The organism is Microbulbifer sp. YPW1, assembly GCF_013367775.1.
Lineage (GTDB): Bacteria > Pseudomonadota > Gammaproteobacteria > Pseudomonadales > Cellvibrionaceae > Microbulbifer.
On sequence record NZ_CP055157.1, the window covers coordinates 805,755 to 921,097 of the forward strand.

102 protein-coding genes (2 of these 102 cut by a window edge) are annotated in these 115,343 nt (G+C 58.7%); 40 read left to right on the top strand and 62 right to left on the bottom strand.

From position 1 onward, the window contains the following. From HUW35_RS03390 to HUW35_RS03400, 3 genes are all read right to left on the bottom strand, one after another. Window positions 1-133 carry the start of a glycoside hydrolase family 97 protein gene (locus HUW35_RS03390; RefSeq protein ID WP_219932640.1) on the bottom strand. Its footprint begins 1,820 nt before the window's first position, so the window shows 133 of its 1,953 coding nt (coding positions 1-133); its start codon is at window positions 131-133; its stop codon lies off the left edge, out of view. Window positions 134-225: 92 nt separating this feature from the next. Continuing rightward, window positions 226-1,176 carry a glycoside hydrolase family 43 protein gene (locus HUW35_RS03395; protein ID WP_181254249.1) on the bottom strand — a complete coding sequence of 317 codons (951 nt, stop codon included), beginning with the start codon at window positions 1,174-1,176 and terminating at the stop codon, window positions 226-228. A 54-nt stretch (window positions 1,177-1,230) separates the two neighbouring features. Beyond that, window positions 1,231-2,271 carry a family 43 glycosylhydrolase gene (locus HUW35_RS03400; protein WP_181254250.1) on the bottom strand — a complete coding sequence of 347 codons (1,041 nt, stop codon included), beginning with the start codon at window positions 2,269-2,271 and terminating at the stop codon, window positions 1,231-1,233. Between the two features lie 189 nt (window positions 2,272-2,460). On the opposite strand from HUW35_RS03400, the gene HUW35_RS03405 reads away from it, so the two are divergent. Then, complete coding sequence (locus HUW35_RS03405) at window positions 2,461-3,525, top strand: arabinan endo-1,5-alpha-L-arabinosidase (protein WP_255463452.1); 1,065 nt, start codon at window positions 2,461-2,463, stop codon at window positions 3,523-3,525. Between the two features lie 329 nt (window positions 3,526-3,854). Continuing rightward, window positions 3,855-6,233, top strand: a complete 2,379-nt coding sequence (locus HUW35_RS03410; protein WP_255463453.1) for a glycoside hydrolase family 127 protein — start codon at window positions 3,855-3,857, stop codon at window positions 6,231-6,233. 211 nt (window positions 6,234-6,444) lie between these two features. On the opposite strand, the gene HUW35_RS03415 is transcribed toward HUW35_RS03410, so the two are convergent. The 9 genes from HUW35_RS03415 to HUW35_RS03455 all read right to left on the bottom strand — a co-directional run bounded on the left by HUW35_RS03415 (window position 6,445) and on the right by HUW35_RS03455 (window position 17,609). Next, complete coding sequence (locus tag HUW35_RS03415) at window positions 6,445-7,359, bottom strand: SMP-30/gluconolactonase/LRE family protein (protein WP_181254252.1); 915 nt, start codon at window positions 7,357-7,359, stop codon at window positions 6,445-6,447. Between the two features lie 95 nt (window positions 7,360-7,454). Further along, the gene (yjfF, locus tag HUW35_RS03420; protein WP_255463454.1) at window positions 7,455-8,432 is read right to left on the bottom strand and encodes a galactofuranose ABC transporter, permease protein YjfF; all 978 of its coding nucleotides are present in this window, start codon (window positions 8,430-8,432) and stop codon (window positions 7,455-7,457) included. Further along, complete coding sequence (locus HUW35_RS03425) at window positions 8,432-9,505, bottom strand: ABC transporter permease (protein WP_255463455.1); 1,074 nt, start codon at window positions 9,503-9,505, stop codon at window positions 8,432-8,434. The genes yjfF and HUW35_RS03425 overlap by 1 nt, the downstream gene beginning before the upstream one ends. Before the next feature lies 1 nt (window position 9,506). Beyond that, window positions 9,507-11,003, bottom strand: coding sequence for a sugar ABC transporter ATP-binding protein (locus tag HUW35_RS03430; protein WP_181254253.1), 1,497 nt, complete (start codon window positions 11,001-11,003; stop codon window positions 9,507-9,509). Between the two features lie 32 nt (window positions 11,004-11,035). Next, window positions 11,036-11,983 carry an ABC transporter substrate-binding protein gene (locus HUW35_RS03435; RefSeq protein ID WP_181254254.1) on the bottom strand — a complete coding sequence of 316 codons (948 nt, stop codon included), beginning with the start codon at window positions 11,981-11,983 and terminating at the stop codon, window positions 11,036-11,038. A gap of 229 nt (window positions 11,984-12,212) precedes the next feature. Continuing rightward, a complete protein-coding gene (locus HUW35_RS03440; RefSeq protein WP_181254255.1) occupies window positions 12,213-13,289 on the bottom strand; it encodes an aldose epimerase family protein in 1,077 nt (358 codons plus the stop codon). Beyond that, a complete protein-coding gene (locus HUW35_RS03445) occupies window positions 13,279-14,871 on the bottom strand; it encodes an aldehyde dehydrogenase (NADP(+)) (RefSeq protein ID WP_181254256.1) in 1,593 nt (530 codons plus the stop codon). Before HUW35_RS03445 ends, HUW35_RS03440 begins: the two co-directional genes overlap by 11 nt. A 49-nt stretch (window positions 14,872-14,920) precedes the next feature. Continuing rightward, window positions 14,921-15,682: an SDR family NAD(P)-dependent oxidoreductase gene (locus tag HUW35_RS03450; protein ID WP_255463456.1), complete on the bottom strand. Its 762-nt coding sequence runs from the start codon at window positions 15,680-15,682 to the stop codon at window positions 14,921-14,923. A gap of 190 nt (window positions 15,683-15,872) precedes the next feature. Next, on the bottom strand, window positions 15,873-17,609 hold the full coding sequence (locus HUW35_RS03455; RefSeq protein ID WP_181254257.1) for an IlvD/Edd family dehydratase: 1,737 nt from the start codon (window positions 17,607-17,609) through the stop codon (window positions 15,873-15,875). A gap of 291 nt (window positions 17,610-17,900) precedes the next feature. On the opposite strand from HUW35_RS03455, the gene araD1 reads away from it, so the two are divergent. After that, the gene (araD1, locus tag HUW35_RS03460) at window positions 17,901-18,896 is read left to right on the top strand and encodes an AraD1 family protein (RefSeq protein ID WP_181254258.1); all 996 of its coding nucleotides are present in this window, start codon (window positions 17,901-17,903) and stop codon (window positions 18,894-18,896) included. 136 nt (window positions 18,897-19,032) lie between these two features. Here the strand turns inward: araD1 and HUW35_RS03465 are convergent, their stop codons facing one another. Then, window positions 19,033-19,779 carry a FadR/GntR family transcriptional regulator gene (locus HUW35_RS03465; protein WP_181254259.1) on the bottom strand — a complete coding sequence of 249 codons (747 nt, stop codon included), beginning with the start codon at window positions 19,777-19,779 and terminating at the stop codon, window positions 19,033-19,035. Between the two features lie 477 nt (window positions 19,780-20,256). Between HUW35_RS03465 and HUW35_RS03470 the strand changes: the two genes are divergently transcribed. The 4 genes from HUW35_RS03470 (at window position 20,257) to HUW35_RS03485 (ending at window position 24,714) form a co-directional block, all read left to right on the top strand. Continuing rightward, entirely contained in the window at window positions 20,257-21,642 is a 1,386-nt protein-coding gene (locus HUW35_RS03470) for an MFS transporter (RefSeq protein ID WP_181254260.1), read from the top strand. 38 nt (window positions 21,643-21,680) lie between these two features. Beyond that, entirely contained in the window at window positions 21,681-22,658 is a 978-nt protein-coding gene (locus HUW35_RS03475; RefSeq protein ID WP_255463457.1) for a family 43 glycosylhydrolase, read from the top strand. A 245-nt stretch (window positions 22,659-22,903) separates the two neighbouring features. After that, a complete protein-coding gene (locus tag HUW35_RS03480; RefSeq protein ID WP_181254261.1) occupies window positions 22,904-23,725 on the top strand; it encodes an MOSC domain-containing protein in 822 nt (273 codons plus the stop codon). Between the two features lie 20 nt (window positions 23,726-23,745). Beyond that, complete coding sequence (locus HUW35_RS03485) at window positions 23,746-24,714, top strand: questin oxidase family protein (RefSeq protein ID WP_181254262.1); 969 nt, start codon at window positions 23,746-23,748, stop codon at window positions 24,712-24,714. Here the strand turns inward: HUW35_RS03485 and urtE are convergent. From urtE to HUW35_RS03515, 6 genes are all read right to left on the bottom strand, one after another. Beyond that, window positions 24,711-25,406 carry an urea ABC transporter ATP-binding subunit UrtE gene (gene urtE, locus HUW35_RS03490; RefSeq protein ID WP_181254263.1) on the bottom strand — a complete coding sequence of 232 codons (696 nt, stop codon included), beginning with the start codon at window positions 25,404-25,406 and terminating at the stop codon, window positions 24,711-24,713. The genes HUW35_RS03485 and urtE overlap by 4 nt on opposite strands. Then, window positions 25,403-26,239, bottom strand: a complete 837-nt coding sequence (gene urtD, locus HUW35_RS03495; protein ID WP_370464614.1) for an urea ABC transporter ATP-binding protein UrtD — start codon at window positions 26,237-26,239, stop codon at window positions 25,403-25,405. Before urtD ends, urtE begins: the two co-directional genes overlap by 4 nt. Window positions 26,240-26,244: 5 nt before the next feature. Then, window positions 26,245-27,435, bottom strand: a complete 1,191-nt coding sequence (gene urtC, locus HUW35_RS03500; protein WP_181255495.1) for an urea ABC transporter permease subunit UrtC — start codon at window positions 27,433-27,435, stop codon at window positions 26,245-26,247. A gap of 5 nt (window positions 27,436-27,440) precedes the next feature. Continuing rightward, window positions 27,441-29,075 carry an urea ABC transporter permease subunit UrtB gene (gene urtB / locus HUW35_RS03505; protein WP_255463460.1) on the bottom strand — a complete coding sequence of 545 codons (1,635 nt, stop codon included), beginning with the start codon at window positions 29,073-29,075 and terminating at the stop codon, window positions 27,441-27,443. A 141-nt stretch (window positions 29,076-29,216) separates the two neighbouring features. Continuing rightward, complete coding sequence (urtA, locus tag HUW35_RS03510) at window positions 29,217-30,503, bottom strand: urea ABC transporter substrate-binding protein (RefSeq protein ID WP_181254265.1); 1,287 nt, start codon at window positions 30,501-30,503, stop codon at window positions 29,217-29,219. A 67-nt stretch (window positions 30,504-30,570) separates the two neighbouring features. After that, window positions 30,571-31,737 (bottom strand): hypothetical protein, encoded by a 1,167-nt coding sequence (locus HUW35_RS03515; RefSeq protein ID WP_181254266.1) that lies wholly within the window; start codon window positions 31,735-31,737, stop codon window positions 30,571-30,573. 302 nt (window positions 31,738-32,039) lie between these two features. Here HUW35_RS03515 and HUW35_RS03520 point away from each other — a divergent pair, with 302 nt between their 5' ends. Then, a complete protein-coding gene (locus HUW35_RS03520; RefSeq protein ID WP_219932641.1) occupies window positions 32,040-35,519 on the top strand; it encodes an ATP-binding protein in 3,480 nt (1,159 codons plus the stop codon). Continuing rightward, window positions 35,516-36,466, top strand: coding sequence for a response regulator transcription factor (locus HUW35_RS03525; protein ID WP_181254267.1), 951 nt, complete (start codon window positions 35,516-35,518; stop codon window positions 36,464-36,466). The genes HUW35_RS03520 and HUW35_RS03525 overlap by 4 nt, the downstream gene beginning before the upstream one ends. A 119-nt stretch (window positions 36,467-36,585) precedes the next feature. Here the strand turns inward: HUW35_RS03525 and HUW35_RS03530 are convergent, their stop codons facing one another. From HUW35_RS03530 to HUW35_RS03565, 8 genes are all read right to left on the bottom strand, one after another. Next, window positions 36,586-36,795 (bottom strand): hypothetical protein, encoded by a 210-nt coding sequence (locus HUW35_RS03530; protein WP_181254268.1) that lies wholly within the window; start codon window positions 36,793-36,795, stop codon window positions 36,586-36,588. 38 nt (window positions 36,796-36,833) lie between these two features. Continuing rightward, a complete protein-coding gene (gene ureG, locus HUW35_RS03535; protein WP_181254269.1) occupies window positions 36,834-37,475 on the bottom strand; it encodes an urease accessory protein UreG in 642 nt (213 codons plus the stop codon). Window positions 37,476-37,547: 72 nt separating this feature from the next. Beyond that, window positions 37,548-38,249 carry an urease accessory protein UreF gene (locus tag HUW35_RS03540; RefSeq protein WP_255463461.1) on the bottom strand — a complete coding sequence of 234 codons (702 nt, stop codon included), beginning with the start codon at window positions 38,247-38,249 and terminating at the stop codon, window positions 37,548-37,550. Beyond that, the gene (ureE, locus tag HUW35_RS03545; protein ID WP_219932642.1) at window positions 38,203-38,694 is read right to left on the bottom strand and encodes an urease accessory protein UreE; all 492 of its coding nucleotides are present in this window, start codon (window positions 38,692-38,694) and stop codon (window positions 38,203-38,205) included. Before ureE ends, HUW35_RS03540 begins: the two co-directional genes overlap by 47 nt. 20 nt (window positions 38,695-38,714) lie before the next feature. Beyond that, on the bottom strand, window positions 38,715-40,430 hold the full coding sequence (gene ureC, locus HUW35_RS03550) for an urease subunit alpha (RefSeq protein ID WP_181254270.1): 1,716 nt from the start codon (window positions 40,428-40,430) through the stop codon (window positions 38,715-38,717). Continuing rightward, on the bottom strand, window positions 40,427-40,762 hold the full coding sequence (locus HUW35_RS03555; protein ID WP_181254271.1) for an urease subunit beta: 336 nt from the start codon (window positions 40,760-40,762) through the stop codon (window positions 40,427-40,429). Before HUW35_RS03555 ends, ureC begins: the two co-directional genes overlap by 4 nt. 26 nt (window positions 40,763-40,788) lie before the next feature. Then, the gene (locus HUW35_RS03560) at window positions 40,789-41,091 is read right to left on the bottom strand and encodes an urease subunit gamma (protein ID WP_078083126.1); all 303 of its coding nucleotides are present in this window, start codon (window positions 41,089-41,091) and stop codon (window positions 40,789-40,791) included. A 40-nt stretch (window positions 41,092-41,131) separates the two neighbouring features. Further along, the gene (locus HUW35_RS03565) at window positions 41,132-42,052 is read right to left on the bottom strand and encodes an urease accessory protein UreD (RefSeq protein ID WP_181254272.1); all 921 of its coding nucleotides are present in this window, start codon (window positions 42,050-42,052) and stop codon (window positions 41,132-41,134) included. Between the two features lie 253 nt (window positions 42,053-42,305). Between HUW35_RS03565 and HUW35_RS03570 the strand changes: the two genes are divergently transcribed. After that, window positions 42,306-42,854 (top strand): thioredoxin family protein, encoded by a 549-nt coding sequence (locus HUW35_RS03570; RefSeq protein WP_181254273.1) that lies wholly within the window; start codon window positions 42,306-42,308, stop codon window positions 42,852-42,854. A 112-nt stretch (window positions 42,855-42,966) separates the two neighbouring features. Here HUW35_RS03570 and HUW35_RS03575 read toward each other — a convergent pair whose 3' ends face one another. Beyond that, complete coding sequence (locus HUW35_RS03575) at window positions 42,967-43,674, bottom strand: gamma-glutamyl-gamma-aminobutyrate hydrolase family protein (RefSeq protein ID WP_181254274.1); 708 nt, start codon at window positions 43,672-43,674, stop codon at window positions 42,967-42,969. Window positions 43,675-43,880: 206 nt separating this feature from the next. On the opposite strand from HUW35_RS03575, the gene HUW35_RS03580 reads away from it, so the two are divergent. From HUW35_RS03580 to HUW35_RS03590, 3 genes are all read left to right on the top strand, one after another. After that, complete coding sequence (locus HUW35_RS03580) at window positions 43,881-44,630, top strand: OmpW family protein (RefSeq protein WP_181254275.1); 750 nt, start codon at window positions 43,881-43,883, stop codon at window positions 44,628-44,630. A 294-nt stretch (window positions 44,631-44,924) separates the two neighbouring features. Further along, window positions 44,925-46,526 carry an AbgT family transporter gene (locus tag HUW35_RS03585; protein ID WP_255463462.1) on the top strand — a complete coding sequence of 534 codons (1,602 nt, stop codon included), beginning with the start codon at window positions 44,925-44,927 and terminating at the stop codon, window positions 46,524-46,526. Between the two features lie 141 nt (window positions 46,527-46,667). Further along, entirely contained in the window at window positions 46,668-47,660 is a 993-nt protein-coding gene (locus HUW35_RS03590; RefSeq protein WP_181254276.1) for a family 43 glycosylhydrolase, read from the top strand. 51 nt (window positions 47,661-47,711) lie between these two features. On the opposite strand, the gene HUW35_RS03595 is transcribed toward HUW35_RS03590, so the two are convergent. Continuing rightward, window positions 47,712-47,975: a tetratricopeptide repeat protein gene (locus tag HUW35_RS03595; RefSeq protein ID WP_219932643.1), complete on the bottom strand. Its 264-nt coding sequence runs from the start codon at window positions 47,973-47,975 to the stop codon at window positions 47,712-47,714. 195 nt (window positions 47,976-48,170) lie between these two features. On the opposite strand from HUW35_RS03595, the gene HUW35_RS03600 reads away from it, so the two are divergent. Together HUW35_RS03600 and HUW35_RS03605 are read left to right on the top strand one after the other, a co-directional pair. Beyond that, entirely contained in the window at window positions 48,171-49,472 is a 1,302-nt protein-coding gene (locus tag HUW35_RS03600; protein ID WP_181254277.1) for a M20 family metallopeptidase, read from the top strand. A 121-nt stretch (window positions 49,473-49,593) separates the two neighbouring features. Continuing rightward, window positions 49,594-50,640 (top strand): NADP-dependent oxidoreductase, encoded by a 1,047-nt coding sequence (locus HUW35_RS03605; RefSeq protein ID WP_305075972.1) that lies wholly within the window; start codon window positions 49,594-49,596, stop codon window positions 50,638-50,640. 97 nt (window positions 50,641-50,737) lie between these two features. On the opposite strand, the gene HUW35_RS03610 is transcribed toward HUW35_RS03605, so the two are convergent. After that, window positions 50,738-52,177 (bottom strand): DEAD/DEAH box helicase, encoded by a 1,440-nt coding sequence (locus HUW35_RS03610; RefSeq protein ID WP_181254278.1) that lies wholly within the window; start codon window positions 52,175-52,177, stop codon window positions 50,738-50,740. Window positions 52,178-52,668: 491 nt separating this feature from the next. Between HUW35_RS03610 and HUW35_RS03615 the strand changes: the two genes are divergently transcribed. The 3 genes from HUW35_RS03615 to HUW35_RS03625 all read left to right on the top strand — a co-directional run bounded on the left by HUW35_RS03615 (window position 52,669) and on the right by HUW35_RS03625 (window position 55,624). Further along, window positions 52,669-53,214: a GNAT family N-acetyltransferase gene (locus HUW35_RS03615; protein ID WP_181254279.1), complete on the top strand. Its 546-nt coding sequence runs from the start codon at window positions 52,669-52,671 to the stop codon at window positions 53,212-53,214. A gap of 335 nt (window positions 53,215-53,549) precedes the next feature. After that, on the top strand, window positions 53,550-54,464 hold the full coding sequence (locus tag HUW35_RS03620) for a bile acid:sodium symporter family protein (RefSeq protein WP_181254280.1): 915 nt from the start codon (window positions 53,550-53,552) through the stop codon (window positions 54,462-54,464). Between the two features lie 74 nt (window positions 54,465-54,538). Further along, window positions 54,539-55,624 (top strand): alpha/beta hydrolase, encoded by a 1,086-nt coding sequence (locus HUW35_RS03625; protein WP_181254281.1) that lies wholly within the window; start codon window positions 54,539-54,541, stop codon window positions 55,622-55,624. Between the two features lie 40 nt (window positions 55,625-55,664). Here the strand turns inward: HUW35_RS03625 and HUW35_RS03630 are convergent, their stop codons facing one another. Beyond that, complete coding sequence (locus HUW35_RS03630) at window positions 55,665-56,360, bottom strand: Crp/Fnr family transcriptional regulator (protein WP_181254282.1); 696 nt, start codon at window positions 56,358-56,360, stop codon at window positions 55,665-55,667. A 105-nt stretch (window positions 56,361-56,465) separates the two neighbouring features. On the opposite strand from HUW35_RS03630, the gene HUW35_RS03635 reads away from it, so the two are divergent. Both HUW35_RS03635 and HUW35_RS03640 read left to right on the top strand, forming a co-directional pair. Further along, on the top strand, window positions 56,466-57,263 hold the full coding sequence (locus HUW35_RS03635) for a class II aldolase/adducin family protein (protein ID WP_181254283.1): 798 nt from the start codon (window positions 56,466-56,468) through the stop codon (window positions 57,261-57,263). 19 nt (window positions 57,264-57,282) lie between these two features. Then, window positions 57,283-57,918, top strand: a complete 636-nt coding sequence (locus HUW35_RS03640; protein ID WP_181254284.1) for an HD domain-containing protein — start codon at window positions 57,283-57,285, stop codon at window positions 57,916-57,918. 51 nt (window positions 57,919-57,969) lie between these two features. Here HUW35_RS03640 and HUW35_RS03645 read toward each other — a convergent pair whose 3' ends face one another. From HUW35_RS03645 to HUW35_RS03730, 18 genes are all read right to left on the bottom strand, one after another. Next, window positions 57,970-58,761, bottom strand: a complete 792-nt coding sequence (locus HUW35_RS03645) for an MBL fold metallo-hydrolase (RefSeq protein ID WP_219932644.1) — start codon at window positions 58,759-58,761, stop codon at window positions 57,970-57,972. Between the two features lie 226 nt (window positions 58,762-58,987). Next, window positions 58,988-59,356, bottom strand: coding sequence for a DUF4870 domain-containing protein (locus HUW35_RS03650; protein ID WP_181254285.1), 369 nt, complete (start codon window positions 59,354-59,356; stop codon window positions 58,988-58,990). A gap of 63 nt (window positions 59,357-59,419) precedes the next feature. Continuing rightward, window positions 59,420-59,947 (bottom strand): hypothetical protein, encoded by a 528-nt coding sequence (locus HUW35_RS03655; RefSeq protein WP_181254286.1) that lies wholly within the window; start codon window positions 59,945-59,947, stop codon window positions 59,420-59,422. A 154-nt stretch (window positions 59,948-60,101) separates the two neighbouring features. Continuing rightward, window positions 60,102-60,575, bottom strand: coding sequence for a hypothetical protein (locus tag HUW35_RS03660; protein WP_181254287.1), 474 nt, complete (start codon window positions 60,573-60,575; stop codon window positions 60,102-60,104). Window positions 60,576-60,687: 112 nt separating this feature from the next. Then, complete coding sequence (locus tag HUW35_RS03665; protein ID WP_181254288.1) at window positions 60,688-61,122, bottom strand: hypothetical protein; 435 nt, start codon at window positions 61,120-61,122, stop codon at window positions 60,688-60,690. Between the two features lie 128 nt (window positions 61,123-61,250). Continuing rightward, window positions 61,251-61,625 (bottom strand): hypothetical protein, encoded by a 375-nt coding sequence (locus HUW35_RS03670; RefSeq protein ID WP_181254289.1) that lies wholly within the window; start codon window positions 61,623-61,625, stop codon window positions 61,251-61,253. 142 nt (window positions 61,626-61,767) lie between these two features. Then, entirely contained in the window at window positions 61,768-62,262 is a 495-nt protein-coding gene (locus tag HUW35_RS03675) for a hypothetical protein (RefSeq protein ID WP_181254290.1), read from the bottom strand. A 290-nt stretch (window positions 62,263-62,552) separates the two neighbouring features. Then, window positions 62,553-64,439: a DNA topoisomerase IV subunit B gene (gene parE / locus HUW35_RS03680; RefSeq protein ID WP_181254291.1), complete on the bottom strand. Its 1,887-nt coding sequence runs from the start codon at window positions 64,437-64,439 to the stop codon at window positions 62,553-62,555. A gap of 66 nt (window positions 64,440-64,505) precedes the next feature. Next, the gene (locus HUW35_RS03685; protein ID WP_181254292.1) at window positions 64,506-65,153 is read right to left on the bottom strand and encodes a YqiA/YcfP family alpha/beta fold hydrolase; all 648 of its coding nucleotides are present in this window, start codon (window positions 65,151-65,153) and stop codon (window positions 64,506-64,508) included. Between the two features lie 76 nt (window positions 65,154-65,229). Beyond that, window positions 65,230-65,892 carry a hypothetical protein gene (locus HUW35_RS03690; RefSeq protein ID WP_181254293.1) on the bottom strand — a complete coding sequence of 221 codons (663 nt, stop codon included), beginning with the start codon at window positions 65,890-65,892 and terminating at the stop codon, window positions 65,230-65,232. Between the two features lie 212 nt (window positions 65,893-66,104). After that, the gene (locus tag HUW35_RS03695) at window positions 66,105-66,908 is read right to left on the bottom strand and encodes a phosphodiesterase (RefSeq protein WP_255463464.1); all 804 of its coding nucleotides are present in this window, start codon (window positions 66,906-66,908) and stop codon (window positions 66,105-66,107) included. A 53-nt stretch (window positions 66,909-66,961) separates the two neighbouring features. Then, the gene (locus HUW35_RS03700; RefSeq protein WP_181254295.1) at window positions 66,962-67,498 is read right to left on the bottom strand and encodes a DUF1249 domain-containing protein; all 537 of its coding nucleotides are present in this window, start codon (window positions 67,496-67,498) and stop codon (window positions 66,962-66,964) included. 213 nt (window positions 67,499-67,711) lie between these two features. Next, window positions 67,712-68,338, bottom strand: a complete 627-nt coding sequence (locus HUW35_RS03705; protein ID WP_181254296.1) for an NUDIX domain-containing protein — start codon at window positions 68,336-68,338, stop codon at window positions 67,712-67,714. A gap of 34 nt (window positions 68,339-68,372) precedes the next feature. Further along, on the bottom strand, window positions 68,373-68,939 hold the full coding sequence (locus tag HUW35_RS03710) for a DUF4136 domain-containing protein (RefSeq protein ID WP_181254297.1): 567 nt from the start codon (window positions 68,937-68,939) through the stop codon (window positions 68,373-68,375). Window positions 68,940-69,042: 103 nt separating this feature from the next. Then, window positions 69,043-69,606 (bottom strand): DUF4136 domain-containing protein, encoded by a 564-nt coding sequence (locus HUW35_RS03715; protein ID WP_181254298.1) that lies wholly within the window; start codon window positions 69,604-69,606, stop codon window positions 69,043-69,045. A 53-nt stretch (window positions 69,607-69,659) separates the two neighbouring features. Further along, the gene (locus HUW35_RS03720) at window positions 69,660-72,020 is read right to left on the bottom strand and encodes a PqiB family protein (protein WP_181254299.1); all 2,361 of its coding nucleotides are present in this window, start codon (window positions 72,018-72,020) and stop codon (window positions 69,660-69,662) included. Further along, on the bottom strand, window positions 72,017-72,688 hold the full coding sequence (locus tag HUW35_RS03725; RefSeq protein ID WP_255463465.1) for a paraquat-inducible protein A: 672 nt from the start codon (window positions 72,686-72,688) through the stop codon (window positions 72,017-72,019). The genes HUW35_RS03720 and HUW35_RS03725 overlap by 4 nt, the downstream gene beginning before the upstream one ends. Then, window positions 72,685-73,398 carry a paraquat-inducible protein A gene (locus tag HUW35_RS03730; RefSeq protein ID WP_255463466.1) on the bottom strand — a complete coding sequence of 238 codons (714 nt, stop codon included), beginning with the start codon at window positions 73,396-73,398 and terminating at the stop codon, window positions 72,685-72,687. The genes HUW35_RS03725 and HUW35_RS03730 overlap by 4 nt, the downstream gene beginning before the upstream one ends. A gap of 470 nt (window positions 73,399-73,868) precedes the next feature. Between HUW35_RS03730 and HUW35_RS03735 the strand changes: the two genes are divergently transcribed. Further along, the gene (locus HUW35_RS03735) at window positions 73,869-75,377 is read left to right on the top strand and encodes a TolC family outer membrane protein (protein ID WP_181254300.1); all 1,509 of its coding nucleotides are present in this window, start codon (window positions 73,869-73,871) and stop codon (window positions 75,375-75,377) included. Between the two features lie 166 nt (window positions 75,378-75,543). Continuing rightward, a complete protein-coding gene (locus tag HUW35_RS03740; RefSeq protein WP_181254301.1) occupies window positions 75,544-76,572 on the top strand; it encodes an NAD-dependent epimerase in 1,029 nt (342 codons plus the stop codon). Here HUW35_RS03740 and HUW35_RS03745 read toward each other — a convergent pair. Together HUW35_RS03745 and HUW35_RS03750 are read right to left on the bottom strand one after the other, a co-directional pair. Next, window positions 76,557-77,303, bottom strand: a complete 747-nt coding sequence (locus HUW35_RS03745) for a 3-deoxy-D-manno-octulosonic acid kinase (protein ID WP_181254302.1) — start codon at window positions 77,301-77,303, stop codon at window positions 76,557-76,559. The two genes, HUW35_RS03740 and HUW35_RS03745, sit on opposite strands and share 16 nt — an antisense overlap. A 124-nt stretch (window positions 77,304-77,427) precedes the next feature. Next, window positions 77,428-78,327, bottom strand: a complete 900-nt coding sequence (locus HUW35_RS03750) for a glycosyltransferase family A protein (RefSeq protein WP_181254303.1) — start codon at window positions 78,325-78,327, stop codon at window positions 77,428-77,430. A gap of 322 nt (window positions 78,328-78,649) precedes the next feature. On the opposite strand from HUW35_RS03750, the gene HUW35_RS03755 reads away from it, so the two are divergent. Beyond that, window positions 78,650-79,498 (top strand): glycosyltransferase family 2 protein, encoded by an 849-nt coding sequence (locus HUW35_RS03755; protein ID WP_181254304.1) that lies wholly within the window; start codon window positions 78,650-78,652, stop codon window positions 79,496-79,498. 52 nt (window positions 79,499-79,550) lie between these two features. Further along, a complete protein-coding gene (locus tag HUW35_RS03760; protein ID WP_181254305.1) occupies window positions 79,551-80,450 on the top strand; it encodes a glycosyltransferase family A protein in 900 nt (299 codons plus the stop codon). Between the two features lie 109 nt (window positions 80,451-80,559). On the opposite strand, the gene waaA is transcribed toward HUW35_RS03760, so the two are convergent. After that, on the bottom strand, window positions 80,560-81,900 hold the full coding sequence (waaA, locus tag HUW35_RS03765; protein WP_181254306.1) for a lipid IV(A) 3-deoxy-D-manno-octulosonic acid transferase: 1,341 nt from the start codon (window positions 81,898-81,900) through the stop codon (window positions 80,560-80,562). 203 nt (window positions 81,901-82,103) lie between these two features. Between waaA and HUW35_RS03770 the strand changes: the two genes are divergently transcribed. The 4 genes from HUW35_RS03770 (at window position 82,104) to HUW35_RS03785 (ending at window position 86,559) form a co-directional block, all read left to right on the top strand. Next, window positions 82,104-83,219, top strand: a complete 1,116-nt coding sequence (locus HUW35_RS03770; protein WP_181254307.1) for a glycosyltransferase family 4 protein — start codon at window positions 82,104-82,106, stop codon at window positions 83,217-83,219. A gap of 105 nt (window positions 83,220-83,324) precedes the next feature. After that, window positions 83,325-84,593: an O-antigen ligase gene (locus HUW35_RS03775; RefSeq protein ID WP_181254308.1), complete on the top strand. Its 1,269-nt coding sequence runs from the start codon at window positions 83,325-83,327 to the stop codon at window positions 84,591-84,593. 49 nt (window positions 84,594-84,642) lie between these two features. Next, on the top strand, window positions 84,643-85,491 hold the full coding sequence (locus tag HUW35_RS03780) for a hypothetical protein (RefSeq protein ID WP_181254309.1): 849 nt from the start codon (window positions 84,643-84,645) through the stop codon (window positions 85,489-85,491). 54 nt (window positions 85,492-85,545) lie between these two features. Then, complete coding sequence (locus tag HUW35_RS03785; protein WP_181254310.1) at window positions 85,546-86,559, top strand: ELM1/GtrOC1 family putative glycosyltransferase; 1,014 nt, start codon at window positions 85,546-85,548, stop codon at window positions 86,557-86,559. Here the strand turns inward: HUW35_RS03785 and HUW35_RS03790 are convergent. Together HUW35_RS03790 and HUW35_RS03795 are read right to left on the bottom strand one after the other, a co-directional pair. After that, window positions 86,501-87,568, bottom strand: a complete 1,068-nt coding sequence (locus tag HUW35_RS03790; RefSeq protein ID WP_181254311.1) for a glycosyltransferase family 4 protein — start codon at window positions 87,566-87,568, stop codon at window positions 86,501-86,503. The genes HUW35_RS03785 and HUW35_RS03790 overlap by 59 nt on opposite strands. Further along, window positions 87,565-88,479, bottom strand: a complete 915-nt coding sequence (locus HUW35_RS03795; protein ID WP_181254312.1) for an ELM1/GtrOC1 family putative glycosyltransferase — start codon at window positions 88,477-88,479, stop codon at window positions 87,565-87,567. The genes HUW35_RS03790 and HUW35_RS03795 overlap by 4 nt, the downstream gene beginning before the upstream one ends. Before the next feature lie 228 nt (window positions 88,480-88,707). Between HUW35_RS03795 and HUW35_RS03800 the strand changes: the two genes are divergently transcribed. Together HUW35_RS03800 and HUW35_RS18965 are read left to right on the top strand one after the other, a co-directional pair. After that, a complete protein-coding gene (locus HUW35_RS03800; protein ID WP_181254313.1) occupies window positions 88,708-90,054 on the top strand; it encodes a UDP-glucose/GDP-mannose dehydrogenase family protein in 1,347 nt (448 codons plus the stop codon). A gap of 491 nt (window positions 90,055-90,545) precedes the next feature. Then, window positions 90,546-90,590, top strand: coding sequence for a hypothetical protein (locus tag HUW35_RS18965; protein ID WP_181255517.1), 45 nt, complete (start codon window positions 90,546-90,548; stop codon window positions 90,588-90,590). Window positions 90,591-91,256: 666 nt separating this feature from the next. Here the strand turns inward: HUW35_RS18965 and HUW35_RS03810 are convergent. Beyond that, window positions 91,257-92,213: a branched-chain amino acid transaminase gene (locus tag HUW35_RS03810; protein WP_181254314.1), complete on the bottom strand. Its 957-nt coding sequence runs from the start codon at window positions 92,211-92,213 to the stop codon at window positions 91,257-91,259. A 187-nt stretch (window positions 92,214-92,400) separates the two neighbouring features. Further along, window positions 92,401-95,274 (bottom strand): bifunctional [glutamate--ammonia ligase]-adenylyl-L-tyrosine phosphorylase/[glutamate--ammonia-ligase] adenylyltransferase, encoded by a 2,874-nt coding sequence (gene glnE, locus HUW35_RS03815; RefSeq protein ID WP_255463468.1) that lies wholly within the window; start codon window positions 95,272-95,274, stop codon window positions 92,401-92,403. A gap of 537 nt (window positions 95,275-95,811) precedes the next feature. On the opposite strand from glnE, the gene HUW35_RS03820 reads away from it, so the two are divergent. The 3 genes from HUW35_RS03820 to HUW35_RS03830 are packed head-to-tail and all read left to right on the top strand — an operon-like array spanning window position 95,812 to window position 100,647. Beyond that, window positions 95,812-96,780 (top strand): ABC transporter ATP-binding protein, encoded by a 969-nt coding sequence (locus HUW35_RS03820; RefSeq protein ID WP_181254315.1) that lies wholly within the window; start codon window positions 95,812-95,814, stop codon window positions 96,778-96,780. Then, window positions 96,770-99,670, top strand: a complete 2,901-nt coding sequence (locus HUW35_RS03825; protein ID WP_181254316.1) for a Gldg family protein — start codon at window positions 96,770-96,772, stop codon at window positions 99,668-99,670. The genes HUW35_RS03820 and HUW35_RS03825 overlap by 11 nt, the downstream gene beginning before the upstream one ends. 14 nt (window positions 99,671-99,684) lie before the next feature. Next, on the top strand, window positions 99,685-100,647 hold the full coding sequence (locus HUW35_RS03830; protein ID WP_181254317.1) for a DUF4340 domain-containing protein: 963 nt from the start codon (window positions 99,685-99,687) through the stop codon (window positions 100,645-100,647). 64 nt (window positions 100,648-100,711) lie between these two features. Here HUW35_RS03830 and HUW35_RS03835 read toward each other — a convergent pair whose 3' ends face one another. Together HUW35_RS03835 and HUW35_RS03840 are read right to left on the bottom strand one after the other, a co-directional pair. Next, window positions 100,712-101,620 (bottom strand): PhzF family phenazine biosynthesis protein, encoded by a 909-nt coding sequence (locus HUW35_RS03835; RefSeq protein WP_181254318.1) that lies wholly within the window; start codon window positions 101,618-101,620, stop codon window positions 100,712-100,714. Window positions 101,621-101,746: 126 nt separating this feature from the next. Then, window positions 101,747-103,522: a GspE/PulE family protein gene (locus HUW35_RS03840; protein ID WP_181254319.1), complete on the bottom strand. Its 1,776-nt coding sequence runs from the start codon at window positions 103,520-103,522 to the stop codon at window positions 101,747-101,749. 200 nt (window positions 103,523-103,722) lie between these two features. Here HUW35_RS03840 and HUW35_RS03845 point away from each other — a divergent pair, with 200 nt between their 5' ends. The 3 genes from HUW35_RS03845 to HUW35_RS03855 all read left to right on the top strand — a co-directional run bounded on the left by HUW35_RS03845 (window position 103,723) and on the right by HUW35_RS03855 (window position 106,581). Then, window positions 103,723-104,400: a TIGR00153 family protein gene (locus HUW35_RS03845; protein ID WP_181254320.1), complete on the top strand. Its 678-nt coding sequence runs from the start codon at window positions 103,723-103,725 to the stop codon at window positions 104,398-104,400. A gap of 16 nt (window positions 104,401-104,416) precedes the next feature. Further along, entirely contained in the window at window positions 104,417-105,694 is a 1,278-nt protein-coding gene (locus HUW35_RS03850) for an inorganic phosphate transporter (protein ID WP_181254321.1), read from the top strand. Window positions 105,695-105,783: 89 nt separating this feature from the next. Further along, window positions 105,784-106,581, top strand: a complete 798-nt coding sequence (locus tag HUW35_RS03855) for a PhzF family phenazine biosynthesis protein (RefSeq protein ID WP_181254322.1) — start codon at window positions 105,784-105,786, stop codon at window positions 106,579-106,581. A gap of 51 nt (window positions 106,582-106,632) precedes the next feature. Here the strand turns inward: HUW35_RS03855 and HUW35_RS03860 are convergent, their stop codons facing one another. After that, window positions 106,633-107,895 (bottom strand): Xaa-Pro peptidase family protein, encoded by a 1,263-nt coding sequence (locus tag HUW35_RS03860; RefSeq protein WP_181254323.1) that lies wholly within the window; start codon window positions 107,893-107,895, stop codon window positions 106,633-106,635. A 132-nt stretch (window positions 107,896-108,027) separates the two neighbouring features. Continuing rightward, window positions 108,028-108,486 (bottom strand): DUF6314 family protein, encoded by a 459-nt coding sequence (locus HUW35_RS03865; protein ID WP_181254324.1) that lies wholly within the window; start codon window positions 108,484-108,486, stop codon window positions 108,028-108,030. Window positions 108,487-108,515: 29 nt separating this feature from the next. Here HUW35_RS03865 and HUW35_RS03870 point away from each other — a divergent pair, with 29 nt between their 5' ends. From HUW35_RS03870 to ilvD, 4 genes are all read left to right on the top strand, one after another. Next, a complete protein-coding gene (locus HUW35_RS03870; protein WP_181254325.1) occupies window positions 108,516-109,397 on the top strand; it encodes a DMT family transporter in 882 nt (293 codons plus the stop codon). A gap of 19 nt (window positions 109,398-109,416) precedes the next feature. Further along, entirely contained in the window at window positions 109,417-110,571 is a 1,155-nt protein-coding gene (argE, locus tag HUW35_RS03875) for an acetylornithine deacetylase (RefSeq protein ID WP_181254326.1), read from the top strand. Between the two features lie 259 nt (window positions 110,572-110,830). Continuing rightward, window positions 110,831-112,144 (top strand): amino-acid N-acetyltransferase, encoded by a 1,314-nt coding sequence (argA, locus tag HUW35_RS03880; RefSeq protein WP_181254327.1) that lies wholly within the window; start codon window positions 110,831-110,833, stop codon window positions 112,142-112,144. 216 nt (window positions 112,145-112,360) lie between these two features. Beyond that, window positions 112,361-114,196 (top strand): dihydroxy-acid dehydratase, encoded by a 1,836-nt coding sequence (gene ilvD / locus HUW35_RS03885; protein ID WP_181254328.1) that lies wholly within the window; start codon window positions 112,361-112,363, stop codon window positions 114,194-114,196. A gap of 65 nt (window positions 114,197-114,261) precedes the next feature. Here ilvD and HUW35_RS03890 read toward each other — a convergent pair whose 3' ends face one another. Together HUW35_RS03890 and HUW35_RS03895 are read right to left on the bottom strand one after the other, a co-directional pair. After that, entirely contained in the window at window positions 114,262-114,912 is a 651-nt protein-coding gene (locus HUW35_RS03890) for an energy transducer TonB (protein ID WP_181254329.1), read from the bottom strand. Window positions 114,913-115,139: 227 nt separating this feature from the next. After that, window positions 115,140-115,343 carry the 3' portion of a tetratricopeptide repeat protein gene (locus HUW35_RS03895; protein WP_181254330.1) on the bottom strand. 1,131 nt of this gene lie beyond the right edge of the window, so 204 of the gene's 1,335 nt are visible here — the last part of the coding sequence; the start codon falls outside the window, past its right edge; the stop codon is at window positions 115,140-115,142.

The following is a 115,343-nucleotide window of genomic DNA, read 5'->3' on the forward strand; positions in this document are numbered from 1 at the left end:
CGGTTTCGGTCAGGGAAAACACAACCGACAGAGTGCCATCGGGGCTCTGCAGCCTGTAACGCGTGTTGTGCTCACAGGCGGTGATGACCAGCAAGTAGGTCAGCATCAGCGCCGGGATCAGGATCTTTTTCATCGCGGTAATATCGATTTATCGTTTATTTTCTAGTACCACAGTTTTTTCGTTCAGGAGCCCGCGGTAAGCAGGCTCCTGAAAAGTAGCGCCAGTTATTTAACGGGCGCCACGCCCTCGGAAGTCATCACCACCCGCTTGATGGTGCCGTCTTCGTTGTAGTGCAGGTCGTCGATACACACAGAGCGGCGGAAGCTGCCGCCCTTCTCGGTGCCGCCATTGTGATAAATAAAGAATGAACGGTCTTTGTAATCGATGATGGACTGGTGGTTGGTGTTCGAGTTACCCGCCAGCTCGTTGAGAATCCCCTTGTATTCCCAGGGGCCCTCGATGGACTTGCTCATGGCGTAGCCGATTTTCTCCGGGAAACCCATGGCATAGGTCAGGTAGTAGTAATTCCCGTGCTTGTGCGCGTACAGGGCTTCCGTGAAATTCGGCAGGTCCAGACTGTGAATCGGGCCATCCAGCTCGATCATGTTGTCTTTCAGTTTGGCCCAGCGCGGTTTGGTGTTGCCCCAGAAGAGATACGCCTGACCGTCGTCATCGATAAAGGCGGCCGGATCCAGGTCATCCCAGTCGATTTCGGTATCCGTGGTCATGTCGTTGCTGATCAGTGCCTTGCCCAGGGCATCCTTGAACGGGCCAGTGGGGCTGTCGGATACGGCAACGCCAATGGCAAAACCGGGCTTGGTCTCATCGTGGCGCACTGTGGTGTAGAAATAGAACTTGCCGTCCTTCTCCACCACATGGGTGGCCCAGGCGTCGCCCCTGGCCCATTTGAAATCTTTTACCGCCAGCGGCGAGCCTTCGTTTTTCCAATTGACCATATCTGTGGAGGAAAACACCAGCCACTTGTGCATTTCGTAGAAGCCCTTGTTGTCCTTGGCTTCATCATGGCCGGTGTACAGGTAGACGGTATCGTCGTACACCATGGCCGCAGGATCCGCAGTGAGCACTTCGGTAATGGCCGGGTTGGCAGCGTGACTGGTGGCAGCAGTGGCTGCCATTCCCACAGCGGCAATCGCAGTCAAAATTTTATTCTTCATACTCTCACTCACTTCTTTGTAATCGGTTTTTATTCGTTATTCACGGGCCAGCCGTCAGTCACCGGCGTGCTGGCGAAAGTCCGGCATCCCGTTTTCATCCCAGTACAGCGGGCGCACGCGCGTGGCGCGGTTGCCATCAGACAAAGGATTGCCCTTGATTTCGCGATAGTCCCGGGCGTGGTAAATCAGCAGATCGGTCTCGCCATCTTCCGCCACGGTGAAGCTGTTGTGCCCCGGGCCGAAGCGCTTTGTTTCGGCATTGGTATGGAACACAGGCTGCTGAGCCTTGTGCCAGCTCTGCGGATCCATCAGATCTGCGTCCGCGTCGGCCCACAACAATCCCATCGCATAGTTAGCATCGGTGGCGCTCGCTGAATAACTGATGAAGATGCGTCCGTTCCTTTTCAGCACCGCCGGCCCTTCATTGACCTTGTGGCCGCGCTTCTCCCACGCAAGGTCCGGCTGAGAAAGGGTGATTACCGGTAAACGGATCTCGGTGGGTGATTTCATTTCTGCCATCAGCAGCAGTGAGCCCAGATCGTCCTCGACATCGTACTGCGCCCAGGCCAGGTAGCGTTTGCCCTTGTGTGTAAAAGTGGTAGCGTCGAGGGAGAAACTGTCCACCGGGGTGACGATCCGGCCCAGCTCCTGCCATTCGCCCTGCAACGGGTTGTCCGCGCCATTGCGCAGCACATACATGCGGATATTCCAGGGGTTTTCCGCCTCACCGGCGGCAAAGTAGATATACCAGGCACCGTCGATACGGTGGAGTTCCGGGGCCCAGATGTGGGCGCTCATGGGACCGGAGGCATGCTTGCGCCACACTACTTCCGCGTCGGCCTGAGGGAGCCCGGCGATGGTGGCTGAACGGCGCAGCTCGATACGGTCATATTCCGGGACGGTAGCAATGAAGTAATAGAAACCGTCGTGGCGCAGCACCCAGGGATCCGCCCGTTGCGCCACCAATGGCGAGGAGTAAGCCCCGACTTCGTGGGTATCTGGAGTGGGTTGTGCTGTCGGCGCGGCTACTGCGCAGGCGGAGAGCCAGATGCAGGCACAGCCGAGCGCCCGGGAAAGCAGGCTTCGGAGTTTCATCGCTAATATCGTTATCGTTGTAATCTTGTTTTCATGCGCAGCTCCCGGGGTAATTTCCCGTGGCAGTTGCTGCGCTACGAACAATATTATTATACTACTAATGACTGAACAACCCCGCATCAACCCATTGGGTCCCGTCGGGGTTGGTCTGATGAGAGCAATACAACACTTATAAATAGAGAAGCCGATATGTTCCGACTTCCCACTGCACCGAGGCCGGGCTTCCGCCCTATGGCCGCCGTTCTCGCCGCCTGCCTCGCCCTGCCCCTTGTCGCTTGTGCGGACAGCGATGCCAAGCCACAGCGCCAGATCGATGTACACGATCCGGTAATGGCCAAGGAGGGGGATACCTACTACCTGTTCAGTACTGGCCCCGGTATCACCATTTACAGTTCCCCGGACATGAAGCACTGGACCTATTCCGGTCGCGGCTTTGACGGCCAGCCGGACTGGGCCAAATCGGTGTCTCCCACCTTCAACGGTCACCTGTGGGCGCCGGACATCGTTGAGCACGATGGCCGTTTCTACCTTTACTACTCGGTTTCCGCGTTCGGCAAGAACACTTCGGCGATTGGCGTAACCGTATCCCCTACCCTGGACCCAAACGCTCCGGACTACGGCTGGGAGGATCAGGGCATTGTGGTGCGCTCCATTCCGCATCGGGATCACTGGAATGCAATTGATCCGGCGGTGATTTTCGATAAGGACGGGACGCCGTGGATGAGTTTCGGTTCTTTCTGGGAAGGGCTGAAGCTGGTGAAGCTGGATCCGTCTCTGACCAGGCTGGCGGAGCCGCAGGAGTGGCACACCATCGCGCGCGGTGATCGCCAGAAATATCAGCCTGTGGATAAGGCGGGTTCGGAAGAACTGGAAGCGCCGTTTATTTTCGAAAAGAACGGTTACTACTACCTGTTCATCTCCCGCGGGCTCTGCTGCAAGGGCGATGAAAGTACTTATCGACTGGCGGTAGGTCGCTCCAAGTCTGTCACCGGCCCGTATCTCGATAAAGACGGTGTGGATATGGCCAATGGCGGGGGCACGCCGCTGATTTCAGGCAACAAGGCCTGGCCGGGGCTTGGTCATAACAGTGCTTATACCTTTGACGGTAAAGACTATCTGGTGCTGCACGCCTATGAGTCTGCAGACAATGGGCTTCAGAAGTTGAAGATCATGAATATCGAGTGGGACAAGGATCTGTGGCCGGTGATTGATCCGGCTGAGCTGGATTCTTACCAAGGGTTCAAGGTTAAGTAATTTACGCTGCGTCGGCGACGTCCCTGTCGCCAACGCTTTCAATAACTTCCACCCAGCACTCAGCCTTCACTTCGAATTCTTTTACTTCGTTAGCAGCATTATCTACGGAGAGCTGAAGCCCGAATCGAAGGTGCTGCTGACGGTCTCGCAAACAGTCCCCGGCAGTAGTACCGCCGCAGCAGGAGCTACAAAGCGCCCAATACCACGAACCCAGAATGTGGTACCGAATAATAAAAGCACCTGAGGTTGCGATGAAAAAAATACTCCTAAGCCTAGCAATTGGCTCAGTCGCCATTGCTGGTTGCACAAAGCACCAGAAGCCCGCGGAAATGGCGAGCTTCCCGCTCGATCAAATCCGCTTGCTGGAAAGCCCGTTCAAACATGCTCAGGACACCAATATCCAGTACGTACTGGCCATGGATCCGGATCGCCTGCTCGCGCCCTATTTAAAAGAAGCTGGCCTCGAACCCAAGGCGGATAACTACGGCAACTGGGAAAACACCGGGCTCGACGGACATATCGGTGGACACTACCTCACTGCCCTCAGCCTCGCCTGGGCTGCCACCGGCAACAAGGAAGTCAAACAACGCCTCGACTACATGCTCAACGAGCTAAAGCGCGCGCAGGACAAAAGCGGCGATGGCTATCTGAGCGGCGTGCCCGGCGGCAAGGCCATGTGGAATGAACTGGCCGAGGGCAATATCCGCTCGGACCTGTTCACCCTCAACGACAAATGGGTCCCGCTCTACAATATCCACAAAGTCTATGCCGGCCTGCGCGATGCCTATGTCTATGCAGACAGTCAGCAGGCGCTGGATATGCTGGTCGCCCTGTCAGACTGGGGCGCACAAGTGATTGGCAACATGTCAGATACACAGGTGCAGCTGATCCTGAAAAGTGAGCACGGCGGCGTGAATGAAGTCTACGCAGATGTTGCCGAGATCACCGGCGATCAGAAATACCTCGACATCGCCAAGCGGCTCTCCCATCGGGAAATTCTCGAGCCGCTGGAACAGCATCAGGACAAACTGACCGGCCTGCACGCCAACACCCAGATCCCCAAGGTGATCGGCTACAAGCGCGTGGGCGATCTGGCGGGGGATGAACAGTGGCAGGACGCGGCGGAATATTTCTGGAATGAGGTAGTAGAGCATCGTACCGTCGCCATCGGCGGCAACAGCGTGCGCGAACACTTCCACCCCACCGATGACTTTGCACCCATGGTCGAGGATGTAGAAGGGCCGGAGACCTGCAATACCTACAACATGCTGAAACTCACCCGGATGTTGTACTTGAGCGAGCCGGAAACCCGCTATATCCGCTATTACGAGCGGGCGCTCTACAACCATATTCTTTCGTCTCAGAACCCGGACAACGGCGGCCTGGTGTACTTCACCCCGATGCGTCCCAACCACTACCGCATGTACTCGCAGCCAGAAGAAGCCATGTGGTGCTGTGTGGGCTCGGGGATCGAAAACCACAGTAAGTACGGCGAGATGATTTACGCCCACCGCGGCGACGAGCTGTTTGTGAACCTGTTTATCCCCTCCACCCTGGACTGGGAAGCGAAAGGCATCCAGATCAAGCAGGAAAATCATATTCCGGATACCGAGAGCACCGCGCTGACGATCAGCGGCAGCGGTCAGTTCCAACTGAAACTGCGCTACCCCGCATGGGTCAGCGATGGCGCCCTCAGTCTTGCTATCAACGGCAAAAATATCGCCGTCGCGGAAAAGCCCGGCAGTTACATCACCATCGAGCGCAATTGGAAAAACGGCGACCGCATAGAGGTCAACCTGCCCATGCATCCGGAGGCGGAACAGCTGCCGGACAAATCGGATTTTTACGCCCTCACCTACGGGCCGGTGGTACTGGCGGCCAAGACGCATCCGTTTGCGGAGGAAAAGCTGAACTTCCTCGCTGACGACAGTCGTATGGGGCATATCGCCCAGGGCCCCATGTGTCCCCAGGAGTTGACGCCGATGTTTGTCAGCGAGGATCGGGACTTTGTCAGCGGCCTGAAACGCCTGCCCGGAGAGGAACTGCGCTTCGCGGCGCCGGATAGTCTGCAGAGCGCCGATATCAAGACCCTGAAAGTGGATACCGCGGCCACGGGGTTGCCCGCACTGAACCCCAAGGCCGGCAGCGAGCTGGTGTTGATTCCATTCTTCCGCGTCCACGAATCGCGCTACAGCATTTACTGGCCCTACAGTACACCGCAAGGCCTGGCGGCCAAGCAACAGCAGCGGGAAGCCGAGGATCGTGCACGGCTGGCACTGGCCCGTCAGACCATCGACAAGGTGGCTCCCGGGGAGCAGCAGCCGGAAGCGGACCACTTCTTTGCCGGCGCAGGCACCGAGGCGGGGGTTCACCGCGGTCGTCACTGGCGCCACGCCAGCGACTGGTTCAGCTATCAGCTGAAGGACCCGGAGCAGGAAGCGAAAACCCTGCGCATCACCTACTTCGGCCTGGATAACGGGCGCAGTTTCCGCATCCTCGCCAACGAAGTCGAACTGGCCCAGGTCATGCTGGACGGCAGCCGCGGTGATCAATTCTTCAGTGTGGATTATCCGATTCCCGCCAGCGTGCAGCAAAAAGCGGCACACGGCGTGATCGAACTGCGTTTTGAAGCGGCGGAAAACTCCGTGGCCGGAGGCATCTACGGCGTGCGCCTGCTGCGCGACGACAGCGGTACAGGCGAAGGCTGACTACCCCAAACCGGCATACATCAACAAGAACACCCTTATTGCCCGGCGCGAACCTCGTTCGCCGCCGGGCTTTTTTTTGGCACTTGTTTCGCATACTGTCGGGGCGGCCAAAAGACATAAAAAATCCCCGCGCGACCAGGCCGGGCGGGGATTTTTTTAATATGGAGCCTTTCAACTACAGGCAACTACAGCCAGCTATTGCCAATTACTTTCAGGCCGTCTCTGCGATCTTGTCCAGCAGCTGGGTGGTACTGAAGCGGAAGCCCATTATGCCCTTGAACGGGGTCTGGAATACGAACAGGTTACCCGCCTGCCACTCCCGATCCAGGGTCCACTCATTTAGGGATTCCTTGGCGGTGGTAACAAACATCATATCCATATTCGGGCCGCCGAAAGTCACGCAAGTGGGCTGGCTGACAGGCACCGGCACCGCACCGGCGAGTTTGCCATCCGGTGCGTAACGCTGAACCCGGGCGCCGCGCCACTGCGCGGACCACAAGTAGCCGTCGGCATCGACGGTGGCACCGTCCGGGTAGATACCGAACATGGTACGGGCGAAGAGTTCACGTTCACCGATATCTCCGCGGCGCGCGTCGAATTTATAGCGGTAGATACTGCGGCGGGGGGAGTCGGCAAAGTAGAAGTGACTGGAGTTCACATCCCAGCAGCAACCATTGGAGATGAACACATCCTTCTGCTGCTCACTGACCACGCCGTTGGGTTCCAGGCAGTAGAGAATACCGGCGGCGTCCTCGCGGCCGTCTTCCGCCATAGTGCCCGCCCAGAAGCGGCCCTGGCGATCGATCTTGCCATCGTTAAAACGCAGGCCTGAGCCTTTCTCCAGCAGGGTTTTCTGCCACAGGACCTTACCGCGTCGGTAATCAAACAGCGCAAAGCCGGTTTCAAACGCGGCCACAATACAATCGTCGCGATCGGTAAAGCCAAATGCGCACAGTCGCTCAGGCGTGTCGAACACTTCCAGCTCGCGCCCCGGCCAGGTAAGCCGGTAGAGTTTGCACTCGTGGATATCGGTCCACCAGACACTCTGGTCTTTGTGGTTCCACAACACCCCCTCGCCAAGGGTATTGCCCACTTCGATCGCATCTATGCGCTGTACTTCAAGCATCAGTGTCCTCTCTTACTCTGTGCGCGCTCGGTTTTATTCTAGTCTCAACGTCAGTTGGAGGCTCTTGATTCAAATCAGGCGGTCAAACTCTGCCGCTAGTGGCCCGCGACACGGGCCTGGCGCCGGGTCAGCAATCGCTGCATACCGATAAACACAAACAGCAGTAGGCCGATCACGATTTTGGTCCACCAGCTGTTGAGGGTGCCATCAAATGAGATGTAGGTCTGGATAACGCCCATGATCAGCACACCAATGAGGGTGCCCACCACATAGCCAGAACCGCCAGTCAACAGGGTACCACCGATCACCACGGCTGCAATGGCATCCAGTTCCATCCCCACCGCTGCCAGAGAATATCCTGAGAATGTATAGAAGGAGTAGACGATTCCACCAAGCGCAGACAGGAAACCACTGATCGCGTAAATACTGATGGTGGTGCGGGCTACGGGAACCCCCATCAGCTGCGCGGACTGGGCACTGCCACCGAGGGCATAGATAAAACCACCGAGACGACTGAAATGTGCCAGCAGGATTGCACCGATCAGTACCGCGAACAGAATCAGTGTGGAAGCCCCTACCCAGGCACCACCGGGCAGCAGCATGCCGAAATCAGCCACCGCATCGTAGAAAGGGTGATCGATGGGGATCGACTCCTCACTCAGCGTGGTGGCCAGACCGCGGGCGAGGAACATGCCCGCAAGGGTGACGATAAACGGCTGCAGCTTGTAAAAATGAATCAGTGCGCCCATGGAGGCACCAAACAGGCCGCCGCCGATCAGCACCAGCGGGAACACGATCAGCGGGTGCATCTGCATCTCACCGATCAGCAAACCACAGACCACGCCGGTCAGCGCAATCACAGCGCCTACGGAAAGATCGATACCACCGGAAATGATCACAAAGGTCATGCCAATTGCAGTAATCACCAGGAAGGCATTATCGGAGAACAGATTGGCCACCACACGGGTGCTGCCAAAGCCGTCAAACTGCAATGCGCCTACCAGGAATAGCAGCACAAACAGCGCGCTCGTCACATACAGGGAGGTGAACCGGGAATTTGCCAAGGAATGCATCACGCCTGCGCTCCTTCATTGTCTTTCTTGTTGAACGCTGCAAACAGGGCAGACATCTGCTTCTGGAACAGTGGGGATTGCAACAACAGCACAAAGATCACCACCACCGCTTTGATCAGCAGGTTAAATTTCGCCGGCAGACCACTCATGATGATGGTGGTGCTCAGGCACTGGATTACCAGCACACCGATGATCGACAACAGAATGGAGAAACGCCCACCCATCAACGAGGCACCGCCGATGACCACCGCCAGAATGGCATCCAGCTCCAGCCACAGACCGGCGTTGTTGGCATCGGCACCCTGGATATCCGCCGCGGCGATCATGCCCGCCAGTGCCGCGCAAACGCCAGCAATGCAGTACACCATCATTTTCACCGCACGCTGGTTGATCCCCAGGTAATAGCTGGCACCCGCGTTACAGCCGACACTTTCCACAAACAGGCCCAGCGCGGTTTTGCGCATCAGCAGCTGCACAACCGCAAACATGATCAGCACAAGCACGATGGGGAACGGCAGGCCGAGGAAAGAACCGGTACCGAGAAACGCGAACGCATCGTTCTGGAAGGTAACGATCTGTCCGGAGTTGATCAGCTGCGCGATTCCGCGGCCCGCCACCATCAGGATCAGCGTCGCCACAATCGGCTGAATGCCCATGTAGCTTACCAGCCCGCCGTTGACCGCCCCGGCCACCAGACCGGCAGCGAGGCCCGCGGCGATCAGCAGGAAAATGTTATCCACACCGCCCACGATCAGGTTGGCGCAGACCGCACCGGCGATGGCCATGGTGGCCCCCACGGACAGGTCGATACCGCCGGTGGCAATCACCAGGGTCATGCCGATGGCCAGCAATGCCACCGGGGCGCTGCGGTTCAGCACGTCAATCAGGCTGCCGTAAAGACGGCCGTCCTGGATTTCGATATGGAAAAACTCCGGGGCCATGACCAGATTGATCGCCAGCAGGCTGAACAAGCCCAGCAGCGGCCAAAGGTAACGCCCGGAAATCTGGGGGAATTTTTTCGCTTTTTCTGCCGGGACAGGCTGCCCTACCGCAGCGGATTGAAGATTACTCACGTTACGCCTCCGCAATCGCCTGCATGATGTTGCCTTCGGTAATATCGTCGCCTTCGATCTCCGCCACCTTGCGGCGGTCGCGCATCACGGCGACACGATCGGAAAAGGCCACCAGCTCATCCAGTTCAGAGGAGGTCACCAGCAGGGACATACCTTCACTGCAGAATTTTTTGATCAGCTTCAGGATTTCGGCGTGCGCGCCAATATCCACACCGCGGGTGGGTTCATCCAGCACCAGCAGTTGCGGGTTGGTAGCCAGCCAGCGGGCGAGAATCACTTTCTGCTGGTTGCCACCGCTTAACTGCTCAATCGGCTTTTCCGCATCAGGCGTGGCAATCTGCAGCTCGGCTATAAACTTGTCGGCCAGTTGTTGCTGCTCCGCGCGGCTCATGGGACGCCACCAGCCGCGACGGGCCTGCAGCGCCAGCGCGATGTTTTCGCGAATGGACAAAGGCCCGATGATACCGCTGGTCTTGCGATCTTCCGGACACAGCGCCAGCCCTTCGGCAATGGCCTCGGCCGGCTGCCGGAAGTTCCGTTCACTGCTTTTAAACGTGAGCGTGCCGTCGGTCTTCTTATCCACACCGAAGACCGCTCGGCAGACCTCACTGCGGCCGGAGCCCAGCAGCCCCGCCAGACCCACGGCTTCGCCGCGACGCACGGTGAGCGAAGTGGGATGCAGGGAGCCGCGTACCGCCACACCATCCATTTCCAGAAGGGTTTCGCTCAGCGCTTTTTCATTCCGCGCTTCGCCTTCCTGCACCTTGGTTTCCGCCTGCAGTTCCTTGCCGAGCATATGCCCTACCAGCTCACTGCGCGGCAACTTCGCCGCTTCGAATTCTCCAACCAGCTGACCGTTGCGAAGAATCGTAATGCGATCGCAAACCGCGTATACCTGGTCGAGGAAGTGGGTGATAAACACGATGCCGATGCCCTTGGCTTTCAGCTCACGCATCACGCCGAACAGCTGCTCGCACTCGTCGGCATCAAGACTCGCAGTGGGCTCGTCCAGCACCAGTACCTTCGCGGACATATCCACACCGCGGGCGATGGCGATCAACTGCTGCACGGCAACAGAAAAGGAGGACAAGGGGCGAGTCACATCGATATCGAGGTCAAAGCGTTTCAGCACGTCCCTGGATTGGCGATTGATCCTCTTCCAGTCGATCAGCCGGAATTTTTTCGGCTCGCGGCCCAGGTAAAGGTTCTGCGCCACGGTAAGATTCGGCAGCAGATTCACTTCCTGATAGACGGTACTGATACCCACGGTTTGTGCGTGAGCGGTACTTTTCAGTTTCAGCGGCTCACCCAGGTAGGTCATGCTGCCGCCGTCGCCTTCCAGCGCACCGGTCATGACTTTCACCAGCGTGGACTTACCCGCACCGTTTTCACCCAGCAGTGCGTGGACTTCGCCCTCGCGCAGCTGGAAGTCGACGCCGTCCAGGGCCTTCACACCCGGATAGCGCTTTTCGACTTTGCTCAGACTTAACAACGTCATGGCTCAAACCCGCTTATTCTCTTGACCGCGACTTAGCTGCCGGCGCGCTTGGCGTATTCTTCGGCAGCCGTTTCCTGAGTGAACAGGTCGCCGGTGGTGGTGATCAGTTTCTCCACCTTGCGGTCGCCCTTCAGGTACGCTTCGATAACGTCAAACGCCGGTGCGCCCAAGTGCGGATTGAGTTCAACGGTGGCATTGGCTTCGCCGTCGGCCATGGCCTTAAAGTAGTCCGGTACACCGTCTACGGACACCACCAGCATATCTTCACCGGGCTTCAGGCCGGCTTCCTTGATGGCCTGGATAGCACCAATGGCCATTTCGTCGTTGTGAGACCAGAGTGCGCAGATTTCCCTGCCGCTGTTCTCGGCCTTGAGCATGGCTTCCATGACTTCTTTACCCTTGGTGCGGGTAAATTCGCCGGTCTGGCTGCGCACGATTTCGGCATTGGGGTAGTTGGCGATGACTTCATTGAAGCCTTTCATACGGTCGATGGCTGCGGTCGCGCCGACAGTGCCCTGCAGTTCGAGAATTTTGCAGTTGCCCTCGGTCTCGTCCATCAGCCACTGCGCCGCGCGACGACCTTCTTCTACAAAGTCGGAGGCGATACGGGTAAGGAAGAGGGATTTGTTTTTCACGTCAATGTTGCGGTCGAGAATGACCACAGGAATACGTGCGCGCTTGGCTTCACGCAGTACAGGCTTCCATCCGGTTTCCACGACCGGTGCGATCATGATGGCGTCGACGCCCTGGGCGATAAAGCTGCGCACGGCCTTGATCTGGTTTTCCTGCTTTTGCTGCGCATCGGAAAACTTGAGGTTGATACCGCGTTTTTCGGCTTCGGCTTTGACGGACTCACTAAAGCTGGTACGCCAGCCGCTTTCCGAGCCGACCTGGGAAAAACCAATGGTTGTTGCGAGAACACTCTGGCTGGCACACAGGGCCAGGGCAAAAGCGCCGGACAGGATTCGAGAGATCTTCATTATCGGACTCCTCATCACTTTGGATTGTTTATATTTATTGTTGGGAGTTTTGCTCCCTTTTAAGGTCCGTCGCTATTGCCGCGAACGAACTCGAAAATCTTCACCGCGCAGCCTTCGGTGCCGGGTAACTATTCGCGAGACCTTCGAAAACAGGGATGTTTTCGACAGTCCTGGAACCCTCTACCACCTCAAAACCTTCATAGCAATTCTCACGCTACGAAATAGATTTTTATTCCGCAGAAAACTGGTAAACCGTTGTCTGCCTGTACTCTTCACCCTTCTTTAAAATTACAGAAGGAAAATTGCTGTGATTGGGTGCATCGGGGAAACCGTGGGTTTCTAAACACAGTCCCGCATACTGATTCATGGGGGAGCCGCCATCGCGATTGCGGCTGCCATCCAGGAAGTTCCCGCTGTAAAATTGCACTCCAGCTTCACTGGAAACAATTTTGACCGAGCGCCCGGATGCCGGATGCACCAGAGATGCGACCGGCTTCAGCGCCTTGTCCGCAGTCTCGTCCACCACCCAGAAATTATCGTATCCGCCCGGCCACCACTCGATATCGCGCCCAATCTGCTTGCGCTTGCGGAAATCTACCGGCGTATCCGCAACTTTGAGCAACTCACCGGTCGGGATCAGCTGTTCGTTCAGGCGCAGCAGCTGGTCCGCATAGATCTCCAGCTCGTGCTCGAGAATGCCATCGCGACCCGCCAGGTTCCAGTAACAGTGATTGGTCAATGCCACCGGTGTATCCGCATCCGTTACCGCGCGGTATTCCAGGGTCAACGCATCGTCTTCGTCCAGACAGTACGTCAGTTCGATATCCAGGTTACCGGGATAGCCCGCGTCGCCGTCTTCACTGACACAGCGGAAAGTGACCGACTGGAAGCGCGCACTGGATTCGCTCTGCACAATCTGCCAGCGCTTCGTGTGCAATCCCTGCGGACCGCCATGCAGATGGTTTGCACCATCGTTTGCCGGCAGCTGATAGGCCTTATCACCCAGCTGGAAGCTGGCGCCGCCAATACGGTTGGCGACGCGCCCGGCAGTTACGCCCAGGTAGTACTCGTTATCCAGCCAGTGCTCGGGATCCGCGTAGGTCAGCAGAATATTGTCACTGTGCCCGTAGCGATCCTTGGTGTGGATTGCATACAGGCTGGCACCCAGATCACACAGGGTAACGCGGGTGCCGCGACTGTTCGCCAGGGTGACCAGCTGCAGCGGCTGGTTGCCGCTGCCCTCTGGTCCACCGACCGCCAGCTCGGATGTTTCAATCCCGCTGGGCATGATCAATTCAGATTGCATCACTGGTCTTTTCACCGTTAACGAGACGCGCAATGTTCAGCGGGTTGCTGTTTTTCAGAGCGTCAGGCAGCAGTGCTTCCGGGTAATTCTGGAAGCAGATCGGACGTACGAAACGCGCGATGGACATGGTGCCTACAGAGGTAAAGCGTGCGTCGGTAGCCGCCGGGAAAGGACCGCCGTGCATCATGGAGTGGCAAACTTCCACACCGGTGGGGAAGTTGTTGCACACAACACGGCCCACTTTCTGGCGCAGGACTTCTACCAGGTCGCCGTAATTTGCCAGCTCAGATTCGGTGCACTGCAAGGTACCGGTCAGCTGGCCCTGCAGGGCAGATACCGCCCGTAGCAGCTCGGCCTTGTCGCGGCACTTCACTACCAGGGACATGGGGCCGAAGACCTCTTCCTGCAGCTCCTTGTTGGCGAGGAAGCTTTTCGCATCTACTGTCAGAAGGCCCGCCTGACAGGTGAAACCTGCGCCTTCACCAGCGGCTTCGCCCGCAGCAACCTGTTCAACACCAGCCTGGTCACGCAGACGGGCAACACCGCTCTGGTATCCAGCCAGGGTTGCTTCGTTCAGCATTACGCCGGCGCCAACTTTGGACAGCGCTTCACCAGTGGCACTGATAAAACGATCCAGCTCTTCGCCCTCAACCGCCAGTACCAGGCCCGGGTTTACACAGAACTGACCGGTGCCCAGGGTCAGGGAACCAACAAAACCTTCAGCGATGGTTTCGGCTTTTTCTTTCAGCGCTTCCGGCAACAGAACCACCGGGTTGATGCTGCCCATTTCGGCGAATACCGGAATTGGCTCCGGACGAGCATTGGCCAGGTTGAACAGCGCCATGCCGCCCTGCAGTGAGCCGGTAAAGCCCACGGCTTTAACGCCGGGCGCTTTCACCAGCTCGGCGCCGACACGGCGGCCGGAACCCAGGATCAGGGAGAATACGCCGGCGGGCATGCCGGTACTTTTGACTGCCTTGTCGATGGCCTGGGCCACCAGCTCGCTGGTACCGGGGTGGGAGTTGTGCCCCTTTACAATCACCGGACAACCGGCGGCAAACGCCGCCGCGGTGTCCCCACCAGCGACGGAGAACGCCAGCGGGAAATTGCTCGCGCCGAAGACCGCGACCGGTCCCAGCGCCTGATTGAATGAACGCAGGTCCGGACGCGGCAGCGGCTCACGGTCCGGCATGGCGGTATCGATACGCGCATCCAGATATTCGCCCTGTACGATCCAGTCTGCGAACAGGCGCAGCTGGCCGCAGGTGCGGCCGCGCTCGCCCTGGGCGCGCGCCAGCGGGTAGCCGGTCTCAGCGGAAACGCGCTCCAGCAGCTCGTCACCGAGGTTCATGATTTCGTCGGCGCAGGCGTTGAGGAATTCTGCACGCTTGGCCGGGGCCAGGTTGGAAAATTCGGTGGCACAGGCGCTCGCCGCATTCACCGCTTCGGTTACCTGGAACTCATCCGCGGCACTAAAAGCCGGCTCGAGGTTCTCACCGGTGGCGGGGTTTACGCCGTGAAAAGACCCAGCACGGCCGTCGGTCCAGTTACCTGCGATCAATTGCTTTCCGGTTATAGTCATGGCTTTCTCCTGAATTTTTTGAATTTTCGACGTGCTTTCACAGGCTGGATTAAATCCAGCCGCCGTCGACGATAAAGTTCTGCGAGGTACACATGGCCGCATCGTCGGATGCCAAAAACAGCGCCATTGCACTGATGCTCTCGGGCATCAGCGGATCTTTCACACTCTGGCCCTTATCGATGGCCTCGCGCGCCGCTTCATCCACGCGCTCGCTCAACTGCTTCTCGGTCATCACCCAGCCGGGCACCAGACAGTTAACACGGATGCGATCCGGCCCCATATCGCGGGCCAGACCGCGGGTCAGGCCTTCGATGGAGGCTTTGGAGCTGGTGTAGCCAGGCATACCGCCCTGGCCCGCGTGCCAGCTCATGGAACCGAGGTTAATAATGGAGCCGGCACCCAGTTGTTTCATGTACGGGTACACCGCCTGGGCGGCGAAGAAGTGGTGACGCATATTGACCGCCAGGCACTTGTCCCATTGCTCGGGCGTTACTTCACGGAAATCGTGGCGGGTATCGTTGGCGGCGTTGTTGACCAGCACGGAAATAGGGCCGAGATCTTCCGCCCCCTGTGCGATCACAGCCTGCAGACGCGCCACATCGGTGAGGTCACAGGGATAGAAGCGCACATCGTCACTCCCCAGGCGATCGACCAGGGCGCTGGATACGTCTTCCTGGATATCGACAAAGGCGACCTTTGCCCCCTGCTGGAAAAAGGATTCCACCAGGCTGGCGCCGATACCGGAGCCACCGCCGGAAATAAATACTGTTTTGCCCTTGAGGCTCGGATATTGATTGGTCAGCGTCATCATTCGCTCACTTTATTCGTTATTACATTCACCCTCTGCGGGGAATTGCATGGATCCGCCAGGAATCCAGTCTACAGGTCAGCCGGAAAATTTTGCGGAAAAAAGGCGCCCCGAGGGGCGCTTGGGAGTCAAACGTGCAAAACCGGATAGTCGCCTGTAAAAAACTTGCTGCCCGATATTAAATCGATGCGAATCAGTGCGAATGCGGCGGCACTTCCGCGCCACGGCAGCCCACCAGAAAATCAAAGTCACAACCCTCGTCCGCCTGCATCACATGATTGCGGTACATGGCTTCGTAACCGCTGGTGCTGGCGATAATCTGGTTGGCCTTCAGTTTCTCAAGCCGCGCTGTGATTTCCTCATCGGACACTTCCAGGTGCAGTACGCCGTTGTGCGCATCCAGGTGAATCATGTCGCCATCCTGAACCGCAGCCAGAGGACCGAACTCCATCGCTTCCGGCGCGGTGTGCAGCACCACGGTACCGAAGGCGGTACCACTCATGCGCGCATCGGAAATACGCACCATGTCCTTGATACCCTTTTTGAGCACTTTCGGTGGCAGCCCCATGTTGCCCACTTCCGCCATCCCCGGGTAACCCTTTGGACCACAATTCTTGAGAACCATCACACAGGTTTCGTCGATATCCAGATCGGGATCAACAACACGGGACTTGTAATGCTCGAAATTTTCAAACACCACGGCGCGGCCGCGATGGTTCATCAGTTCGGGGCTGGCGGCAGACGGTTTCAGCACTGCACCGCGCGGAGCCAGGTTGCCACGCAGCACGCAGATTCCACCGTTTTCTACCAGCGGGTTGTCCAGCGGACGGATCACATCATCGTCGTAGCATGGCGCGTCTTCGACGTTCTCGCCGATGCTCTTACCGTTAACGGTGAGGCAGTCTTTATTCAGCGCACCGGATTCACCCAGGCGGCGCAATACCGCGGGCAGGCCACCGGCATAGTAGAACTCTTCCATCAGGTATTTGCCGGACGGCTGCAGGTTGACCAGGGTGGGAACTTCACGCCCTTCTTTCCAGTCGTCCAGGTCCAGGTCCACTCCCATACGGCCGGCGATGGCCTTGAGGTGAATAACTGCATTGGTGGAGCCACCGATCGCCGCATTGGTGCGGATCGCATTGATAAAGGCTTCTTTGGTCAGCACCTTGGACAGGGTCAGGTCTTCGTGCACCATATCGACGATGCGCATACCGGACAGGTGCGCCAGCACGTAGCGGCGGGAATCCACTGCCGGGATCGCAGCATTGTGCGGCAGGCTGGTACCCAGGGACTCCGCCATACACGCCATGGTGGAAGCGGTACCCATGGTGTTACAGGTACCGGCAGAGCGGGACATGCTTGCCTCCGCACTGAGGAATTCGTGCAGGGAGATATTGCCGGCCTTGTACTCCTCGTGGGCTTGCCACACGAGGGTGCCGGAACCAACATCTTTACCTTTGTGTTTGCCGTTCAGCATCGGGCCACCGGTAACCACGATGGTGGGCAGGTTACAGCTGGCGGCGCCCATCAGCAGGGCCGGAGTAGTTTTGTCGCAGCCTACCAGCAGCACAACGGCGTCGAGTGGGTTGCCGCGGATGGCCTCTTCGGTATCCATCGCTGCGAGGTTGCGGGTGAACATCGCGGTGGGACGCAGATTGGACTCACCGTTGGAAAATACGGGAAATTCTACAGGTACGCCGCCCGCCTCAATCACGCCTTTCTTGACGTGCTCGGCAATCTTGCGGAAGTGGGCGTTACACGGGGTCAATTCGGACCAGGTATTACAGATACCAATAACCGGCTTGCCTTCGAAATGATGCTCGGGGATCCCCTGGTTCTTCATCCAGCTGCGGTACATGAAGCCGTTTTTATCGCGAGTGCCGAACCAATTGGCGGACCGAAGAGCAGTTTTCTTTTTATCACTGGCCATTTTGATACAACCTACCTATTTATTCTCTCATAACTATTATTGTATGACTTTTTATTTTTCGGGACAACCTCAGCGAGGGTTTTCGCCCCATAATCTGGCAGCGGTTCCCGAGAGGGCACCGTCCGTGTGCACTCATTGAGATACATCATATTGTATGATATTAATAATGGCCAGCGCCTGAGAGAACATTTTTCGCTCGACGCTGCTCAGAAAATATACACGTGCCACCGAGCCCTATAAACAGGCGAATCGGTGATTTCGAACAGCAGGCTATATAGAGAAGAAAAAGCGATGAGACTGATCCAGTTCACCACCGAATCCGGCCAACGCGCAGTGGGCGCAGTGGCTGACAGCAACACCATCGAACAACTGAAAGACGTGGAGACCGTTTACCAGCTGGCACAGCGCGCCCTGGAATCCGGCACGGCGCTCGAAGCCCTGGCCAGCTCACTGCTTTCCGACCAGCAGCTGGATTACCAGAAAATCGTCGACGAAGGCCGCCTGTTGGCGCCGATCGACCATCCCGAAGCCTCCCAGCTGATGGTGGCAGGCACAGGCCTGACCCACCTGGGCAGTGCTGACACCCGCGCCGCGATGCACGCACAGAACTCTGCGGGCAAAGAAGAACAGATGACCGACACCATGAAGATGTTCAAAATGGGCGTCGAGGGCGGCAAGCCCAGCGGAGACAAGATCGGCGTACAGCCCGAGTGGTTCTACAAGGGTGACGGCAACTGCGTTGTCGCCCCGGAACAGGCCATTCCCAGCCCCTCGTTCGCCCTGGACGCCGGCGAGGAACCGGAAATTGCCGGCATCTATATCAATGACGCCGAGGGCAATCCCTGCCGTATCGGTTTCTCCATCGGTAACGAGCTGTCCGACCACGTAACCGAGCGCCAGAACTACCTGTACCTGGCCCACTCCAAGCTGCGCCACTGCTCCTTTGGCCCCGAACTGCTGCTGGGCGAACTGCCGGCACACATTGAGGGCACCTCCCGCATCGTGCGCAATGGCGAAGTGATCTGGGAAAAAAGCTTCCTGAGCGGCGAAGACAACATGTCCCACACCATCAAGAACCTGGAAGACCACCACTTCAAGTACAGCAATTTCTGCCGTCCAGGCACCCTGCAGGTACACTTCTTCGGCACCGCCACCCTGAGTTTTGGCGACGGCATCAAGCCGGAAGCCGGAGACCGCTTTGAAATCGAATCCGCCACCTTCGGCCGGGCCCTGCGCAATCCACTGAAAATCGTTGAGCGCAAGATTCCCGCGGTAAAAGTGCTGTAATTGTGCACAGCGCACGGCGCCCCATCGATACGGAGCGCCAGCCAATAAAAAAGGCAGTCAAATGACTGCCTTTTTTATTGGCTCCCCGATTCAACGAGACACAACAGGGAGACGCACACCGGGATCGGGAGAGTACTCAGATCGCCATATCCACATTAATGCCCTCACCTTCCGCCAGGTGATCAATCGCCTTGCGGGAGGACTTGGAAAGCAGGGACTTCATCTCGAAGCGCGCGCGCTCCGGATCGCGATCGCGAATGCCCAGATATACCGCGTAGTGTCCAGGCAGGGATGCCTGATACGCAGACTCCTTGGAACTACTGATACGGAACAGGCCCATCAGCGCGGTCTTGATGGATTCACCCAGGGACACCATGAACTCATTGTTGGTGCCGCGCAGGATCGCCATATGGAACTCGATATCGGTGAGAATCACCTGCTCGGTACCGGGCTCAGCGCCCTCCATGCCGCGGTAGGCCTCTTCGATCGCCGCAATCTGCTCATCGCTGGCACGTTTGGCCGCCAATGCCGCAGAGGTAGGCTCAATCATCTCGCGCACTTCAAACAGCGCGCGCAGAAACTCCGCAGACGGCGTGGAATCAAAGCACCAGCGCAGCACATCGGAGTCAAACATGTTCCAGAATTCACGGGGACGCACACGGGTGCCGAGCTTCGGGCGCGACTCGATCAGGCCCTTGGCACTCAGGATCTTGAACGCCTCACGCAGGGCGGTCCGGGACACATTCAGCTCTTCGCCGATAGTGGCCTCATTGGGAATATACTCACCCGGCTCGTAGTAACCGCTGACAATGCGGGTACCCAGCTCATAGGCGACCCAGGCGTGCACGCTGCGCGGCCTGTTCTCCCTGACTTGTTTAACCATAATTGACTACCTAGCTTCAGCTGCCTTCAGCACCTGTTATATGACCTGCACGCCCGCTTTCCGCCAAATAAACGGAAAACACCCGAAAATAGGGGCGGGGCGGCGGTACCCGCGTCTATCACACAATTTGACTTACATTATGACAAATAGCGGCTGCGGCTTCACTACCGCCGGGAAACACCCGCTATACGGCAGTGGTGATGTTTTTTTATACACTTCCCTGTACAAAAGTGCTAAAAATGCCACAAATACTGTGAAGGGACGTCGGCACCGGTCTTGAGCCCCCGCGATCGGGTGCTGAACACACTGTACAGAAATCGACGCTCAACCCGTGCAATTTACGCCTAATTCGCCACAGATAAAAGCGATCCGTGCACATAGGCCGCTTTGACATTGATACTACAATAATATATATATCGCTTCTGCACCAAACAATAATAAGCGGTGCGGTGATAAAAGCGATAAGAGAGAAATAAAATGCAGAACTCGAACAAGCTGTCGGTATTCGAGAAAGTCGGCTTTGGTGCCGGCGATATGGCTGTCAACGTGATGATCGCAGCCATGTTTTACTTCATGCAGTACTTCTACACGGATATTTTCGGCCTTAAGCCGGTACACGTAGGTACGCTGTTCCTCGCCGCCCGTTTTGTGGACGCCTTCAGTGACCCGCTGATGGGCCTGCTCACCGACAAATTCAAAGGCCGCTACGGCCGCTTCCGCCCCTATTTCCTGTACCTGTCGATCCCCTACGGTTTCGCGGTCTTCCTGCTGTTTACCACCCCCGATTTCAGTTACAACGCCAAACTGGTGTGGGCATACGTCACCTACCTGTTTGCCACCCTGATGTTCACCGGCGTCGCCATTCCGTATATCTCCTACATCGGCGTGCTCACCAATGACCCGCAGGAGCGCCTGTCGGCGAACGGCTATCGCATGTTCTTCGCCAAGATTGCCAATGTGGTGATCGTCGCTTCGGTACCGGTGCTGGCACAGTGGTGGGGCGATGGCAGCTCGGCCAAGGGCTACCAGCTGGCCATGGGCTTTATGTCCCTGGTGGGTGTCGGCCTGCTGATGCTGTGCTTCTTCACCACCCGCGAGCGCGTCGAGCACGTAGTGGACCGCAAGCCCCTGGGTGATCAGTTCAAACTGCTGATGAAGAACGACCAGTGGCTGGTACTGGCCGGTGCCTGCATGCTCGGTACCATCGGCTACGCACTGCGCGGCGGTGTGGCCTTCTACTACGCGATCTACTACCTCGGCGGCAACGAAGCGCTGGCGGCCCAGTTCACCAGTGCCGGCATCGCCGCTTCCATCGTCTCCATGGTGGCGTCCACCTGGATCACCAAGCGCTTCTGTAAAATCAAGCTGTTCAGCTGGTCACAGATGCTGGTGGGTGTCATCAGCGTGCTCATGTTCTTTGCGGTCTCCCCCGGGGATATCGCCGTCGCCTTTGTGCTCTATATCATTCTCTCGTTCGTCGTCGACCTGCACGCGCCGGTATTCTGGTCCGCCATCGCCGAGGCGGTGGACTACGGCCACACCAAGACCGGCAAGCGCGTTTCCGGCCTGGCATTCGGCGGCATCTCCTTTTGCCAGAAGGCGGGTTCCGGTATCGCCGGCTTCCTCACTGGCCTGCTGCTGACCTACTTCAACTACCAGGCGGGTGAAACCCAGAGCGAATTCACCCTCACCGGTATCGCACTGATGCTGACCGTGATCCCGGGCCTGTTCCACTTCCTGCTGGGCCTGCTGATGAAAAAGTACATCATCACCGATGACTATTATCACCAGCTGAAGCGCGGCGACGTTTCTCAGGATCCCGACGAGACCGAGGGCACCGCCCTGAATCCGTCCGCCACCTGATTGCCACTTTTAAACTCGAGCTGTAACCGGAGTTAACCGTGATTCCAGAAAAAACCGCAGAACCCCTAGTAAAGCCGCTGATCGAACAGCGTGCCGACCCGTTTATCTACAAGCACAGCGATGGCTTTTACTACTTTATCGCTTCGGTCCCCGAGTACGACCGTCTCGAACTGCGTCGCGCAGAGACCATCGCCGGCCTCAAAGATGCGGAAAAAATCACCGTGTGGACCAAGCCGGATACCGGCGCTTACTCGGACCTGATCTGGGCCCCCGAGATTCACCACGTACATATCGAAGGTCAGGAACCGACCTGGGCAATTTATTTTGCCGCAGCGCCGTCCCGTGAAATCAAACACGACCTGTTCCAGCACCGCATGTACGCCCTGGCCACCACCGACAGCGACCCAATGCAGGCAGAGTGGTCACTGTCACAGGTGGATTCCGGCATCGACACCTTCTGCCTCGACGCCACCGTATTCGAGCACAAGGGCAAGCACTACTACCTGTGGGCACAGAAGGGCCCGGGCATTGCCGGCAACTCCAACCTGTACATTGCAGAAATGGACACCCCGACGTCCATCGTCGGCGAGCCGGTGCTGCTGACCAAGCCGGAATACGACTGGGAAGTGATCGGCTTCCTGGTGAACGAAGGCCCGGCGGTAATCAAGAAAAACGGCCGGATCTTTATCGGCTACTCCGCCAGCGCCACCAACCACAACTACTGTATGGGTCTGTTGTGGGCAGACGAAAACGCCGATGTACTGGATCCGGCGAGCTGGGAAAAATCTCCCAAGCCGGTACTGGAAAGCTGCTACGAGCGCGGTATCTACGGTCCGGGACACAACAGCTTCACCGTTTCCGAGGACGGCAGTGAAGATATCCTGGTTTTCCACGCGCGCACCTACACCGAGATCGTTGGCGATCCCCTGTGGGACCCCAACCGTCACACCTTCGTGAAAGTCATTCGCTGGAATGAAGAAGGCTTCCCGGAATTCGGTAAATCGTCCGAGCCGTGAAAACAGTTTCCCCGCATTATCGTCTCACAGCATGATGACTGGCGGCCTTCGGGCCGCCTTTTTTATGGGTGAAACCTTTGGCAGGTTTGCCGACAGAGTCATTCCCCGCGGCCCCGGCAGCAAAAACCACATCCCTGCTCTCACTTCCCCGGCAACCGCTATTTCGCAAGCCTTGTTTTACGATTGCCGATAGCAGTAGGCTTTGACTTTGAATTTGCCTTCACATCCCAGCCCAGGAGCTGTCAGTGGAAATCTCCGCGCTCTACCATTTTCCGGTCAAATCCCTGCAGGGACACAAGTGTAAATCCCTCCCCCTGGACCGTTTCGGCGCGTCCAATGATCGTCGCTGGATGCTGGTGGATGATGACAACCAGTTCGTGACCCAGCGCCGCCTGCGCGCAATGGCGCAACTCAAAGCCACCGCAATCCCGCAAGGGGTGCGCCTGGAAAATGCCGAGGGAGAGCGCATCGAAATCCACCAGCCCGGCCCGGAAGCTGCACTCAGGACAGTGCGCGTGTGGCGCGATGATGTCAGCGCCCGCGACGCCGGCGACAGCGCCGCACACTGGCTGAGTGAGCAATTGCAGACCCCGTTACGCCTAGTGGCCATGGGCGAGGAATTCAGCCGACCATTGGAAGCACCGCGCGCCGATCGCCAGGTGGGCTTTGCCGATGCGGCGCCGCTGCTGGTCATCAGCCAGGCCTCCCTCGATGACCTTAACAGTCGCCTTGCCGAGCCCGTATCCATGCTGCGCTTTCGCCCCAACCTGGTGGTGAGCGGCTGCGAGCCCTTTGCGGAGGATCACTGGAAAACCCTGACCATCCACACCCACGATGGCTCCGTGGTCTTCGACTGCACTCACCCCTGTGCACGCTGCGGAATTCCCGGGCTGCACCCGTTTACCGGGCGCGCGCAAAAAGAGCCGCTGCGCACCCTCGCCAGCTACCGTCGCTGGGAAGACGGCCAGATCTACTTTGGCATGAACCTGGCCCCGGCCACTGCTGGCACCATTGGAGACAACAATCCGGTCACCATACACTTGGGAGATCGGGTAGAAATCAGCTGAATCGACGGAAGGAAACTACCATGAGCATTACCCGCGACTGCGCACAGTTGCTGGAAGCAGGCAGCATTTATCACGTGCACTACGGTGACCGGCTTGCCAACCATCTGCCCATGGTACTGATTGCCCTCGACAGCATGCGCGCTACACCAGCGCAACTGGCGCACGCCTTCGACCGCAGTACACCACACCTGCAACCGCGCCCCGGCAGCCCGGTGCAAGAAGTGGAAGACATCACGCACTGCCGCAATCGCGAGGACCTGTTTGCCAGCGCCCTGCACTACTATGAGCAACAGCTAAGGCAACTGGGCATCGCCCGGTGTCTGCAACAGGAATTACCCAGGCTTCTCCCCTCCATCGCCACCGCCGCTTTCCACGGCCTGATTCGCACGGCTTACGGTATCGACGCCCGCCACCTGGAAGAAATAGCCATGGGCCTCGCCTACTGGAACCTCGATTACCACGAGCTGGCCAGTAGCAACAAACAGATTCCCCGGTCCGCCGCAGAGGTTATTTCCCTGGTCACGGAGAAATACCCGGATATCCCCCTCGCGCCCGGCAATATCGCCGACCACATGCACTCGGTTACCGGCCAACCGGGCTGGATGGATACCCCGATCCAGCCGGAGCTACTGGGACTGGAAAATGTTGCGGAAGTGGCGATCCACGCCTATCTGGGAACCCGCGATTTCACCCTGCTACACGGTGTCACCGGCTGTCATGCCCTGCGACTGATCCTGCCGTATTGCACGGACAGGGAAGCCGCCCTGCGCTATTTCTGGCAGGGGCTGGTGATTGCCTACCTGAGTACCGGGCCCAAAGTTATCCGGCCATTCGAAGCGAAAGAGCAGGAAGATATTCCGCAGCAGCAGGCGAAAATCATGCAAAAGGCGCTGCACAGCGACGATGATCATGTGATCAAGCTTGCCTACAGCGCGCTGGAAGAATTTCACTATTACGGCAACAAGGATTACCTGGAAGTTTTCAGTTAAACCGCCAGATACTGTCGGATCAGCCCGTCATCCAGGTTCGCCATTTTATCCGCGGCCACCACGGATCCTTTCTGCATCAGCCGGAACTCCTTGCCCACCCTGCGCGCAAATCCGAGTTTCTGCTCCACCAGAATGACCGTCAGCCCGTCTTCTTCATTCAGTTGCGTCACCACATCGCCGATCTGGCGCACGATATTCGGCTGAATGCCTTCATTGGGCTCGTCCAGAATCAGCACCTTCGGATCGATCACCAGTGCGCGACCGATGGCCAGCTGCTGTTGCTGCCCCCCGGACAGGTCCCCGCCGCGACGATGCAACATGTCCTTCAACACCGGAAACAACTCGAAAATCCGCTCGGGGATTTTCTTCAGCCCATCGCCCCGTGCCGGCAGCCCGATCTGCAGGTTTTCCTCCACCGTCAGCAACGGAAAAATATCCCGCCCTTGGGGGACGTAACCAATCCCCATTTTCGCCCGCGCCTGGGCCGGGCTTCCCTCAATGGGTTTGTCCTGATAAAGGATGCGCCCATCACTGGCCGGCAGTAATCCCATCAGGCATTTGAGCAACGTGGTCTTGCCCGCACCGTTGCGTCCCATGATGCAGGTACAGGACCCTTGTGCCACCTCCAGATCCAGGTCCCACAGAATCTGGGTGCCGCCGTATTTCTGGTTCAACTTCTCGATCCGGATCATGCTTCCTCCCCCAGATATACCTCGATCACATCCGGATTACTCTGCACCTGATCCATGGTCCCCTCCGCCAGTACCGATCCCTGGTGCAGCACCGTCACAGTGCGCGCAATGCTGCGAACAAACTCCATATCGTGCTCCACCACAATCACCGTGTGCTTGCCGGCGAGAGAGGTCAGCAGCTCCGCGGTGCGCTCTGCTTCCTCCGCGGTCATCCCGGCTACCGGCTCATCGATCAGCAACAGGCGCGGCTCGGCGGCCAGCAACATGCCGATCTCCAGCCACTGTTTCTGTCCGTGGGAAAGCGCTCCGGCCAGCTGGAAGCGGGCGTTTTGCAGGCCGATGATCTTCAGCACCTCATCAATCCGGTCGCTCTCACTACTCGTCAGATTTGCGGTCAGGGCACTCCACACGCCCTTACTGCCCTGCAGCGACAGCTCCAGGTTGTGAAACACCGTATGCGCTTCGAATACCGTGGGTTTCTGGAACTTGCGCCCGATACCCAGCTGCGCGATCTCCGCCTCATCGTGGGCCAGCAGATCGATATTCTGGCCGAACCAGGCGCTGCCACTGTCGCACTGGGTCTTGCCGGTAATCACATCCATCAGCGTGGTTTTACCGGCGCCATTGGCGCCAATCAGGCAACGCAGCTCGCCGTCATTCACGTATAAATTGAGATCGTTCAGCGCCTTGAACCCATCGAAGCTGACATTCAAACCCTCCAGGTACAGGATCACCTGCTTGGACACATCCGGTGAACGCTTGCGCGGCACCAGAAATGGCCAGGTGGTATCCCGGCGCAACAGTTCCCGTGCCTGTCCGGCAAATTGATTCAGATTACTCATGCATTGACCTCCCGGGTACCCACACTGCGGTCTGTGCCGGCATCCTCTTTGCGGCGCGTTGCTTGCGCGGACTCATCACTACGACCAAAACGCTGCAAGAGGCCTGCCAGCCCCTGGGGCAGGTACACGGTGACGATCACAAACAATGCCCCAAGGGCAAACAACCAGCCGTCCGGCATGATCGCGGTAAAGCGGGTCTTGGCGTAATTCACCAGCAGCGCACCGACAATTGCCCCGTAGAGGGTGCCGCGACCACCCACCGCAACCCACACCACCACTTCGATGGAATTGAGGGGAGAAAACTCACCGGGATTGATGATGCCCACCTGCGGAACGTACAGCATGCCCGCCACCGCGGCGATCAGCGCGGAGTAGACAAACAGCCAGACTTTATAGCGCTCGGTGCGATAACCGAGAAAACGCGCTCGCGCCTCGGCATCCCTTACCGCGACAATCACCCGACCGAAACGCGATTGCACAATGGCGCGACTGGTAATAAACGCAATCACCAGCAGTAATGTTGTCACCAGCAACAGGGCTACGCGGGTCGCGTCTGCCTGCAGGTCAAAACCGAGAATATCCTTGAAATCGGTGAGCCCGTTGTTGCCGCCGAAACCCATCTCATTGCGGAAAAAGGCCAGCATCAGGGCGTAGGTGAGCGCCTGGGTCATGATCGACAGGTAAACACCGGTCACCCGGGAGCGAAACGCGAGCCAGCCAAACACAAACGCGAGCAAGCCGGGAATCGCCAGCGCCATCAGTACCGCAAACCAGAACTGATCCATGCCGAACCAGTACCAGGGCAGCTCCTGCCAGTTGAGAAACACCATGAAATCCGGCAGGTCGGGATTGCCGTAAACGCCGCGATCACCGATCTGACGCATCAGGTACATGCCCATGCCGTAACCGCCTAGGGCAAAAAAAGCCCCGTGCCCGAGGCTGAGTATGCCGCAATACCCCCAGATGATATCCACCGCCATGGCGAGTATGGCAAAGCACAGGTATTTGCCCATCAGGGTAATGGTGTAGGTACTGACATAAAGCGGCGAGTCTGCCGGTAGTAACAGGTTGGCCGCCGACATGGCCAGGGTTGTTACCAGCAATACCCCCACCAGCAGTGAGGAGCCCTTGCCCGGCTGGCGCAACTCGGTAAGCACCCGCGTTATTTTTTCTACCAGATTGTTCATTGCACTCATTCGGCGGCCCTTCCACGCTGCGGGAACAGGCCTTTGGGCCGTTTCTGGATAAACAGGATCAGGCACACCAGCACAATGATGTTGGCCAGTACCGCGCCGGTGGTAGGCTCGAGGAATTTATTCGCCACGCCCAGTGAAAAACCGCCCACCAGTGTGCCGAGCAGATTACCCACACCGCCGAATACCACCACCATGAACGAATCGATAATGTAGGACTGCCCCAGGTTCGGTCCCACGTTGGTGAGCTGGGACAACGCCACCCCGGCAACACCGGCAATGCCGGAACCGAGGCCAAACGTCATTGCATCGACCATTTCTGTGCGCACGCCCATAGCCTTGGCCATATCCCGGTTCTGGGATACCGCGCGCACATTCAGACCGAGGGACGATTTCTTGAGGATTGCCAGCAGCGTGATGAACACCGCCAGGGCAAACAGCAGGATATACAGACGGTTGTAAGTGACAGAGAAAACCGGGTTGATGGCCAGGGAGCCGCTCATCCATTCCGGCGTCACTACCTGCATGTTCAGGGGGGAGAAAATACTGCGCACTGCCTGCTGCAGGATCAGGCTGATACCGAAGGTGGCCAACAATGTTTCCAGCGGCCGTCCCTGTAGATGACGGATTACCCCGCGCTCGATCAGTACCCCCACGCTACCGGAAACCAGAAAAGCCGCCGGCACCGCCAGCAGCAGGGAGTACTCGATGAACGCCGGCATTAATTGCTGGATCACATAGGTAGTGTAGGCGCCGAGCATGATCATTTCGCCGTGGGCCATATTGATCACCCCCATCACACCGAAGGTGATGGCGAGACCGATAGCGGCAAGCAGCAATACCGACCCCAGGCTGAGGCCGAAGAACAGCTGTTCCATCTGCCCGTAAAATTCGATGCGCCCGGTAATATTTTCCAGCGCTTTCTGCGCCGCAGCTTTTACCGCGGCATCCTGTTCGTTCTCATCCTCCAGCAGCCGCCGCAGCTGATTGCGCACCGGTGCTTCGAGGCGATCATTCATCTGTTCGATGGCTGCGAGGCGATCGCCGGTGGCGCTGCCGTCACGCAAACGTACCATGGCATTGGCGAGTTCGATCAGGTCACGCACCCCTTCGCTCACACCGGCATCCGCCGCACTTTGCAGCAGACTCAGGTTGTTTGTGCTGAGGTCGTCCAGTATCGCGAGTACCGCGGTGCGCTTTTCCGCTTCACTGCCGTGCAGCAGATCGATGCGCCCGATAGCCTCGCGCAACTGTCCGCGCAGGCGGTTGTTGACTCGGATCTTTTTAATATCGCGCGTCCCCTGCACGCCCAGTTCCGCACCGGTAAAAACGTCCAGACCGATACGCTCGCCGGCGGGATTTTTTTGCACCGCCATCACTTTGCCACTGGCCTTGTGAAAGTGGAGGTCTCCCGCGAGCATGGTTTCAAACAGCGGGCGCATCTCCGCACCACCAACCTGCTCCAGTTGCTTCACTAGCTCGCCGGTTTCCCGCAGGCTGGCATCCGGTAATTGTTGCAGTACTTGTTCCACCGCCGGTGGAAGGGGCTGTGACTGCGCCAGTGCGCTGCCGGCCGAAAGTACGACAAGCAAACTGGTCAGCATCAGGCCGACGCATCGTAAAAATTGCTTCACCGGTAACTCCGCGCTCATAGTTATATGCTTTATCGGAAAGCGAAAAACGCCCCAAACAAGCAATACGCCCGCGGTTAGCGGAGCGTATTGTGAGGGTGTTTGTCTGGTCCGGGGTGTGTTCAGTCGGTCACTGACTGTGAATTAGTCCGCCTGTCCGCTACACGCCTTGGATTTGGTGTTGTAGTTGCCGCACTTGATCGGCGCAGTCCAGTCCGCGATCAAGTCTTTGGAACCGGGCAGAAAATCGGACCAGGCATCACCGGCGACGACATCGTCGGTTGCCCAGACCACTTCGAACTGGCCATCGTCCTGGATTTCACCAATAAATACCGGCTTCGACAGATGGTGGTTTTTGTTCATCTTGGCGATGCCGCCGGTGAGGTTCGGGAACTCGATACCGATCATTGCCTGCTCCACGGCGTCTACTTCCGTAGTGCCAGCTTTCTCTACCGCCTTGGCCCACATGTTGAAGCCGATATAGGTCGCCTCCATCGGGTCATTGGTCACGCGCTTTTCATCGCCAATGAATTTTTTCCACTGCTGGACAAAGTAATCGTTGGATTCGCTATCAATACCCTGGAAGTAGTTCCACGCGGCCAGGTGTCCGACCAGTGGACCGGTATCGATACCGGAGAGTTCTTCCTCACCCACGGAGAAAGCCACCACCGGAATATCCTCGGAGCTGATGCCCTGGTTGGCGAGTTCCTTGTAGAACGGCACGTTGGCATCGCCATTGATGGTGGAAACTACCGCAGTTTTTTTGCCCGCGCTGCCAAACTTCTTGATGTCGGACACAATGCTCTGCCAGTCGGAATGGCCGAACGGCGTGTAGTTGATCATGATGTCTTCTTTCGCCACACCCTTGGATTCGAGATAGGCTTCCAGAATCTTGTTGGTGGTGCGCGGGTAAACGTAGTCGGTACCAGCGAGAACCCAGCGATCCACTTCCAGATCGGACATCAGGTAATCCACTGCGGGAATGGCCTGCTGGTTGGGCGAAGCGCCGGTGTAGAACACATTTTTCGAGGACTCTTCACCCTCGTACTGCACCGGATAGAACATCAGGCCATTGAGTTCTTCCACGACCGGTAGCACGGACTTGCGGGATACAGAAGTCCAGCAACCAAAAATCACATCCACTTTTTCCTTGGTGAGCAGTTCGCGGGCCTTTTCCGCAAACAGCGGCCAGTCAGAAGCCGGGTCCACCACCACGGCCTCGAGCTTCTTGCCCAGCAGGCCGCCCTTGCGGTTCTGCTCATCCACCATCATCAGCACGGTGTCTTTGAGGGTGGTTTCACTGATGGCCATGGTGCCGGAGAGGGAGTGCAACACTCCCACCTTGATGGTTTCCGCGGCCAGGGCCACGGTGCTGATTACGCTGGTACCGGCGGCGAAAGCCAGGCCGGCGACAAATTTCTTCAGTTGCATGGAATTGCTCCTTTTCACTATTTGGGAAGTCGCGTCAGGCGAGTGCCGCGGGGCACTCACACTGGATTTACAGCTGTACTTGCATACCGAGACTCAGCACGTCCACGTCGGCGCCGGCATAACCGGATGCATTGGCATCACCAGAGACGAAGCTGAGATTCAGGCGGGTGTTGTGGCCGTTGACCACATAATTGAGACCAAGCTCGGTGGAACTGCTGCTGCCCGCATCGGAAGGGCTGTTCTCCACGAGACGCAAATAAGGCTGGAACTTGCCCGGGCCCACATTGGCCGGGAACAGGTAGGCTGCGGTGGCGAATACCGACTCGCCGTCAAACAGGCAGAAGCAGTCGCCGGCTACCGGCTGGGAAGCGAGGGTGTAATCCGCGTTGAAACTCTTGTACTCCCCCTCGATGGTGACCACACCACCGGCATCGAGCACGGTTTCCGACAGCATGTCGATGGTCCAGCCGGAGAAGTCACCGGCAGACATTTCACTACCGACGCCGTCCTCCTGGCTCTGCAGGGACAGCGCCAGGGTGAAGATATTGCCGAGGCCACCGTAGTAGGTAGAGCTGGTGTAGTACCCCGGGTTGGCTTCCATGTTCAGGAAGTTGTAGGCAAAACGCGCGGCGTACAGGGGGTTATCATCCTGGTTACTGTAGCCATCGAGGCCAAAAAAGCTGCCTGCGGCGTACTGGAATTTACCGGCGGTACCCCAGAAGGTGATCCCTTCGTCACGGCCAATCAGACCCGCCTGGCCGCCCTGATCCGATGCGTACAGGGGCTGGCGGTACTGATTCCAGCTGAGGGCATAGTAGGGGCCGCTCATTTCGATCCGGTCCGCCGGGGTCAACATGCGCCCGGCCCAGATGTTGAACTGCGGGCTGAATTCGAACTGTGCAATCGCATCCAGCACGTCGGCGGTGTCGTTGTCGCGCTGTTGCAGATTGAAGGTGAACTTCACCGTGTCGTTCAGCTGGCCGGAGGTGTAGACGCGAATATCCGGCAGGGTGAAGTCACTGTCGCCTTCCACGGATTGGAACTGGGAGCGGAAGCCTGCACCGATACTGAATGTCTGCCCGTCTTCGGATTCGAACTTTTTGGCCAGCGCCGGCAGCGGAGCGGTACTTCCGATGACCAGCGCCGCGGCGCAGGCACTGCGCCAGATGATTTGTTTAGACTGCTGACGCCCTTCCGGTCGCAGCAACCCCATACCTCCAGACAACGTTTCCATGTGCATCCCCTTTTTTTGAATGTTCTCGATTGGCTAATTCTTGGTGCTATCGATTATTCGGCCGGGTGGACAGGGGAGCTATACGCGTATTGGGGCAGGTAACTACGTCATTTGACGGTTTTCAGAATCGGGGGCGTACGTACACTAAAGATCAGAGAATTCAGGATTAGAAGAGCTCTTTTCTAGGTCGGCTGAAGGAACCGCTACAGGCTCTCCAACAGGGACCAGGAGGTAGCACTTCGAATCCGGTATTCTTGTTGCAGGAAAATAAGAAATAGACAACAGCAGTAAGGCAGTTCCCGGTGGTTGATATATTTACGGGCGACAATAACAACAGCGAACAACAGGCCATGCGACCCGCGCAACAGGTATTCCGTGTACGACGGACCTACAACAAGTGGGTAGGAGACGAGACCCTCGAAGACTTCGCACTGCGATTCACCGCCGTGCGCGGGCGCCGTTTTACCATCGAACAGGTGGCCAAGACCGCCCTCGGGGCCACCGCCTTCCTCGCCCTCGAAGCCATCGCCGCCGCCGTCACCCTCAACTACGGCTTTATCAACACCGTCGCCGCCATGCTCTCCGTCGCCGCAGTGATCTTCATTACCGGCTTCCCCATCACCTACTACGCCGCCAAGCACGGACTCGATATCGACCTGCTCACCCGCGGTGCCGGTTTCGGCTATCTCGGCTCCACCATCACCTCGCTGATCTACGCCTCCTTCACATTCATCTTCTTCGCCATCGAAGCTGCGATCCTCACCTCCGCCCTGCACGCCCTGCTCGGAATCCCTCCCGCCATCGGCTACATCCTGTGTGCCGTGGCCGTAATCCCGATCGTGACCCACGGCATCCGCGCGGTAAGCAAGTTCCAGATAGGTACCCAGCCCATGTGGCTGCTGTTGCAGTGCCTTGCCCTCGGCATCGCCGCCTGGTTCGAACTGGCGCGGGTCGAGGACTGGACCCGCTACGCACCTCAGCACAACCCGGACAGTGGCCAGTTCAACTGGATGCTATTCGGTGCCGCCAGCGCGGTGTTTTTTGCCATGGTGGCGCAGATCGGCGAGCAGGTGGACTACCTGCGCTTTATGCCGGAGAAAACCCGGGAAAACCGCGCACGCTGGTGGTTCTGGCTCACCCTCGCCGGGCCGGGCTGGATTCTGATCGGGGTGATCAAGATGCTGTTCGGCTCGTTTCTCGCCTATCTGGCGATTACCAGCGGCGCTTCCGCAGAGCAGGCTGCAGACCCGGTACGCATGTATCAGATGGTGTTCAATTACCTGACACAGTCCCCCACCATGGCGCTGATTCTGGCCGGGGTGATGGTGGTGATCTCGCAGATGAAGATCAACGTCACCAACGCCTACGCCGGCTCCATCGCCTGGTCGAACTTCTTCTCGCGGCTTACCCGCAGTCACCCGGGGCGGGTGGTGTGGCTGGTGTTCAATGTGAGCATCGCGCTGATTTTGATGGAGCTGGGAATCTATCGCGCACTCGAAGGGGTACTGGGTATTTTCTCGCTGGTGGCGATCAGCTGGCTCGGCTGCCTGGCGGCGGACCTGATGATCAACAAGCCCCTTGGTATCAGTCCGTCGTATGTGGAGTTCAAGCGCTCACACCTGTACGACGTCAATCCGGTGGGTGTGGGTTCGATGCTGCTCGCCTCGCTGATTGGAATCGTGTGCTACCTCGGCCATTTCGGCGATGGGGCGAAAAACTTTGCCAGCTTTATCAGCCTCGGCATCTGCTTCGTCATGGTGCCGCTACTGGGTATTGCCACCCGTGGACGCTTCTATCTCGCCCGCCACCGGGACTTTTTCGAGGGGGAAAATACAGACGCCGGGCAGCGCTCGGTCAGTACTGCCATTGTGTCCGCCCAGACCTGCTGTATCTGCGAAAACGATTTCGAGCCCGCCGATATGAGCCACTGCCCTGCCTACCAGGGCCCCATCTGTTCCCTGTGCTGCTCGCTGGATTCCCGCTGCCTGGATGCCTGCAAGCCAGATGCACGCTTTTCCCAACAGCTCAGCGCGCTGATCAAGATGCTGGTACCGGCGCAGGTAGTCAGCGGGGTGGACTCTCGGCTGGGACGCTTCGCGATTCTGTTGCTGGGCGCCAGTGTGTGTATTGCCGGTGTGCTGTCGCTGATCTACGGCCAGCTGCGTCCGACCACCACCGCGGAGGCAGAGCTGCTTCAACAGGCATTCTGGGCACTTTTTGTGGTGCTCCTGCTGATTGCCGGGGTACTCGCGTGGCTGTTCCTGCTCACCCACGACAGTCGAATCGTGGCGCAGATGGAATCCAACCGACAGACCCGCCTGTTGCTGAATGAGATCGAGGCGCACAAGGAAACCGATCGCGCACTGCAGGAAGCCAAGGAGCAGGCGGATCGTGCCAACAGTGCCAAGAGCCGTTACCTCTCGGGAATCAGCCACGAGCTGCGCACACCGCTGCAGTCCATTCTCGGTTATGCGCAACTGCTCAACCAGCAGCAGGATATTCCAGAAAAACACCGCAACGGCCTGCGCATCATCAAACGCAGTGGGGAATACCTGACGGACCTGATCGAGGGACTGCTGGATATTTCCAAGATCGAAGCCGGCCGCCTGGATATCTACCGCAATCAGGTGCGCCTGCCCGAATTACTGGAACAGATGGTTGAGATGTTCCGCCCACAGGCGGAAGCGAAAGGTGTGCGCTTTTACTGCCATATCCACAATCCGCTGCCGTCGACGGTCATAGCCGACGAAAAACGCCTGCGCCAGATCCTGATCAACCTGCTGTCCAACGCGATCAAATATACCCGCGAGGGACAGGTGGATTTCCATATCCGCTACCGCAACCAGGTTGCCGAATTTGCCATCGTCGATACCGGGGTTGGCATCGACCCGGAGGATCAGGCGCGTATTCTCAAACCCTTCGAACGGGTACGCAATGGAGCCAGCCCGGTGGCCACCGGTACCGGACTGGGGTTGACCATCGCCTACCTGCTCACAGAAATCATGGGTGGCGAGTTGCGTCTCGAGAGCGAGCCCGGCAAGGGCAGCCGCTTTACCGTTTCCCTGCTGTTGTCGTGGGTTGAATCGGATCATAGCCGCGAAGCACCGGTGCGCCGCATCAGTGGATATCGTGGACCGCGCCGCAGTGTGATGGTGGTCGATGACGAACCCATTCACCGCGGCCTGATCGGCGACCTGCTGACACCGCTTGGGTTTTCCATGATGGAAGCGCAGAGTGCAGAGGACTGCCTCGCGTTGGTCCAGCAACAGATACCGGACCTGTTTTTACTGGATGTGACAATGCCCGGTATGAACGGCCTGGATCTCGCAGAGCAGCTGCGCGCACGGGGTATCAGCGCACCCATCGTGATGCTCTCCGCGGACGCCCAGGAGCGACACCTGAAACCGGGAGATAGCGAGCCGGCCCATCACGATGCCTATCTGGTAAAACCCCTGGTGAACCAGAAACTGTTCGACACCATGGCGCGCATGCTCAAGCTGGACTGGGTTTACGCAAGCGAAAATCCCCGCATGGGTAAACCCCAGGCAATACACCCCGTATCGCCCGAGGCATTACCCAAAACATTGCCAGATCATCCGCTACTGGCGGAGTTACTGGCCTATGCCCGCATCGGTTACCGCAGCGGTGTACACCGCACGCTGGACCGGATTGCCTCGGAATCCGTGGTCCCCAACAATCGCATTGAAGAATTCCGCTTGCTGGCGGATACCATGCGCTTCGAGCAGTTGAGCGAAGCCCTGGAAATCAAGGAGAGTGAATGAATACCTGCGACGATACCGCAAGCCCAGCGCGGGCCACTGCGGATACGCCGACCGGCGATATCGTACTGGTGGTGGACGATTCGCCGGATACCCTGAGCCTGATCAACGACACACTGGAACAGGCCGGTATCGATGTCCTGGTGGCACTGGATGGCAGCCAGGCACTGAATATCGCACGGCGACTGCGACCGGACATGATTCTGCTGGATGCGGTAATGCCGGGGCTCGACGGGTTTGAGACCTGCCGCCTGCTCAAGGCAGATCCCGAACTGGTATCGATCCCGGTCATCTTCATGACCGGGCTGACGGACTCGGAAGATATCGTGCGCGGACTGGAAAGTGGTGGCGTCGACTACCTGACCAAGCCGATCCAGCCCAACGAACTGCTGGCGCGGATGAAGGTGCACCTGAACAACGCGCGCCTGACTTCGAGTGCGCACCAGGCCCTCGACTCTACTGGCCAGTTCCTGTGTACCGTGGATGCCGCCGGACGAATGCACTGGGCAACACCGCAGACCTATGCCCTGCTCAGCAGCGCCGGCGCCATGGAAGGTGCCCTGCAACAGAAGATGATTGCCGACCTGAAGTTGTGGCTCTCGCGCGGTCCGGGTAGCGGCCACAAACTGAAACTGGATGGGTTACACAAACCCCTGGCAGTGGTGTTTATCGAACAGCGCGACGGCGGCACCTGTCTGTTGAAACTGGTAGATGACGGCGGCCCTGCCGGCGAAGATATCCTGCGGGAAAAACTGTCACTGACCAAGCGGGAATCCGAGGTACTGTTCTGGATTGGCAATGGAAAAACCAACCGAGAGATCGGCGAAATTCTCGATGTGAGCCCGCGTACGGTGAACAAACATCTGGAGGGGATATTCTCCAAGCTCGGCGTAGAAAACCGTACCGCGGCGGCAGGCATTGCGATTCGGGCATTGAACCCTGACTCTTGATAGGTCAGGCCTGGTGACTTTTCCGACCGTTTGTGGCGGCAAAGCACCGGGTGCGGATTTTCAGGACCGCCACAAGTACATCCATGTAGGCTGCGTCGGAGTTTGTACTTCGCCGATTTTTAGTCGTTCTGATCGCTCTTTGAGTTTCTTCGCTTGTGTAATAAAAATACGGCGACCGCGCTGACCGAAAGTGCCATAAGAATCCAAAGCATATGGTGCATTTCGTGCACCACACCTTCGGGCGCATGACCTTCGTGGGCGTAAGCGAATACGCCGATGGTCATGGAGATTGCTGTGAACAGCGTCAGATACAGTGTTTTTATTTTCATATTTTCCTCTACTTCTTGTGCTCAATACTTGAATTGGCTTATGCGATAGCAGGAATGCTTTTTTCTTCCAGCATTCCTTCGCGCACGATAAATTCAATAATATCCTTCAACCCTTTCTGCGCTTTCAGGTTGGAGAAAACAAACGGACGCTCGCCGCGCATTTTTTTGGCGTCGCGGTCCATCACTTCCAGGGACGCGCCCACCAGTGGCGCCAGGTCAATCTTGTTGATGATCAGCAGGTCGGAGCGGGTAATACCCGGGCCGCCCTTCCTCGGAATCTTGTCACCGGCGGATACGTCGATCACATAGATGGTGAGATCGGAGAGTTCCGGGCTGAAGGTGGCGCTGAGGTTGTCGCCACCACTTTCCACAAACACGACGTCGAGCGCGCCGTGACGGGCTATCAGTTCGTCGATGGCGGCGAGGTTCATGGAGGCGTCTTCGCGGATGGCGGTGTGGGGGCAGCCGCCGGTTTCCACACCGATGATGCGGTCTGCACTCAGGGCTTCGTGGTTGGTGAGAAACTTGGCATCTTCCTGTGTGTAGATGTCGTTGGTGACAACCGCGATGTCGTAGTGCTCGCGAAGTGCGCTGCATAGTTCGCGCAACAGGGCGGTTTTACCGGACCCTACTGGGCCGCCGACGCCGACGCGCAGTGTCTGTTTTTTACCGGTTTGCATGGTGGATAACTCCCGATATTTATTGAACTCTGTAATTGCGTATTTTAATTTTGTTCGCCGCTTTTGTTTTCGTCAGGACCGGAACAGGCGTGTGTACTGATGTTCGTGGCGGGCGCTGGCGATCGCCAGTGCGGGCAGTCCGGCGCCAATTTCACAATCCTCCAGCCGCTGCGCACGCTTGATCGCGGCCGGGACCTGTTGCTGGATATCACCGATCAGTTGCTGCGCCTGGGTCTGGCCGAGGGGCACCAGCTTGGTGGCGGCGGCGACCTGGTTTTCCAGCCAGGACCACACCAGCCCGAGCAGGGCGGTGTCTTCGCCAAGCTCCCAGTGATGGGCGGCGATGGCAAATGCTGCGGTAAAGCTGACATCGCCGCTGTGCAGCTTGCTTTCTACTTGTAGCTGATTCAGCAGTCGTATCAAGGCGCTACCGGTAGCGGTATCGGTGAGACGCAGTTCACTGGTCTCGCGACAGGCGAGCGTATAGTGATTCCAGTAATGCAGCCGTTCGCTGTTTCCCTCCTGCAACGCACGGTGACAGCGCAGCAGCAGCGGGCAGTCCACCTGGGCGAGGGATTCCTGCAACTGCAGGGTAAGCCAGCGGCGGGTGTCGTCGGCGTTGCGTACCCAGCCCGCATCGATTGCATATTCCAGTCCCTGCGAGAACGCGTACCCCCCCACCGGCAGGCTGGCGCTGGATAACTGCAACAACCTCAGCAGCGCGCTGTCAGTGGTGATGATGCTCATGGTCGCCATGGTTGTGGGTATGGGCATGCCCGCCGCTATAGGCACCGGATTCCGGTACAAACACGGCCTGCTCTCTGGTCAAATCCAGTCCCAGCAGTTCCAGCATTTCTTCCAGTACGTGGTCGGGCACGATACGCAGCCAGGGCACATTGACACTGTTGCCCACCTGCAATTTCACATGGCGGTTACCCAGGTGATAGCAGGCGCGGCTGAAGGTGAGCCAGTCGTCGCAGCGGGCGGTGGTAACTGACTCTTCGGCCCCCTGTACCCGAATGGTTTTTCCACACTCGCTTTGCAGAATTTCCCCCACCAGCAGCGGCTTGCCCCGTTCGAGGAAAATCCGCACTTCGGCACCGTCAGCGGTGCTGGTGCGCAGGCGCCCGCGATCCCGTTGTAGATGGTCCAGGACCACGCAGCCATCGGCGGCAATGTCGGTGCGCACACCGAGGCGTTGATAGATATCCAGCGTCACACAGTACTCCTCGTGAAAAATCAGAACAGGCTGTAGCGTTGTGCCAGCGGCAACTCGCTAGCGGGCTCGCAAGTGAGCAGTTCGCCGTCGGCGCGCACCTCGTAGGTCTGCGGGTCCACGGTGACGTCCGGCTGCCAGTCGTTCAGCACCATGTCTTTTTTGGTGATGCTGCGGGTGTTTTTACACGGCACCAGCGTGCGCTGCAGGCCGTGCTGTTCCGCCACGCCGTTGTCCGCTGCCGCCTGGGAGACAAAAGTCACAGAGGTTTTTGCCGCCGCCAGCCCGTGGGCGCCGAACATGGGCCGGTAGTGCACCGGCTGCGGTGTGGGAATGGACGCGTTGGGATCCCCCATGGGGGCCGCGGCAATCATGCCGCCCTTGAGAATCATCGACGGCTTGATGCCGAAGAACGCCGGCTTCCACAGCACCAGATCGGCGAGCTTGCCCACTTCGATGGAACCTACCTCGTGGCCGATGCCGTGGGTGATGGCGGGGTTGATGGTGTACTTGGCGATATAGCGACGCGCGCGAAAATTGTCGGCGCCGGCGGTTTTACCGCTGCTGTCTTCGGCCAGGTTGCCGCGCTGCACTTTCATTTTGTGCGCGGTCTGCCAGGTGCGGGTGATCACTTCGCCCACGCGCCCCATGGCCTGGGAGTCCGAGGCGATCATGCTGAAGGCGCCGAGGTCGTGAAAAATATCTTCCGCGGCAATGGTTTCCTTGCGGATACGCGAATCTGCAAACGCAATGTCTTCGGGAATACTGGTATCCAGGTGGTGGCACACCATCAGCATGTCGAGGTGCTCGTCCACGGTATTGACCGTATACGGGCGGGTGGGATTGGTGGAAGACGGCAGTACATTGGAAGAGGCACAGGCCTTGATGATATCCGGTGCGTGCCCCCCGCCGGCACCTTCGGTGTGATAGGTATGGATGGCGCGGCCCTTGAAGGCGCCGATGGTGTCGTCGACGAAACCGGATTCATTCAGGGTATCGGTGTGTATTGCCACCTGTACATCGTACTTGTCGGCCACGGTCAGGCAGCAGTCGATCGCCGCCGGCGTGGTGCCCCAATCTTCATGCAATTTAAGGCCGCAAGCACCAGCCTCAATCTGTTCTTCCAGCGCCTCCGGCAGGCTGGCATTGCCCTTGCCGAGAAAACCGAAATTCATCGGCAGGCTGTCGGTGGCCTGCAGCATTTTGCCGATATTCCACGGCCCCGGTGTGCATGTAGTGGCGTTGGTTCCCGTGGCCGGGCCGGTACCGCCGCCGATCATGGTGGTGACGCCGGACATCAGCGCCTCCTCCACCTGCTGTGGGCAGATAAAATGGATATGCGCATCTATGGCACCGGCGGTGAGTATCGATCCCTCACCGGCGATAATCTCCGTACCCGGACCAATTACGATCTCTACGCCATCCTGAACGTCGGGATTGCCCGCCTTACCGATACCTGCGATACGTCCGTCTTTTACCGCCACGTCCGCTTTCACCACGCCCCAGTGATCAAGGATCAGCGCATTGGTGATCACCAGATCCGGGGTATCTTTGGACGGTCGCTGGCTCTGGCCCATGCCATCGCGAATCACCTTGCCACCGCCGAATTTCACTTCATCCCCGTAACGGGTGAAATCTTTTTCCACCTGCAGCCAGAGCTCGGTGTCACCGAGGCGCACGCGGTCGCCGGTGGTTGGACCGAACATCTGGGCATAACTTTCACGGTCCATGCGGCTCATGACTTCACCCCGGCAGTTTCATCCAGAGGGCCCATTACTTCACCCCGAAAACCGTACACCTCGCGCGTTCCCGCATAAGCGACCAGTTCCACCTCGCGCCCCTGGCCCGGCTCAAAACGCACCGCGGTGCCGGAGGCGATATTCAGGTGAAAGCCCCGCGCGATTTCGCGCTCAAAACGCAATGCCGGATTGACCTCGTAAAAATGGTAGTGGGAGCCCACCTGTACCGGGCGATCGCCGGCATTTTCCACCCGCAGGGTGCGGGTTTCACGGCCGGGATTGAGTTCGATATCGCCCTTGTCTTTGGCGACCTGAATTTCTCCGGGAATCATAATTGCCCTTATATTGTTCCAGCGCCTCAGCTAATCGGGTTGTGCACGGTTACCAGCTTGGTGCCGTCGGGAAACGTCGCTTCCACCTGCACCTCGTGAATCAACTCCGGCACGCCATCCATAACCTGGTCCGCGCGCAGGATCTCGCGGCCATAGCCCATCAACTCGGCCACACTCCTGCCGTCCCGTGCGCCTTCCATAATCTCCATGGTGATCAGCGCCACCGCCTCGGGATAATTCAATTTCAGTCCGCGCGCCAGCCGGCGCTCCGCAAGCAGCGCGGCGGTGAAAACCAGCAGCTTGTCTTTTTCTCTCGGCAGTAATTCCATGCAAAACCCTGCAATGCTCGGTATTTATATTCAGTGAAAATCAGGTTCGCCAGATCCGCGGCGCACAGGCTGCGCGACCGACCAACTCGGGCCGCAGTAATTCCCACAGTTCCGTCAACAGGGCGCGCACCTCAAAGGCACAGCGCCCCAGCGCTCGCACCACGATCATTTCCGATACCAGGGAGATCCCGGCGAGGCAGTGTTGGGCGTGCTCGGCAATGATTTCCCGGCAGGCCTCCCGCACCGGTTCTTGGGGCGCAAACGGGCCCATCACCAACAGGCCATTCACCGGGTAACCCTGCAGACCCGCGCGCGAAGAGAGCACATCGTCCGCGGAATCGCTGTTGTCATGTAGCTGCCCGGACAGACGCAGCGATTCGATCAACAGCGGTATCCCTTCGCGAAAAATTTCCAGTCGCTGCCACAGTCGGCCATTGCCAAAAGTTGCATCACAGGCGGGCAGCCCCAGGGAGGTCACTTCCCAGCCGGCGAAGTGACTGTTGCGGGCCAGATCCACCCGCGTCACCATGGCGCCATTGGCATCCGGGTAGGCAATGTTTTCCAGCGGTAACCACTCCAGGCTCGCCCCGGCCTCTACCCGCAGGAAAGTGTTCTGGCTCTGCAGCAGGCCATCACTGCGTGCACGGTATACCCGCCCGGCACCGGTGGTCGTCACCAGCGCGCGCGCGTCTTTCTTTACCTCTACCCGCACTTCCAGCCGATCCCCGGACACCAGGCCACCGGGCGGGTGCAACAGATAGACATGCGCGAGATCACGCCCTTCGGGGAAAAAGGGCTTCTGTACGTACAAGGGGCCCTGGTGGTGATTGCGCGCCAGCCGGCAACCTCGTTCCGTCCGCTCAAACTGCAACGCCAGATCCGCACGCCAACGCCCTGCTTCAAAGGCCTCGCTAGCCGTGGCCTCGGTAAACAAGGGGTCGGGTATGACAAGTTGATTCATGCAAACACTGACGTCTGAATCCCGCCGCGCAGTGATACCGCAGCGACAGGTTGGATTTAAGGCCAATGGAAACAAGTTTCAGATCGGAGCGGTATGCGTCAATTGACGTAGTGCCGCACCAGAACGCGAGCCCTGAAAAGCCCGGCAAAAAACCGTACACTCAAAGACTTCCGCCACGTCAGCGATAGCGGTTCACACTCAGGATGGACAGGACAGTTCACAGGCAAGCTCAAAGACTAGAAAGGAACACACCATGGCCCTAACCCCCTCCACCATGATTCCCCTCGGTACCCCCATGCCCGAATTCCAGCTGCCCGATCCCACCGGCACACTGGTCAACAGCAGCGATTACGCCGGCAAGCCATTGCTGGTCATGTTTATCTGCAACCACTGCCCATTCGTGAAACATATCGCCGCGGGCCTGGCTGATCTGGCAGAGGAATACATGCCGGCTGGGCTCGGCATCGTCGCCATCAACAGCAACGACTTCGTCAATTACCCCGAAGACAGTCCGGAAAAAATGCAGGAAGAAGTCGCCGCACGGGGATACCGCTTTGCCTACCTGGTGGACGAGGATCAGGCCGTGGCCAAGGCATTTGATGCCGCCTGTACACCGGACTTTTTTCTGTTTGATGGCGAGGGGAAACTGGCGTACCGCGGCCAGTTTGATGACAGCCGCCCCGGGAATAACGAACCGGTGAACGGTAAGGATTTGCGCGCTGCTGTGGATAAGGTTCTGGCAGGAGAAAAACCGGCGGACGATCAGGTGCCGTCTATCGGCTGCAATATCAAGTGGAAGTAATGCGCTAACGAAGACTATAGGTTGATGCGAAAGTGCCGATACCGGGTACGTCCTTGCAAGGACGTACCCGGTAGCGACACCGCCACCAGTGTAAAAAGAGCTTTCGCGCTACCTACGAAGCACTCTTCAAAAAAGCCAGCATCCAGCGCGCTACGGCACTGGTGTGGATATCGTTGGTGAGGGAGGCCTTACCCTTCTCCACCATATCTGCGCCAAACACCTCCTCGCGAAGCTCCAGCAATCCTTTCGAGTAGGGCTTGGTAAATTCCGGATGGGCCTGCATGGTAAGCATGTGTTCACCAACCTGTAGCAGCGCGTAAGGACAGAAATCACTGGACGCGATCACCTTGGTCCCCGGGGCCGGCGCCACCACCTGATCCTGGTGGCTCACCAGCAGACTGAAAGACTCTTGCGGCTCCACCATCCACACCGGCGTCTCCTGAATCTCGTAGCTGTGCACCCCAACGCCCCAGCCCTTCTCCGACTTGCGCGTCTCCCCACCCAGCGCATGGGCAATCAACTGGTGACCAAAGCAGATACCCAGAGTCGGCTTCTCGCGACGGTGCAGCTCGCGCACAAACTCCATCAACGGTGGAATCCAAGGCTTGTCCTCGTAAACCCCCGTCTTGCTACCGGTAATCAGGTAAGCATCCACCTCATCGATATCGTCCGGGTAATGGTTGTGCTGCACCTCGTAGGTGACAAACTCCAGCGATGGATCCTCACGCTTCAGCAGATCGGCAAACATTTCGGGGTACTCGCCAAACTCCCCCACCAGCTGCTCGCGCACATCGTCCGTCTTCAGCACACCTATTTTCATAACCGCTCCAAAAGAATCCACACAGCCGCGCCATATCGTCAGGATACGACCTTGAAATTTGTGATCACATTATTGCGCGCAGACTCGAAGTCGACAACCCGCATCAAGCTGACACCTGAGCAAACGCAAAAAAAATTGCGCATCTAAACTCCCGGCTAGACTAAAAGTGTTGCGCCTCACCCCTTAGAAGTTCAAGGAGCGAACTCATGAAAGCAGCCAATAAGGCCGCCATCCTTACCGCCGCCGTTCTGGCAGCCACGCTCGGTGCCAACCAGTGCCTGGCAGATTACGAACAGGGCGACTTTATCGCCCGTATTGGCTGGGGTCTCGTGGACCCCGATGACGACTCGGAACTGCTAGTGATCGACAGCAGCGTGCGACTGCCGGATACCCGGGTATATGTGGATGAAGGCGACAGCGCCACCATCACCGGCACCTGGCTGTTTGCGGATCACTTCGGCCTCGGTCTGCTGGCAGCGTTGCCGTTTGAACACGACCTCGCCGTTGTCGGCCTGCCGGATCCCGCCGGCGGCCTGCTGGGCAGGGTGGATCTCGGCAGTATCGAGCACCTGCCACCCACCCTGACGGTACAGTGGTTCCCGGTGTGCAAGGAATCCTGGGTGCAACCTTATGTGGGTATCGGCGTCAACTTCACCACCTTTATGGATGAAGACCTCAGCCGCATTGCGCAGGACTACTTCGACGATGTGCTCGGTGCCAGCAGCAAAGCAAACCTGAAGCTGGACGACTCCTGGGGCCTGGCCGGCGAGCTGGGGGTAGACATCATGTTCGGCCGCGACAGCAACTGGCTGTTCAATGCCGCGGTGTGGTACCTGGATATCGATACCGACGCCAAGATCAGCTTCCGCAACGATCAGGGGTATCGCACCCGCATCACGACCAATGTGGATATCGATCCCTTTGTCTACTCCATAGGTCTCGGCTACAAGTTCTGAATGTCCTCCCGGTCGGGCACACCAGTGCCCCACCGGGTTTATCCCCGCGTCCCCCCTTCCCTGATAGCCCCCGGGCCTTGCTTCACATCTCCACTACAATTGCCTAGTCCAAGCAGCCACTGGCAGTACCTACTTCTTATGCCAGAAAATTAGGCTGGGCATTGCGCTAAATCTGCAAATAGCGAAAATAAAAATCGATCCTCCGCCACTGAAAGGCATCGCTGTCATTTCTCATGTATGATTGCGCGCCAACTGTTTAAATTTTGGCCGGCAGGCAACTTCACAGGAGAAATAATGACGACATCCACCTCCCCCAGTGACATCCAGCCCGCCGGCGCCGGCAAGAAGACCGCGTTTACCCGCTTCCTCGATACCGTGGAGTGGCTGGGTAACCTGCTGCCGCACCCGATTACCCTGTTCGCAATGTTTGCCGTAGGCGTGGTGATCCTCAGTGGCATCGCCTCCTACTTTGGCCTGTCAGTGGTGGACCCGCGCCCGGAAGGCGCTGCCGGACGTTCGGCAGATGGCGTGATCCACGTGGTCAACCTGCTATCCGGGGAGGGGCTCAGGACCATCGTTACCACCCTGGTCACCAACTTCACCGGCTTCGCCCCTCTGGGCACGGTGCTGGTTGCACTGCTGGGTGTGGGTATTGCCGAGCACTCGGGCCTGCTGTCTGCCGCCGTGCGCGGCATGGTGCTGAAAGCCTCCAAGCGCACTGTGACCGTGATCGTGGTGTTCGCCGGCATCATCTCCAACACCGCCTCCGAGCTGGGCTATGTGGTACTCATCCCACTGGCGGCGATGATCTTCCACTCTCTCGGCCGCCACCCACTGGCCGGCCTGGCCGCGGCCTTTGCCGGTGTCTCCGGCGGCTATAGCGCCAACCTGCTGCTGGGTACCGTGGATCCGCTGCTGTCCGGCATCACCGAATCCGCCGCGCATATGATCGACCCCAATTATGTGGTGGGCCCGGAGGTGAACTGGTACTTCATGATTGTGAGTACCTTCCTGATCACCATCGTCGGCAGCTGGGTAACCCTGGCCATCGTGGAACCGAAGTTGGGTAAATACGACAACAGCGAAGCCTCCGTCGACCTGTCCAAGGACAAAATGACCGAGCTCACCGCCGAGGAAAAACGCGGCCTGAAATATGCTGGCCTCGCGGTACTGGGTGTGTGCGGTTTGCTGGCACTCACCATCGTTCCCGAGTGGGGCGTGCTGCGCAATCAGGAAACCGGCGCCGTAGCCGGCTCGCCGTTCCTGAAAGGGATTGTGGCGCTGATCGTGGTGTTCTTCGCAATCCCAGGTTTTGTTTACGGCAAAACCGTGGGCACCATGAACAACGATCGCGACGTGATCGACGCCATGTCCAAAAGCATGGGTACCATGGGCATGTACATCGTGCTGGTATTCTTCGCCGCGCAGTTCGTCGCCTTCTTCAAGATGACCAACCTGGGCACCATCTTCGCGGTGCTCGGTGCCGAGGCCCTGCAGAGTATCGGCCTCACAGGCCCGATCCTGTTCGTATTCTTCATCCTGATGTGCGGTATCGTGAACCTGAGCCTGGGCAGCGCCTCGGCGCAGTGGGCGGTGACTGCACCGATCTTCGTGCCCATGCTGATGCTGCTCGGCTATGCGCCGGAAGTGATCCAGGCCGCCTACCGGATCGGCGATTCGGTAACCAATATCATCACGCCGATGATGAGTTACTTCGGTCTTATCGTGTCGTTTGCCACCCGCTACAAGAAAGACCTGGGGATGGGCACCCTGATTGCCACCATGATCCCCTACTCCATCTTCTTTTTCGTGGGCTGGACCGCACTCTTCTTCCTGTGGGTGTTTGTCGCCGGTATGCCGGTCGGACCGGGCGCGGCAACTTACTTCAATATGTAAGCACTTCCCCCGCTTCCCCCTTCCAAAACCGCGCCCCCGGGCGCGGTTTCTTTTTGTCTGCCGCTGTGTAAAATTGGCCAAACCAAATAAAATAACGGTATGACAGGAAGGTAAGGCCTTTCCGCGATGAAGGAGTGAAGCTTGAACAAGAATAAACTGCAGGCCGCCCTGCTAACCCTGCTGCTGGGCGCAACCGCCAGCCACGCACAGAATCCGCTCGACTTCGGTAGCGATATTAAAACCGCCGACCCTTCCGGCCACGTGTGGCAAGACGGCAAGATGTATCTCTACACTTCCCACGACGAGGAGTGTCAGGAAGACTTCTGGATGAAGAACTGGCACGTGTTTTCATCGGAAGACCTGGTGAACTGGGAAGACCACGGCGCCGTGCTGTCTGTGGACGATCTCAGCTGGGCGGACAACTACGCCTGGGCCCCGGATGCGGCCTACAAGAACGGCAATTACTATCTGGTATTCCCCGCCGGCACCGGCCACAAGGACCGCGCCAATCCGGAGAAGAGCACCAAGTGGATGGGTATCGGCATCGCCGTCAGCGACTCTCCCACCGGCCCGTTCAAAGACGCCATCGGCGCTCCCCTGTGGCGCGAGCCCTATGCCAACGACCCGGCCCTGTTCGTGGATGACGACGGCAAAGCCTACCTGTATTTCCACGGCACCAAGTTTGACTACTACGTGGCGGAAATGGCCGACGATATGCTGAGTATCAAGGGCGATTTCAAGAAGATGGACATGGGTGGCTACGAGCCCAAAATGGAAGGCCCCTGGGTGTTCAAGCGCGGTGACAAGTACTACTTCACCATGCCGGAGAACAACCGCGAACTCGCCTACTACATGTCTGACACTCCGGTGGGCCCCTGGGAGTACAAGGGTGTTTTCATGGAGCAGGAACACGAGAGCAATAACCACCACTCTATCGTCGAATACAAGGGGCAGTGGATCCTGTTTTACCATCGCTGGCTGAAATCACCGGCGTCCAGCTGCGAGAAGCGCCAGCGCTACTCCACTGCCGAATACCTGCACTTCAACGAAGACGGCACCATCCGCAAGGTGGAACGCACCGAACAGGGCGTGGCCGATTTTGCCGAGCGGGTGAAAAACGCCAGTGCGGACTGATACCAAGTGAGTGCTACCGGGCACGCTTCCCCGCACGGGGGAGCGTGCAACTCAGCTGCGTTTACGCGCCAGCTTTTTCAGAAATACCCCGATTTCCCGTTCCACCTGTACATCGCCCTTCTCCTGCGCTACCACCAGTCCTTGCACAAATGCCCGGGTCGCCGCGGCATCATTGCCCAGCGCCATCTCACTGCGCCCGAGCAGCTTCCAGGCCGCGGAGTGGTCCGGCATTTGCTTGACACACTCCCGCAGGTGCTCCGCAGCAGCCGCGTGATTCTTTTCATTGAACAGGGCGCTCCCCAGGCCAAAACGCAACAGCGGGGAATCCTTGCCCGCTTCCAGCTGGGCCTATAAGCGTTCAATGATGGGATTGGTCATGGGGTAATCACTCCAATTCGCGTTAGACTCGGGTTCAGCGCCACAAGCGCTCCCTGGCAATACCGGTTCGCCGGGCATCGAGCACCGACTACCGACCATAACAACAAGCGATCTGAAAAACAGGAACCCCTTGTGAAAAAGACACTGCTTTCTCTGTCCCTGGCCCTGGCCAGCACTTCCAGCTTTATCCACGCCGCCCCCACCGACGCCGACAAGCAACTGGCGCAGACCGAAGATGAAGTCATCGAGTGGCGCCGCCACCTGCACCAGAACCCGGAACTGGGTAACCGCGAGTTCGAGACCGCCAAATACATCACCGCACACCTCAAGTCCCTGGGCATGGAAGTGGAAACCGGCATTGCCCACACCGGCGTGGTCGGCCTGCTCAAGGGCGGCAAACCCGGCCCCACCGTCGCCCTGCGCGCGGATATGGACGCACTGCCGGTCACCGAGGAAGTGGATCTTCCCTTCGCCTCCAAGGCCAAAACTGAATACAACGGGGAGCAAGTGGGAGTGATGCACGCCTGCGGCCACGATACCCACGTCGCCATGCTGATGGGTGCCGCCCAGGTACTGGCGGAGATGAAGGATGAGCTGGCAGGTAACGTCCTGTTTATCTTCCAACCCGCAGAAGAAGGCGCACCCGACGGCGAGGAAGGCGGTGCGGAACTGATGCTGAAAGAGGGGCTGTTCAAGAAATACAAGCCGGAAGTGGCCTTTGGCCAGCATGTGACCTCCAGCCTGCCGAGCGGCGTGATCGGCTACCGTTCCGGTCCACTGATGGCCAGCTCCGATGAATTCCGCATCAATGTGAAAGGCCGCCAGACCCACGGCTCGCGTCCCTGGGGCGGCGTCGACCCGATCACTGCCGCCGCGCAGATCGTGATGGGCACCCAGACCCTGGTCAGCCGCCAGATTGACATCACCAAAGAACCCGCGGTGGTTTCCTTCGGCGTGATCGATGGCGGTGTGCGCAACAATATCATCCCCGACAGTGTCTACCTGAACGGCACCATCCGCAATTTCGATATGGACAACCGCCAGGAGATTTTCAAGCGCCTGAAAACAACCGCCGAACTGATTGCCGAAAGCAGCGGCGCAAAGGCAGAAGTGGAAATCCTGGAAGGTTACCCGGTTACCTCGAATAACCCGGAACTGACCGAGGCCGCCATCCCGGCCCTGCAAGCAGCCGCCGGCGACAGCAAGGTGATGGTGATTCCAAAAATTACCGGCGCCGAAGACTTCTCCTTCTTCGCCAATGAAATTCCGGGGTTTTACTATTTCCTCGGCGTTACCCCGGCAGGGACAAACCCGGCCACTGCAGCCAGCAACCACTCTCCGCGTTTCTATGTGGATGAGAGCGCGCTCAAGGTCGGCACCAAGGCGATTACCCAGTTAACCCTGGATTATATGGCGAGCAAAACCGCGAATTAATTGCAGTCAAAAAAACGGGGCATATGCCCCGTTTTTTATACCCGGTTGTTTACCGGCTTATTCAACGCAATGGAGACAACTAGTTTCCGACGACCATCAACACGAAAGTGGAGAACAGCTTATGGGCCTGAATCAGTCTGAAGATCAAAACCGCCGTTTAGTCCTGGCATCCCGCCCCGTTGGGGCGCCTGGGCCGAGCAATTTTCGCCTTGAAAAGACCGATATTCCCCAGCCATCAGAAGGCCAGGTTCTGATTCGCACCGTGTTTCTTTCCCTCGACCCTTATATGCGCGGCCGTATGAGCGATGCTGCCTCCTACGCCGAGCCAGTAGGAATCGGCGAGGTGATGGTTGGCGGTACCGTAAACCGGGTGGTTGAGTCCCACCTGGACGGTTTCGAGAAAGGCGACTGGGTGCTCTCCTACACCTGCGGCTGGCAGGACTATGCGCTGTCCGACGGCACCATGCTGATCAACCTCGGTAAAAATCCCGCGCAACCCTCTCTGGCACTGGGCCTGCTAGGTATGCCCGGATTTACCGCGTATATGGGTTTACTGGATATCGGCGCCCCCAAGGAAGGCGAAACCCTGGTTGTCGCCGCAGCCACGGGCCCGGTGGGGGCAACCGTCGGCCAGATCGGCAAGCTGAAAGGCTGTCGTGCGGTAGGTGTCGCAGGCGGTGCAGAAAAATGCCGTTTCGCCGTAGAGGAGCTGGGGTTTGATGCGTGTATCGACCACTACGCAGAAGACTTCGCCGAGCAGCTGGCAAAGGCCTGCCCTGACGGTATCGATATTTACTACGAGAATGTCGGCGGCAAGGTATTGGACGGAGTCCTGCCACTGCTTAACACCGGCGCGCGCATTCCGGTATGCGGCCTGATCTCACAGTACAACGCCACCGAACTGCCCCCGGGGCCAGACCGTCTCGGCCTGCTGATGAGTCAGATCCTGGTCAAACGCATGAAGGTACAGGGCTTCATTATTTTCGATGACTACGGCCACCGCTACGACGAGTTCTATGAGGAAATGTTGCGCTGGTACAGCGAAGGCAAGATCAAATACCGCGAACAGGTTGTGGACAATCTTGAACAGGCACCGGAAGCTTTTGCCGGCATGCTGGAGGGCAAGAACTTTGGCAAGCTGGTAGTCCGTGTGGGCAGCGATAGCTGAAACCGGGCAAACAAAAAAGGCGGGATTTGACTCCCGCCTTTTTTGATTCCAGCGCATTGCCCCTACAGCGGCGCAATGCTGCCGGTCAGTCTAGTGCTCAGTTTGCGCGGCGCTGGCGCGGACGCTGATCACTGTTGCCGCCCGTGCGATTACCGCGTTCACCACCGCCAGACGGCTTGCGGTTACCGTTGCCACGTGCACCATTTTCAGTACGCTGGGCGTTGTTGCGGCTGTCGGAACGATTGCCGGAGCGGTTGCCCGAGCGGGATTCACCGTTACCGGAACGCTCACCAGAGCCATTGTTGCCCGGTTTTCCCCGACGACTCGAAGGCTTCTTGCGCGCGGCGCCATCGCGGCGTACCTGGGCGCCTCGAGCGGCCTTGCCACCGGATTCCGGAAGCTGGTGATCCGGCTCAAAGCCTTCAATTTCTTCGCGCTCGATGGGCTTCTGAATCAGTTTTTCGATATCACGCAGCTGTTTGATTTCATCTGCAGATACCAGGGACACCGCCTGTCCGTTGGCGCCGGCACGGCCGGTACGACCGATGCGATGCACGTAATCCTCGGGCACATTCGGCAGGTCGAAGTTCACTACCTGCGGCAGCTGATCGATATCGATACCGCGCGCGGCGATATCCGTTGCCACCAGAATCTGTACCTTGCCACTTTTGAAATCTGCCAGGGCTTTGGTGCGCGCATTCTGGCTCTTGTTGCCGTGAATCGCCGCCGCCGGGATACGGCTCTGCTCCAGCTGTTTGGCCAGGCGGTTGGCACCGTGCTTGGTGCGGCTGAAGACCAGTGCCTGATGCCAGCCGTTTTCCTTGATCAGGTGACACAGCAGCGAGGCCTTGCGGGCCTTGTCCACCGGGTGCAACTTCTGGCTCACGGTTTTGGTGGTGCTGTTGCGCGGGCTTACATCGATCTCTACCGGGTCGTTCACCAGGCCTTTGGCCAGGGTGCGGATTTCCGGAGAGAAGGTCGCGGAGAAAAGCAGGTTCTGACGTTTCGCCGGCAGTACCCGCAGGATTTTTTTGATGTCGTGGATAAAGCCCATGTCCAGCATGCGGTCAGCTTCGTCCAGCACCAGGGTTTCCAGCTTGTCGAACTTGATCGCGCGCTGGTTGTACAGATCCAGCAGGCGGCCCGGTGTGGCCACGAGAATGTCGGCACCGCCGCGCAGGCGCATCATCTGCGGGTTGATTTTGACCCCGCCAAATACCACCGAGTGACGCATGGGCAGGTACTGGCTGTAGCTCTGCACATTGTCGAATACCTGTGCCGCCAGTTCGCGGGTCGGAGTCAGTACCAGGGCGCGCACCTGATTGTTGCGCGCGCGTTCACCGGCGCTCAGCTTGTGCAGCAGAGGCAGGGTAAAGCCGGCAGTCTTGCCGGTACCGGTCTGTGCCGCCGCCATTACATCGCCACCGCGCATCACTACGGGAATGGCCTGCTCCTGAATCGGGGTGGGTTGGGTATAGCCCTGCTCCGCAACGGCGCGGGAAATTTCCGGCACTAGGCCGAGGTCTTCAAATAACATAGAAATTCTTTCTTGAGTGCGGTCAGTGGAACAATCACACCGACCTGCGTGTTACGCCCGAGCCTGTCGCTCCGGGCAAAACTGGAATGCTCAGTCCGCCGTGCCCGCTTAAAGGGCCGATGTTCCACGGAGTGAGATTGGTTGCCGCCTGAGGCATTGGCCGAAAGTTCTATTTCGGCATGGTGCGGCATTCAGTAGAAAGGAATCAGACACACTGCTTAGTACAGTGTTCCAGAAATGAGCCGGAAGTAAGTCCGGCCTACAGATGACGCAACTGGCAGTCTTGCCAGCCGCGGCACTATAACACAGCGCGGCAGACTGCCCAGTTTTAATTGTATTTTTGCGTAGCGGACACTTTCTCCCCGGCTTACGGGCTCTCCGTGCGGTGGAACCTTTCGATGGAAATTCCCCCACCGTAAACTTTCTCCACTACGCAACGGGGAGGGCAAACGATGTCTGGTACGAGACGCACTTCATCATTAGCGGGGCCTGTGGGAGCAGGATATTCCAGTGGCGATCAGGGTTACGGTGATACCCGTTACACCTTGCGTGATGGCCGCGAGGTGAGTATCCGTCCGGTGTGCCCTGCTGATGGCGACATGGAGCGGGAACTGATCGAGAGCCTGTCCGCCGACTCCAGTCGTATGCGCTTTCTAGGCGGTATTGGTCGAGTCAGTCAGCAACTGATGCATATCCTCAACGACAACGATGCCCAGCACGAAGCCTTTATTGCGCTGCATGAAGACGACTCAGGCACCTTGCACGCTGTGGGTGTAGCCAACTTTGCCTGCGATCCCGATGGGCACTCCTGTGAATGTGCCGTGGTGGTCGCCGATGACTGGCAAAATATGGGCCTGGGCAAGCGTCTCCTTCAGGAGCTGGTGGATGCGGCCAAGGCGGACGGCCTCGATGAAATCTACTCCGTCGAATCCGCAGGCAATAATGCCATCGACCGCGTGGCGCGGGAGCTGGGGTTTAACTGCAAGGCGGACCCGCGCGACTACACGACGGTGCGCTACAGCCTGCAACTGCACTGACCGGCAATCATTGAGCAACAACAGAGACTCAAACAGGAAGACAGACCGGTGCGGGGCAAACCTGCTCCGCCCGTGACAGGTACCGGGGCCGGGTTCTTAAACGAATCCGGCCCTTCTAGTCACCCTCACATCACATCCTTCGTATGTCCCGCACCCGCTTCCCCGGAAAATCCACCTCAGCCTACACCTCCGCGATAGACCCGCCGCAATTGTCAATTTTTTGACATTCTACGCGTCAACGGGTTACCTAGAATGACACCAGCGATGGGCCCGGCTTCGCCTGCGGAGAATTTGGGCTATACAACACAATATCTAATAATAATTCGGAGGTTCCCATGGAATCCGGCCCCCTGATCTCGATCGGCCTGCCGATCGCCCTGTTTATCATCATGATCGGTATCGGTCTGACCCTCACCGGTCGCGACTTTCACCAGGTCACCGTCAAGCCTACGGGTCTGATTTTCGGCACCCTGGCACAAATTATCCTGATGCCCGCTGCGGCATTCGCTCTGGCCTGGCTTCTGGAACTGCCGCCGGCGATGGCAGTGGGGCTGGTGATCATTGCCGCCTGCCCCGGTGGCACCACCTCCAATTTGTTCACCCTGCTGGCGAAGGGTAATGTCGCCCTATCCATCGTGCTCACCGTGTCGGCAAGTCTCATCACCATCATGACCCTGCCGCTGATCACCAACTTTGCGTTGAAGCTCTACTTCGGCACCCAGGAGGAAATTTCACTCCCCCTGGGGAAAACCGTTGTGATGCTCTCGGTGATCGTGCTGCTACCGGTAGCCATCGGCATGACTATTAAAGCCTTCCAGCCAAACCTGGCGGCGCGGGCCGAGGGCATTGTGAGTATTTTCGGTGGGCTGGTCCTGGCCGCTCTGGTCGCCGGGATCGTATACGGTATCCGCGACCGATTTGTCGATCTGCTGATTCAGGCAGGTCCTGCCACCATCGCGCTCAATATTCTGGGTATTGGCATCGGACTACTGTGTATGCGGGCCGTGGGACTGGGTATCCGGGAGCGCCTCGCGGTGGCCACGGAACTGGGTATCAAAAACGGGACGCTGGGACTGATGGTCACTCTCACCCTTCTCCATTCCAGCGATATGTCCGTACCCTCGGCCATCTACGGCGTAATCATGTTTCCGCTCGGTTTCCTGCTCGTGGCGTACGGGCGCCGCCTGGTCAGGGCCGGTACACCGTCAGAATCCGCAGGGGAAAGGTCCCACCCTGCAGAAGTGGGATAAGTATTTGCCCTGCGTCGTTTGACTGGCTCCAAGCGTCCGATAGAGTGGCCTCAAAGTAATTTTGAGGCCCTCTCATGACCCAGGCACGCCCTTCCCAATTACTCGCCTTCTTCCTGTGCACCTGTCTCCTGTTGGCGCTTGGCGCCGGGCGTGTAACCGCAGCGGTTGCGCCAGACACAGGATTCCCTGAATCCCTCTCCCCAGAAGCTCTGCCAACCCCTGTGGAGTACCGGGATGTTCAGTGGGTGCAGGCAGGGAATAAAACCCTCACCACCGATATCTTCGTGCCGAATACCGGGCGCAAGCAGTATCCGGTAGTGGTGATCTTCCACGGCGGCGGCTGGCTGATTAACGACAACCGCATCATGGATGCAGCCGCAAAGTACCTGGCCCGCCACGGTGAGTTTGTCGTGGCAAATATGAACTACCGGCTACTGGGGGATAACCAGAACACCACTACCATGGACGAGATCGTGGGAGATGTGCTCGGTGGTGTGTTGTGGGTGAAGGAACATATTTCGGAATATCAGGGCAATCCGGAGCGCATCGCGGTCACTGGAGACAGTGCCGGTGGCCACCTGAGCGCAATGGTGCTACTGGCGGCAAATAACCTGAGCGGCGAGGCATTCTCACCAGAAAACCTCGCGTTCCGCCCCACCTATATGCCCGCGGGAAAAACGCCGGAGCAGATAGCGGATAACGGGGAGTTGCAGGTGCAGGCTGCCGTATTCAGTTACGGGGCATTCGACCTTTACCGCGCAGCCCAGACCGGTTTTGAGTCACCCGGAAATATTTTCTGGAAACTGGGCAACACAGAACCTCGCGGCATTATGGGCAAGGAGTTCAACGTAGAAAGCGCCCCGGAACTCTACAAAGCCGTGTCACCGGCTTATCTTATCCCCGACGCCGGGGACAGGAAGCTGCCGCCGATATTCGCCCATGTAGGCAGTAAGGACACCACGACACCACCGAGCGCGGTAAAGGCATTCGTCGACAAGCTGGTAGCGGCCGGGCAGCCTGCCCGGTTCAAGGAATATCCCGGGAAAAATCACGCGTTTCTGGATACCGGGTGTAATGAGTTTCTCGGGAACTGCTTCGACAAAGACGCTCCGGAAACACTGAACGATATGATTGAATTTTTACAGGCACATCTGGAGTGAAGGCGAGTCGCAACCGAAGCCGGGCCTGCTCGCTCCCTTGTCAATCCAGTCCATCGACATATCGCATCAGGCGCTCCGGATCGCTGATAGTCACACGACCATAGGCGAACTCGATCAACCCCTGAGCCTCGATATTCTTGAGTACCCGGTGCACCCCCTGCCGGGTCATCCCCATCATATTGGCGAGCAACTCGCGGGTCAGGGCAAAGCTCACCGCGACATTGCCGTCCTGTCCGCTGCGGTTGTGCATCTGCGCCAGAAACAGTAATCGCCTCCCGATACGCGCCTCCGTGCCCCGCAGGACATCGTCCTGAATCACCGACATCGCAGACCAAAGCCGTCGGCTGACCTGGTCCAGAGCGACGGGATAGGCATCCGGGTTATCCCTCAGCGTGGTCCGCAGCACCTCCCCCTGGATTTCGAACACCTCGCAGTCCTCGTGTGCCGTAGCACCGAACACCCGCGGCATTCCCGGGGAAAAAACCGTGTCGCCAAACCAGGCCCCCACATCGAGGATCGCGAGAATCGCCTCGCGCCCAGCGACATTGCTGGCACAAATCCGGACCCGTCCGCGGGCAATGATGCACAGGCTGCCCTGCAGCGCTCCCGGGGGATAAATAATCTCCCCGGCACCATACGCCCGATTGCGGGCCTGCTCAGCCAGGGAGAGTTTGGCCGGTTTGGAGAGCCCCTCGAGTAACGGACAGGTTTCGATAACGGAAAGAACGTCATTCATTGGCCAAGTGTAAACAAATTGACAGTCAGAGGCGCAGCTGAATTTCTAGAATGCGGTCATCGGTAAACAGAAAGCACACCCACAATAATTAAGAGAGAGAACTCCATGCAGCCGTCCTCCATACAACAGTCCCCATCCACACTGGAATCCCTGCCCTCGCTGGAAGGCAAGGTAAGCGCCGAGGAGTGGCAATTGCGCGTAGACCTCGCCGCTGCCTATCGCCTGGTTGCTCACTACGGGTGGGATGAAATCGTGTTTACCCATCTTTCGGTACGCATTCCCGGGCCGGAACATCACTTTCTGATCAATCCCTTTGGCGCCCTGTTTGAAGAAATTACTGCCTCCAGCCTGGTCAAAGTGGATATCAATGGGGAAAAAGTGGATGACAGTCCCTTCCCGGTAAACCCCGCGGGATTCACCATTCACAGCGCCATCCACGAGGCGCGCGAGGACGCCCAGTGCGTGATGCATACCCACACCGTGGAAGGTGTGGCCGTAGCCGCGCACAGTGAAGGCCTGCTGCCACTTTCCCAGCAATCACTCTTCCCCCTCGCCAGCCTCGCGTATCACGACTACGAAGGCATTGCAGTACGCGAGGATGAAAAAGCCCGGCTGGTGAAGGATCTGGGAACCGCCAAGTTCATGATCCTGCGCAATCACGGCCTGCTGACCTGTGCATCCACGGTGGCCGACTGCTTCCTGTTTATGTACCTGCTGCAAAAATCCTGTGAGATTCAGGTGGCAGCACTGGCCGGCAACCGCCCACTGACACCGGTCCCGCAGGAAATCATCGACAAGATTGTCAGCGAAGGTGAAAAGGTCACCAGCAACCAGGGCGGGCTGCTGGCCTGGCCCGGACTGTTACGCAAACTCGACCGTATCGACGCTAGCTATCGCCGCTAACCCAATCCCGGAGCAAACCATGAGCAATAATAACCATACAAAGAACCAGCCTCACGCCACCTTCAGCCACATGGAGCACGGCAGTGCCCAGGACTGGAAATGCATCGCAGAGGCGTTCGGCCCCTTCGCAAAAAAGCTGCCACAGCGAATTATCGAGCACTTGAAATTGCTCGACGGTGACTTCGGCGGATTCCAGGTAGACCGGCTAACCCACTGCCTGCAGAGCGCCACCCTGGCACACAAGGCGGGAAAAGATGAAGAGTATGTAGTGTGTGCACTGCTGCACGATATCGGCGACACCCTGGGCTCTTACAACCACGCGGATGTTGCCGCGGTTCTGCTGGAGCCTTTTGTGAGTGAAGCCAATCACTGGATGATCAAGCACCACGCCATTTTCCAGGGCTACTACTTCTTCCACCACCTGGGCATGGACCGCGATCAATACAAACAGTATGCAGACCACCCGTACTACCAGCGCACCCTGGAGTTCGTGCGCGAGTTTGACGCGCCGGCATTCGATACCGAGGCCGAGGTGCTGCCGCTGTCGTTTTTTGAACCCATGATCCAGCGGGTTTTCGCCCAGCCGAAAAAGTCACTGTACAAAGAAGCGGTGAACAACTTCGAGAGCAATCAACCGGAAAAAGAAACGGCCTGAACTACCGATTAGATTCGACATAACCCTCGCACGGAGGGGGCAAAACACAGATCAGAATTCGGCATCGATATCCGGTCGGAAATTGAAATACGAAGTCTCCACCAGAGTTTTGTAAACCCCCTCCACATTCATCGGGAGCCACTCCCGATACATCGGCAGATCCTTGAATTCTTCGAGCTGGATTTCCGATTTGAGTGTATCCAGCGTTTTTCCCTGTAGCATTCCGTCGCGCACGGCGGCATATAGAGCTTTCAGATACGCCAGGTAACGCTCCACATCCTCCCGCTTGCCAGACTTGCCATGCCCACCGACAAACAGATCAAACTCCGGACCGGCAAGCACCGCTTCCGTGGAGCGGATCATGCCGTGGATATCGTAGCCAATCAGATTTTTATAGGGCATGCGCCCCAGCACAATCCAGTCGACGACATATAAGACATTCGCCGGCAGGAAACGCATACTCACCGAACCGCGGCCGTTGTTGGTTCCGTGGTAACGCAACTCAACAGTGCTCGATCCGAGCTCGACCTCCAGGAAATCATCAAAGGTAATATCCGCGGATGCGGTGGGGACTTGCGTCCACGCGATATCTTCCGCGGCCAACGCCTGGGCCACCACCACCGCGCCTGCCTCAGCAAATACCTCGCCTCCGAGCACATGATCCACGTGATTGTGGCTGTAAGCCATGTACTTAATCGGCCGATCAAACCGTGAGGACAGTTCTGATTCCAGCCAGCGGGCGGCTTCTGGATTGATCGGATCGGTTACGAAGATCCCCGCTTCGGTGACCATAAATACCGAACGATAATTGCCCGCGGTAAAGCGATAGACATTTCCCTTCACGGGTTCTATGGCGAACTTCGGCTCGGCCAGCGCCGCCACAGGATGGAGAAAAATAAGTCCCGCGAATAAACTAATAATAACTGTCCGAATAACTGGCTCCAGATGGCGATCTAAAGAAAACGCACTCGTTTTTAAAAGCCCAGCTTGGATATCTTCCTCGACCGCGAACTTCTTGTGCGATCACAGCCAGAAGAGCAACACTTCGAGAGCATCCGACCTGGCTGCGTTATGGATTCTCTATTCTGAAGAACTGGATACTTAACGGGTACTTCCAGAGCTTTCCTTCGCTCGCGTTAACCGCCCCAATTACTACAAAAATGATATCCAAGAGCAACAATATGAAAAATCCAAAAATTCCGACAATTACAAACACCAAGATAAAGAGAACCACCGAGTAAATAAGCGCACTAATCATCCAATTGAGAATGACTTTACCGTGCTTATCAATTTCTTCGGAATGGTCTTTATTAACCGCCCACATAACGATCGGCAATACAAATCCAGCGCCAGGGATACAGAACCCAGCCAGCTGACTTAGATGCATAAGCATTAAATAGGTATTCTTCTCTAGGCCCCAAGGCTTAAGTTCTTCCATGATTCTCTCCAAATACTACTGATCTATAATTCCCCAGCCCCGAAGGGAGATAACGGCCGATTGTTAAGCGCTCTCCATACCGCGCAACTTCCACAGTGCGCTACCCAGACCAGAAGCGCCGAAGCAGAGAAAACCGCCAATCAATATCTCTACTACCGTAGTAACCTGGATGATAACTGTTTCGGCATAATTGCTGTCGCTTGTGTATGCTCTATCCGAGAAATGAACAAGCCACATTCCATTATTTATTAAGTCCGGAATTGCCCATGAAAGAATGTAGACACCGATGATACAAAAGGCTATCGAGAGTAAATCCTTGCCGTTCTTTGACAGCTCAATTTTTTCCTCAGACGCTTGAGGTAGTAACTTTCTTGCAACCAAGTTTGGAAACTTAAGAAATGTCAGAGCCAGGGAAAAAATCAGAATAATCTCAACTACCGTCAACACGGCATATACTTGAATGCTTTCATCCCCATTGTACGAAAGCATACCCAAATACATATATTGGTTAGAAATTGTTCGCAAGCCTAAAAATACCAAAATCACGCCGCAAACTCTAAGCCCAACTGACAGTAACTCATGAGATTTCATACGATTCCTTTTTCTCGTTTAATGCCTGCAGGAGGAGCGGCTTACCTTGTGCGCGTTTTGCGCAAGAATGAGAGCACAGCGACTAGCGAAAAATGTGCACATGTTAAGCTGCCCCGCGGAGGGCCGAAGGCTCGGAGAAGATTTCCCGGCCTTATTAAGTATTTTCTTTAGCTCGCCGGCCATGGAGAACAACAAGGGCAAAACAAGCCAACGCGGAAAGAGCCCACAGATATGCCCCTATTAATGGTGTGACCTCTACGGCAATACCGTCTGCTCCAAGCATGGCCACCGGATTAATGAAGAATACTATTACACACAGCAAAGCAAAAATACTAAAAATAAGTGCGAGCTTAAATTTTGATACCGCTAGAAATCCGACACTCAAAACAATAGAAATATTTGCAAACCACGGAAAAGCCATAAAAAGAGAGGATCGCAGGCTCTCAGAGTCAATCATTCCGTGCGCATACCAGTTTTCTATAGCGGTTATTGCAATGTAGGACTGAAACCATCCGAACACCAAAAGTGAATATCCAAACTCATTTCTCCCGGACACACTTAATGCTGGCATGAAAAGAGATAGCAAAAGCAAAAAAGCCGGCAATAAAACGTAGGTTCTTTGACTCATGATTGCTTAACGCCCAGCGCTGGCAGCGCGGAGCACCTTTTGTGTTAGTGTTTGAGCGCCAGCGAGTAACACAAAAGGTGCGTAGCGTTGGCTGTCGCTCTGCCGCTGTTTGTTAGCCTGGTTTTACCTCGGGATAAGCCAGTACCGCAAGATCCTCGACCGAATATTGACCAAGCTTCGATGGGTCAATTGACTGACTAACTCTCTTGAATGAAGATAGCTCTAAAATCGATTCTAATTCGCCGTCGAATCCCATTTTCTCAATATTCTTTAAAAAATCTGAAACTAAGCGCATATCTTCGAACTCTTTATCACTTATACACTCAAGATCTAAGTTAAATTTTTCACACGCCTCCCAAATCAAGGTTGCAGGCCATAACTCAATTGCAACTGATCGTTTACCCTTATGCATCTCTAGTGGCCCATCGATAAGTTTCGACCCGCAACTTTTACAAATCGCTTTGTAAGCCAAAAGTTCTTTTACAGGATAAATATTACTCTCGTTACAAAATTCGCATTTTGTAGGGAATGGGTCAATAAATTCCATGTCAATTACCCAGATGGCTAACGCCGCGCACAGGGGCGGCTTACTTTATGCGCGCTTTGCGCGAAAATGGGAGCGCAGCGACCAGCGCAAGACGTGCATAAAGTAAGCCGTCCCTTTGCTGCGCTTTGTTAAGCACTTGGCGCTGGACAAGAGGGTTCCTTGTCCACTACCGGCGACAGAAACTTAGTCAACTTTCCTGCGCAAATTAAGTAGAAATTTGGATCTGAGTCAGCATTTTTCGATTGGACGGCAGAGTGAATGACTTTGCCTTTAGAATACAAAGTTGATTCAAAATTCTTCGTGTTTTGGGGATTTACTATAACTGAGAGACGAAGCTCATCCGAAAGAACAAGCTCTTGAGATCCATATGAGCCTGTCTCTACAACAAATTCTTGGATAGGGTTCTGATCCACTGCAACTTGTAGCTTAAATTGATTGTTCTCGCTAGCTGATGCGACCCCGGAAAATAGTACAAGTAATACTGATGCAACTATGATTTTCATTTTTTATTTCCTTATTGTGACTCTCAGTGCTTAACGCCCAGCGCAGGCGCAGCCAGCGCGGAGCGCATTTTGTGTTAATGTTTGAGCGCCAGCGAGTAACACAAAAGGTGCGTAGCGTTGGCTGTCGCTCTGCCGCTGATTGTTAGGTGTTTTGGGAACCAATGAACTTCAACCCACTCCGCTCAACCATGTTTTTAACATTTTCTAATGCTGAGCCATCTTCCATAAAGAACCAGGCAGTATAATCGTGCCCCTCTCGGTAAATAGTTCTTATTTCAGGAATAAAAATATCACCAGGTAGGTATTGCTGACGCTCTATATCTTCTAACAGTTGCTCTAAAGAGGCCAATCCTTTGAAGCATTTCCTGTGTTCATTGTATTTATAAATTGAAAATGAACTGACTATTGCTTTACTGAGATTAATTGTACAACGCTCACGGCGAGCCTCTTCTTCTTTTGTAACACCCCACAGCAAATCATCCACATTATCTGTAATTTCGTGGGCCCACTTATCCCAGAGAGAAACCGGATACGCGGTATAACTACCAACTTCTTCCCATTCATAGTCATGGGCCTGCGGAAATACTCCTGCTACATCCGCATTTTCTTTCCGTGAAATATGTTTAAAAGCTCTCATTTACTCACTTGTACGTACGGACACCTAACAGTTTATTCAATAACTCCAGATGTAGACATAATGTCTACATCTAGGCATAAGATATCTACATTTAGACATTATGCCTATATATAGCCATGCCCCTTAAGCCACCAACATGGCTATATCTAGACATTACTTATATGGCCACTCGGTGGTTATCGGCAATACATCGGATATTCAAGTGACACTTGCCCCACCGTGCACTAGTCACCGAGGGTGATTTTCCGGTCTATTTAAACAACAAAGCCCCGCATGGCGGGGCTTTGTATTCAGCTAACTTCGGCAAGGTTACCCTTGCTCTCCAGCCACTGCTTCCTGTCACCGGCCCGTTTCTTGGCCAGTAACATGTCGAGCAGCTGGTTGCTGTCGTCGCCGGCGTCGATATAAAGCTGCACCAGGCGGCGGGTGTTGGGGTCCATGGTGGTTTCGCGCAATTGCAGCGGGTTCATTTCACCGAGGCCCTTGAATCGGGTGACCTGGATCTTGCCTTTCTTTTTCTCCGCGGCAATACGATCGAGGATTCCCTGGCGCTCGGCGTCATCCAGCGCGTAGTAGACCTCTTTGCCGATATCCACCCGGAACAGCGGCGGCATGGCAACGTACACGTGGCCGTTGGTAACCAGCGGGCGGAAGTGGCGCAGGAACAAGGCACACAGCAGCGTTGCAATGTGCAGGCCGTCGGAGTCGGCGTCGGCGAGAATACAGATTTTGTTGTAGCGCAGGCCTTCCAGGTTGTCGCTGCCGGGGTCGACGCCAAGGGCGACGGCGATGTCGTGAACTTCCTGGCTGGCGAGGATCTCGTTGGAGTCCACTTCCCAGGTATTCAGGATTTTACCGCGCAGGGGCATGATGGCCTGGAACTCGCGGTCGCGGGCCTGTTTGGCGGAGCCACCGGCCGAGTCCCCTTCCACCAGAAACAGTTCCGAGCGCGTTGTATCGCCACTGGAACAGTCGGCGAGCTTGCCGGGCAGGGCCGGGCCCTGGGTGACTTTTTTGCGCGCGACTTTTTTCGCGGAGCGCAGGCGTTTCTGCGCATTGCTGATACACAGCTCGGCGAGCTTGTCGCCATCTTCGGTGTGCTGGTTGAGCCACAGGCCGAAGGCATCCTTGGCTACGCCGGAAATAAATGCGGTGGCCTCGCGGGAGCTGAGGCGTTCCTTGGTCTGCCCGGAGAACTGCGGGTCTGCCAGTTTGGCCGAGAGCACATAGGAGCACTGGTTCCAGATATCCTCTGGCCCCAACTTGACCCCACGCGGCAACAGGTTGCGGATCTCGCAGTACTCGCGCATGGCGTCGAGCAGGCCCGCGCGCAGGCCATTCACGTGGGTGCCGCCCTGGGCAGTGGGGATCAGGTTCACATAGGATTCAACGGTGACCTCACCGCCTTCCGGCAGCCACTGTACGGCCCAGTCCGCTGCCTCGGTCTCCGCGGAAAAGTTGCCGATAAAAGGCTCCGCCGGCAGCACTTCCCAGCCCTGGTTGGACGCAGCCAGATAATCTTTCAGGCCGTCTTCGTAATACCACTGGTCCGACTCGCCGTCCTGCTCATTAATGAAGGTGACGTTCAGGCCCGGGCAGAGCACCGCCTTGGCGCGCAGCAGGTGGCGCAGGCGCGGTACGGAAAACTTGTGGGAATCGAAATACTTCGGGTTCGGCAGGAAGCGCACGCTGGTGCCGGTTGTGCGCTTGCCACACTCGCCAACCACTTCCAGATCCGAGGCCTTGTCGCCATTCTGGAAGCCGATGCGATGCACCTTACCATCCCGCTGGATGGTCACTTCCAGCACATTGGACAGGGCGTTTACTACGGAAACACCCACCCCGTGCAGACCACCGGAAAACTGGTAGTTGTTCTTGGAGAACTTGCCGCCGGCGTGCAGGGTGGACAGGATTACCTCTACCCCCGGACGCCCCTGCTCCGGGTGGATATCCACCGGCATGCCACGACCGTCGTCGCTAACGGACAGGGAGTGGTCCTTGTGCAGTACCACCTCGATTTTCTTGGCGTGGCCGGCGAGGGCTTCGTCGACACTGTTGTCAATCACTTCCTGGGCCAGGTGGTTTGGACGGGTGGTCTCGGTATACATCCCGGGACGCTTTTTCACCGGGTCCAGCCCCGTCAATACCTCGATATCTTCTGCGGAATAATTCGCCATAGAGTTTTGTTCGCCGTGGCCGGCGCCTACTGCTTGGAGTTTGTTATTGGGTCTTTTCGGGTTCAATTAATTATTCGGAAACAGGAAATCTACCAGTGCCTCGGTATAACGGGCAAATCCCTGGAAGCTGTGGTCGCCCCCCTCTTCCACGGTTTGGCGCTGGCCGCGGTAAAAATCCTCGGCTTCGCGACAGTCCAGGGTTTCATCGCCACGCTGCGCCAGCAGCCAGTAACGTCCACTGAGTTCCCCGGGTATCGCCGCTTCCAGTTGCCGCATGTTATCCACATCGGCTGGCTGCAGGCGATAGGTCTGCATTTCACCGCTGTAGGGTTTGAGATCCTGCCCGAGATAACCCGGCATAAAGCGCGAGGGTTTCACTGCGGGATTGATGATCACAGCCGGGAGCCGGTGCTGCTCGGCCAGCCAGGTACTCCAGAAGCCGCCCATGGAGCTGCCCACCAGGCCGATGGGACCGCGGTGATTGGAGCGGAAATCCTCCAGCATCTTGCCGAGGGTCATTGCAGCCTGCGCCGGATAGGGTGAAATCAACGGCGCATAGAAAATGACATCGGGGCGGGATTCCTGCAACCACTGTTTCAGTACCTGACATTTGTAGGACTGCGGTGATGACAGGAAGCCGTGCAGGTAGATCAGCAACGGGCGCTCAGCCGACGGGCTGTGGTCGCGGGATTGGGGATTTTGTTGTGTTGGCATGGCGGGGATTATAGCGGTGACGCCGGCATATGTACCGGCGCCCGCTCGCCATAGAGCTTCAGGATGTGACTAAACGCTAGCGCAGGGATTCATCCAGGCTGGCAAAGGCACGGCGCAGGTCAATTTTCATATCGCGCCAGAAGGTAACGCTGGTGAATCGTTCCAAACGCCCTGCGGGGCCAACACCGCCGAAATTTTCGCCGATATCGCGACGGTCACTGAAACGCATTACCGGATTGCCGTTGCTGTCCTGCAGCTCGCCGGAGAGGGTTCCGTAGGCGCTCTGGTCGGTGTAGACCCGCCACAGAAACGGCTGCGGATCGAGCGGCGCGCCGAGGGAAAAGCGGCTCAGGTCCAGCTTCATGACGTAGTCCGCCTGGGAGCGGTCAGCCACCAGCTCACTGCGGCGCGGGGAGAGAAAACGTTCGCTCAGGGTTTCCCCCATCACTTCCTGCAATTTGGCGACGTCTTTTTCATCCAGTTCGTAATCTTTGGCGCGCAGTGGAGAACCGATACGCGGATAGCGCTTGTTGTACTCGACCGCCACTGGCTCCAGGTAAACCTTGGCGCCACTGAGATCGAAGGCGTAAGCGGCACTGACGCTATCCAGCCCGGTTTTGCGCGGCAGCAGGCCATCGGCTCCATCTTCCGGGGTAGCCACCGGCTGCTGGGCACAGCCCGCCAGCAGTGCGGCGGTGAGCAACAACAGACTCAGGAAACTCTTACGGGGTGTGTACATGGTGACCTCTCTTCCTGTTGGACACGTGTGTGATTGCAGCGCACCGACTGGAGAGACTCGAGCAGTTCGAGGCGGTGCGCCACAGGAATCCGGTACCACTGAACCGCGAATTCACGTGCCATATTATGATAGGTGGCTGGACAATGAGTCACGTGAGGCAGGTTAAAAAGTGCAAAGGGGCGAATGGCCTGACCTATGCGACGAGCGCAGGATCAGTATCCAGAGGATGCGAAATCCACACTGTATTCTGCGATCGCCACCCGCTCGACGCCGGTATCGTAACTGCCGTCATCGCGCAGATCGAACCAGCGGTAGCCCGGCAACTCACTGTCTACCGCAAAGGGACCGCTGCCCGGCGTGAACTGAACCGAGGTGGAAGGGGTTGCATGCAGGCCGATGTGACCGAGCTGGCTGTCGAACTGCTGGTGCACATGGCCCCAGGTAATGGCGCGCACGTGATCGGCGCCGGACACCATCTCGATAAATGCCTCGCGCCCGGTTTTCAGCATATGGCCATCGATCCAGTGGCTGCCTACCGGTACCGGCTGGTGGTGCATCATGATCATCAGCGGGTGGTCGCGGAGGTTCTCCAGCTGTTGCGCGATATGCGTCAGTTCCACATCCGTGAAACCGCCGCAGATCTGCCCCGGCACACTGGTATCCAGCAACAGCAGGCGCCAGTTACCCAGCGCAACCACCTCGGGCCGCCGCCGGGGCTCGAGCTCGTCCATTCTGTGGGCGGCATCGTGGTTGCCGGGGAGCCAGTACCAGGGAGTGGAGACCGGTTGCATTTTGCGCAGGAAACGGCGGTAGGCTGCCTCGGTACCATTGGCAGAAACATCGCCGGTAACAACCATTAATTCGGGTGTAGTGGGCTCGGCAGCGATGGCCGCAAGCACCTCATCCAGGGTGTGGCCGGTGTCCAGGCCCAGCAACTGATAATCCGGCCGACCGCCAATATGGGGGTCGGTAATCTGGATCAGCCGGTTTGCCGGTTGTACTGCCTCGATATTCACTGTCTCACCTTGCCGAAACATCCGTGTTCGCCCGTGCGATGCCCGGCGTGCTCTCAGCGTTGGCGACCACCGAAAGTGAGGTCGACCTGGGCGCGGGCGTTTGCCAGGCAGTGCGCCAACCATTCACTCAGGAAACGATTGACCTGCTGGCGCTCATCTTCATTGTGCATGGCCGGATTGGGGTAGCTGAAGTTCAGCCCATCGCCGCCTACCGGCCCCTGGCCATCCACCGCCACCACTTCTGCCATACGCGCGTCATGATAGAGACGTACCGTAATCGGCGGTGGCGCTAGCCAGTTACTGTTCTTGTCCCCAGAATCCTGTAGCGAGGTCTGCAGGCTCACTTCGGTGGTGTACCTGCTGCGCTCTACAACCGCCACCTCCAGGGTGCCGCTGGGTATCTGGTAGCTCCAGCTGTGATTGCTGGCGAGCTCCGGCATCAATTTACACAGGCGCAGGTAGTTGGCATCACAGTCTGCGTGATAGGTCGGCAGGTCCACCCGGTAGCGCTCTTTTACAGCGCCCGTGCGTCTACTCGTCGCGGTCTGTGATTTTGCCTTGCTGCGGCTGCTGTCCGCCGGTACCGCCATTATCGACACTCCTGTTGAGTCTGCGCCGTGATTGATCTCTCAAATTGCCCGCGTTGGGGCGAAATCCGGGTCCTGGGACCAGATCCCCGGCTCTCCGGGCGCGGATTTACCCTCGAACTCGCATTAACTTGGCAATATTTGCCGGCAATTGCCATTTGCTTGTAGCTATCAGAAGGGGATGTCTGAGCAATGGCGCCGCGACCAGTTACCCGCTCAGCGTTCCAATTGCGCGTGATTCAGCTGCAGCCACTGCAGGCTGATGATGCTGGCGGCGTTATCGATGGCGCCATCGCCGCTGGCGACCGCGTCCAGCATGGTCTGCAGTGGGAATACCCGGAGGCGGATATCCTCGTGTTCTTCAGCGAGGCCGAAGTAGCCTTCGATATCGCGCAGGTCGGCACAGGCGCAGAACAGGTGCATACGCTCGCTGGTTCCGCCGGGGCTGGGCAGGTAACTGCGGATATAGTGCAGCGCCTGCACCTCCAGCCCGGCCTCTTCCTGGAGTTCGCGGCGGGCGACCTCTTCGAGGGATTCCCCCTCTTCGACCATGCCGGCGACCACTTCCAGGCACCAGGGGCCGTTTTCGCGCTCCAACGCGCCCACACGGAACTGCTCGGTGAGTGCCACCAGCTGATGCTGGGGGTCGTACAACAGCACCCCCACCGCACTGCCGCGCACGAACAGCTCGCGCTCCATCTCCCCGCCCCAGCCACCGCGATACAAGCGGTGGCGCAGGCGCAGCTTCTGCATCTCGAAGAAACCGTCGTACACGGTTTTGCGCGAGATAATATCCACCGCGCCGCGGGTAAATTGCGGCTTGAGGTCCTTGTTATCACTCATGGCTGTGCGTTCCGATTCCGTTACTTCCGCTGGATCAGTCGTAGCCGACGTCATTGTAGGGTGGGAACTTGGCGAGGATCATGCTGGCTTCCTCGCGCAGGCGAAACAGCTGCTGTTCCGGGGCGTCGTATCGACCCGCTACCGACGGCATACTGCCGCGCCACAGGGGTGCCTCATCCGGGGACAGCACATCGACGATCAGGGAGGATTCGCGGTACTCACGCACCCGCAACGGGGCTCTCCAGCCGAAGCCGAAATAGCGGTAGCCGCCGTAAATGCTGAACGGGTCCTCGTATACCGCAACCTTGTCGCTGCTAAACAGCTGTACACGCACCAGGAAGTCGGCCTCCTCCGGGCTGGCCGCTGGCTGGTAGCTCGCCTTCAGCACCTCATTCACCGCCTGATTGGCGCGCTTGCTCTCAAATGGCGATACCGGGCCGTTGGCGAGGGTATCGAGCAGGTAATAGCTGCGCAGGTTGGCGAATTTGAAGGACGGGTCGTAATCCACCGCGACCGGGTTCGGGGCGGTACAGGCGCTGAGCCCGAGGGTCACGACTAACCCCAGGGCGGCACCGCGAAAACGTTGAAGCAAAGAAGCCATATGCTCTCCTGAATTTGTTATGAGAGTCCCGGCGTCCTTGCCGAACTGTGAAAAAATTGGAGGCCTGCTGGCTGGCAGGGCTGAACCCTCCCCTCAACCAGACTCAGCTCGCCGGCGGCAGGTCCTTGAGCAACTCGCCCACGGCCTTGTTGAGAATGCGCTGGCGCTCGTTCTTGTCCTCGGGGCGTGCCATCAGTTTGGTGGCGCTGCCACCCCATATCGGCATGCCATTATGCGGCCCGATGCCTACCGAGAGGGTTACCCGGGGTGCGCCGCTGCGCTCCGGCAACTCGACCACACCGCGCTGGGCATTGCTGTCGAACTGCGCATCCCAGCTCTCGTTTTCCTCTTCGCTGGCGAATTCTTCCTCGATAACTGCGATCTGGTATTCCACCACCATCTGCGCACTATCCACACTCTGCACCTGGCGATAGCCGCGGGATTGCATCAGGGCACCTACGGTGCGACGCAGCTCCGTGTCCAGCTCCACCAGTTGTGCCGGCGCGCCGGTGTCACCGGTCAGCACCTCGGTGCCCCAGGCGTAGGTCTGGAAGCTCACTGGTGCTGTGCGCGGCTCGATCCGGTCGATCTGGGTCGGGGTGCCACAGCCAGCGAGCCCGGCCACCGTCAGCAGACCCGCAAGCAGGCTGGTTATAGTAATACGCATCCGTTCTCCCTATCTCGTATGACATGATGTCGAGTTTCCGGCCGCGGGCCGGACTATTTGAAATTGCCTTCCAACGCTGGGTACAGCTCGATTTTGGGGCTCCACAACAGCCACTCCTTCTCGGGCTTCCCGTACAGTGGATAATGGCTGCCGGACTCCACTTCAAGCCCCATCTCGGCATTTTCCGGTGTGGCGAAAGCGATCCCCCCTGCCAGCAGCGACTGGGCAGATTCCGTGTGTACATCGAGCCCGGTCATTACCCCAAAGTTCACATCCACACCGCTGGCATTCCAGAATTTGCTGTGCTCGCGCACCAGGGTGCGATATTCAGGCTCTATATAAACATAGATGTAAACCCGGTCCGCCAGTTCCCCCAGCTGATAACCGGTCACCTGCCCGACCTTCACCTGGCGGTAAAAAACCGGGCTGCCGCGCTTGAGCGATCCGCGCCGCGGCGCGTCGAGGATGAGCGCCAGCCCGGGCATCATCATGGTATCGGCGAGGTCCGGCTCGGGCTTGGCGGGAAGGGCCACAAATTCGGTCTGCGGCTCGTTGCCCAGCCCCGGCTCCAGCTCCAGGAAAGGCCCGGTCACTAGGGTATCCAGGTTATCCACACCGCTCAGGCCGATCTTGGGACCCACTACCCACATGCGGGTGCCGGTGCGGGCAAACCGCTCCGCACGCCGGTAGAGGCGCGCCCTGGCGCGCACACCATCCAGCTCGTAATTCAGACGCAGGCGGGTAATCTCCCCCACCTGAATGCCGCGATAGCGCAGCGGCGCCCCCTCCTTGAGCCCCTCATCGCCGGTGAGGTCGATGTAGATATTGATTCCTTCTTCCAGCGCCTCGTCGCGACTGCCGTAAAGCCGGAAACTGTCACCGCTCTGCGCGCGCCCGGCATTCTTGCTGTGATGAGGGCCGCTGCCAAAAGCAATACCGCCGCGCACCACCGACAACAGCGCATCGGTCTCCACCTTGATTCCCTGTAGGCTGGCACTGGCGCGCACCCCGCTTACGTTCCAAAAGCGGCTCTCACCGTTGACCAGGTGCGCATAGCGCGGCTCGATCACCACATACACATTGATGCTGGAGCCGTCGTCCGCCAGCTCCATCCCCTGTACCCGCCCCACTTCCATCTGGCGGTAGTACACGGAGGCACCGCGCTGTATGGAACCGGTATTCCTGGCGGTAAGCCGCAGGTGCAATCCAGGCGTGCGCGCATCCCGCGCAGGCGGTGCAGTTGCGGCGTCAAACGTTCGAACCGAGCGTTCACCGGGACGCAGGTCCACTTCGATGCGATTGCCCTTGAGCAGGTCGTTCACGCCGGAAGTAAAATCCAGGGTCGGCGGCGCCAGCCAGAATCGGGTGTTTTCGGTGAGCAGGTCGTCGGTGATGGGGTCCATCAACACTTCGACTTCCATGCCATCGATATTCCGGTTGGCCTTGGCGGCATTCACCTCACCCACCTTGATACCCTGGTAGATAACCTGGGTCGATCCCTCCGCGAGGCTCACACCCCGGTCGAAATTGAGCGTCACCGGGATGCCGGCATCCGCCTCGGCAAAGCTCTTGTAGAGTTTGAATTCCTGGCCGTCTTCCGAGAGCGGGGAATGCCGCTGGGCTTCGGGGGTATAGAAACTGACACCACCGGCAATCAGTGAAGCGAGAGACTCGAGCTCCACGTTGACGCCACTGATGCCACCCTGGATGGTGACGCCGGAGGTATTCCAGAAACGGCTGCCGCGATGCACCAGGTCAGCGTATTCCCGTCGGATAAACAGGCCAATTTCCACCTCATTGGCATCTTCCGCCAGCCGGTAGCTCTCCACCTGCCCCACTTTCAGCTGGCGGTAGTACACCGGTGAGCCGCGGTTGAGGGAGGCCAGGCGCGGCGATTTGAGGGTAATCCGCAACCCGTCCCCGCGCACGTAGGCGGGCGGCTCCGGCACTGCGACAAAATGTTTGCGCGCGGCACCGCTGCCAGGCTCCACGGCGATATAGTTACCGGACACCAGTGCCTCGAGGCCACGCACACCGGTGAGGGACACCTCCGGCTTCACCAGCCAGAATTTGCTGCCCTCGGTAAGCAGGTAAGCCGCACTGCGATTGAACGACACTTCGGCCAGCACCCCGTCCTGGCCGCCAAGCTTTTCCGCATTGGGCACCAGGCGGAAGTCATCCACCACCCCGATTTCCACACCGGAATACTTCACCACTGTCTTGCCCTTTACCAGGCCGTCCCCGGTAGAGAACAGGATTGTGGCGCGAATATCCCCTTGGGTGAAATCCTTGTACAGCAACCAGGCAGCGATAAGCGCTGCCACCAGCGGCAACAGCCAGACCAGCGAGAGACCACGACTGCGGCGCGCCAGGCCTTCGGACTGGGCGTCGTATTCCAATGGCGGTTCGCTCATCCATTCTCCCTGTGAAGCTTCTCGTGTGCGTGCGCTTCTTTCGCAGACACTTTTTCTTCGTATACATCCCACACCAGACGCGGGTCAAATGCGCGCACTGCGAACATGGTCACAACCACGACGGTGGCAAACGCAGTACTGCCGGCACCGGCCGCCACTTCGGCGATGGCACCCATGTCTACCAGCGCCACCAGTATCGAGATCATAAACAGGTCCAGCAGAGACCAGCGGCCGATGGCATTCACCACCCGGTAAATCCGCATCGCCTGGCGCGGAGATACATCCCAGCGCCGCTGCACCATCAGGCACAGCATCACCAGGCCCACCAGTTTCATCACCGGCACGGCAATACTGGCCACAAACACGATCAGGGCAATGCCCCACAGCCCCGCGTGATACAGCTCCATAGCCCCGCCGATGATCGTGCTCGGGTCTCCCGAGCCCAGATAGATCACCGTCATCACCGGCAGGATGTTGGCCGGGATCAGCAACAGCGCCCCGGTAATGGTCAGCGCCCAGGTCAGCATGATGCTGCCATCCACCCGTCCATGCATGCGCGCGCCACAGCGGGGGCACAGGCAGGAATCCGCCTGCGGTGCCCGCACCAGCTGACGGCACCCGAGGCAGGTCCAGAATCCCGAAGACAATGCCCGTGCCGGACGCTTCACGACATTCCCTCCGACTGCGCTGAGGCATTCTTATCCGCAGCAGCGGTGCGGCGGGCCAGTCGCGCCCACACGGTTTCCGCATCGAAGGACACGGTGGCCGCGCTCGACACCACCATCATGGCCACAAAACAGTAAAGCCCGGGCTCTACCGACATTTTGCCCAGGTCCGACATTTTCACCAGTGCCACCAGAATGCCCAGCATATAGACATCCAGCATGCCCCACTCCTGCAGGTGGTGATACCAGCGCAGCGCCCGCGCCACTGGCTTCGCCATGCTGGCCCAGGCGCTGCCCCAGGAGATGAAGGCCAGCAACAGGAACTTGCCCAGTGGCGCCAGTACGCTGCAGAACAGCACCAGCGAGGCGAGCCAGTAATACCCCTCGGCAAACAGCGACTGCACACCGTTCATCAGCGTGTTCTCCGCGCCGAAGGAAAACAGGGAAAACTCAAGCAGTGGCAGGGTGGCGGTGGGGATAAACAGTAGCAGGCCCGTAAGACTCAGCGCGGCGGTATGCGCAACGCTGCGTTCCATATTGCGGTGCAGGGCGGCGCCACAGCGCGGACAGATCAGTCGCTGCCCCACCGGCGCGTGTGCGCGGGTCAGCAGCAGATCGCACTGGTGACAGGCTCTCTGCCACCGGGCACTGGAGCCTTCCGGCCCTGCCGGTATCGCCGTGCGGTGAGTGTCCTGTCGGGATTCTTGCCCCATGCCCTACCCATTTCCTTTTACTGCACTGCGTCAGTGGGCCGCCGATACATCCACACCGGAGTGCTTTCACATCGGGTGCATCCACAGGCGGCCTCCGCTGCGTCAGAGTTACCGGGAAGCGGCGTGGGAAGTGACGCGCAGGCCGGCACAAAGGTACCTTTCGCCACTGGACGCAAGTTCGCGTCAGTTTAACGAAGATATACCAAATTGCGCTGGTCGTCGCCTCGACGCTTATGCGGCCGAGAGGTACACTCTCGCGACCGCAGGCCCGAACTCCGTATCGAAAATGGATGCAACTGCATTCCGGGCCAAGCCAGCGCCGCCTTCAGAGCACATTACAGACTGGCTTCAGATCCTTTCAGAAGCACAAGCAGAAAAGGAAGCGGGGTTTACAGGAACACAGTGGGCGTTGCTAACGCACGATGCCACGGAAACTTGAAGACCGCAGCTGTCACAGGAAATCAACAGTAATGACAAGAAGTGCAAAAGGGCGCCTTGCTCAGCGTATTGGCCGCCCACTCAAAACTCTGCTCGCAGCCACCGTTGTCGGACTGGGTACCGGTCTCGGCGCTGTACAGGCCCAGGCGGACACCCTGTGGGAAGTGTACCTGCAGGCACTGGATAATGATCCGCAACTGGCTGCCGACCGCGCCGCCTATCGCGCGGGTCTGGAAGCGAAAAACCTCGGCCGCTCCTCACTGCTGCCGCAGATCAATGCCAGTGCGGACTACACCAAGACCCGCACCGAATCGGACTCCATCAGCCAGAACTTCATCAACAACCAGCTGGTGACCGGCAGATCCACCGGCGACAGTGATGTCGACAGTCACGGCTATGGCGCCAGACTCACCCAGGCACTGTTCGACCTTCCCGCCTGGTTCGGCTACAAGCAGGGCAAGACCCTCAGTGAGCAGGCCGCAGCGGAGTTCAGCGCCAACCAGCAGGATATGATGATCCGTGTAGCGGCTGCCTACTTCGACGTACTGCGCGCCCACGACGTACTGGAAGCCGCCCTCGCCGAAGAAGAGGCCCTGGCCAAGCAGCTGGAACAGACCCAGCAGCGCTTTGAAGTGGGACTGACCGCGATCACCGATGTGTACGATTCGCGCTCCGCTTACGACAGCGCCGTGGCCCGTCGCCTCACTGCGCAGGACGACCTGCTGAGCAATTTCGACGCGCTCTCTGTACTTACCGGCCAGAATCACGATGTAGTGGCGCCACTGCAGCCGAACTTCACCGTATCTGCACCGAACCCCGCGGACCGCGCCTCCTGGGTAGAGTTTGCCCTGGCCAACAATTACACCCTCAAGGCCGTGCGCCTGAACGCCGATGCCTCACGCTACAATGCGCGCGCCGCGGCGGCCGAGCACCTGCCCACCCTGTACGGCAACCTGGCCTACGAAAAGGGTTACCGGGACGGTGACAGAAACGGTACCACCACCTTCCCGGGATTTGAGCCCTTCTCCACCGGCTCCCCGATCGATGATGAGACCGAAACCAAGATTGCCGCGATCACCTTCGAGATGCCCATCTACACCGGTGGCCGCCTGAGCGCCAGCCGTCGCGAAGCGCGCAACCTGGCGTTTCAGTCCGAGGACATCCGCAACCTGACCGAGCGCAACACCATTCAGGACACCCGCACCCTGCACCGCGCGGTCACCACCGACACCAGCCGTGTGGAAGCCCGCGAACAGGCAGTGATCTCCGCCAAGAGCGCCCTGGATGCTACCCAGGCCGGCTACGAGGTGGGTACCCGCAATATCGTCGATGTGCTGCTGGCCCAGCGCACCCTGGCACTAGCCAAGACCGACTACGCCAATGCGCTGTACGACTACATCCTCAACACCCTGAACCTGAAACTGGTGGCCGGCCTGCTGGCACCGGAAGATCTGCAGCAGCTGGATGCTCGCCTGAACCCGGCCAGCCCGGTTTCCCGCACCCATATCCTGGATAGTGGCGCAGCACCACTCACCAAATAATCCACCTCCAGCACACCATTCAAAGGCCGGCACTGCTATAGTGCCGGCCTTTTTTATGGACTGGCTACAATTGCGGTACCCGACCGGGAACACCTCCCGGGAGCACTCTATCGGGTAATAACGGCAGCAGTCCCTTGCAAGAACCAATTACGGTGTGGACATTCCCATGAAGTACCTGATTACCGGCAACGCGGGCTTTATCGGCTTCCACGTGGCGAAGACCCTGATGGCACGTGGCGACTCCGTGGTGGGCGTGGACAATGTCAACGACTATTACGAAACCAGCCTCAAAGAGGCCCGCCTGCGGGAACTGGACAAGCTCGCCCACCAGCAGGGCGATGCCGTTGAATACGAATTTGTACGCGCAAACATCGCCGACAAACCCGCCCTCGACGCCCTGTTCGAACGCCATAAATTTGACCGGGTGATCCATCTCGCCGCGCAGGCCGGCGTGCGCCACTCCATCGAGCACCCGGAATCCTACGTGGAGAGCAATCTGGTGGGTTTCTCCAACCTGCTGGAAACCTGCCGCCACGCGGAAACCCCGCATCTCACCTACGCCAGCACCAGCAGTGTCTACGGTGGCAATACCACCATGCCGTTCAGTGAGGATCACGGGGTGGACCATCCGCTGCAGTTCTACGCCGCCACCAAGCGCGCCAATGAGCTTATGGCCCACAGCTACAGCCATCTGTTCCGCTTGCCCACAACCGGACTGCGCTTTTTTACCGTATACGGCCCCTGGGGGCGTCCGGATATGGCGCTGTTCAAGTTCACCCGCCTGATCCTCGAGGGCAAGCCGATCCCGGTGTTCAACCACGGTCACCACAGCCGCGACTTCACCTATATCGACGACATCGTCGAAGGGGTGATCAAGTCCAGCGACCAGATCGCCACCGCCGACCCGGAATGGAGCGCAGCGGAACCGATGCCTTCAACTAGCAATGCGCCCTTTCGTATATTCAATATCGGTAACGGCAACCCGGCGCAGCTTTCCGACTATATCGATGCATTGGAAGAGGCGCTCGGCAAGAAAGCGATTCGCGAGCTGCTGCCAATGCAGGCGGGGGATATCCCGGATACCCACGCGGACACGCGCAAATTGCAGCAGGCCACCGGCTACCGTCCGGATACCGGGGTGCGCGAAGGGGTGCAGAAGTTTGTTGAGTGGTACCGGGATTACTTCTCGGTGTAATCCCGGATCTTGTTGCGGGCACTGGCATAGGCGCTGGTAAGCGCGCGCCAGTTGTCATCGGAGAAATGGAACGGGGAGTGCTTGCCCTGCAACTTGTCGAGGGAGCGGCGCAGGCGCGACACATTGGATTCCGCATCCTGCGGGGACAGGGAATCACGGATGACCCCCTTGTCGAAGTCGATCAGATAAAAATCGCCGCTGCCTGTCAGCAGAATATTGCTGGCATTGAGATCTGCGTGATACACGTTTTCTGCGTGAAAGCGCGCAATCAGTTCACCGAGCTTTTCCCAGTCCGCGTTTTCCACAGGGCGCTCGCAGAGCACCTCGGTGAGGTTCTTTGAATCTGCGACCCGCTCGGTAATCAATGCACCGCGGTAGACCAGCGGCGGCACACTCACGCAACGTGCAGCCGCCGGCCGCGGAACCGGTAGTCCCAGCGCGCGCATGGCCCGCAACATAGTGAATTCCCGCCACACGCGGGTGTTCTCCAAGCGACTGTACAGATAGGTTTTCTCGACCAGGCGACCGGCCAGGCCGCCGCGGTGGTACTGCTTGTACACCAGCTCCACGCCGTCGTGCTCAAACATCACCGCCTTGCCGCGCTCCACCTGGGCGCAGTGGCTGTTGGCCTGCAGCCACGCCAGGTCAAAAAGCTTTTCGCAGTCGGCACCGACGATGTCTTCGTCATAGATGACATTCGCAAGTCCGTTTCTGAATTGCCGATACCCCACCGGAAATACCCTCAATGCGATGTCATGCCAAAATTGCCTGCGCAGTCATCGCCAGTTAGCTGTTGTAAGTTTTAATCATTCTGTTGCCAGGCTCTTCAGCCCCACAGAGCCCGGCAAAGCTGTGTCAGGAAAACAGACCGCGCAGTTTACGCTCCATACGGTCCAGCAGCTTGAGCCAGCCGGCTCCCTGCATGGGATCGTACGCCCAGGGTGTGCGGATTCTGCCGCGGGTGGTCTTGAGACACTCTTCCGCCACCGGCAAGCGCGGCGGCTCGGCATTTTTCAGGGCCGCTACCTCCTGCTCACTCATGGTCTCCAGCGGATACAGACCGCAGCGACGCGACCACTCGCCAAAGCGCAGCGCCAGCGATTTCTGTTTGCCGCGGTAGGCGCGCCCGTTGGGCAACCACATGGAAAAAGGTGCGCGCATGCGCGCCATACGACAGAAGAGCTTGGCCGCCTTGCGGTTGTTGACCGACTCTCCCACCTCAAACTGCCAGTTCACCTCGCGCAGTCGGCGCGGGTCGGCGATCAACAATGCAGAAAACCAGGTACCAGTGGAGCGCTTGCGCGGATACCAGAACCAGAAACTGCGCGCCTCATCAAAGCGGAAATCCCGGTCCGCCTTTCTTTTCAGGGAAATCCCGCGCACAAAAGCCGGGGAGATGAATCCCAGATCCGGCTGAGCGGCAAAACTCTCTCGCAGCTCGTCCAGATCCCCGTCACTCAATGGACGCACCATCTGGGTGTCGTCCTGCAGGAAGCAGATCAGCTCGTCATCTGCCGCCATCTCGTAAGCCGCCTGCATGTTGGCGTAGAGGCCCCCGAGCTTGTGGCCGGACTCCGCGGTTTTATCCACAACCCGGTGACGCTGCCCGATCTCCGCCAGAATCCGGCGGGTATCCGGGTCATCACTGCCATCGTCAATGACCGTCAGGCCGCATTGCGGTGCGCAGGCCTCGATGGAGCGGATACAGTTCTCCAGGAAAGGGCCGCGATTATAAGAAAAAACAAAGATGTGCACTTCTAGGTGTCCGTAGAAATTTCGCGCAGCATACCAGAACTCGCCCCGTGCCGATGACCTGCAGACCGCTCCGAGATACCGTCCTGAACGCGAATTGCGACATACGTCGGGTGCAGTTGCCGGCGAAACACCCTAGAATGCGCCGTTTTTGTGCCACGGACTTGGCTCAACCCATGCTCCAGATCAGTATGGCCAGTGTTTTGCGATTACCGGCTGTGACCGCTCCGGCAAAGCCTATACTGCCAGACTAACCAGTCAACCGGGCCGAGAGCGCCCGGGCCATACATTCTGACACCGTTTGATTGCACTGGAATTAGCCGCCATGAAAATCTCCGTGATCATGACAACCTACAACTCTCCGGTCTGGCTGGAAAAGGTTCTGTGGGGGTACAGCTGCCAGAGCGAACCGCCGCTGGAAGTGATCGTGGCAGACGACGGCTCCGGCCCGGAAACCGCCGAACTGGTGGCGCGACTGCGCGAAGAAACCGGACTCGACATCCGCCATGTGTGGCAGAAAGACGACGGTTTCCGCAAATGCCGTATCCTCAACAAGGCGATTCTGCAGGCGCGCGGGGACTATATCGTGTTCACCGATGGCGACTGCATCCCACGCGGGGATTTCCTCGCCGTACACAAACGTCGCGCGGAACCCGGTTACTTCCTTTCCGGCAGCTACTTCAAACTGCCCATGAGCACCAGCGAGGCAATCACCCGGGACGATATCGAGTCCGGACGCTGCTTCGATTACGCGTGGCTTAGGGCCAACGGCCTGAAAGCCCGCCGCAAGACGCTGAAACTTCGCGCCAGCGAACGCTGGGCGCCACTGCTTAACCGCCTCACGCCCACCGCCTGCAACCTGAAGGGCTCCAATGCCTCGGCCTGGCGGGAGGACATCCTGAAGGTCAATGGTTTTGACGAGCGCATGGCCTGGGGCGGCCTGGACCGGGAATTTGGTGTGCGCCTGGAAAATGCCGGCATCAAGCCGCGCCATGTGCGCTTTGATGCAATCTGCATCCACCTGGACCATCCCCGCGGCTACGCCGACCCGGAAATTGTCGCGCGCAACAAGGCCCTGCGCCTGCGGGTGGCCAAAGAGGGCATTGTGGAGACGCCCCAGGGTATCCGCCAGTTGACCGAAAGCGGCTATACCCCCGAGCAGCCCCCGCAATAAAACGGCAGCGAAACCACACCGAATCCCGATGCCCCGGCAGAAGAGCTATATCATGGACACAACCACTCCGAAAAAACACTGGTCAGACCCGCTAGTCAGCCGCTTTCTGCGCCTGGCAGCCAGCGGCTTGGTACCCGCTTCCCTGTTCCAGAAGCCGCTGCCGAGCAGGAGCGAGCGCGCCGCGCGCACCGGTATTCTGGATATCGAAATTGTCAGCCACTGCTGGCAGTACTCGCATTTCCTGATTTACCAGCTGAGCTCCCTGGCTCTTTACCCGCCGACCAGGGCCACGGTAACCATGACCGTGTACTACAACGGCGAAGATACCCGCACCGCCGCGGTACTCGACTTCTTCGGCAAACAGCAAGTGCCGGGCGTGACCTGGAACTGGCGCGAGCTGCCCAAAGAGTCCCTGTACCGGCGGGCTATCGGCCGCAATGAGGCCGCGCTCGCCACCAAGGCAGACTGGATCTGGTTTACCGATTGCGACCTGATGTTCCGCGAGCACTGCATCGACCAGCTGGCCGAGTTGCTGCAGGGGCGTCAGGACAGCCTGGTGTTCCCGTCCCGCGAGCGCATTACCTCGCTGCTGGCAGACGACGATCCAATGCTGAATTTCGATCCGGCGGAACTGCGCGTCATCGATATCGACGACAGCCGCTTTGTGGAACAGACCCGCGACCGTGCCACCGGCCCACTGCAGATCGCCCACGGCGACATCGCCCGTGCCGGCGGCTACTGCGACAGCCTGACCTATTACCAGAAACCCGCCGACAGCTGGTGCAAAGCGCACGAAGATCGCGCCTTCCGCTGGCTGCTGGGTACCCAGGGTGAACCGCTCGACATTCCCGGGGTGTACCGCATCCGCCATGTGAGCAAGGGCCGCTACACCGGCAGCAAGCTTAATACCCAGATCCGCAGCAGCGTGCGCAAGGCGACCGACAAACACTGAGCCGGTCGCCCGAAAGGATTAAACGAGAAGCATAAAAAAGCCGGTCGCTTACACGACCGGCTTTTTTAATGTCTTCTTTAATAGTCACTGCAGACTTTATCTTCGCAAATCAGAACACCCGCATCAGCGACTCGACTTCCTCCACGGTCCGCGCCAGCGCACCACTGTTCTGCGCGGCCACTTCCCGCGCACTGGCTCCGGCTTGCTGGCGGCTCTGATCATCGCGCAGCCAGGCACCCACCTGTTGCGCCATCTGCTCGGCATCCTTTACGACCACTAACCCGCCCGACTCCTGCATCAGGCTGGAGACGGTGCTGAAGTTGTGCAGATGGGGGCCACATACCACCGGAACGCCCCAGGCCGCGGGCTCGATCATGTTGTGGCCGCCAACATCAACGAGACTGCCGCCGACAAAGGCCACATCACTGGCGCCGTAAAAACGCAGCAGCTCGCCCATGGTATCCCCCAGCAACACCTGATCGTTGACCGCGGGCGCCACACCGTCACTGCGGCGCACTATGCGCAGTCCCTGCTCACGGCACAGCCGTGCAACGCTGTCAAAGCGCACCGGGTGACGCGGCACCAGCACCAGTAGCAGGTCGGGAAATTCCGCACGCAACGCGTTATACGCCTGCAATACCACTTCATCTTCACCCGCGTGGGTACTCGCCGCCAGCCACACCGGTCTTTTGCCCGCGCCTTGCCACTGGTGCGACAGGGCCTGCGCGTCACTGATCTGCCCGGAATCGATGTGCAGGTCGAACTTGATATTGCCCACTACCGACACCCGCTCTGCAGGTACCCCCAGCTCCATGAATCGCTCGGCATCCGCCGGGTACTGCGCCACAACCCGCGACAGGTGGCTTAGCATCTCCCGGCTCAGCCGCGAGAACTTGCCGTAGCCGTGAGCGGATTTGGCACTCAGGCGCCCGTTGACCAGTATCGTGGGAATCTCGCGTTTGCCGCAGATAGACAACAGGTTGGGCCACAGCTCCGTTTCCATGCTCACCAGGATGTTGGGGCGCAGTGCGTCCAGGAACGGGGTCAGGCATTCGGGCAGGTCGAACGGCAGGTAGTAGTGCAGTAGACGCCCGTTGAGAATGGGTTCCAGTGCGTTGTGTACCCGTTGGGAACCGGTGGGGGTTGTGGTGGTGACCAGCCACTGCCATTTGGAATGACGTGCAGCCAGGGCCTCGATCAGTGGCACCGCTGCCAGTGTCTCACCCACGGACACCGAGTGAATCCAGATCAGTGGCGCCCGGCTCGCGCGGTCCGGCACCATGCCGAAGCGCTCGCGCCAGCGTCGCCGCGCACCGGGTCGCGAGGGCACCAGCCCGAACCGCTCACTCCAGCGCTTGCGGTAGGCAGGATCCGCCCGACCGCGCCACCAGAGATGCAGCAGCATCAACGGAAGGGAAAGGCGAAAAAACCAGGTGTAAAGGTGGCGCATCAAATAAAAACTGGTACAGGTTGATCTCTCGGGGGATCACGACAAATTCCGTGGAAATACCCCCGCTGTTTGGTAGCATTCTACCCTAACTTCAAGCTGCCCATTTAACCGGAATCCACCGCACTTGCCCACGCATTTCCGCGGACAGGACTCCGGCTTCGCTTCTTGTGACCCGCAACACCAACCACTGTGAACCACCGCTCATGAAAATCGTGCAACTGCTACCGGCCCTGAACTACGGCGGCGTCGAGCGCGGCACATTGGATGTCGCCCGGGGGCTGGTGAAGGCCGGGCACGAATCTATTGTTATCTCCAGTGGCGGACGCCTGGTGACGCAACTGGAAGCCGAGGGCAGTCGGCATATCACCCTGCCGGTACATAAAAAGTCGCTTTCCAGCCTGCTCCAGGTCGCGCCCCTGCGCACTAAAATCCGCGAACTGCACCCGGACATACTGCACGTGCGCTCCCGGGTTCCCGCCTGGCTAACGTACCTGGCGTGGCGGAGGCTTCCGCGGGAAACACGCCCGCGACTGGTAAGCACGGCACACGGGCTTTACTCCATCAATCGCTACAGCGCTATCATGGCGCGCAGTGAGCGCGTAATCGCCATCAGCGAATGCGTGCGCGATTACCTCACACAAAATTATGCGCGTTACCTGCAACAGCCGCCGGAGCTGATCTACCGCGGCGTAGATACCAGTGAGTTCAACCCGGGAATCACTCCGCCCGCCGACTGGCGCCAGCAGGTCGAATCCGAATTCCCGGCGCTCAGAAACAAGCGTTGGCTGCTGCTACCGGGCCGCCTCACCCGCTGGAAGGGACAGCACGCTTTTCTCGAGATGATGGCCAACCTCAAGGACCTGCGCAGCGACGTGCAGGGTGTCATCGTCGGTGGTGCCGAGCCCAACAAGGAGCACTACGCCGAGGAACTGCAACAGCGGGCGCGGGAGCTGGGTATCGCCGACTGCGTGACCTTTACCGGCAGTCGCAACGACATGCCCTACTGGTACGGTGAGTCCGCCCTGGTATACAACCTGTCCCAACGCGTAGAGCCCTTTGGACGAACCGTGATCGAGTCCGCAGCCATGGGCACCCCGGTGATCGGCTACGATATCGGCGGCCCCGCGGAATCCCTGCGCGCCTGCTTTCCCCAGGGACTGGTGGCACCCGGCTCTGCCGAAGAGTTGCTGGAAACCACCAACACCCTGCTCGACAGCGACGCGCGCCCCATCCTCGCCCCGGAATTCACCCTCGATACCATGGTGAGACGCACCCTTTCCCTGTACCGGTCACTGTGCCAGACACCACCCGGCAAGTAAGCGCCCACTGGCAAAGCGAGACGCGATCTATGGCCCCCTCTGTGCCAGCCACGTACAATGGCCGGCAAATTCGAAGAAGAGCCGCCGCGCGGAAGAAATAGCTGTATGTCTACCGTTTCCCCTGCCCCCGCTGAACAATCCCTCGCCGCCCGATTCCTGGACCGGCATGTCGCCATCGCGCTGCTGCTGAGCAGCTTTGTCTGGGTACTGCCCTGGTCGCGCACCTTCCAGCTTTCGGTGCTGGTTCTGGCGATCACCTCGATCGTGCTGCTGGTGCGCGATCGCCAGCGCTGGTGGGCACCGGGCGCGCAGAGCTGGTGCACCATGAACCTGCTGGCTGCGGCGGCGCTGGCGCTGTCGGCGACGTTCAGCGAACACCCGGGCAAGCCCCTCGAGCTGGCCGGATTTCAGCTGTTCCTGCTACTCGCGGGTATGCCGGTACTGATATGGGCCCGGGATGACGCCATCTGGCGCAAGATCCAGATGTGCCTGTTTGCGATCATCGGCTTCTGGATCATCGACGGTCTGTTCCAGGCGATGATGGGCTTCGACCTGTTCGGCGTGCCCCGCACGGAGCGGCTGGGAGGCTACTTCAGCCATCCGGACAAGTTCGGCTTTTACATTTCCATGCTGTGCGCCTGGGTGCTGTTCGCGCCCCCCGTGCGCCAGTGGAGCCTGCCCTTGCAGAGCGTGATCTACCTGCTGTGCCTGGCGATCACCATATTCGGTAACACCCGCGCGGGCTGGGTCAGCTTTATCCTGATCTCCGCGGTGTGGCTGTACCTGAACCGCGGCAAACTGCTCGCCTCCCCTTGGCTGCTGTGCCTGGTACCCGCGGGCATTGCGGTGGCCGGCTGGTGGCTGGTCAGCGATCCCCAGGTCAGCAAGCGCATTGCCGCCACCATTCCGCAAAGTTTTGATGTGGAGGGCCTGAGTGCGGTCATCCCGGTGCGCGCGCAGTTGTGGGCCCAGGCGTGGACACAGTTTACCGACCACCTGTGGTTCGGCACCGGGGCGGGTAACTATATGCTCCACCTGCCAGAGAGCTGGGCCGGTACCAACCTCGAGCAACCCTACACCCACCAGGTGGTACTGGAGATACTCGCCGGCTCCGGCATTGTCGGCAGCCTGCTGTTTATGGCCGCAGCAATCGTGTTCTTCCGCCTGATCTGGCGGGCAGACTACCAACGTCTGGCAGAACACCAGCGACCGCTGGTACCACTGCTGATCCTGGCCTGCGCCTGGTTCCCGGTAAACACCCACCGCGAACTGTTCAGCTCAGAAATGATGGTGCTAACATGGATGACCGTCGCCCTGGTTGTGTCCCGCTCCAGGCTGTCCACTGGCGATGGCCGCCAGTCACAGGTCCGCTGATCCCTCCCCTATTCACAAACAGACAAGAACAACGAGACAGGGAAACGTTATGCAAACAAGTCCAGAAACTGACGTCGTCGAAGCGCCTGTTGAAACTTCAGCAAAAGCGAGCGCTGACAATACTGCCGCCGCGGGCGCTACTGCGGATATCGCACTGGCTGTGCGGGATCACCTAGTAAGCCGCCTGCGCGAAACTGTGGCTCAGGACCAACCCTTTTCCCACCTGTACCTGGAAAACTTCTTCCCGGACAGCGTCTACCAGCGCATCCTCGCCTGCCCACCACCGGCGGAGTACTGCAAGGGCCTGAATCACAAGGAGGCCATGCGCAGCGACGGCAGCAGTACGCGACAGGTATTCCCGTTCAATCCGGGCAACCTGGAGCGGCTCCAAGGCGAAGCGCAAACCCTGTGGCGCGGTATCACCGAGGGTATGCAGGCTCCAGAGGTCAAGCAGGCCCTGTTTGAGTGTTTGGGCACTGATCTCGCATCCCGCTTCAAGGTAACCACCAGCGCAGTGCCAGATATTGAGGCACACCCCAAGACCGGCTACTTCTGCGATCACAGTGGATACCAGATTTCCCCGCACCGGGATGTGGCACGCAAGATCGTCACCATGCAGGTGTACCTGCCCGCGGACCGCAGCCAGGAGTCCATGGGTACCAGCCTGTACGAGCGCGGCATCATCGGGCGGCTGCAATATGAATTCAGGAAGCTCGGGCTGGGGAAAAAGAGCGGCTTCCGCGAGGTCAAACGCTTTCCGTTTGTACCCAACAGCGCCTATGCCTTTGTGGTGGGTAAACACAGCTGGCACGGTCGCCCTGAAATTCACGGCGAGTCTGAACGACGCAGTCTGATGCAGATCTACTACGCCAATCCCTCGGAACCTTTTTACGACTGATATGCGCGAGCCCGCCACTGCACTGTTGCACATCGGCATACTATGAAAGTCTGCGTGTTGAGTGACGGTATTCCCGGCCACGTCAACCAGGCCCACGGCCTGCTCGACTGGCTGCGTGCCGAGGGGATTGCGCTGGAAGTGGACGTCTACCAGTGCCGGCTGCGGGCAAAATGGCTGCGCCCCCTGCTAGCCGCCGCCTGCAACAGGCTTTCCCGCCACTCGTGGCTCGCCCGCGCCGTGCTGCACTGTTACCGATTTTCTCCCACGCCCGCTGCCACCGACCTGATCCTCTCCGCCGGTGGCAACACCAGCTTCGCCAGTGCCGCCCTCGCGCATTCGCAAGGTGTGCCGAATATCTTTATCGGCTCCCCAAGAAAACTTTCCGCCGGCACCGTGTCCGCGCTGCTGACCCTGGAACCCAGCGCCGGATTCGAGCGCAACAATGTGGTGGTGGATATCGCCCCGGCCAGGGTAAGTGCCAAGGCGCCTAACCCGGGAACCCGGGCGCTGCTACTTGGTGGTAACGGCAGTGGCTACGAGTACCGGCAACAGGACTGGAAAGACATTTTACGCTGGGCCAATGTGCAGGCGCGTGCGCTCGGAGTCCGCTGGATCGTGGCCGGCTCGCGACGCAGTCCCGCATACTTGCGCGATCTGTGTGAGGAGCAGCTGGACGCGGATCTGGTAGAAGCCTGGTGCTGGCCAGGTTCCGCGCAGGCGCTCTCCGACCTGTTGCCGACTGCAGAAAGTATCGCCTGCACCGAAGACAGTATGAGTATGTTGTGTGAGTCGATGAATCTGGCACGCCCGGTGCTGAGCCTGCGGCCGGCCAATGCGCTGCCTCCAGCAAGATACTGCCAGGCGATTGCCAAATTCGAACAACTGGGTTTTCTGCAGCGGGCAGAGACCCGCAAACTGGAAAACCACCACTGGCAACCGCAGCACGGTGCGGAAGTCGACCGCAGAGTGGCCAGTGCCCGCCGCCGCGCTATCGACCAGCTGGCAGAGCTTATCCCCGCGCTAGGGGCAACTCTCGCCCCAGCGCCTGCCGATAAACCGCCCAGGTAGCGCGCGCCATCGCCGCCACATTGAGATGTTCCGTGGCGTACTGGAAAACCGGTTCAAATGCATCGCGCAGCGCCACCGGGTCCGCCAGGGCCCGGTCCAGCAACGTCGCGATGGCCTCAGCCGACGTTTCACCTGCGACATAGGCCGATGGCAGCAATTCCGCATTGCTGCCTACATCGGTAGAGATCACCGGACAACCGCACAACAACGCCTCTACCACCGTATAGGGCGCCCCCTCCTTGTGCGAGGACACCACCATAAATTCCGCTGCCTGCATCCAGCGACTCACCTCGGTGGAGAAGCCGATAAATCGCACACTGTCATCGACGCCCAGCGCCGTTGCCTGCGCCTCCAGCGCGCCGCGGTCCGGTCCATCCCCGACCAGATACAGAATCGCCCCCGCAGGCGCAACGGAGGCCCAGGCCTGCAACAGCAGGTCTATGCCCTTGGCCGGCACCAGCCTGGCCACCGCCAGTACTGCGCGCTTATCCGCCTCCATGGCTTGCGGGCGCGGCTGACCGGACTGCGGTGGGTGCGTGCCGTTGGGAATAATCGTCCAATCGAGGGCGGATACCGCTACTGCCTTGCGGCTGACCGCGATCCGCTGTGGAAATCCCGCTGCCAGAGAATCCTTGGGGTGCACGATGTTGTGCCGGGTAATCACGGGCGCGCAGCGAGTGAACCGGTGCAGCCATTTCTGTACTGCTGCCGCCTTGCCGCCGTGGCCGTGCATCAGGTCGAAATCGTACTGGCGGCAAGCCCGCAGCAGGGAGAGATACAGCAAGGGATTGCGGCGGCTGAGATCCGTATTGACCGGAATAAAGCTGACATTATCGGTAAAGTGCTTGCGGTAGCGCGGGTGCGCGATGACAAATACCTGGGCTCCCGTATGCGCCGCCTGCCAGCCGCTGAGCTCGACCACGTGCTTTTCCAGGCCGCCAAATTCACGACTCATAAACAAGTGACAGATCTTTACCGGAGAAGTTGTCTCCGCGGAAAGGCTATTCATCGGCACACCTCAATATTACAGCGACGCAACAGCGCTCGTGCGGCCATTTGATGCTGCGCCCAGGGCTCCCGCACCCCCTCGCCGGCATGCGCGGCATCCGCGAGATCATCGGTGACCACACCTTCGTCGACCAGGCGCTGCACCGCAGCGCGCACCTTGTTGCGCGGACGTCGCGAGGGCAGGTCCAGAATCCCCACCTGGGCACGCCCCTGCAGGGCCTCAAATACCATCGAGATACTGTCGCGGGTCACCCAGATCTGCTCACAGCTGGCGATCTGAGACTCGAGCCAGCCCGCTTCACAATCACTCCAGGAGCAGATATCGAATCCGGGCCTGGCCAGTTGTTCCAGGGCAAACTCCGGCGTGCGCCGACTGTCCGCCAGGGTCCATTGCACCGGGGTCGTTGCCAGCGCGTCGATATCCCGGCCAAGTGCGGCGTTGTCCCAGGCAAAGTGCTTGCTCGGGCCACCCAGCAGAATAAGCCCGCGCCCGGCAATGGGCTGGGCATCGGCCAGGGGGACCGTCAGCGCACCGCGGGTAACCAGCACGTTGGGCAGGGGCGCCGGGCGATCGTGCTCCGGGATCAGCGCAAAATCGAACCAGTGCAGCGGCAGGGAGGGGCGCATCAGCACCACCGTGCGCCCGCCAAAGCGACGGCGCGCCGACAGCATGGGCAGGTGGCAGCGGTGGCCGGCACCAATCAGCAATTGCGGTGCTTCACCAGCAACTACACCGGCGGTATCCAGCGCCCGCGTGAGGTCCGCGGGGCGCCAGAAGCGCAGGTGCGTGCAATCGATATTCCGGGTTTGGACCGCGCCGGCGCCCAGGTTCGCCTCAAGGCCCGCCACCAGCGCAGCGCTCTGCTTTTCGTGGGCGCGATTGCCATCCAGGAATCGCCAGACAATGATCAACCGGTTTCCTCCACAGGATCTACGCGGTGGGCAGCTGCCCGCTCAGAATGACGGCATACGATACCCGCGCGGTACAGAATTTGCACGCCAGCTGGTTTGCCCGCGTGGCGACACAGACGGATTGAAGGTAAACTCCTGCGCCTACTATTTTGATGAACGCGTGGCCCTGCCGGTCGCGCGAGACTGGGGCTGCCCCGCTCAAATCGGACAATAAGGATTCCAGCAAGCATGAATGTCACCGTATTTGGCACCGGCTATGTCGGCCTGGTACAGGCCGCAGTATTGGCGGAAGCCGGCCACCGGGTCGCCTGTATCGATATCGATGAAAACAAGATCGAGCGCCTCAAGCAGGGCCACATCCCGATTTTCGAGCCGGGCCTGGAGCCGCTGGTAAAGCGTAACAATGAATCCGGCAACCTGACCTTCTCTACCAGCGCCGCCGAGGGCGTCGCACACGGCGAGCTGATTTTCATCGCCGTCGGCACGCCGCCGGATGAAGATGGCTCCGCGGATCTGCGCTACGTACTGACCGTAGCGCGCACCATCGCCGAGCACATGCAGGACAAAAAATACATCATCAACAAGTCCACCGTACCCGTGGGGACCGCAGACAAGGTACGCGAGGAAATAACCCGCACGCTGCAGGGACGCGACGCACTGAACCTTGAGTTCGATGTCATCTCCAATCCGGAATTCCTCAAGGAAGGCTCCGCGGTGGCGGACTGCATGAAGCCGGACCGCATCATCATCGGCACCTCCGAAGATGCCTCCGAGCAAAAAATGCGTCAGCTGTATGCACCGTTTAACCGCAATCACGACAAGGTTATCGTGATGGATGTGCGCAGCGCGGAGCTCGCCAAATATGCGGCCAACTGCATGCTCGCCACCAAGATCAGCTTTATGAACGAAATGGCGACCATTGCCGACCGCGTGGGTGCGGATATCGAATCCGTACGCCAGGGGATCGGTTCCGATCCGCGTATCGGCTATCACTTTATCTATCCCGGTATCGGCTACGGCGGCTCCTGCTTTCCGAAAGACGTACAGGCACTCAAGACTACGGCCGCGCAGCTGGGGCTGGAGCCTAAGATCCTGAATGCAGTGGAAGAGCGCAACCACAGCCAGAAACACTACCTGCTGGAAAAAATCATTCAGCGTTACGGCAGCGACCTGTCCGGCAAGACTTTCGCCCTGTGGGGGCTGGCATTCAAGCCCAATACCGACGATATGCGTGAGGCCCCGAGCCGGGTGTTGATGGAGAACCTGTGGGAAATGGGGGCCAAGGTGCGCGCATTCGACCCGGAAGCGATGCACGAATCCGAGCGTATTTACGGCAACCGCGATGACCTGCAACTATGCGGCACCCGCGACAGCGCACTGGCCGGCGCCGATGCACTGATCATTGCCACCGAGTGGCAACAGTTCAAATCCCTGGATTACCACACAGTGCGCGGCAGCCTGTCGGAGCCGGTGGTGTTTGACGGTCGCAACCTTTATCACCCCCTGGACATGGCCGAGGCTGGATTCGAGTACTACTGTGTGGGACGCCCTCAGGTGGCTGCGAGCAATCAGTAAACAGTTTTACGGGTATCGTTTTCAAATGTCGCCCGGTAGCGGTCCGCTGCCGGGTATCAGCGTCTTCTCATCCCACCTCAAGACACTGACAAACTTTTCTGAACCAAGAATTTCAACGCAGCAATTTGTACAGATCGTAGTAGTCGAATACATTCCGGATCTTGCAGTCATTGCCGCCGCGGCTGCGCAGGTTTTCCTTGCGCAGCGCCAACTCCTGAGTGCCGCCTACGGTAAAAAACCGATCTGACCAGTCCCGTGAATCTGGCAGGCGTGCGCAGGGTGTGCCCTGCAGCAGGCTCATGGCCTTCAGCCAGACATCGTCCGCCTTGGGACACAGCTTGAGGAATTTTTCTTTATCAAACGCATCCGGGTGCAGCGATCCGGGAAAATACAACACCCCGCCAACCCCGGTAGGGAAGACCAGGGGCGAGGTCTCACCGCCAAAGTCGCGCCACTTCCAGTCGGAGTCCCAGTCGCCGTAAGGCGCTAGCTTGCCGCGAGGATCCAGCCGCATCAGGTGTGCCCGATGGCAGTGAATCCAGTCGGGGTGACACAACCAGGCGCGATATAGTTGGTCGATCATATCCGGCGGATAAAGGGTGTCGTCGTCCACAGTAATGATCAAACTGTCTGGAAACTGATCAAAGGCGTAAAAGTATTTGGTGTAGGGGCCGAGGTCTTCCACATACAAAACCTGCAGGCCACGCTGCTGCTGACGCACCAGACTCTCCGGCAGCTGCCCATCCCGGAACTGTCCTTTTGATAACCAAAGGACCACGGCATCGGCCTTCACCCACTGCTGAAAGAGGCTCTCGATCGTGTACACCACATTCTCGATGCGCGCGTCAAAGGACGTTAGGGAGACAACAATGTTGTGCTCCTTGTCATTGCCAATTCCCGACAGCCCAGCGTCAAGCGCCTGCTGCTGCAGCAGTTGCTTTCTCAGTATGGATTCCAGTTTGCGGTTATTCACTGCATCGTGTTTCTGTAGTCGCTTTTTCAGATAAGAAAACATTGAATGATTCCTGTCACGTCTACTGGTGTCGCCTGCGTAACCTGTAACGACTAACAACTATTCTAAGGGATAGGCCTCGCGCACTCTAGAAGCCGGTACTCAACACTTGCGCACAAAATTCATGCAAAAAAAAGGCGGGCACCTTTCGGTGCCCGCCTTTTCCCACAATTTACGCAACCAGAATAAATCAGGCGGATGCCGCAACCGGCTCGCAGGTTTCATGCACGTCGCTGAGCCAACCCATATGCGCCTGGCTTTTGCCCTGCACTGCATCAAAGTACAGCTGCTGCAGACGCTTGGTGATTGGACCGCGGCGGCCGCAGCCGATGGTGCGCCCGTCCAGCATACGAATCGGCAGGACTTCGGCGGCGGTACCGGTGAAGAAGGCTTCGTCGGCGATATAGACTTCATCGCGGGTAATGCGCTTTTCCTTCACCTTGTAACCGCACTCATCGGCCAGCTGGATCACCGAGGCGCGGGTGATGCCATCGAGGCACGAGGTCAGCTCCGGGGTGTAGATGACGCCGTCGCTCACCAGGAAGAAGTTCTCACCGCTGCCTTCCGCTACATAGCCTTCCGGATCCAGAAGCAGTGCTTCTTCACAGCCGTTGCGGATGGCCTCCTGCAGCGCCAGCATGGAGTTGATGTAGTTGCCGTTGGCCTTCGCCTTGCACATGGCGATGTTCACATGGTGGCGGGTATAGGACGAGGTATTCACCTTGATGCCCAGCTCGCGGGCTTCCGGGGTCATGTAGCTCGGCCACTCCCAGGCGGCGATGATCACGTGGGTCTGCAGGGAGTCGGCGCGCAGTCCCATCCCCTCGGATCCGTAAAACACCATCGGACGCAGGTAGGCTTCCCGCAGGCCGTTTTCACGCACCACCAGGCGCTGGGCTTCGTTGAGCTGCTCCTCATCAAAGGGCATGGGCATGTTCATGATCTTGGCGGAACGGAACAGGCGACGAGTGTGCTCATTCAGCCGGAAAATGCTGGTGCCACCATCGGCGGTTTCATAGGCGCGCACGCCTTCGAAAACGCCCATTCCGTAGTGCAGGGTGTGGGTGAGTACGTGTACCCGGGCATCGCGCCAGGGAACCAGTTCACCGTCAAACCAGATAACGCCGTCTCGATCGGCAAAAGACATGGGGATCTCCTACAAAATTCTATTACGCACTCTGTAGGAGTTCAGGCCTGGGGATGTAAGTCGAGCCCTTGGAAGGAAGATCGAATCAGTTCGCCAGCAGGCTGGCTCCTACAGCACAGAGCCAGGTGAAAAACAGTTTAATTGGGCAGCGGGAACCGCGAGGCACGAACTTCCCCCATTCGGGAAATCAGCCAAGTATCTGCTGCCAAGTTGTTTCAACGGTCTTTCTTTCCGCTTCGAATTGGTCACCGGATACAACCCCCGGCTGCTGTTGTAATGCCAGGCGATGACCTTCTGATCGGTAGGCTTTGTAGGCGTCGATCAAATGCGCGGCTTGGTGGGCCGGCATCAGGCCCGCCTCAGAGAGGCTTTCAAGGATGCGGATATTATCGGTATATCGCACGATTGAAGGGGCGCCCTGCGCCCAGGCCAATGCCGCATATTGAACCATAAATTCGATATCGACAATACCACCCGGACCGTGCTTGAGATCGAATTGTTGATCATTGCTCTTATCGAGGTGTGCACGCATCTTATTGCGCATTTCCACCACCTCTTTACGCAATTTCTGTTCGTCCCGCGTCTCACATAAAAGCTTTGTACGCAGGTTTTCAAACGCCAATCCGAGGCGCGCGCTACCCGCAACGGGTCGCGTGCGCACCAGCGCCTGGTGCTCCCAGGTCCAGGCGCTCTCACGCTGGTATTTTTCAAACGCCGCCAGCGACGTCACTAACAGACCGGAATTGCCCGACGGGCGCAGGCGCGTATCCACTTCATACAGCGGGCCACTCAAGGTGCGGGTCTGCAGGATATGGATCAGGCGTTGGGCCAGGCGCGTGTAAAAACTGAGGTTGTCGATGGATCTGTCGCCATCGGTGTACTGCTGGGGCTCGGCGTCGTGCACGAACACAATATCCAGGTCCGAGCCGTGCCCCAGCTCCAGGCCGCCGAGTTTGCCGTAGGCGACAATGCAGAAACGCATATCTTCGGCACTGGCTCCTTTCGGCGCACCGTGTTTTTCCGTGACCTGCTGCCACGCCAGCATCAGCGACTGCTGCAGAATCGCTTCCGCCAGCCAGGTCAGTGAATCGCTCACCTTCATCAGCGGCAGCGCACCGGTCACTTCCTGTGCCGCAATGCGCAGGCTCTGCCCCTGCTTGAAATGACGCAGGGCTTCCATCTGCGCCTCCAGATCGTCCTCATCTACGCGCAACATATGCTGGCGCAAATCGTCGGCGATATCCCCGGCAGTAGATGGCTGCAGCAGGCGGCGCTGGTCGAGCATTTCATCCAGCAAGATCGGATGGCGGGCGAGCAGATCGGCAATCCAGGGGGAGGCACTGCACAGGCGCAGCAGCTGATTCAACACCGGCGGGTTTTCGTTGATCAGCACCAGGTAGGCGCTGCGGCGCAGGATGGAGCGCAGCAGGGGCAGCACCCGCTCCAGCGCCAGCAAAGGCTGACTGACCTCCGAGGCCGCCGCCAGCAGCAATGGCATGGTCTGGTCCAGGCGCTGGCGCCCGGACGCCGGCAGCGCGGACACAATACGGTCGCTGTGCAGGTTGGCAATGGCCTCCAGCGCTGTTGCAGCGGGCTGGAATCCCGCCTCGTGCAATTGCTCCAGCCAGCTGTCGCGGTCGTCGCTGCGCTCGCAACCAATCCACAGCATTTCCCACTTGTCCGAAGCGGTAATTTCACCGCTCTCCTCTGGCGGTGCGATCACCTCGTCGAACTCGCGCTCAATCGCCGCGCGCGCTTCAACCAGTACGCTTTCCAGGGTCGCCCAGTCCTCGTATCCCAGGGCAAACGCCAGCTGTTCGCGCCGCTCAGGCTCCGGCGGCAGTGTCTGGGTTTGCTGGTCTTTCTCCGCCTGCAAACCGTGCTCCACCCGGCGCAGCAGCAGGTAGGCATCGCGCAACTCCTGTGCCGCACCCTCGGGCAAATGGCCACCCTGCTCCAGCAGCGGCAGCACTTTCAGAATATTGCGCACCCGCAGATCCGGCTCGCGCCCGCCGCGGATCAGCTGGAACGCCTGGGCGATAAATTCCACCTCGCGGATACCGCCGCGGCCCAGCTTGATATTGTCGATCAGTCCGCGTGCGCGCACCTGGCGCTGGATCAGGGTCTTCATTTCCCTGAGCGCGTCAATCACACTGAAATCGATATAGCGGCGATAGGTAAATGGCCGCAGCAGCTCCATCAATTCTTCCGATGCCTCTGCTGCCCCTTCGCCAGAGGCGGCCACCGGGCGCGCCTTGATCATGGCGTAGCGCTCCCACTCGCGCCCCTGGGTCTGATAGTAATCTTCCAGCGCCGCGTAGTGACTCACCAGCGGTCCGCTGTCACCGTAAGGACGCAGGCGCATATCCACACGGAATACAAACCCGTCAGCGGTTACCACATCCAGAGACTTGATCAGGCGCTGCCCCAGGCGCTGGAACCAGGCCTGGTTTTCAAGCGGCTTCTCGCCGTCGCTCTGGCCAGGCTCCGGATAGGCAAAAATCAGATCGATGTCGGAAGACAGATTCAGCTCCCGCGCCCCCAGCTTGCCCATCCCCAGCACCACCATCGGCTGGATATCCCCCGCGCGGCTGCGCGGTTCGCCGTGACGCTCCACCATTTTTGCCCGGTGCCAATCCAGCGCCGATTGAATGCAAACCTCCGCCAGTTCGGTCAGCCGCGCACAGGCAGTGGGGATGTCCCATTGGCCGGCAAAGTCCCGCCAGATGACTTCCGTATTGACCCGGTTACGCAGCACACGCAGCGCCTTCTCCAGCTGCTCTTCCGATTCGATGTCGGACAAGTCCGGGGCAACCAGGCCACAATCGTCCTGCCCCACAAAGCTCGCGAGCCACTCGGGATGGCGACTGCACTGCTGCACAAAGAAGTCCGAACCCACAAATGCGCGTACCAGCGCCAGGCCCTTCTCTTTACCCCCATCGCCATCCAACAGAGACGCCACCGCCGCCACCTGCTCGTCCCCCGCAGTAGCACACCAATCCTTCCAGCGCTGGGTGAACAGCACCTGATGTTGTGGCGGGCAGAATTCCATCAATGACATTGGCGACTCCATCTCAATACCTGTCGACATCCAATTTAAGGACCGCAAAGCCAAAGTGTACACCGGCCGTCACCGGATTCCTCACCAGCAAACCGGTACAGCCTTGAACTTTCCCAGCCCGGCCCTATCTAACCGTCGATCACCAACAACGATCTTTCGTCTGAACCTTGTTTTTATTGCGGGCAGTCCCGTTTTACGAGCATGACTATTTCGACTGATTACACCCAGGCATTAGAACACCCCCAGGCCGCGACACCCTGTCGCCGCGCCATGCGACGCGTCCCCATTTACCTGCCCATCTCGCGTCCACCACCGTAATCAAACTCGAATAAACACCACATCACTTCGCGCGAAGGCGTCGATGTCCGGTACAGCTTTGCGAGACCTTCACCGCCATGGATGGCGGTGCAGAGCCCCATGGATGGGTTAACCGCGAGTCTCGCAAAGCTGTACCGGATAGCGGCGCCGCCACGGAGCTGATTAAACCCCCGAAGTATTACCACCACCCCCTGACAACCAAAGCAAAAGGAGGACAAGGTGCTGGAAGTCACCCACCTCAGCCGTTGCTATGGCGACTTCAAAGCCGTCGACGGCGTCAGTTTTAAAATCGGCAAAGGCGAAATTGTCGGCCTGCTCGGCCACAACGGCGCCGGTAAAACCACCATCATGAAAATGCTCTCCGGCTACCTGGAACCGGATACCGGCAGCGTCAAAATTGATGGCACATCCATGGCCGACAAACCCAAAACCCTGCAGCGGCAACTGGGCTACCTGCCGGAAAATCTCCCCGTGTACGGCGAAATGACCGTCGCCGACTACCTCGATTACGCCGCCTCGCTCAAAGGCCTCGACGGTCGCGAAAAGATCGAAGAAATCCGCCGCGTCATCAAAGCCACCGAACTCGCCGACAAACTACACGCGCGTATCCACACCCTGTCGCGCGGCTACAAACAGCGCGTCGGCGTCGCCCAGGCGATACTCGGGCGCCCGCGGCTGCTAATACTCGACGAGCCAACCAACGGCCTCGACCCCACCCAGACCCGGCAGATGCGCGCACTGATCAAAGAGATCGCTCGCGAAGCCACCGTCATTCTCTCCACTCACATCATGCAGGAGGTAGAGGCCTTGTGTGATCGCGTGCTCATCATTCACAGCGGTCACCTCGCCGTGGACGAAAAACTCGAGCGCCTGCGCAACGCCAACAGCATCCTATTGGAAACCTCCGCCACCGACGCCCGCGAAATACTCGGTCGCCTCGGCAGGAACGAAGGTATCGATCACATTGAAGCACTGGAAAAAGCAGGACAGTTCCGCATCGCACTGACCGGAGAGGCCAACCTGCGCAGCACCAGTGCGGTCATTGCGCGCACCCTGATTGCCGCCGGCGGCGAGCTGTATCGCCTGCAGCCAGAGCAGCAGGATCTCGAAAGCCTGTTCCGCCAGGTAAATGAAAACCACCCACCTTCACAACAAAAACAACAGGAGGCACTGGAAGATGCGGCCTGATAACCCCTCACCGGTCAACGGCAAGCGATTGATCCAACGCGTGGCCGGAAAAGAACTCACCCTGTTTTTCGCGTCACCGGTGGCCTATCTGTTTCTCGCTACCTTTGCCGCCATCAGCCTGTTCGTGTTTTTCTGGGGCGAAGCCTTTTTTGCGCGCAATATCGCCGACGTGCGCCCGCTGTTCGAGTGGATGCCGTTGCTGCTGATATTCCTGTGCAGCGCACTCACCATGCGACTGTGGAGCGACGAGCGCGCCAAGGGCACCCTGGAACATATCCTCACCCAGCCCGCGCCCCTGTGGCAGTTTGTAGTCGGCAAGTTTGTCGCCTGCCTGGCGCTGCTCGGTATCGCCCTCGCCATCACCCTGCCGCTGCCCGCCACCGTCGCGTTGATCGGCGAGCTGGACTGGGGCCCGGTGTGGGCCGGCTATCTGGCCACCTTCCTGCTGGGCGCGGCGTATCTCAGCATCGGCCTGTTCGTCTCCGCCCGCGCCAGTAACCAGATTGTCAGCCTGATTGTGGCCTCGGCCCTGTGCGGGATTTTCTACCTGATCGGCACACCGCTGCTCACGGACTTTTTCGGCACCAACGCCGGCGAGTGGCTGCGCAGCCTCAGTACCGGCGCGCGCTTTGATGCCATCACCCGAGGGGTCATCGACCTGCCGGACCTGTACTACTACCTGAGCCTGTGTGCCGTGTTCCTGTCCCTCAATACCCTGGTGCTGGAGCGCGAGCGCTGGGCCGCCGGTGGCGATCGCAAGCATCGCCAAGCCTGGCAGACAGTCACCGCACTGCTGGTGGTCAACGCCCTGGGGGCCAACCTGTGGCTGGGGCAACTGAAGGCGCTGCGCGCGGATGTGACCGAGGGCAAGCTGTATTCCATCTCGCCGGCCACAGAGCAGTACCTGAACCAGTTGCAGGAGCCACTGCTGATCCGCGGTTATTTCAGCGGCAAAACCCATCCACTGCTGGCGCCACTGGTACCGCAGATGCGTGACCTGCTGCGGGAATACGAAGTGAGTGGCGACGGCCGCGTACGGGTGGAAATCATCGACCCCACACAAGAACCGGAACTTGAGGAGGAAGCCAACCGCAAATACGGCATCGCCCCGGTGCCCTTCCAGGTCGCCGACCGCTACCAGGCCTCCATCGTCAGTTCCTACTTTGATGTGCTGGTGCAGTATGGTGACGAGTACGAGGTGCTGGGCTTCCGCGACCTGATCGAAGTCAATGCCGAGCGAGAGGCGGATATTGACGTACAGCTGCGCAACCCGGAGTACGACCTCACCCGTGCCATTAAAAAGGTGCTGCAGAGCTACCAGAGCGAGGGCAACCTGTTTGACACGGTGCAGGGCAAGCTGGCATTTACCGCCTATGTCTCCGCCGACCCACAACTGCCGCAGCAGCTGGCAGAGTTCAAACAATCCGTCCGCGAGTCTGTAGAAAAAATGCAGGCAGACGCCGGCGACCGCCTGAGCGTCGAGTTCGTCGACCCGGAAGCGGATGGCGGTGAGGTGGCGCAGCAGATTGCCGAGGACTACGGCTTCCAGCCCATGGCCGCGAGCCTGATCGGCCGCCCCTTCTATTTCTACCTGACCCTCGCCCACGATGATCAGATTGTGCAGATTCCGCTGGATGATCTCAGTGCGAAAACCTTCGAGCGCAACCTGGAAGCGGGTATCAAACGCTTCGCCAGCGGCTTTACCAAAACTGTGGCGCTGGTGACGCCGGCGGACGACTTCAGCCAGGGCATGGGTGGCGGTGCCCGCTTCAGCCAGCTGGAAGCCTTGCTGGGTGCCGAGCTGAACGTAGAGCGCGAGGACCTCAGTGACGGCCGCGTGTCCGGCAACGCGGATATCCTGATGCTGCTGGCACCGCGCAACTTGAGCGAGAAAGCCCTGTATGCGGTGGACCAGTTCCTGATGCAGGGCGGCACCGTGATCGCCGCCACCTCTCCCTACAGCGCCGACCTGTCCAACCGCAGCCTGAGCCTGAATCGGGTCAACAGCGGCCTGGAGAAATGGCTTGCGCATATGGGGCTCGAGATCGACAACAAGCTGGTTCTGGATCCACAGAACAGCGCCTTCCCGGTGCCGGTCACCCGCAATGTGGGCGGTTTCCAGCTGCAGGAACTGCGCATGCTGGATTACCCCTACTTTATCGACGTGCGCGGCGAGGGCCTGAACGCCGACAACCCGGTCACCGGTAATCTGCCCCAGGCCACCCTGAGCTGGGCCTCGCCCATTCGAGTGGACGAAGAGATGTCTGCCGAGCGCGACGTCACCCCACTGCTGCACAGCTCGCAGGAGTCCTGGCTGTCCAGCAGTACCAGCGTGATGCCGCGCTATGTAGATGGCCAGATCAGCGCCTTTACCCCGGAGGGCGAGCGCGCTTCCCAGTTACTGGGTGTAGTCAGTGCCGGCCGCTTTAACTCCTACTTCGCCGACAAACCTTCGCCGTTGGCGCAGCAGGCGGCGGAAGGCAGCGAAGCGGAAGAAGAAAGCGCAGGTGAAGCCACCAAACTGGAGAACCTGCCCAGCCAGATCAGCCGCTCGCCGGAGTCCGCGCGCATCATCCTGTTCGCCTCCAACGACTTCCTGCGGGATCAGGTGGTGCGCATGAGTGGCGCGGCCGCCGGCGGCGACTACCTCAACACCCTGCAACTGGCCGCCAACAGTGTGGACTGGTCGCTGGAAGATGCGGGTCTGCTCAGCATCCGTGCGCGCAGCCACTTCAACCGCACGCTGCCTCCCATGGAGCAGGACAGCCGCCTGTTCTGGGAGTCCCTGAACTATATCGCCGCACTGCTGGCCCTGGGCATCGTCGCCCTGATCCAGCACCTGCGTAATCGCGCCCGCCAGCAGCGCTATCAACAACTGCTGGCCGGCTGAGGAGGAACTGAAGCATGAAAAATCTGCAAATGGCATTGAGCGGCGTGCTGGCACTGCAGCTGGTGCTGGCCGCCGGCCTGTTCTGGGAATCCAGCTCGCGGCAACAGGCGCAGACAAAATCCACCCCCCTGGTGCAAGCGGAAACCGACGCGCTGCAACGGCTGGAAATTGTGGGCGATGGGAAAAGCGTGACGCTGGTTAAACAGGAGGACCAGTGGCAGCTACCGCAGCTGCACGATTTACCGGTCAACCGCGACAAACTCGACGGCCTGCTGGAAAAACTCGGCGCGCTGCAAGGTAACTGGCCCATCGCCACCAGCAACAGCGCCCGCGAGCGCTTCGAAGTGGCGGAGGAAAAATTCCGCAAACACCTGAAGCTCTACACCGCAGTGGGGGAAGAGCCGGTGGTGGAGTTGTTTGTGGGCACCTCCCCGGGATTCCGCAAGGTGCACGTGCGCCGAGCCGGTGACGACGCCATCTATGCGGTAGAACTGAACAGCTTTGACCTGCCGGAAAAGGCCGACAGCTGGCTGGACAAAACCCTGCTGGCCGCCGGCGACCTGACGCGTATCCAGGGTCCGGACTACACCCTGGAGAAAGGCGAAGACGGCTGGGAGTTTGCCGCCGGAGATTCAGAGGAAATACCTGCCGTGGACCCCGGCAAGGCCCGTGAGCTGGCGAGCGCTCTGGAGAAACTGCGTATCACCCACGTCGTCGACAAAGCGCCGCAACTGGAGGAGACAGAAATTGTGGTGGAACTCCACGGCGGTCAACGCCGCTATCACTTCGCCAGCGCGGACGACAAATACTATGTGCGCCGCGATGACCGCAATCAGCTCTTTGAAATCAGCCAGTACGACTTTGACCGGGTGATGGATAAACATCACCAGAACCTGGTGCTGGTTGAGCGAGACGAGGAGGAGCAGACCGCGGAGGAAGAATCAGCTACCACGGAGGAGGATGGCACAAAAAGCTAAACGGAATTTCTAACGAAAAAACCGCGCATAGCGCGGTTTTTTCGTTGAGGATGCAATGAAATCTTTATGCATCGGGAAAGAACAATTTTCCCTGCCCCATCTTGATTACGTTCCCACCAATTCGACAGCGCACTTCTTTGCCCGGCTTTTTATCAAACTCCACGTGCAGCACACTTTTGCGGGTTTCCGGGCTGCCGCGATCCATAGAGAAGGTATGGGTGCCTGCGGCAGTTTCCGGCTGTTCCGCCAGGTAGGCAATAAATTCCGGCATCACATTGCCGATGGGCGGGAAGACATTCATGGCCAGGTCAGGGCTCAGCAAGCGGCCATGGAACTCCGTTCCACCCGTAATCGAGCCCGGTGCGAACAGAAACAGCTCCGAGGTATATATATCGCCAAGCAATGCATTCCAGCGCTCGTGATTCAGGCTCGCTGCCAGCACGTGCTCGGGGCGGGTAAACGGCACGATCAGGGTGGGCGTATCCACGCTGACCACCAGCGGCTTATATTTGCTGAAAGAAATATGTTTTTCGGCAGTATTCAATGCGGCGGCGAGGCGGGACAACTCCGGGGTATAGCGATCCAGTGTCGGCGACAGCTCGCGGGCAAACTGGATATTTCCGGGCATGCCGTTATTGTCATCGATAAAGCTTTCGATCAAGCCACTTTCCTGCTGCAGGAGGAATGACGCAAAACTACCCTCGTTTTTGCTCAACCCGAGTTCAAAGGCCATAAACGATGCAGCAAGAATCGTATGAGCGCCAAACCGCTGCGGGCCCCGGTCGGTAAACACGCTGGCAGGGACCGGCTTTTGCGGCTCGATAAATACGGTTTCCGTCTGCTGGAATTCACTGGCAACCGCTTTTTTTGCGGCTTCATCCAGAGTGAGACCGGTCAAATTGACCACGGGTATCTGGGTTCCCTGGAAGGGCTTGTCGGCAAATACATCTAACAGCACATATTCAAGCGTCATCTGATCCATCCTTTTATTGTCCGCCAATTGATCCTTAGCCCGAGAATCTCCGACCACCGTATAGGAATATGGTCCAAGGACAACGCAGTTTTCAATAATCCCTTTTATGTACCACCAATGCCCTGATCAGAATGCGATATCCGGTGGTGGCGCGACCCTCAACACTTCCTGCACGGTAGTAATTCCCGCTGCAACTTTTCTCGCGCCCGATAAACGCAGGCTGTTCATTCCCTCGCGCATTCCCTGCCTGCGCACCTGCTGCAGATCGCAGTCGTGGGTTACCAGCGCCTGCACGCCCTCGGTAAAAGGCAGGATTTCGTAGATACCCTGACGGCCGCGATAGCCGGTGTTGCGGCAATCGAGGCAGCCCTCCGGCTGATATACCACTTCCGGCTTGGGCGCCTTCCAGGGTTTTACCAGCGCCTGCCAGTCCTCGTCGCTCACTTCCGCCTTGCGCTTGCAGCTGGGGCACAGGGTGCGCACCAGGCGCTGGGCCATCACCCCGAGCACGGTGGACTTCAGCAGGTAGTGCGGCAACCCCAGGTCCAGCAAACGGGTAACCGCGGTAGGGGCGTCGTTGGTATGCAGGGTGGAGATCACCAGGTGGCCGGTGAGCGCCGCCTGCACCGCCATCTGCGCGGTTTCCAGGTCGCGGATCTCCCCCACCATGATGATATCCGGGTCCTGGCGCATCAGGGTGCGGATACCGGCGGCGAAATCCAGGCCGATGCTGTGGTGCACCTGGGTCTGGTTGAAGCTGTCTTCCACCATTTCGATCGGGTCTTCGATGGTGGAGACATTCACCTCGGTGGAGGCCAGCTGCTTGAGTGCGGTGTAGAGGGTGGTGGTTTTACCGGAGCCGGTGGGGCCCGTCACCAGCACGATGCCATTGGGACGGCCCAGCATTTTGTGCCAGCGCGCCAGGTCATCGCCGGCAAGGCCGAGGTCGTGGTAAGAGCGCGCCAGTACTTCCGGATCAAAAATCCGCATTACCAGCTTTTCGCCGAACGCCGTAGGTAAGGTGGACAGACGCAGTTCCACCTCGCTGCCGTCGGGGCGCTTGGTCTTGATACGACCATCCTGGGGTTTGCGCTTTTCCGCCACATTCATGCGCCCGAGAATCTTCAGGCGGCTGGTAACCGCGGCATTGACCTGGTCCGGCAGCTCGTGGATCGGGTGCAGCACCCCATCGATGCGGAAGCGGATGCGGCCGATATTCCGGCGCGGTTCAATATGGATGTCACTGGCGCGCTGGTCGAAGGCGTGCTGTAGCAGCCAATCGACGATATTGACGATGTGCTGGTCGTTGGCTTCCGGGTCCTTCAGATTGCCCAGTTCCAGCAACTGCTCGAAATTGCCGGCACCGGAACTACCCTTGAGCCCGCTGGCACCGGAAATGGAATTGGCGAGGGAGTAGAACTCGGTGCCGAAGCGTTTGATATCCGCTGGATCCGCGACCACCCGGCGCACAGTGCGACCACTGGTGTGTTCAAGCTGCTCTTCCCAGCCACTGGTATAGGGCTGCGCGGTGGCCACCAGCAGCATTTCCTTGCTGGCTTCCACGCACAGGATCTGGTGGCGCTTGGCAAACTGGAAGCTCATCACCTCGGTGACTTCCGCCACGTTCACCTTCAGCGGATCGATATGGTAGATGCTGTGAGAAGAAGTATCCGCCAGCCACTGGGTCAGGGTCGCGGCATCCAGCACCTTGCCGGGATTCTTCTGGTTCTCCAGCTCACAGGTGGCGATATACGAGAGCGGGTGCATCTGCGCCTGTTCGGCACTGCGCGGGGTACCGATCAGGCGGTTGGCGTCCAAACGGCTCACATAGCCCTGGCTTACCAGGTCTTCCAGTAATCCGGAGAGATCCAGAACCCGGTCCGCAACTCTGCTCACAGCCATATCCTTGCACCCGTCTACGCTTAAGTGAAGGCGCATTGTAGCTCTTATGGCGGGCAGCAACAGTGCAGCAGGTCCGCTCAAAACGCATCGAAACCGAAGCGTCACTGTGACCTGCGCACAGGTTGGGGTACCATGCCGCCCAAATCGGCCGCCCCGGTGGCTTTTCAACCAACTGTCAGGACCGGAAAAAGGAACAGACCATGCCCCTGTCCAATATCGCCAACCTGTTCGGCCGCTCGCCGATCAAGCCGATCAAGGAGCACATGGCGACAGCCCACGAGGCGTCAGCGGATCTGGTGCCCTTCTTTGATGCCCTTATGAAGGGCGACTTCAGCACTGCCAAAACCGTTCAGCAGCGTATCTCCGCCAGTGAGAACCGCGCCGATGACATCAAGAAAGACCTGCGCCTGCACCTGCCGGACAGCCTGTTCATGCCGGTCTCCCGCACCGACCTGCTGGAGCTGCTGCACGTTCAGGACAAGGTCGCCAACAAGGCCCAGGATATTGCCGGCCTCGCCATCGGCCGTCAGATGGAAGTCCCAGCATCCATGCACAGCATGATGGGTACCTTCGTCGAGAGCGCGGTAGCCGCTTCTGCCCAGGCCCTGAAAGCCATCAACGAGCTGGACGAGCTGCTGGAATCCGGCTTTTCCGGTCGCGAAGTGGATATCACCCGCCGCATGACCGAAGAGCTCGACGAGCTGGAGCGCAAGTCCGACAAACTGGAAGTGGAAGTGCGCGCCAGCCTGTTCAAATTAGAAAAAGACCTGCCGCCGGTAGACGTGATTTTCCTCTACCGGGTAATCGAGTGGGTCGGTGACCTCGCTGATGAGGCCCACGGCGTGGGCAACCGATTGCAGCTGTTGCTGGCACGCTAACCGGGAGAGAGAAAACGTGGATATCATCGCTCAATACGGCCATATCTTCCTGATCCTGGCCTGTGTATTCGGATTTTTCATGGCCTGGGGTGTCGGTGCCAACGACGTCGCCAACGCCATGGGTACCTCGGTGGGCTCGCGCGCACTGACCATCAAGCAGGCGATCGTGATCGCCATGATCTTCGAGTTCGCCGGTGCCTACCTCGCGGGCGGCGAGGTGACCTCGACCATCCGCAAGGGCATCATTGCCCCCGACCTATTTAACGACAAGCCGGAACTGCTGGTGTACGGCATGCTCTCTGCACTACTGGCGGCGGGTACCTGGCTGATGATCGCCAGTATCCTCGGCTGGCCGGTTTCCACCACCCACTCTATTGTCGGCGCCATTGTCGGCTTCTCCGCGGTGGGTATCTCCGTGGACGCCGTTGCCTGGGGCAAGGTGGCAAGTATCGTCGCCAGCTGGGTGGTATCGCCGGTGCTGGCCGGCACCATATCGTTCCTGTTATTCCGAAGTGTGCAGCGACTGATCCTGAACACGGAAGACCCCTTCACCAATGCCAAACGCTACATCCCGTTCTACATGTTTGCGGTGGGCTGGATGATCTCCATGGTGACCCTCACCAAGGGCCTCAAGCACGTTTTCAAGGACGCGGGCATCACCCTGTCTTTCTGGCAGGATGCACTGATTGCCGGTGTGATGGGCCTGGTCGTGATGGGCATCGGCATTGTGCTGCTCAAGCGTATCAAGCGCGACCCTTCCGTGGAGAAAGACAACCGCTTCGCCAACGTGGAGAAGGTGTTCGCCATTCTGATGATCTTCACCGCCTGTGCCATGGCCTTCGCCCACGGTTCCAACGATGTGGCCAACGCCGTCGGCCCGCTTGCCGCGGTAGTGAATACCGTGCAACAGGGTGCGGTGACCGCCAAGGCCGTGATGCCGCCGTGGATCCTGCTGCTGGGGGGTGCCGGTATCGTGGTGGGCCTCGCCACCTACGGCTTCAAGGTAATGGCCACCATCGGCCGCAAGATTACCGAGCTGACCCCGAGCCGTGGCTTTGCCGCCGAGCTGGGCGCCGCCGCCACCGTGGTTCTTGCTTCCGGCACCGGCCTGCCCATCTCCACCACCCACACCCTGGTGGGTGCGGTACTGGGGGTTGGCCTGGCGCGGGGTATTGGCGCACTCAACCTGCGCATGATCACCACCATCGCCGCCTCCTGGATCGTTACCCTGCCGGCGGGCGCCGGCCTGGCGATCCTGTTCTTCTTCTTCTTCAAAGGTGTCTTTGGCTGGTAATAGCAATTACCCACGGCACTTGTTAAAAAGGGAGAGCTATTCAGCTCTCCCTTTTTTATTTGTGCTGATAATGTGAGAAGGAAACTCCCATGCAACTGCCCATCTACCAGGCCGATGCCTTCACCTCCGAACTGTTCCAAGGTAACCCCGCCGCCTACGTGCCACTCACCCGCTGGCTCGACGACGCGCTCATGCAGCAGATTGCCGCGGAGAACAACCTGGCGGAAACCGCCTTTACCGTAGCCGCTGGCAACGGCTTTGAACTGCGCTGGTTTACCCCCGGTGAGGAAGTCCCCCTGTGCGGCCACGCGACCCTGGTCACCGCCCACCTGCTGTGGACAGAGCTGGGGGTCACCGATGACGAGATTCACTTTTTCACCCGCAGCGGCGCGCTGATCGTGCGCCGGGATGGCGAACTGCTCGCGCTGGACTTCCCGGCACAGACAAATTCAGAAATTACACTCACGGATGAATATGCCCGCGCCCTCGGTGCACAACCGCTGCGTGCACTGGAAGTTGCCGGATCGAACGATCAGTTGCTGGTGGAATTTGCCAGCGCGGCAGAAGTGGCGGAGCTGGCACCGGACATGCGCGCCGTCACTGCCCTCCCCTATAAAGGATTGATCTGCACCGCGCCGGGAGAGGGTTTCGACTGCGATTTCGTCAGCCGCTTTTTCGCCCCCGCCATCGGTATCGACGAGGACCCGGTAACTGGTTCTGCCCATACCCGGCTGGTGCCTTTCTGGGCTGGAAAACTGGACAAGACTGCACTCAAAGCGAAGCAGATTTCCGCCCGCGGCGGCGAACTGGACTGCACCCTGCTGGGCGACAGGGTCGTTATGCGCGGAAGTGCAAAAACCTACCTGCGCGGACAGATCAGCCTGTAACTAACCCCGCACCCCGTCGACGATTACTGGACGGGCCGGAAGGCCCGTCGCTTACCCCAGTTTTCCGAGAGGGCTGGCAAGGCTCGCTGGCGGCTCGGTGAACCAGGCGGGCCCGTCCTCGGTCATGTACAGACAATCTTCGATACGCACGCCGAACTCACCGGGAAGGTACAGACCGGGTTCATTGGAGAAACACATACCCGGTGCAAGCTTGGTTGTTTCACCGCGCACAAAATTCACCGGCTCGTGGCCCTCCATACCAATACCGTGCCCGGTGCGGTGGGAAAGCCCCGGCAGCCGGTAGTCCGGCCCGAAACCGTTTTTCAGATAGAACGCGCGCACCGCATCGTCCACGGAACCCGCCGGGGCGCCGATTCTGGCCGCGTCGAACGCGACATTCTGGCCTTCGCGCACCAGGTTCCAGATCTTCTGCTGTTTCTTGCTGGGTTCACCGTACACAAAAGTACGGGAAATATCCGACTGGTAGCCCTCCACGCTGCAGCCGCAGTCCATCAGCACAATCTGCCCCTCGCGGATCTGTTGCGGCTGCTCACTGCCGTGGGGATAGGCGCTGGCTTCGCCAAACAGGGCCATGGTCCACACCCCCTGCCCGCCCAGCCCGGTCTGTGCCTCACGCATCATCTGGTTGACGTCATCGGGGGTCATCCCCGGGCGCAAGCCCTTGTAGACCTTGCCATAGGCCGCCAGGGTGATTTCATTGGCCTTCTTCATCAGTGCCAGCTCGGCGGGACTTTTGATCATCCGGCAACCGCGGGTAACCGGGTCTGCGCTGACCAGCTTGAACCCGGGGAGCGCTTCGCGGATACCGTCGGCAACAAACCAGCGCACCGATGCCTCCAGCCCGATCGCGCCGGCCTTGATACCGCGATCCTTGAGTACACCGGCTACCCGCGCAAACGGGCTCTCATGCTCGTGCCAGGTGCGCACATCCTCGCCGAAAGTCATCGACTCGCGTACCGAGGGCTCTTCAAAAAATGGGGTTACCACCGCCAGCTCACCGCGGCGCGGGATAATCACACAGGTCAATCGCTCCGAACGCCACCAGCGAATACCGGTGAAATACAGCATGGCCGCACCGGGCTCGAGCACCACTGCATCGATGCCGTTTATTGCCATCAGCTCCTGCGCCCGCGCCACCCTGGCCTCGCGCTCGGACACACTGATCGGCTTTACGCCCGCGAGCAAGGATTCGGTTTTCTTACCGGTGGCTGGGCTTGTAGCCGCGCGCAGTGGCAGCGCGGGTGCGACAGCCAGTAATGCGGCGGCTTTCAACAGATGGCGTTTGCTCGGCATGGTCGTTTTTCTCCTGGATTTGGCCTGCGGTGTATCTTACCAGCAGTGCCTTTCACCAGGCTTGGCGTTTACCCGCAGCGCCTCTTATTAGTAGTGCCTCTTACCAGTAGTGCCTCTTACCAGTAGTGCCTCTTACCAATAGTGATAGTGCAACCGCTCGTTCTTGCGCGGCCCGTGAATCTGCCAGATCAATTCGATTTCATCACTGTGCAGCAACAATTCGGCGGTATAGGTATCATCACCGCACAGATGGGGCGATTGATGGCGAAAGCCCTGCTCGGTCACCGGAACCAGATTGAACAGCAGCACCGGCTCCTCTCGCCGCAGGTGTTCGAGCCGCACAAAGTCGAGACAGCGGGTCCAGCGGTAGCGATTCTGTAACTCGATCTTGTTGCCATCGCCATCGGTAAACCGGGCCTGCTCGGCAAACAGGATGTGGGCTCCGCTGCGCGTGACCTCCACTTCGCCCCTGCCGTGGCCGCGCCAGTTGGTCTGCGACCCCGGGCCATTACTGGCGTTGAAACTGAATGCGCGCACTTTTTCCAATCGCGTACACAGTTGCGCCAGCGCCGTCAGGGATTTGTAATCCATCCTTAAACTCACTGAGCTATTCCGTCCTCATGATTCTGCTGCTACTTGTCACCCTGCTGTGGGCTTTTTCCTTCAGCCTGATTGGCGTCTACCTGGCGGGCCAGGTGGACAGCTATTTCTCTGTGCTGACCCGTGTACTGCTGGCCACCCTGGTATTTCTGCCGTTCCTGAACTGGCGTACACCGCCGCGGACGGCCCTGACACTCATGGCCATAGGAGCGGTGCAGCTCGGGCTGATGTACCTGTTTTATTACCAGTCCTTCCTGTTACTGAGCGTACCCGAGGTACTGCTGTTTACCATTTTTACCCCGGTTTACATTGCTCTGATCTACGACCTGATGGCGCGGCGTTTCTCACTGCGAAACTCCCTGTGGAACCTGTCCATGGCGGCAATCGCAGTGGCCGGGGCCGCGATAATTCGCTGGGGCGAACTGAGCGACGATTACTGGCGCGGCTTCTTTGTGGTTCAGGGCGCCAATCTGTGCTTTGCCACTGGTCAGGTGGCCTACAGGCAGTTTATGCAATCTACCCACGCTCGGGGTGAATCTCTTGCCCCGCGCCAGACATTCGGCTGGTTTTTTATCGGTGCCAGCGCGATAGCGACGCTCGCCTGGATAATTCTGGGGAAACCCCAGTACCCGGGCAGCCCGGTGCAATGGGGCGTGTTACTCTGGCTGGGCGCGGTCGCTTCGGGACTGGGCTATTTTCTATGGAACAAGGGGGCGACCCAGGTTTCACCAGCCACCCTCGCGACCATGAACAATGCGCTGATACCGGCGGGGTTAATGGTGAACCTGCTGATCTGGAACCGCGATGCCGACCTGTCGCGCCTGCTTGGTGGCGGTCTGCTGATTGCCGCGGCAGTTACCCTGAGCGAATGGCGCAGTAAACACCGGCCCGGAACCACCTAACGATACAAGGATTGTCATCATGAGCACCCGCACGCTGCCCTCCCTGCAGAGCCAGCTGCAACAACTGGTTGCCAGCCCCAGCGTCAGCGCCACCAACCCGAAACTGGATATGGGTAACCGCGGCGTCATCGATCTGCTCGCTGCCTGGCTGGAAACCCTCGGCTTTGCGATACAGATCCTGCCTATTGAGGACCAGCCCCACAAAGCCAACCTGATCGCCACCCTGGGCAGTGGTGACGGCGGCCTGGTTCTGGCAGGGCACACCGATACCGTGCCCTACGATGACAATCGCTGGCAGTCGGACCCGTTCAAGCTCAGCGAGCGAGACAACCGTTTGTACGGCCTCGGCAGTACCGATATGAAAGGCTTTTTCCCGCTGGCCATCGAGGCGGCAAAAAGTTTTGCCAACAAACCGCTGCAGCAGCCGCTGATCATCCTCGCCACCGCCGATGAGGAAACCTCCATGTCCGGGGCCCGCGCGCTGGTAAAAGCGGGCATGCCCAAAGCGCGCTACGCGGTGATTGGAGAGCCCACCGGACTCAAGCCCATCCGTATGCACAAGGGTATGATGATGGAGCGCCTGCGCATTACCGGCCAGGCCGGGCACTCCTCCAACCCCGCCTACGGAGCCAGCGCACTCGAAGCCATGCACAGCGCCATGAGCGAAATCCTGAAACTGCGCAGCGAGTGGCAACAGCGCTACCAGAACCCCGGTTTCGCGGTGCAGGTACCCACCCTCAATCTCGGCTGCATCCATGGTGGCGACAATCCCAACCGTATCTGCGGCCACACGGAATTACAGTTCGACCTGCGCCCGTTGCCGGGGATGCCGATGGACGATTTGCGCAGTGAATTACATCAGCGCCTGAAAAACACCATCGGTGGTGAAAAAATCAGCCTGGAAATGGATTCACTGATCGGTGGTGTGGAAGCATTTGAAGAGCCGGCGCAATCGGAGCTGGTCAAGGCTGCGGAAAAACTTACCGGGCACGGTGCCGAGAGCGTCGCCTTCGCCACCGAAGCGCCATTCCTGCAGAAGCTGGGCATGCAGACCATCGTACTCGGCCCCGGCGATATCGATCAGGCGCATCAGCCGGACGAATATCTTGGGTTGGAACGGATCGACCCGATGGTGGAAATCCTGCGCGGGCTGATCGGACGTTTTTGCCTCTGATCACCTCGTTTTAATTAAGCCCGAAAGCGGCGCCGCTACCGGGTACAACCTTGTGAGACACGCCGTAAACCCATCCCTGGGGGCTCTTCGAAAAAGTCCCTTTTTTCGAAGGTCTCACAAGGTTGTACCCGGCATCGTCACCTTATGCTGAAGTTTCGTTGGTCCAATCTCGTTTATGGACCTGAACACCAACATCAATACCGCAGAAAATACGGTATATTGTGCAAACCACCAATTTACGTGCTGAACTGAAAAGATCGTGAACACAGAAACCACCAACCTCAACTGGTTCCGTAACGCCGCGCCGTATATCAACGATCTGCGCGGGCGAACCCTGGTGGTCGCAATTCCCGGGGAAGGTTTAGAGCACGAGAATTTTCGCAACCTGGTACACGACCTGGCCCTGCTGATCAGCCTCGGCGTGCGTCTTGTGCTGGTTCACGGCGCGCGCGCACAGGTAAACCGGGCCCTGCAAAGCGCGGGTATCCAGAACCGCTTCCACGGCAACACCCGCATTACCGATCGCGAAACCCTCGAGGTAATCAAGGGCGCGGTGGGCCGCCTGCGGTTTGAAATTGAGGCCGCCTTTTCCCAAGGGCTGCCGGATTCTCCCATGGCCAACTCCGCACTCAAGATGCTTTCCGGCAATTTTGTCACTGCGCGTCCAGAAGGCATCATCGACGGTACGGATATGCACTGGACCGGTCGGGTGCGGCGCATGGATACCAGTGGTATCAATCGCGCCCTGGAAGAAGGTGCCCTGGTACTGCTCTCGCCACTGGGTACCTCGCTGACCGGTGAACTGTTCAATCTGAACTATCTCGACCTGGCCGCCGAGGCGGCCAAAGCATTGCGTGCAGAAAAGCTGATTCTGTACCGAGACCTGCCGCAGCTGGAAGTCGACGGCAGGCCCGTTTATGACCTGAGTATCCATCAGGCGGAGGACGTTGCGGAGTCCGTCGAGAGTGAAACCCTGAGCCATGCGATCAACGCATGTAATGCCGGCACACAGCGGGTGCACCTGCTGAGCTACGCCGACAACGGCGCCCTGTTGCAGGAACTGTTCAGCCGCGAGGGCGCGGGCACCATGATTTATCGCGACAGCTACGAGGTAATCCGCCGTGCGCGCATCCAGGATGTGGGCGGTATTCTCGGGCTGATCCGCCCGCTGGAAAAACAGGGTGTGCTGGTCCGGCGCTCGCGGGAAAAGCTGGAAGCGGAAATAGACCACTTCACCCTGGTAGAGGTGGACGGAACACCGGTAGCGTGTGCGGCACTCTATCCGATTCTCGACGACCAGGGCGATACCATCGCCGCGGAGGTCGCCTGCGTGGCGATTCACCCGGAGTTTCGCGGCGGCGGCCGCGGCGCCAAGCTGATGCAGCATCTCGAACGGCAGGCGCGGGCTCTGGACCTGGCGGAAATCTACGTGCTGACCACCCAGACCGAGCACTGGTTTATCGAGCGGGGCTTCTCCCAGGTCGACGTGTCCGAGCTGCCGTCCAGCCGCAAATCCCTGTACAACATCCAGCGCAATTCCCGCGTTTTACGCAAGCAGCTTCAAACGCAATAGGCTTGCGGAGCTGGCGGCGTAATGCGGACAGTGCTTGCGTCCATCACCGCACTTTTCAGTAGTCGCGCAATATTCCTTCTATTTTGCTAATCTGTCGGGCTCTCGGGCGTACCCTCGTCCCACCAGCCAGACTGGCTGAACCCCGAATATGGTTTGTCTCTCTGCGAGAGTCAAAACACCCGGTTTCATTTTTGAACAAGCACATTAAGTAACGCTATGCCTCAGTACCGTTCCCGCACCTCTACCGCCGGCCGCAATATGGCCGGCGCCCGCGCCCTGTGGCGCGCCACCGGCATGAAGGATGATGACTTCCACAAGCCGATCATCGCCGTAGCCAACTCTTTCACCCAGTTTGTCCCCGGCCATGTGCACCTGAAGGACATGGGCCAGCTGGTCGCGCGGGAAATCGAAAAAGCCGGCGGTGTGGCCAAGGAATTCAACACCATCGCCGTGGACGACGGTATCGCCATGGGCCACGACGGCATGCTCTACAGCCTGCCCAGCCGCGAGATCATCGCCGATTCCGTGGAATACATGGTGAACGCGCACTGCGCCGATGCTCTGGTGTGCATCTCCAACTGCGACAAGATCACCCCCGGAATGTTGATGGCCGCCCTGCGCCTCAATATCCCGGTGATCTTCGTTTCCGGCGGCCCCATGGAAGCCGGTAAAACCAAGCTCTCCGAGCACAAGCTGGACCTCGTGGATGCGATGGTAATCGCTGCCACAGACGACGCCTCCGATGAACAGGTTGCCGAGTACGAACGCTCCGCCTGTCCGACCTGCGGCTCCTGCTCCGGTATGTTTACCGCCAACTCCATGAACTGCCTGACCGAGGCCCTCGGACTCTCGCTGCCGGGCAACGGCACTATGCTCGCCACCCATGCCGATCGCGAAGCACTGTTCCTGCGCGCCGGTCGTGAGATCGTGGCCCTGGCAAAACGCTATTACGACGAAGATGACGAGTCTGCACTGCCGCGCAATATCGCCAATCGCGCGGCCTTCTCCAACGCCATGGCGTTGGATATCGCCATGGGCGGCTCCACCAATACCATCCTGCATCTGCTGGCCGCAGCCCAGGAGGGCGAAGTCGACTTCACCCTCGCGGATATCGACCGCCTGTCACGCAAGATTCCGCAGCTGTGCAAGGTGGCGCCAAACACCCCGAAATACCATATCGAGGATGTGCACCGCGCCGGCGGTGTGATGGCAATTCTGGGCGAACTTGAGGCCGGCGGACTGCTGGATGCAAGCCTGCCCACGGTATACAGCAGCTCATTCAAGGAAGCCCTGGAAGAGTGGGATATCCGCCGCACCGATAACCCGGACGTACATAAATTCTTCCGCGCTGGCCCCGCAGGCATCCCCACCCAGCAGGCGTTCAGTCAGGACTGCCGCTGGAATAATCTGGATGGGGATCGCGAGCACGGGTGCATCCGCTCCGTGGAGCACGCCTATTCTTCAGAAGGCGGCCTTGCGGTACTGTTCGGCAACCTCGCACCGGACGGCTGTGTGGTGAAAACCTCCGGTGTGGAGGAGGAACTGTGGACGTTCGAGGGCCCGGCACATATCGTCGAGAGTCAGGAAGACGCGGTGGCGAATATTCTTGACGGCAAGGTCAAGGAAGGCGAAGCGGTTATCGTGCGTTACGAAGGCCCCAAAGGTGGTCCCGGTATGCAGGAGATGCTCTACCCCACCAGCTACCTCAAATCCAAGGGGCTCGGGAAATCCTGCGCGCTGATTACCGATGGCCGCTTTTCCGGTGGCACCTCCGGGCTGTCGATCGGACACGTCTCTCCGGAAGCTGCCGGCGGCGGTAATATCGGCCTGGTACAGGACGGCGACCCCATCCGCATCGACATCCCCAACCGCCTGATTGAAGTGGACGTTCCGGAAGCGGAACTGCACCGCCGCCGCGAAGCCATGCACAGCAAGGGCGCCGATGGCTGGAAACCCGCCAAGGTTCGTCCGCGTAAAGTCAGCCGCGCACTCAAGGCCTACGCGCTGCTGGCTACCAGCGCCGACAAGGGCGCAGTGCGGGAAATCGACTGATACTTGCCCTATAGAATTGGGCCGTAAGCGCATTGAACGCTTGCGGCCCAACCACCACTCCTCCGTTATTCCGCGAGTCGGAACGTGATCCGGTTTCTCACATTGTGCCGTTCGACCCGCTCTCCATCCGATATGGTCGGGCGATATTTGAATCGCTCTACCGCATTGAGCGCTGCGCTATTGAATAACTCAGTGGGTTCACCCGCGGCGGTATAGCCACCCACAACACGCGGATTTTTCACACTGCCACTGGGGCTGATTGTGAACTCCACCACCACATACCCTTCGATTCCCCGCGCGAGCGCACGGCGCGGATAACGCGGCGCCGGCTTGTAGATCGGCAGTGGTTCGGCGCTGACCAGTGTGGGATCGTACTTGCGCTGGGTTGGTGCGGGCGGCTCGAAACTCATTGGGATCTCCCCCGGTTCCACCGACTGCTCCACTTTCATCGGCTCCATCACCGGCGGCGGGTCCTGCGGCTTCCGAATCGGTTGCGCATGCTCGACGCTGGGCACAAGCTTCGGCAGATGGATCGTTTCTACCTTGGGCGGCAGTTCCTCCACGGGGGCCCGGTAGTCAGTGGCAATCAACTGCGTCATGCCAAACAGCAGTAAGCCGGTGATCCCAAGGGCAAATGCCCCGTTGCGGGCAAGCGTAAACGTTTTTGAAGGTATGGATATTAGAGGACTGGAATTGAGCGGATAAGCCTGTTCCATAAACACCTCTCCTTTTTATTGTCAGGTGTAAATTAGTCGCGCCGGGCGACAACAGGTCGTGGCGCGGTGGAAAAGCTGATCAGCTACTTTCAGTATTTAGTCGATTTTGGCGAACATGCAAATAATTCCCATTTATTGATCAAGCAAGCGCCAAACCAGACAAATTTCACGCAAAAAAAAGCCGCACTGGAAGTGCGGCTTTTTCGGGGTCGGAATAATCAGATGGCTTACATGGCCAGCTGCTTTTCCCGCTCCTGCTCAGCTTGTACGAAAGTAATCCACTGTTTGGCAAACTTCTCGGAACGTTTGTCGTCAGCAGCTTTCTTCAGGTACTTCAGCGAAGCGTCGTACTTCTTCAGGTTGGCATTAGCCATGCCGAGCACGATGTAGAGCTGATCCGGACGCTTGATATCGCCCTTCTTCAGCGCCTT

What these genes read in the sequence shown, in the direction of transcription:
- HUW35_RS03395 (WP_181254249.1), bottom strand. Translation starts at nt 1,176, where the DNA reads ATGAAGAATAAAATTTTGACTGCGATTGCCGCTGTGGGAATGGCAGCC.
- HUW35_RS03400 (WP_181254250.1), bottom strand. Translation starts at nt 2,271, where the DNA reads ATGAAACTCCGAAGCCTGCTTTCCCGGGCGCTCGGCTGTGCCTGCATC.
- HUW35_RS03405 (WP_255463452.1), top strand. Translation starts at nt 2,461, where the DNA reads ATGTTCCGACTTCCCACTGCACCGAGGCCGGGCTTCCGCCCTATGGCC.
- HUW35_RS03410 (WP_255463453.1), top strand. Translation starts at nt 3,855, where the DNA reads ATGGCGAGCTTCCCGCTCGATCAAATCCGCTTGCTGGAAAGCCCGTTC.
- HUW35_RS03415 (WP_181254252.1), bottom strand. Translation starts at nt 7,359, where the DNA reads ATGCTTGAAGTACAGCGCATAGATGCGATCGAAGTGGGCAATACCCTT.
- yjfF (WP_255463454.1), bottom strand. Translation starts at nt 8,432, where the DNA reads ATGCATTCCTTGGCAAATTCCCGGTTCACCTCCCTGTATGTGACGAGC.
- HUW35_RS03430 (WP_181254253.1), bottom strand. Translation starts at nt 11,003, where the DNA reads ATGACGTTGTTAAGTCTGAGCAAAGTCGAAAAGCGCTATCCGGGTGTG.
- HUW35_RS03435 (WP_181254254.1), bottom strand. Translation starts at nt 11,983, where the DNA reads ATGAAGATCTCTCGAATCCTGTCCGGCGCTTTTGCCCTGGCCCTGTGT.
- HUW35_RS03440 (WP_181254255.1), bottom strand. Translation starts at nt 13,289, where the DNA reads ATGCAATCTGAATTGATCATGCCCAGCGGGATTGAAACATCCGAGCTG.
- HUW35_RS03445 (WP_181254256.1), bottom strand. Translation starts at nt 14,871, where the DNA reads ATGACTATAACCGGAAAGCAATTGATCGCAGGTAACTGGACCGACGGC.
- HUW35_RS03450 (WP_255463456.1), bottom strand. Translation starts at nt 15,682, where the DNA reads ATGATGACGCTGACCAATCAATATCCGAGCCTCAAGGGCAAAACAGTA.
- HUW35_RS03455 (WP_181254257.1), bottom strand. Translation starts at nt 17,609, where the DNA reads ATGGCCAGTGATAAAAAGAAAACTGCTCTTCGGTCCGCCAATTGGTTC.
- araD1 (WP_181254258.1), top strand. Translation starts at nt 17,901, where the DNA reads ATGAGACTGATCCAGTTCACCACCGAATCCGGCCAACGCGCAGTGGGC.
- HUW35_RS03465 (WP_181254259.1), bottom strand. Translation starts at nt 19,779, where the DNA reads ATGGTTAAACAAGTCAGGGAGAACAGGCCGCGCAGCGTGCACGCCTGG.
- HUW35_RS03470 (WP_181254260.1), top strand. Translation starts at nt 20,257, where the DNA reads ATGCAGAACTCGAACAAGCTGTCGGTATTCGAGAAAGTCGGCTTTGGT.
- HUW35_RS03485 (WP_181254262.1), top strand. Translation starts at nt 23,746, where the DNA reads ATGAGCATTACCCGCGACTGCGCACAGTTGCTGGAAGCAGGCAGCATT.
- urtE (WP_181254263.1), bottom strand. Translation starts at nt 25,406, where the DNA reads ATGATCCGGATCGAGAAGTTGAACCAGAAATACGGCGGCACCCAGATT.
- urtC (WP_181255495.1), bottom strand. Translation starts at nt 27,435, where the DNA reads ATGAACAATCTGGTAGAAAAAATAACGCGGGTGCTTACCGAGTTGCGC.
- urtA (WP_181254265.1), bottom strand. Translation starts at nt 30,503, where the DNA reads ATGCAACTGAAGAAATTTGTCGCCGGCCTGGCTTTCGCCGCCGGTACC.
- HUW35_RS03515 (WP_181254266.1), bottom strand. Translation starts at nt 31,737, where the DNA reads ATGGAAACGTTGTCTGGAGGTATGGGGTTGCTGCGACCGGAAGGGCGT.
- HUW35_RS03525 (WP_181254267.1), top strand. Translation starts at nt 35,516, where the DNA reads ATGAATACCTGCGACGATACCGCAAGCCCAGCGCGGGCCACTGCGGAT.
- HUW35_RS03530 (WP_181254268.1), bottom strand. Translation starts at nt 36,795, where the DNA reads ATGAAAATAAAAACACTGTATCTGACGCTGTTCACAGCAATCTCCATG.
- ureG (WP_181254269.1), bottom strand. Translation starts at nt 37,475, where the DNA reads ATGCAAACCGGTAAAAAACAGACACTGCGCGTCGGCGTCGGCGGCCCA.
- HUW35_RS03540 (WP_255463461.1), bottom strand. Translation starts at nt 38,249, where the DNA reads ATGCCCATACCCACAACCATGGCGACCATGAGCATCATCACCACTGAC.
- ureC (WP_181254270.1), bottom strand. Translation starts at nt 40,430, where the DNA reads ATGAGCCGCATGGACCGTGAAAGTTATGCCCAGATGTTCGGTCCAACC.
- HUW35_RS03555 (WP_181254271.1), bottom strand. Translation starts at nt 40,762, where the DNA reads ATGATTCCCGGAGAAATTCAGGTCGCCAAAGACAAGGGCGATATCGAA.
- HUW35_RS03560 (WP_078083126.1), bottom strand. Translation starts at nt 41,091, where the DNA reads ATGGAATTACTGCCGAGAGAAAAAGACAAGCTGCTGGTTTTCACCGCC.
- HUW35_RS03565 (WP_181254272.1), bottom strand. Translation starts at nt 42,052, where the DNA reads ATGAATCAACTTGTCATACCCGACCCCTTGTTTACCGAGGCCACGGCT.
- HUW35_RS03570 (WP_181254273.1), top strand. Translation starts at nt 42,306, where the DNA reads ATGGCCCTAACCCCCTCCACCATGATTCCCCTCGGTACCCCCATGCCC.
- HUW35_RS03575 (WP_181254274.1), bottom strand. Translation starts at nt 43,674, where the DNA reads ATGAAAATAGGTGTGCTGAAGACGGACGATGTGCGCGAGCAGCTGGTG.
- HUW35_RS03580 (WP_181254275.1), top strand. Translation starts at nt 43,881, where the DNA reads ATGAAAGCAGCCAATAAGGCCGCCATCCTTACCGCCGCCGTTCTGGCA.
- HUW35_RS03585 (WP_255463462.1), top strand. Translation starts at nt 44,925, where the DNA reads ATGACGACATCCACCTCCCCCAGTGACATCCAGCCCGCCGGCGCCGGC.
- HUW35_RS03605 (WP_305075972.1), top strand. Translation starts at nt 49,594, where the DNA reads ATGGGCCTGAATCAGTCTGAAGATCAAAACCGCCGTTTAGTCCTGGCA.
- HUW35_RS03610 (WP_181254278.1), bottom strand. Translation starts at nt 52,177, where the DNA reads ATGTTATTTGAAGACCTCGGCCTAGTGCCGGAAATTTCCCGCGCCGTT.
- HUW35_RS03620 (WP_181254280.1), top strand. Translation starts at nt 53,550, where the DNA reads ATGGAATCCGGCCCCCTGATCTCGATCGGCCTGCCGATCGCCCTGTTT.
- HUW35_RS03625 (WP_181254281.1), top strand. Translation starts at nt 54,539, where the DNA reads ATGACCCAGGCACGCCCTTCCCAATTACTCGCCTTCTTCCTGTGCACC.
- HUW35_RS03630 (WP_181254282.1), bottom strand. Translation starts at nt 56,360, where the DNA reads ATGAATGACGTTCTTTCCGTTATCGAAACCTGTCCGTTACTCGAGGGG.
- HUW35_RS03635 (WP_181254283.1), top strand. Translation starts at nt 56,466, where the DNA reads ATGCAGCCGTCCTCCATACAACAGTCCCCATCCACACTGGAATCCCTG.
- HUW35_RS03640 (WP_181254284.1), top strand. Translation starts at nt 57,283, where the DNA reads ATGAGCAATAATAACCATACAAAGAACCAGCCTCACGCCACCTTCAGC.
- HUW35_RS03650 (WP_181254285.1), bottom strand. Translation starts at nt 59,356, where the DNA reads ATGGAAGAACTTAAGCCTTGGGGCCTAGAGAAGAATACCTATTTAATG.
- HUW35_RS03655 (WP_181254286.1), bottom strand. Translation starts at nt 59,947, where the DNA reads ATGAAATCTCATGAGTTACTGTCAGTTGGGCTTAGAGTTTGCGGCGTG.
- HUW35_RS03660 (WP_181254287.1), bottom strand. Translation starts at nt 60,575, where the DNA reads ATGAGTCAAAGAACCTACGTTTTATTGCCGGCTTTTTTGCTTTTGCTA.
- HUW35_RS03665 (WP_181254288.1), bottom strand. Translation starts at nt 61,122, where the DNA reads ATGGAATTTATTGACCCATTCCCTACAAAATGCGAATTTTGTAACGAG.
- HUW35_RS03670 (WP_181254289.1), bottom strand. Translation starts at nt 61,625, where the DNA reads ATGAAAATCATAGTTGCATCAGTATTACTTGTACTATTTTCCGGGGTC.
- HUW35_RS03675 (WP_181254290.1), bottom strand. Translation starts at nt 62,262, where the DNA reads ATGAGAGCTTTTAAACATATTTCACGGAAAGAAAATGCGGATGTAGCA.
- parE (WP_181254291.1), bottom strand. Translation starts at nt 64,439, where the DNA reads ATGGCGAATTATTCCGCAGAAGATATCGAGGTATTGACGGGGCTGGAC.
- HUW35_RS03685 (WP_181254292.1), bottom strand. Translation starts at nt 65,153, where the DNA reads ATGCCAACACAACAAAATCCCCAATCCCGCGACCACAGCCCGTCGGCT.
- HUW35_RS03690 (WP_181254293.1), bottom strand. Translation starts at nt 65,892, where the DNA reads ATGTACACACCCCGTAAGAGTTTCCTGAGTCTGTTGTTGCTCACCGCC.
- HUW35_RS03700 (WP_181254295.1), bottom strand. Translation starts at nt 67,498, where the DNA reads ATGGCGGTACCGGCGGACAGCAGCCGCAGCAAGGCAAAATCACAGACC.
- HUW35_RS03705 (WP_181254296.1), bottom strand. Translation starts at nt 68,338, where the DNA reads ATGAGTGATAACAAGGACCTCAAGCCGCAATTTACCCGCGGCGCGGTG.
- HUW35_RS03710 (WP_181254297.1), bottom strand. Translation starts at nt 68,939, where the DNA reads ATGGCTTCTTTGCTTCAACGTTTTCGCGGTGCCGCCCTGGGGTTAGTC.
- HUW35_RS03715 (WP_181254298.1), bottom strand. Translation starts at nt 69,606, where the DNA reads ATGCGTATTACTATAACCAGCCTGCTTGCGGGTCTGCTGACGGTGGCC.
- HUW35_RS03720 (WP_181254299.1), bottom strand. Translation starts at nt 72,020, where the DNA reads ATGAGCGAACCGCCATTGGAATACGACGCCCAGTCCGAAGGCCTGGCG.
- HUW35_RS03730 (WP_255463466.1), bottom strand. Translation starts at nt 73,398, where the DNA reads ATGGGGCAAGAATCCCGACAGGACACTCACCGCACGGCGATACCGGCA.
- HUW35_RS03735 (WP_181254300.1), top strand. Translation starts at nt 73,869, where the DNA reads ATGACAAGAAGTGCAAAAGGGCGCCTTGCTCAGCGTATTGGCCGCCCA.
- HUW35_RS03740 (WP_181254301.1), top strand. Translation starts at nt 75,544, where the DNA reads ATGAAGTACCTGATTACCGGCAACGCGGGCTTTATCGGCTTCCACGTG.
- HUW35_RS03755 (WP_181254304.1), top strand. Translation starts at nt 78,650, where the DNA reads ATGAAAATCTCCGTGATCATGACAACCTACAACTCTCCGGTCTGGCTG.
- HUW35_RS03760 (WP_181254305.1), top strand. Translation starts at nt 79,551, where the DNA reads ATGGACACAACCACTCCGAAAAAACACTGGTCAGACCCGCTAGTCAGC.
- waaA (WP_181254306.1), bottom strand. Translation starts at nt 81,900, where the DNA reads ATGCGCCACCTTTACACCTGGTTTTTTCGCCTTTCCCTTCCGTTGATG.
- HUW35_RS03770 (WP_181254307.1), top strand. Translation starts at nt 82,104, where the DNA reads ATGAAAATCGTGCAACTGCTACCGGCCCTGAACTACGGCGGCGTCGAG.
- HUW35_RS03775 (WP_181254308.1), top strand. Translation starts at nt 83,325, where the DNA reads ATGTCTACCGTTTCCCCTGCCCCCGCTGAACAATCCCTCGCCGCCCGA.
- HUW35_RS03780 (WP_181254309.1), top strand. Translation starts at nt 84,643, where the DNA reads ATGCAAACAAGTCCAGAAACTGACGTCGTCGAAGCGCCTGTTGAAACT.
- HUW35_RS03790 (WP_181254311.1), bottom strand. Translation starts at nt 87,568, where the DNA reads ATGAATAGCCTTTCCGCGGAGACAACTTCTCCGGTAAAGATCTGTCAC.
- HUW35_RS03800 (WP_181254313.1), top strand. Translation starts at nt 88,708, where the DNA reads ATGAATGTCACCGTATTTGGCACCGGCTATGTCGGCCTGGTACAGGCC.
- HUW35_RS03810 (WP_181254314.1), bottom strand. Translation starts at nt 92,213, where the DNA reads ATGTCTTTTGCCGATCGAGACGGCGTTATCTGGTTTGACGGTGAACTG.
- glnE (WP_255463468.1), bottom strand. Translation starts at nt 95,274, where the DNA reads ATGTCATTGATGGAATTCTGCCCGCCACAACATCAGGTGCTGTTCACC.
- HUW35_RS03825 (WP_181254316.1), top strand. Translation starts at nt 96,770, where the DNA reads ATGCGGCCTGATAACCCCTCACCGGTCAACGGCAAGCGATTGATCCAA.
- HUW35_RS03830 (WP_181254317.1), top strand. Translation starts at nt 99,685, where the DNA reads ATGAAAAATCTGCAAATGGCATTGAGCGGCGTGCTGGCACTGCAGCTG.
- HUW35_RS03835 (WP_181254318.1), bottom strand. Translation starts at nt 101,620, where the DNA reads ATGACGCTTGAATATGTGCTGTTAGATGTATTTGCCGACAAGCCCTTC.
- HUW35_RS03840 (WP_181254319.1), bottom strand. Translation starts at nt 103,522, where the DNA reads ATGGCTGTGAGCAGAGTTGCGGACCGGGTTCTGGATCTCTCCGGATTA.
- HUW35_RS03845 (WP_181254320.1), top strand. Translation starts at nt 103,723, where the DNA reads ATGCCCCTGTCCAATATCGCCAACCTGTTCGGCCGCTCGCCGATCAAG.
- HUW35_RS03855 (WP_181254322.1), top strand. Translation starts at nt 105,784, where the DNA reads ATGCAACTGCCCATCTACCAGGCCGATGCCTTCACCTCCGAACTGTTC.
- HUW35_RS03860 (WP_181254323.1), bottom strand. Translation starts at nt 107,895, where the DNA reads ATGCCGAGCAAACGCCATCTGTTGAAAGCCGCCGCATTACTGGCTGTC.
- HUW35_RS03865 (WP_181254324.1), bottom strand. Translation starts at nt 108,486, where the DNA reads ATGGATTACAAATCCCTGACGGCGCTGGCGCAACTGTGTACGCGATTG.
- HUW35_RS03870 (WP_181254325.1), top strand. Translation starts at nt 108,516, where the DNA reads ATGATTCTGCTGCTACTTGTCACCCTGCTGTGGGCTTTTTCCTTCAGC.
- argE (WP_181254326.1), top strand. Translation starts at nt 109,417, where the DNA reads ATGAGCACCCGCACGCTGCCCTCCCTGCAGAGCCAGCTGCAACAACTG.
- ilvD (WP_181254328.1), top strand. Translation starts at nt 112,361, where the DNA reads ATGCCTCAGTACCGTTCCCGCACCTCTACCGCCGGCCGCAATATGGCC.
- HUW35_RS03890 (WP_181254329.1), bottom strand. Translation starts at nt 114,912, where the DNA reads ATGGAACAGGCTTATCCGCTCAATTCCAGTCCTCTAATATCCATACCT.